Raw genomic sequence first — 109,061 nt, 5'->3', positions numbered from 1 at the left:
AAGTGTGTATACGGCAACGTATCGGGGGTTCGAATCCCCCCCTCACCGCCATATTTTAAGAAGAGCTCGTACGCAAGTACGGGCTTTTTTTTTCGCATGTGGCACCCGCCGGGGGGGGATGAGAACCCCCGACCGGGGTTCGACAACTGGCGCAGCCAGTTGGACAGACCGCGAGCCCGCGAGCGGGCTGCCCCGCAGGGGCGAGCGAAGCGAGTCAATCCCCCCCTCACCGCCATATTTTAAAAAGAGCTTGCTAACTGTTTCGCCCTTCAGCGTCAGATCTGTTCAGCCATAGCCCGGCCAGTACTAGAAAAGTGTGGCCATCTATGTCCTGTGCCTTTGTATCCTTGACGACATAATCACCTGGATGACATTATTTCTTTTCCAATGCGCATTACTTTTTCACATCCCCTTGCTTACACATTCGTGTACTCTACCTCCCATGCTTTATCATCCTCCGATAATGATTTACCCGTTTCTTCCTGTACTGCTATCATTGAACAGCTATAGATTAATGTATTCGCGCAGAATCCTGCCCCTCATCTTGGTATAGCTCGGCATAAGGATGTGATCTTCGGAATGCCGATAATCACTCCAATAAATAAGTCGCTAATACATTTCTCGGCCTATATCTTCGCTTTAACGAAATAGGCAGATTCTAATCAGGCTTGGAGATTGTTCAACTTTTCCAATAGTGACTGCAAGATATAGCCAGGCTCGGAGAAACCCAAACAAGCCATAAGCTAGAGTTCAAAGCCAAAGATATCTCCAGCCTTTCAGAGGCTCAGTGTCAAATAAGTAGGATTTCAATGACAACAGCAATCAACCAAAAGTTACAGAGCAGCCGCAAAGAGTTGCTGGATATTGGGCTTCGCAACAATATGCTTAACTTCCGCAAGACGGCTAAGACCCTGATGGTGGTGGATGAACTAGCCGAAGAGGTATTTAACATCCTCTATCGCCAGGATAAAACGATGACTTTTTCGCCGATATCTCGCAAGAAGCTGGAAGAACTGGCGGAAAAAGAAGGGGGTGAGGACGAAGAAGCATTGCTGTCAGAGCTGGAGAATCTGGACTACGCTGGCGTATTTGCAGAGGCGGAAGATGAAGATGAATCCGGCACGTCACGCCGCCATCTGGATACGCGCCTGCAGACAGCGCTCTCCGATGAAAAGTTGTTCCTTCAGTTATTAAAAATACACACTGAGGCGAAAGGATTTATTGAGGAACAAGGCGTTAATACCCTGTTCCTGGCCCTTGGCTTCCTGCATTGGTATGAAGCAGACAGTTCAGATACTCTACGTAAAGCCCCCCTGCTGCTGCTGCCCGTGAGCCTGGAACGTAGTGGTGCTAAAGAGGCTTTCAAGCTGAATTATTCGGGCGATGAGTTAATGGCCAACCTTTCGCTGGTGGCAAAACTCAAGACCGATTTTGGTCTGGATATGACTTCCTGCACATTCGATGAAGATAACTTTGCGGCAGATGAGAACAGCCTTGAGCGTTTCTACAACGATGTCACCGATGTGGTCAGCAAACAGGTACGCTGGAAGGTCGTCAAAAATGAAATAGCGTTGGGTTTCTTCTCGTTTGGTAAATTTCTGATGTTCAAGGATCTTGATCCTAAGAGCTGGCCTGATGAGAAACAACCAGAAGCAAACGTCGTTATGAAGCGTTTGCTTGGTCCTGGCTTCGGCGATATACACGCAGCATATAGCGAAGGCGTAAATATTGACTCGGTCATCAAACCGGGTGATATAAATTTTGTAAAGGACGCAGATAGCAGCCAAACGGAAGCGATTCTGGAAGTACGTGAGGGAACCAACCTGGTCATTCAAGGGCCGCCAGGGACAGGCAAGTCGCAGACCATCACGAACATCATTGCGGAATTGATCGGTCAGAAAAAAACGGTGCTATTCGTTGCTGAAAAAATGGCCGCTCTTGAGGTGGTAAAACGGCGTCTTGATGAAAGCCATTTAGGCGATGCCGTCCTCGAATTACACAGCCATAAATCCACAAAGCAATCGGTACTCAAAGAGTTAGGCAGAACGCTGGATCAAGGACGCCCGCTGACCAAAATTGGCGAGGAGGACCTTTCCAGTTTGAATATGCTACAAGATGACCTCAATGAATATTGCGAGGCAGTGAGCGCTCCAGCAGGCGCTAGCGGAATGCCGTTTATCGACGTGCTGGGTCACTATCTGCAACTAAAGCGAGTAAATCCGGGGCTGTCCGTCATTCCGTTTGCGCCAATGGCGACCTGGAGCTATGCCGATCAGCAAAAGCATCGTGAGCTGGTTGATGAGCTCGTTCTGCATCTAAAGGAGATGGGGCGCCCCGATCAGTGTACCTTCTGGGGAAGCAACCGGACGTACTTTTCACCTATTGAGCAGAGCAGCGCTAACGATGCGCTGCAGTTAGCGAGTTCGCATCTTATTGCACTCCAGTCCACGGCTTCTGCGCTTTCTGAACGATTAATGCTCACTCAACCAGCAACGCTGGCAGACGTCGATATCGTGTGCCGGGCGGCACGTCGTGCGGCCGAAGCACCACAACTGGATGGAGTTCAGCTTTCCACGGGTGAGTGGCAATCAAGGCGTGATGAGATCCGTGAATTGTTAGACGCTGGTGGGCGTATGACGGCTTGCCGTATCAGACACGACAGCCAGTTGATCGACGCGGCCTGGGAACAAGACCTTTTAGAGGTCCGCCAAAGCCTTTCGATATATGGCAATAAATGGTGGAAAGTATTGTCTGGCCGTTTTCGGGCAGCCCGTGCGCGTTTGCAAGGGTTATCCCGGCATGAATTACCTAAAGCCAGCGCGGATATGCTGGAGTTAGTGGATACGGTACTGGCCTACCAACAAAGTAAGAAAGTGTACGATCAGCATGAAGTGCTTGGTAGCGCCCTGTTCGGCGCGCAATGGCAGCATCAGAAAACAGATTGGCCTGTGCTTGAGCATTTGAGTGCCTGGGTAATCAAACTGCATGACGATCTGGGAAATGGACAGATTCCAAAAGGCATCATCGCTTTCCTGTCCGGGCATTCTGATGCCAGCGGTCTCGGCAATTCCGTTACCGAAATAGAACAACACATCAGTGGGTTGGAGAAGGAGCTGCATCGAGCGCTTGAAGTGACCGGAATGCAGACAGAAAACACCAAATCCAGCGTCAGAACACAAGGTCTCACCAGGCTTGGCAAATATCTACAATTGTGGCAAGACAACCTGAATGCGCTTTACCAGATAGCGCGATTTAACGTGCTCTCAGAGCAATTACGCAAGGTTAAGTTGGACGATCTGCTAGAAATCGCTATCAGCATTGATAAACCTGAGCAGCTTACAACAATTTTAGACCTCTCCTGGTATTCTGGCCTGGTGCAGAAGGTCTATGCCGAGAATCCCGTGCTGCAGCGGTTCGACAGAATTAAACACGATCACCAGATTGCACGTTTCAAGTCGCTCGATCTGGCTTCACTCAATCATGCTCAAAGCTATTTGGCTAAGCAGATATGGGAAGGTATGCCTAATATCAATCAGCCTGGTGAAATAGCTGTACTGCGGGCCGAACTCAATAAGAAACGCAGGCACATCCCGATAAGACAGCTTATTGATAAGGCTGGCCGGGCGATTCAACAGATCAAACCCATCTTTATGATGAGCCCGATGTCTATTGCGAACTTCCTTCCACCCGGAAAACTTGAATTCGATGTTGTCGTATTCGATGAGGCCTCGCAGGTGAAGGCTGTTGATGCATTCGGCGCAATCATGCGCGGTAAGCAGGTGGTTGTGGTCGGGGATACCCGTCAGATGCCGCCGACTGATTTCTTCAGCCGGGACGTAGAGCTAGAAGATGACGAGGCTGCAGTTTCCGATATTGAAAGCATCCTCAGCTTGTTCAAAGCCGCCGGTAGCCAAGAACGTTATCTTCGTTGGCACTACAGGAGTCGTCACGAATCATTGATTGCGGTATCTAACGTTGAATTCTATGACAACAAACTGGTGGTATTCCCTTCTGCTGGGCAGCATCCACATGCTCATGGAGTGAGTTTCAACTACCTGCCCGATGCATTGTACGACCGGGGACGAACGCGTACCAATAGGGGGGAAGCTAAGGCGGTTGCACAGGCCGTTATTGAGCATGCGATTCGAACACCAGAACTCTCTCTGGGCGTCGCGGCATTCAGCGTATCGCAACGTGATCTTATCCAGGTTGAGGTTGAATTACTGCGCCGTCAACGGCCCGAAGCCGAAGCTTTTTTCACTACGCAGAGCAGCGAGCCGTTCTTTGTCAAAAACCTGGAAAACATCCAGGGAGATGAACGGGATATGATTTTTATCAGCATCGGTTACGGGCGCAATGAGTCGGGGCGAATAGCGAAAGAATTTGGCCCGCTGAATCGTGAAGGCGGGCACCGCCGACTCAATGTTCTGATCACCCGCGCCAAGCTGTCGATGCAGGTATTTTGTAACTTCAGAGCCGAAGAGCTTGAACTTGATTCAGGTGCCAGCCTTGGCGTCAGGGCGTTGAAAAACTTTCTTAAGTATGCAGAAACAGGCGAGCTTGAAGTCGCCATAGAGACGGGGAAAGCCCCTGATTCACCCTTCGAGCAGGAAGTTATCGAGGCTCTACGCGAACGCAACTATGAGGTTGAGCCACAGGTAGGAACTGCTGGGTACTTTATCGATATTGCGGTTAAGGATCCAGAGTATCCCGGGCGCTATATTCTGGCGATCGAGTGCGACGGCGCAGCTTATCATAGTTCGCGTTCAGCCCGGGATCGCGACCGATTGCGCCAGGGTGTGCTGGAAGGACTCGGCTGGAACTTCCATCGAATCTGGAGTACCGATTGGTTCCGCAATCCACAGCAGGAAACCGCTCGAGTTGTCGCCGCAATTGAAGCGGCCAGAGCGAAAATTGCCGAAGGAAGAAGTGTGGTAGAACCTAAGCCAGAGCCAAAGTATAAAATTGAGCGAGGCGCCCCAGCAGCGAAAACTGAAGTGCTCTCCAGTTTCAGTCAACCTTATGTGAAAACCAAGCTGGTTCCGGTGATATCATCAATCAGCCTGCATCAAGAGAAGCCAGAACGATTGATGCAGATGATTAGGACTGTTGTTGATACAGAGGCACCAGTACACACCAGTGAAATAACACGACGTCTGTTGGAAGCTTTTGGCGTAACTCGCGCAGGTTCAAGAATCGCGGCTGCTGTTGAAGGTGCGATTAACCTTGGTACAAGACAAAACTTTTTTAGAATTAAAGGAGATTTCGTGTATTCCTTTGAGAGTTTGCCTATCCCTATCCGTAATCGCGCCCATATGGAGTCAGCAGAACGGAAACTTGAATGGGTAGCACCTGAAGAAATAGATCAGGCCTTATTGAAAACAGTAACTCTCGGCTTTTCAATAAGTCATGAGGATGCCATTTCTGGCGCATTAGATCTCCTGGGCTTCGGGCGTGCAACAGCGAAGATTTCGCAAGCCCTTGAAGAAAGGATCGGTAGCCTTGTCACAAAGAGGCGTTTACAAGTAGTTAATGGTATCGTCACTACTACAAGTGTTTACCCTTAAAGTTTAATGCAGTGCGATTATAATACCGCTTTCATTATACTGTATTACGCACATAGAGTATGGGTATGCCAGCACCCGGAATAGTACTGAGGGGACTGGCTACTCAGCGGGTGGCCATTCCGCTATCATATGTCTTTCTACGGCGTTTTAGCCCCTGCATTTCACCCCAACAACATATACCACAGATATGTTCCTGAGCGTCTTCCACCAAAACTTATAGAGTACGCTCGGCAAGCCATCTTCTGGAAATGACAATATCAGCACCAACACCAAATGATCGCTTTACTATTTTTGGTATCCTTTTTTAGTTATTAATGATGTCCTGTTTCTGTCTGTTCACTTCCATCTGGAGTCATTGTTCGGGGAAAGAAAGATCGAATACTCCAGTTTATCCTAGTACCGTTTACTGGTGGAGCACAGAGAGATGAAAACCTTAGATCTGGGTCGACAACTGTCGCAGCAACCTGGACAGACCACGAACCTGCGAGCTAACTGCCCCAACGTCTGCCATATTCATAAGGAGTTCAGGAGGAAATCGTTTTCTTAACAAACCATATCCGCCCGACAATTTCTGAAGCTGCGCAAAAAAATTTGCATGATTTATTTAAATTTATCGCCATTCAAAAAAAGAAATGTCGGATTGTATTTTTCCATTAGTTCATTAGTTTTCCTTGCAGAAGAATACGTCTTTAATTTCCTCGAAAAAATAACCGCCAAAATAAAAGAAATCGAATTCTCGATAATGATATAGGCAATCCTAGACGTTATAATAAAAATGATGAACAAAGATAAACTTGTCATTACACTATCAATATTTTCAGGTGGATAAGTCAATTCACAAAATAACCTTAATATTGCAATGATATAGTAAATCAAAAACAACAAAAAAGCAGTATGGGCAAATAAATGGAGTGTTATTTTTTTGAGTGAATATATTGGTATCGTGTGCCTATCATAATCAAAAATTTGTGGGCAATCAAGAAAGGATAAAAACCCTGTATTATTAATACGAATGTTATTATCGTGAATATAACAAAATAAAACTTGCAATATCGGTACAGGGTAAAGTAGCCCATATTGCTTGAGCTTTAATTCCTTCATCAAAACCTCATATTTATCATCAGTTCCTCTATATTCCTTTATTAATTTCAAAGCATTAATTTTATCGTCCACCGATAGTTTTAAAAAACCAGACGAGAGATTATTTTTAAAAATCCAGAAAAATGGAAAAAAAAGTCTTCTTATTGACCTTACTGACCACAAACAAATCGTTACTATTAGTGGACCTGTAATGCCTTTGAAATGTTCATCCAGTAGCCATGAGTTTTTAATAAAATCTAAAATATTCATGTTCTCAATTATACACCGTTCCTTAAATCATTAATTTTATCATAACATTTTACTCAAACCAATTTCATTTTGACAAATCTTTTTTAGGGTTATTAATATTCCGTATAAAATACAATCGCGATACAAATTACAGATATATTGTCTTTTTGAATATCCAGGCAAGTCAGAACCATCCCTTTTATATGTATGAGGCGAAGAATGACATGATACTACAAAAAAGACAATATTATTATCGTAACCACTTTAATAAACTCCACTTATATTAGCCCTATAAATAAAACAATCCTTTTTCATCAATGCTTTTATCATATCGATTTGTTAATCTATAGCCATCAGCACACCCTCCTTAAATATAGATTATCTGAGGCCATTTTTCTGATAACACCCAGACTACGCCAACTAATAATATCATAAGGCGATTATCTTATACTGTTTATTTGGTAAAGGAATGAGATATATGTAGAATTCATTTGTGATGTGAGTAGATGCATTGCTATCTTGCCTGGTTGAGATAGGTAGATGAACAGCAAAGAAATAAAGATACATCTGAAGCAGATTTTGATCCAATTTAATACCTCATCGGAGTGGTTTCACATTTAAGTGATTTTCTCTCTTTATTAGACTCTCGAGCCTATCGCTAAGTAGCGGAGACTTCGTTCATTACTCATCATTTACTCACAACAATACGCTAAATCAGGTTACATAAGTTATAAACACTTTAGTATGGATTCCAAATCCCAACAAGATCCTGCCATATATATTTTTCCAGGTACTAAATACCCTGCCTCCCCCATCAATCCTCCTCCATTCGCTGATACTCTTCGCTGAGGTAATCCACCAGCGCTCTAACGGAGGGCAGCAGCCCGCGCCGGGAGGCAAATACCGCATGGATCACTTCCCGCCGCGGCTGCCACTCATCCAGTACCACCTCTAACTCCCCTGACGCCAGCTGATCGCGCACCATCAATAAAGGAAGCTGCACCACCCCCACGCCGGCTATCGCCGCCTCGCGCAGCGCCAGCATATCGGTGGTCACCATTCGCGGCGTGAAATACACCTCCGCCCTTGCCCCTTCAGGCCCGGTAAGCTGCCATTTATGCTGATGCTTGTTCGCCCCCAGGCTGAGCCCTGGCCAGTCGCTCAGCTCAGACGGCGCCTGCGGGCGTCCGAGCCGGGAAATCAGCTGCGAACTGGCCACCAGCCGGTGCCCGCGGTCCGCCAGCACGCGCATCACCAGGTCGCTGTCCTCGATTGGCCGGGGACGGACGCGGATCGCCACATCAATGCCCTCACCGACCACATCCACCCGGCGGTTGGTCGCCTCAAGATGCAATGTTACCCCGGGATAGCGCGCCATAAATCGCGCCAGCATCGGTCCGATATGGACATGCAGCAAGGTGACCGGACAGGTGATCCTGACGCTGCCGCGCGGCTCGGCGCGCAGCGTGTCGACCGCCTGCTGCGCCGCCTCGGCCTCAATCAGCATCGCTTTGCAATGCTGGTAAAAGGTCTGCCCGACCTCGGTGACCGCGAACTGGCGAGTGGTTCGCTGAATCAAACGCACGCCCAACCGCTCCTCGAGTTGCGCAATACGGCGGCTGAGCTTGGATTTCGGCTGGTCAAGCGCTCGCCCCGCCGCGGCGAAACCGCCATGGTCCACGACCTGGACAAACCAGGCGAAGTCATTGAGATCCTGCATCCTTCCTCCATTGTTCCATTTTTGGAACAGTATAGGTCATTTTTGCTTACTACCGCACACGTCGTCCCGGATATAAGCTTATTCACATCAGATACCGATACACAGGAGAAAGCCATGAAACAGATTACAGGAGTCTACACCTCGCCTGCGCAGCATTGGGTAGGCGACGGCTTCCCGGTTCGTTCGATGTTTTCCTATCAGACGCACGGCCAGCAGTTGAGCCCCTTCTTACTGCTCGACTATGCCGGGCCGTACACCTTCCCGGCAGGCAGCGATAAACGCGGCGTCGGTGAGCATCCGCATCGCGGATTCGAAACCGTCACTATCGTCTACGCCGGTGAAGTAGAGCATCGTGACTCCACCGGACGCGGCGGGGTGATCGGCCCAGGCGACGTGCAATGGATGACGGCCGGCGCCGGGATCCTGCACGAAGAGTTCCACTCGGAGGCCTTCACCCGCAGCGGCGGCGAGCTGAAGATGATCCAGCTGTGGGTCAACCTGCCCGCCAAAGACAAAATGACGGCCCCCGGCTACCAGAGCATTACCGCCGGGACAATCCCCACCGCCGCGCTGGCGAATGGCGCCGGACAGGTTCGGGTTATTGCCGGCCAGTATGACGACGTCAGCGGCCCGGCCCATACCTTCTCACCGCTTAACGTGTGGGATCTGCAGCTGAATCAGGGGCACGACCTCACGCTGCGCCAGCCGGAAGGCTGGAGTACTGCGCTGGTGGTACTGGAAGGGGAAGTGATCATCAACGGTTCCGAACCCGCCCGCGAAGGCCAGCTCGCCGTCCTGAGCCAGGCAGGAGACGCACTGCACCTGGAGGCGACAACCCAGGCAAAAGTTCTGCTGATGGCCGGCGAACCGCTGCAGGAGCCGATTGTGGGCTATGGCCCCTTTGTCATGAATAACAAAACACAGATCGCAGAAGCCGTTCGCGATTTTAACAGCGGCCGCTTTGGCCAAATCTAACTCATTGAGGTGAATACTATGTCTACTCCCGCTAACTTTAACGGTGCTCGTCCGGTGATTGATGTCAACGATACCGCCATGCTGTTGATTGACCACCAGAGCGGCCTGTTCCAGACCGTCGGCGATATGCCGATGCCAGAGCTGCGCGCTCGCGCCGCCGCGCTGGCGAAGATGGCCTCGCTTGCCGGGATCCCGGTGATCACCACCGCTTCCGTGCCGCAGGGGCCGAACGGTCCGCTGATCCCGGAGATTCATGAGAACGCGCCGCATGCGAAATACATCGCCCGTAAAGGCGAGATCAACGCCTGGGATAACCCGGAATTCGTCGCCGCGGTGAAAGCGACCGGTCGCAAAACGCTGATTATCGCCGGGACCATCACCAGCGTCTGCATGGCCTTCCCGGCGATTGCCGCCGTCGCCGACGGTTATAAAGTGTTTGCCGTGATTGACGCTTCCGGCACCTACAGCAAAATGGCGCAGGAGATCACCCTGGCTCGCGTGGTACAGGCCGGCGTAGTGCCGATGGATACCGCCGCCGTCGCCTCTGAGCTGCAGCGTACCTGGAATCGCCCGGACGCCGCAGAATGGGCGGAGGTGTACACCAAAGTCTTCCCGGCCTACCAGCTGCTGATCGAAAGCTATAGCAAAGCGCAGGACGTCGTGAAGAATAACGAACAGCTTGATTCCCAGCGCTAAAACGCCTGCCCCGCTACGTCGCAGCGGGGCGTTGTTCATTGCGTGAGCGGTCGGTAAAGAAAGAAGAAATTATGCTTGACCGTTTAAACGCAACTCCCTATAGTAGCGCCCCGTTGCCCACCCAAGGTGAGCAGCAAGACAATATGGTGAGGTGTCCGAGTGGCTGAAGGAGCACGCCTGGAAAGTGTGTATACGGCAACGTATCGGGGGTTCGAATCCCCCCCTCACCGCCATATTCGAGATGAGAGCCTGTACGTAAGTACGGGCTCTTTTCTTTTATATTCTCCGCTGGGGGGGATGAGAACCCCCGACCGGGGTTCGACAACTGGCGCAGCCAGTTGGACAGACCGCGAGCCTGCGAGCGGGCTGCCCCGCAGGGGCGAGCGAAGCGAGTCAATCCCCCCTCACCGCCATATTCGAGATGAGAGCCTGTATGCAAGTACAGGCTCTTTTCTTTTATATTCTCCGCTGGGGGGGGATGAGAACCCCCGACCGGGGTTCGACAACTGGCGCAGCCAGTTGGACAGACCGCGAGCCTGCGAGCGGGCTGCCCCGCAGGGGCGAGCGAAGCGAGTCAATCCCCCCTCACCGCCATATTCGAGATGAGAGCCTGTACGCAAGTACGGGCTCTTTTCTTTTATATTCTCCGCCGGGGGGGATGAGAACCCCCGACCGGAGTTCGACAACTGGCGCAATCACCTGGACAGAACGAAAAAGACAAACCTAATGATACTTTCTCACTTCGTGTTACAGGGGCTTGTTAAGCAAAAATAAAACCAGATTCGCCATATCCTCTGCATAGGTATCATAGTCATCTTGCGCGAGTGATGCATTGTTAATATGATATTTCCCTGAAACATAAAAAGAAGGCGTACCACTTACTTTCATTTTTTCGACCAGATTGTCCTGTCTGGCAATTAAAGCTTTTACCATAAAATTACTTTGCATTTCGGCATATTTCTCGGACGTAATGCCAAGTTGATTAAATACCTTAACAATATCAGCTGTCGTTTTAATATCACGCTTAACCTGTAAGCCTTCAAACAATAACTTTTCCACCTTGCCATCTACCCCAGCATATTGTGCTACGGCCCATGCTTCTGTTAATGCTGGTCCTAAAGGTCCCATCTGGCTGACATGGTATTTTTCCAGTTTCATATCGGCGGGCAGGCGCTTTCTGATAGCTGTATCAACATTGATGCGCTCTGCAAACGCATAACAAGGTCCGCAGTAGAAGGAAAAAAACTCAACCAGTTGCGGCGGTTGCTTAACAGTAGAATTAATGACAGTGAAGTTTTTCCCTGCCTGATAATCTTTACTATAAGCAGCAGATGACAACCCCACCATCAAAATAGTAATTAATAACTTGATAACTTTCCCATGTACGACCATAGTGCTTCCCTTACAAGTATCCATACAATTAAATGAGTAAAACGGCGTAAGACGAAAGAAATTATTAGAAAGGCGCTTATGTATAGCAAAGCAGATATTCTTGTATTACAGAGAAGAAATTCTATCACCTACAGCGATGGATCCCTCAAAACAGAAATTTTATCCGCACTTCAAACTGTCGCAAAGATCAAAACAACAAAGCCCGGGCTAGCCCGGGCCTTGCTCACAGTATGACGCTCAATAATAGGCTTTCAGCGTCCGCTGGCAGAGGGCCGAGCGCACGCAGTCATCGGTGGTGAAACGCACGATGCCGATCATCTCGTCTTCCTCAAAACGCGCCAGCGCATCACTTAGGCCAGATCTCACACCAGAGGGCAAGTCGCACTGGGTGATATCGCCATTGACGATGACCGTCACGTTCTCCCCGAGGCGGGTTAAAAACATCTTCATTTGCGCTGCGGTCACGTTCTGGGCCTCGTCCAGAATCACCACCGCATTTTCAAAGGTACGTCCGCGCATATAGGCGAACGGCGCGATTTCCACCTTGCCGATTTCCGGACGCAGGCAGTACTGCATAAAGGAAGCCCCCAACCTTTTCACCAGCACGTCGTAAACCGGTCGGAAATAGGGCGCGAACTTCTCGGCGATATCTCCCGGTAAGAAGCCGAGATCTTCGTCGGCCTGCAGAACGGGACGGGTAACAATAATTCTGTCCACATCCTTATGGATCAGCGCTTCCGCTGCCTTCGCCGCACTAATCCAAGTCTTGCCGCATCCGGCTTCGCCGGTGGCGAAAATCAGCTGTTTATTGTCGATGGCATTCAGATAATGCGCCTGAGCCTCATTGCGCGCCTCAATTGGAGAAGTATCACGGCTGTCCCGCGCCATGCCAATTGCTTCTACGCCACTCATTTGCACAAGCGATGTGACCGATTCTTCTTCACGCTGCTTATGACTGCGTGAATCCCGTCTCAGCACACGTTTTGCTTCACGACGAGCTTTGATCACTGCTTTTTGTCTTCCCATGGATAGCACCTTGCGTTGTAGGTTTACATCACACGCGTCAACATCGACGCGACTATGCGCACGAACGATTGAGGTTTGGCTTCCTTGTAAGCCATTGCTTGCCGGTAGAACTGACAACGAGTCGCGGCTACGCGCACCGCGTACCCTGCCAAGGTGATAATAATTCGAAGCGGAGGGAGAAAGAGTGAGAAAATCGCTGCCGGAAGCGGGGCTTCCGTGCTGAAGAGTACGGTCTGTGGTTTTACGTTGTCCGGTACGGGACCTTACCATTCGCGATCTCCATAGTGAAACGTCACACTGCCGGGAACTACCGCGTATGTAATAAGTACATCAAAAAAGATTCTTAATGCAACTTATTTTTCACAATGACGCAACAAATAGTTCTTAAGCAAGTGTAGGAGACTATCGGTCATTTGTATTACAGAAATATAACACATGGCAGGAAATATAAGAAAAATGAGAAAAACAGCAGAAAACGCCCTGCCCTTGCGGACAGGGTCGGTATCAGGCCTGCAGCAGCGTCTGTCCCAGGTAGTGCTTGTCATCCACTACGCCGGGTAAAACAAAGAAGTAGCCCCCGCCAATGGGTTTGACGTACTCCTCCAGCGCCTCGCCGTTAAGCCGTTTCTGCACCGTCAGAAAACCCTTTTCCAGATCGTGCTGATAGCAAACGAACAACAGCCCCATATCCAGTTGCCCGGCGTTAGTGACGCCCAGCGAATAGCTGTAGCCGCGGCGCATCATCAGGCTGGACTGGGTTTCCGGCGTGCGAGGATTGGCCAGACGAATATGGCTATCCAGCGCGATCGTCTCGCCGCCAGGATCGTTGCTGTAATCCGGGGTATCGTGCTCGTTTTTCATCCCCAGCGGCGCTCCGGTGTGTTTGTCGCGGCCAAAGATCGTCTGCTGCTCTTTCAGCGGCGTCCGGTCCCAGAACTCGACGTGAAACTGGATGATGCGCGCCGCCTGATAGCTGCCGCCCACGGCCCAGGCCGGCTCGTCCTGATCCGCCGTTACCCACACGACCTGATCCATCAGCGCGCTGTCATGGCTCGCAGGATTAGCGGTGCCGTCTTTGAAACCCAGCAGGTTGATGGGGGTCTCTTTGCCTTTGCTGCGCGCCGCGCTATCGGAGATAAACCCTTCCCGCTTCCAGCGCACGCTGAGCAAATCCGGCGTATGTTTGATGACATCGCGCAGGGCGTGGATCACCGTATCCTGAGTATTGGCGCAGATCTGCAGCAGCAGGTCGCCATGGCACAGGGCGGCATCCAGCGAATCATTGGGGAAGCGAGTCATCGGCTGCAGTTTTCTCGGCACTTTATCCGCGAGACCAAAGCGCTCATCAAACAGCGAATGGCCGACCGAGACGGTGATGGTCAGGTTATCCGGGGCAATCCACGGCCCTAAGATGCCGGAATCCATCGGCGGCAGCCGGGGATTAGGCGTATCGGGCGCCGGGCCGCCGTGGGTTAAAAAAGCGATACGCTGGGTCAGAAGCCGGAACAGACGCTCGAGGTCGGCTTTATCTGACGCCAGCACGTCGAACGCCACCAGCATCATCGAGGCCTGCTGCGGCGTCAGAATGCCCGCCTGATGCCGGCCGTAGAATGGCTGTTTTTCCTGACGCGCGTCGGGTGCGAGCGTCCCGGGGGAGCTTTCCGCTTTTGCCGCATGCGCCACCGGGCAGCCACCGGTGATGGCCAGCGCGCCGCCAAGCGCGCCGATCCCTTTCAGTAAGCGACGACGTGACGGCTCGTTCACGTCGTGTGGTTTCTGTTGTGCCATCGACTTAGTCCAGACCCAGGATCCCGCGCAGCTGAGCCAGATCTTCCGCCAGGGTGGTGATCGGCCCTTTCAGCGCATTACGGTCAGCGGTGGTCAGCTTATCGTAAGTTTCGAAACCGTCTTTGGTGCGGTATTTGCTGAGGATACTGTCCACTTTCTTAAAGTTGTCGTCCACTTTCGCCAGCAGCGCGCTGTTCTCTTTTTGCAGCTGCGGGCGCAGCAGGTCGACAATTTTCTGCGCGCCGTCAATATTGGCCTGGAAGTCCCACAGGTCGGTATGGCTGTAGCGATCTTCTTCACCGCTGATCTTGCTGGCCGCGACTTCTTCAATTAATCCTGCCGCACCGCCCACGACTTTTGACGGCGGGAACGCCAGCTCGCTGATGCGTTTTTGCAGCTCCAGCACATCGCTGTTCAGCTGATCGGCATATTTTTCCATGCCCTTGACGCTGTTATCGCCAAACAGCGCCTTTTCCAGACGGTGGAAACCGGTGAATTTCGGATCTTCCGCTTTTTTCTCGAAGTCGTCTTCGCGGGCGTCGATGCTGCCGTCAAGGTCAGAGAACAGCTCGGCGATCGGCTCGATGCGCTCGTAATGCTGGCGCGTCGGGGCGTACAGCGCTTTCGCTTTCTCGATATCGCCCGCTTTCACCGCGTCGGTAAAGGCTTTGGTGCCGCTGACCAGCTGCGCGGTTTCCGCCGTGACATAGGCTTTGTAAGCGGTGATCGCTTCGCCGAGGCTCAGCACCGCATCGGCTTTCGCCGCGTCTTTGGTGGCGGCGCCGGTGACGATCAGTTTGCCTTTCGGGTTGGTGAGCAGGCCGCAGGTCATGTCATATTCGCCCGGCTGCAGGTTCGCGGTGAGCTTCTGGGTAAAGCCCGGCGCGATGTTCTCACGCTCTTCCACCACCATGACCCCTTTCAGAATCTCCCACTCCAGCGCTTTCTGGCTGTGGTTCTGAATAATAAACTGGGTTTTACCCGCGTTAACGGTCACCTGCATCGGCTCGCACTGTTTATCGTTGACGGTGACTTTGACCTGCGGGATATCCGCAGCCTGAGCACCGAATGCAGAGCAGAGCAGCGCGGCCACGGTCACCCGCAGCGCATTACGGCGAAAATGAATCATCATGATCATCCCTTTCGGTAAGTAGAGTGTCGCTTATAAGCTCGCAGCGCCCGGTCAGGCAGCCCGCGAGGCAGTCGTATTATTTCGCGGCGGCAGCGCAAACAGCACCAGCGCCGGGATCAGATAAAGCAGATAAACAGCCACTTCGCTGACGCTTGGCGTCTCCTGGTAGCCGAAGATCCCTTCCAGCAGCGTGCCGAACAGCGTATGCGTCGACAGCACAGCGCTCAGATCGAAGGCGGTCTCCTGGAACAGGTTCCACAGGCCCGCCTCGTGGAAGGCGCGGATCGCCCCCGCGGCCAGGCCAGCGGCCACCAGCAGGATAAACAGGCTGGTCCATTTGAAGAACACGCCGAGGTTGAGACGGATACCGCCCCAGTAGAGCAGGAAGCCCAGCACGATAGCCGTGGCCAGCCCCAGCAACGCCCCCAGCGGCGGCCAGATGCCGACATCCTGCTGGAATGCCGCCAGCAGAAAGAAGACCGACTCCAGCCCCTCACGGGCGACCGCGAAAAAGACCATCATCACCAGCGCCCAGCCATGGTGATTGCCGCGCTGTAGCGCCTTGTCCACGGCCTGTTCCAGCTGCTGCTTGACGTTGCGTGAGACATTGCGCATCCAGAAGACCATCCACGTCAGGATCACCACCGCGATGACCGCGACGATCCCTTCGAACAGCTCCTGTTCACGCTGAGGAAATTCACCAGTGGTTTCGTTGATAAAAATGCCTAAGCCAAGACACAGCGCCGCCGCGAGGATCACGCCAATCCACATCACGCCAATCCAGTTGCCGCGCTGGGTGCGTTTCAGATAGCTGGCGATCAGGCTGACAATCAGCGCCGCCTCCAGGCCTTCGCGTAACATAATGAGAAATGGGACAAACATGCCAATACCCTTAAATGTAAAGCACCGTCAACGAATGCAAAAACAGGTAATATTTATGATAGTGATTATCATTACAATACTCAGAAACACAAGCAAAATGTGCAGAGAATGATGATCAGTTGTAAATAAATCGCTGGCAAATAATGACTTATGAAAATATTCGCCTGTTATGAGGGAAAAGAATAAGCAAAGGATTTTTTACGTCAGATATTTACCCGTCGCAGCGGCTATGGCTAAATGGCGGCCTTATTGACCTGCGAAAAGAACAACATGACTGCATTTTTTCATTTCCTGCTGGCGCTGGCGGTGATCCTCGCCCTGGCCTGGCTTGTCAGCTATGACAGACAAAAAATTCGGATTCGTTATATTCTCCAGTTGATTATTATCGAAATAGCGCTCGCTTTCTTTTTCCTGCACGCCGAAAGCGGCCTGTGGCTGGTGAAAAATATCTCCGGCTTTTTTGCTTCGCTATTAGGCTTTGCCGCCGAAGGGACCAATTTCGTCTTTGGCGGCATGAGCGAAAAAGGCTTAGCCTTTATTTTCCTTGGCGTCCTGTGTCCAATTGTGTTTATTTCCGCGCTGATTGGTATTCTCCAGCACTGGCGGATCCTGCCGATTTTTATTCGCGTCATTGGCACCCTGCTGTCGAAGGTCAACGGCATGGGTAAGCTGGAGTCCTTCAACGCCGTCAGCTCACTGATCCTCGGCCAGTCAGAAAACTTCATCGCCTACAAAGGCGTGCTGGGCGACCTCTCCTCGCGGCGTCTGTTCACCATGGCGGCGACGGCCATGTCGACCGTATCGCTGTCGATCGTCGGCGCCTATATGACCATGCTGGACGCCAAATATGTCGTCGCGGCGCTGATCCTGAATATGTTCAGCACCTTTATCGTGCTGTCGGTGATTAACCCGACGCGGCAGGGCAGCGAGCAGGAAATAAAGCTGGAGAAGCTGCATGAATCGCAGAGTTTCTTTGAAATGCTCGGGGAATATATTCTGGCCGGCTTTAAGGTGGCGATGATTATTCTGGCGATGCTGATCGGCTTTATCGCGCTGATCAGCGCCATTAACGCGCTGTTCGCTACCCTGTTTGGCCTCAGCTTCCAGCAGATCCTCGGCTACGTCTTCTATCCGCTGGCCTGGCTTATCGGCATTCCGCTGAGCGATGCGCTGAACGCCGGCAGCATCATGGCCACCAAGCTGGTCGCGAACGAATTTGTGGCGATGATTGAGCTGCAAAAGATTGCCGCCAGCATGACGCCGCGCGGGCTCGGCATTCTCTCGGTCTTTCTGGTGTCGTTTGCCAACTTTGCCTCGATCGGCATTATCGCCGGAGCGATCAAAGGCCTGAATGAACCGCAGGGCAATATCGTCTCCCGCTTCGGCCTGCGGCTGGTGTATAGCGCCACGCTGGTGAGTCTGCTTTCGGCCAGCTTCGCCGGGCTGGTGCTGTAAGACAAACGGCGGGGCTGCCCCCGCCGTTAACTCAGAACTGTACGCAGACCGGCTGGTCGACACGCATCACCGACTCCTGCGCGAACCGTGATTTATAGCCCTGGCGCAGCGCCTCAATACCGGCCTCGCTCTGCGCGTCGTTGCCATGGATCACCATCAGCGCCTTACTCTGCTCCCGCACCACCTGTCCATTCTGGCCCAGCCACTGGCCGCGAGCGTCAAACACCGTCAGCCCGTCGCGAAAACGCGGCGTGACGTCGCGGTCGACAAACTGTTGCCACTCATCAGGGGTGATGTCTTTCCCCGCCGGGCGGCTCAGGCCGAAGTAAAGCGTGGTTTGCACCATGGACTGATCCGCCGGGCAGGCGCCGGGCTTCGGCGCGCTGGTCGACGAACTTCCACCCGCCGCGCAGCCACTGAGTAACCCTGCCAGCACCAGCGCCATTGCACCCTGTCTGAACGTCATCTTTGCTATCCTCATTGTTATTAGTCAGGAAATATCAGCGGATTTTCAAATAATTAGCAAGGGTTATAATATTCCAGCCCGGCAACAGGCAAAAAAAAGCCCGCCAGCGGCGGGCTCGTGAACATCAGTTGATCTTACTCAGCCGTGGCGCGTACCGGCGGCGGCGTATGGTAGTGGGCATCCGCTTCGGCGAAGCGCTGCTGCATGCTGGCCGACGGCGCTTTATCCAGCAGGCTAAAGACCACGATCCCGATGCTGCCGAAGACAAAGCCCGGAATAATTTCATACAGGCCCAGCCAGCCAAACTGCTTCCAGACGATCACGGTCAGGGCGCCAATCACCATCCCGGCCAGCGCGCCGTTACGGGTCATGCGCGACCACATCACCGAGAACAGCACCACCGGACCAAAGGCGGCGCCGAAGCCGGCCCAGGCATAGCTCACCAGACCCAGCACGCGGTTTTCCGGATTGGCCGCCAGGGCAATCGCCACCAGGGCAACCACCAGCACCATCATCCGGCCCACCCACACCAGCTCTTTCTGACCGGCGTTTTTACGCAGGAAGGCTTTATACAGGTCTTCGGTAATCGCGCTGGAGCAGACCAGCAGCTGACAGCTCAGGGTGGACATCACCGCCGCCAGAATCGCCGACAGCAGGATCCCGGCAATCCATGGGTTAAACAGGATTTGCGCCAGTTCGATAAACACGCGCTCGGCATTCTGGTTAACCGCGCCCGCCAGGCTCGGGTTGCTATTGAAGTAGGCGATACCAAAGAAGCCGACGGCCACTGCCCCGGCGAGGCAGAGGATCATCCAGGTCATACTAATGCGACGCGCGTGGACGATGCTGTGGTGCGAATCCGCCGCCATAAAGCGCGCCAGAATATGCGGCTGACCGAAATAACCCAGCCCCCATCCCATCAGCGAAATAATCGCCACGAAATTCAGCCCTTTCAGCATGTCGATATTTTCGATGCTCTTTTGCTTAATGACTTCCAGCGAATCGCCAAAGCCGCCGACGGAAATAATCACGATCACCGGGGTGAGGATCAGCGCGAAAATCATCAGGCTGGCCTGCACGGTATCCGTCCAGCTGACGGCGAGGAAGCCGCCGACAAAGGTATAGATAATCGTTGCCGCCGCGCCGGCCCACAGCGCGGTTTCATAACTCATGCCGAAGGTGCTTTCAAACAGACGCGCCCCCGCCACAATTCCCGAGGCGCAATAGATGGTAAAGAACAGCAGAATAACCAGCGCTGAAATAATTCTCAGCACCCGGCTTTTATCTTCAAAACGGCCGGTAAAATAATCGGGCAGCGTCAGGGCGTTATTATTCACCTCGGTATGCACGCGCAGGCGCCCGGCTACCAGCTTCCAGTTAACCCACGCCCCCAGCGTTAAGCCGATGGCGATCCAGCTTTCGGAAATCCCGGAGAGGAAAATGGCGCCCGGCAGGCCCATCAGCAGCCAGCCGCTCATGTCCGAGGCGCCGGCGGAAAGTGCGGTCACAAATGGCCCCAGACTGCGTCCCCCGAGAATATAATCATCAAAGTTTTTGGTCGAACGCCAGGCAATAAACCCTATCAATACCATACCAAGAATATAAATAATAAATGTCACCAGCATCGGTGTGCTAATAGCCATGCAAAGTCTCCAGAATTTTTATCGACAGCGTCCAACTTCGTCGTTTTTTTCCACTACCGGAACGGGGTAATGGCGCATTGTTTAATTGGGCGACCGTATCCTGACGGAAGCTTCGGTTTTTCACAAACGATTTAACACAGCATTTACACGAAAAACCGACGGCGCAAAACGTCAATTTGCGAGAGGTTGCACTCTCTCACGTTTTTAAAGGTTGCACCAAACAAAAGTGTTAACTCACGCATACAAATACCCTATGAGCCCGGGGTTAAAATTCTGCTATTTTAGGCACTATTTTTAACAAATCCGCCATTTCACGGCTTTCGTCACATGCCTCAATTAACAAGGTTGCACAAAGTTGCAACATAGTGGATATTTCCAAGCAACCGCATAAGCCTAACGATAAATGACAGGAGTTTTGAGCATGGGCACCACCACCATGGGTGTTAAGCTTGACGACGCAACCCGCGAGCGCATTAAGTCCGCCGCGAGCCGCATTGACCGCACGCCGCACTGGCTGATTAAGCAGGCCATCTTCAACTATCTGGAAAAGCTGGAGAACGACGAAACGCTGCCCGAACTGCCGGCGCTGCTCTCCGGGGCCGCCAATGAAAGCGATGAAGCGGGTTCCCCGGCGGAAGAGCCGTATCAGCCGTTCCTCGAATTCGCCGAGCAGATCCTGCCGCAGTCGGTAAGCCGCGCGGCGATCACCGCCGCCTGGCGTCGCCCGGAAACCGACGCGGTGCCGATGCTGCTGGAGCAGGCCCGACTGCCGCAGCCGCTGGGCGAGCAGGCGCATAAGCTGGCGTATCAGCTGGCGGAAAAACTGCGCAACCAGAAGACCGCCAGCGGCCGCGCCGGCATGGTGCAGAGTCTGCTGCAGGAGTTCTCCCTCTCCTCACAGGAAGGGGTGGCGCTGATGTGCCTGGCGGAAGCCCTGCTGCGTATTCCGGATAAAGCCACCCGCGATGCGCTGATCCGCGACAAAATCAGCAACGGCAACTGGCAGTCGCACATCGGCCGCAGCCCGTCGCTGTTCGTCAATGCCGCCACCTGGGGGCTGCTGTTCACCGGCAAACTGGTCTCCACCCACAACGAAACCAGCCTCTCACGCTCGCTGAACCGCATCATCGGCAAGAGCGGCGAACCGCTGATCCGTAAGGGCGTGGATATGGCGATGCGCCTGATGGGCGAGCAGTTCGTCACCGGGGAAACCATCGCCGAAGCGCTGGCTAACGCCCGCAAGCTGGAAGATAAAGGTTTCCGCTACTCCTACGATATGCTCGGCGAAGCGGCCCTGACCGCCGCCGACGCCCAGGCCTATATGGTCTCTTATCAGCAGGCGATCCATGCCATCGGCAAAGCTTCCAACGGCCGCGGCATTTATGAAGGCCCGGGCATCTCCATTAAGCTCTCGGCTCTGCACCCGCGCTACAGCCGCGCCCAGTATGACCGGGTGATGGAAGAGCTCTATCCGCGTCTGAAATCGCTGACCCTGCTGGCGCGCCAGTATGACATCGGCATTAACATCGATGCTGAAGAGGCCGACCGTCTCGAGATCTCCCTCGACCTGCTGGAAAAACTGTGCTTCGAGCCGGAGCTGGCGGGCTGGAACGGCATCGGTTTTGTTATTCAGGCCTACCAGAAGCGCTGCCCGTTCGTCATCGACGCGCTGATCGATCTCGCCACCCGCAGCCGTCGTCGCCTGATGATCCGTCTGGTGAAAGGCGCTTACTGGGACAGCGAAATCAAACGCGCGCAGATGGAAGGTCTCGAAGGCTATCCGGTCTACACCCGCAAGGTTTACACCGACGTCTCCTATCTCGCCTGCGCGAAAAAGCTGCTGGCGGTGCCGAACCTGATTTATCCGCAGTTCGCCACTCACAACGCCCATACTCTGGCGGCTATCTACCAGCTGGCGGGCCAGAACTACTACCCTGGCCAGTATGAGTTCCAGTGCCTGCACGGCATGGGCGAACCGCTGTACGAGCAGGTGGTGGGCAAAGTCGCCGACGGCAAACTGAACCGGCCGTGCCGGATCTACGCCCCGGTGGGCACCCACGAGACGCTGCTGGCGTATCTGGTGCGTCGTCTGCTGGAGAATGGCGCCAATACCTCCTTCGTCAACCGTATCGCGGACAATACCCTGCCGCTGGACGAGCTGGTGGCCGACCCGGTCAGCGCGGTGGAAAAACTGGCGCAGCAGGAAGGCCAGGCCGGTCTGCCGCACCCGAAAATTCCGCTGCCGCGCGATCTCTACGGCAGCGGCCGGAGCAACTCCGCCGGTCTGGATCTGGCTAACGAGCATCGTCTGGCCTCCCTCTCCTCTTCCCTGCTCAACAGCGCCCTGCATAAATGGCAGGCATTGCCGATGCTGGAGCAGCCGGTGGCCGAAGGCGAGATGCAGCCGGTGGTCAACCCGGCGGAGCCGAAGGATATCGTCGGTTACGTCCGCGAAGCCAGCGATGACGAAGTGCAGCAGGCGCTGACCAGCGCTATCAACAACGCGCCCATCTGGTTCGCCACCCCGCCGCAGGAGCGCGCCGCCATTCTTGAGCGCGCCGCGGTGCTGATGGAAAGCCAGATGCCGACCCTGATGGGGATCCTGGTGCGCGAAGCGGGTAAAACCTTCAGCAACGCCATCGCCGAAGTGCGCGAAGCCGTTGACTTCCTCCACTACTACGCCGGTCAGGTGCGCGACGATTTCGATAATGAAACCCACCGTCCGCTGGGTCCGGTGGTCTGTATCAGCCCGTGGAACTTCCCGCTGGCGATCTTCACCGGGCAGATTGCCGCCGCGCTGGCGGCCGGCAACAGCGTGCTGGCGAAACCGGCGGAGCAGACGCCGCTTATCGCCGCTCAGGGCGTGGCGATCCTGCTGGAAGCCGGCGTGCCGCCAGGGGTGATCCAGCTGCTGCCGGGCCGCGGGGAAACCGTCGGCGCCGCGCTGACATCCGATGAGCGCGTGCGCGGCGTGATGTTCACCGGCTCCACCGAAGTGGCCACCCTGCTGCAACGCAATATCGCCAGCCGCCTCGACGCTCAGGGACGCCCAACGCCGCTGATCGCCGAAACCGGCGGGATGAACGCGATGATCGTCGACTCGTCGGCGCTTACCGAGCAGGTGGTGATCGACGTCCTGGCTTCCGCGTTCGACAGCGCCGGTCAGCGCTGCTCCGCCCTGCGCGTCCTCTGCCTGCAGGAAGAGGTAGCCGACCACACCTTAACCATGCTGCGCGGCGCGATGAGCGAGTGCCGGATGGGCAATCCCGGCCGCCTGACCACCGATATCGGCCCGGTTATCGATGCGGAAGCGAAAGAGAATATCGAACGCCATATTCAGACGATGCGCGCCAAAGGCCGCACCGTCTATCAGGCGGTGCGCGAGAATAGCGAAGACGCCCGCGAATGGAACCACGGGACCTTTGTGCCGCCGACGCTTATCGAACTCGACAGCTTCGACGAGCTGAAAAAAGAGGTCTTCGGCCCGGTGCTGCACGTGGTGCGCTATAACCGTAACGAGCTGGACAAACTGGTGGAGCAGATTAACGCTTCCGGCTACGGCCTGACCCTCGGCGTACATACCCGTATCGACGAGACCATCGCCCAGGTCACCGGCAGCGCGAAGGTGGGCAACCTGTACGTCAACCGCAATATGGTTGGCGCGGTGGTCGGCGTGCAGCCGTTCGGCGGCGAAGGGTTGTCCGGTACCGGTCCAAAAGCCGGCGGTCCGCTGTACCTTTACCGCCTGCTCTCCAGCCGTCCGCAGGGCGCGGTTGGCGTGACCTTCGCCCGCCAGGATGCAGAGCGTCCGCTGGACGCCCAGCTGAAAACGCTGCTGGAAAAACCGCTGCAGGCGCTGCAGCAGTGGGCGGCGGGCCGTCCTGAGCTGCAGGCTCTGTGCCAGCAGTACAGCGAGCAGGCGCAAAGCGGCACCCAACGCCTGCTTCCGGGGCCCACCGGCGAGCGCAACACCCTGACGCTGATGCCTCGCGAGCGCGTGCTGTGCGTGGCGGATAATGAGCAGGATGCGCTGATCCAGCTGGCGGCCGTGCTGGCGGTCGGTTGTGAAGTGCTGTGGCCGGACAGCGCCCTGCAGCGCGATCTGGCGAAGAAACTCCCGCGGGACGTCAGCGAGCGGATCCGTTTCGCCAAAGCGGATCAGTTGCCTGGCCAGGCCTTCGACGCGGTTATCTATCACGGCGACTCCGACCAGCTGCGCGAGCTGTGCGAGCAGGTGGCGGCGCGCGACGGGGCGATTGTCTCCGTGCAGGGCTTCGCCCGCGGCGAAACCAATCTGCTGCTGGAGCGGTTGTACATCGAGCGTTCGCTGAGCGTCAACACCGCGGCGGCAGGCGGTAACGCCAGCCTGATGACCATCGGCTAAGACGGGCTCCCCGGTGGCGCTGTGCGCCGCCATCCGGGAAATCGGCGATGCGATCAGCTAATGACAGCCGACGTCAGCTGTGCTTAATTAAGGCTCCCGGACGGGAGCCTTTTTTATGGGAGCAGAACAATGAAACGCATGTTATTTGCCGCGGCGGTCTTGCTGGCCAGCGGCGCGGCGCTGGCGGACGAGTGCAGCAACGCCAACACCCAGACCGAAATGAATCAGTGCGCGGCCGCGCAGTATCAGGCAGCCGACAAAAAACTGAACGACACCTGGCAGCAGGCTCTGCAGCGTGCGGTGGGTAAACAGCAGACATTACTGAAGCAGGCCCAGCAGGCATGGATCGCCCTGCGCGACGCCGACTGCGCTTTCCTCGCGTCCGGAGCCGAAGGCGGCAGCATGCAGCCGATGCTGGTGAGCCAGTGCATGACCGATAAGAGCGTGGAGCGGGAATCTTTCCTCGCCTCGCTGCTGCAGTGCGAGGACGGCGATCAAAGCTGCCCGCTGCCGCCGGCCAATTAACGGACGCGAATGCCTTCGATAATCATCCGCTGGACATTATCGACCGTTTGCTCAAAAAAGGCCGCGTCCTGCAGCGTGGCGCCGGTGACCGCCTCCACCTGGGTGGCGAAGTCGGCGTAATGCTGGGTAGTGGCCCAGATCATAAAGATTAAATGCTGCGGATCGACCGGCGCCAGCTTGCCGCGGTCGATCCAGCCGGAAACAATCGCCGATTTCTCATCGACCAGCGCTTTCAGATCCCCGGTCAGTTCGCCCATCAGCAGCGGCGCGCCCTGCAACATCTCAAGGCAGAAGAGCTTCGAGGCCTGGGGGTGATCGCGGGACACCTCCAGCTTCAGGCGAATATACTCGCGGATCGCCACCAGCGGGCTGATATCCTCGCGAAAGGCCTTCAGCGGCGCCAGCCAGATGGCGAGGATCTGCTGCAGAACGGCCACGTACAGCGCCTCTTTCGAAGGGTAGTAATAGAGCAGATTGGTTTTCGACACCCCGGCGCGCTCAGCCACCTGGTCCAGCCGCGTACCGTGAATACCAAATTGCGAAAATGCCTCCAGCGCGGCGGCCAGAATGGCCTCCTTTTTGGCGCTGACCGCTTGTGAACGTTTGCCGTTTTTCTTCACCGCGCCCTGTGCCATACATCCTCTCCTTCAGTTGACGCCACCAGCATAGCAAAAGCCCTTCGCCGACACGACCCCATGCACCCTGATTGCGCATGACTGCCGTTTTTTCGTGCACTGATTTTGACCATCCAGTCCACTTTTTTATCGTCCTTTTTAGCAACCCAATAGCAACACATTAATAACATTAGCATTTATAAAACTGGCATTGCGTTTGCTTTACCTCTTCTGCGAGGTGGTCCAGGGAGAGGCAGGATGCCGCGCCACCGCAACCCATCTTCCATGACTGTAGAGAGGTAGGTATGAAAATTGGTGTTTTCGTTCCCATTGGCAACAACGGCTGGCTGATCTCCACCCATGCCCCGCAGTATATGCCGACCTTCGAACTGAATAAGGCTATCGTACAGAAAGCCGAGCACTACCATTTCGACTTCGCGCTCTCCATGATCAAGCTGCGCGGCTTCGGCGGGAAAACCGAATTCTGGGATCACAACCTGGAGTCCTTCACCCTGATGGCCGGCCTGGCCGCGGTGACCTCGAAGATCCAGATCTACGCCACCGCCGCCACCCTCACGCTGCCGCCGGCGATCGTCGCCCGGATGGCCTCCACCATCGACTCCATCTCCGGCGGCCGGTTTGGCGTCAATCTGGTGACCGGCTGGCAAAAACCGGAATATGACCAGATGGGCATGTGGCCGGGGGATGACTATTTCGCCAGCCGCTATGACTATCTCACCGAATACGTTCAGGTGCTCCGCGACCTGTGGGGCACCGGGCGCAGCGATTTCAAAGGCGACTACTTCACCATGAACGACTGCCGGGTCAGCCCTCGCCCTTCGCAGCCGATGAAGGTGATCTGCGCCGGGCAGAGTGACGCCGGCATGGCCTTCTCCGCCCAGCACGCCGACTATAACTTCTGCTTTGGCAAAGGGGTCAACACGCCAACGGCCTTCGCGCCGACCGCGGCGCGTATGATGCAGGCGGCGGAAAAAACCGGCCGTGACGTAGGCTCCTATGTGCTGTTCATGGTGATCGCTGACGAAACCGACGAAGCGGCGCGCGCCAAATGGGAGCACTACAAAGCGGGCGCCGATGAAGAAGCGCTGGCGTGGCTCACCGAGCAGAGTCAGAAAGACACCCGCTCCGGCAGCGATACCAACGTGCGCCAGATGGCCGACCCCACCTCGGCGGTCAATATCAACATGGGCACCCTTGTCGGATCCTATGCCAGCGTCGCCCGTATGCTTGATGAAGTCGCGAGCGTGCCCGGCACCGACGGTGTGCTGCTGACCTTTGATGATTTTCTTGCCGGCATCGACGCCTTTGGCGAACGCATTCAGCCGCTGATGCGCTGCCGGGACCATATTGCTCCTGTTACCCGTGAGGTGGCCTGATGATTACCCTTCCCGCTCGCCCGGAATCCCTGACCTTCGCGCCGCAGCAGAGCGCGCTGATTGTTGTCGATATGCAGAACGCCTACGCCAGCCTCGGCGGTTATCTGGATCTCGCCGGATTTGACGTCTCCGCCACCCGGCCGGTTATCGACAATATAAATACCGCCGTCGCCGCCGCCCGCGCCGCGGGCATGCTGATTATCTGGTTCCAGAACGGCTGGGATGACCAGTATGTTGAAGCCGGCGGCCCGGGCTCGCCGAACTACCATAAGTCCAACGCGCTGAAAACGATGCGTCAGCGCCCGGAACTGCAGGGCAAGCTGCTGGCGAAAGGCGGCTGGGATTATCAGCTGGTGGACGAGCTGACGCCGCAGGAAGGCGACATCGTGTTGCCGAAACCGCGCTACAGCGGCTTCTTTAACACTCCGCTCGACAGCATTTTGCGCAGCCGCGGCATCCGTCATCTGGTGTTCACCGGGATCGCCACCAACGTCTGCGTCGAATCGACGCTGCGCGATGGTTTCTTCCTCGAATACTTCGGCGTGGTGCTGGAGGATGCTACCCATCAGGCCGGACCGGCCTTCGCCCAGCAGGCGGCGCTGTTCAATATAGAAACCTTTTTCGGCTGGGTCAGCGATGTCGAGAGCTTCTGCCGCGCGCTGTCCCCTGCCACCCCGCTGTCTTTAGCCCAGGAGAAACGTTATGCCTAAACAGGTGATTATTCCGCCAGGCACCACCACGCCGATTGCCCCCTTTGTTCCGGGGACGCTCGCCGATGGCGTGATCTACGTCTCCGGCACTCTGCCGTTTGATAAGCAAAACAATGTGGTGCATATCGGCGACCCAAAGGCGCAAACCCGCCACGTACTGGAGACCATCAAGAGCGTTATCGAAACGGCGGGCGGGAGTATGGCGGATGTGACTTTCAACAGCATCTTTATCACCGACTGGACAAATTACGCCGCGATTAACGAGGTTTACGCCGAGTTCTTCCCTGGCGATAAACCCGCGCGCTTCTGCATTCAGTGCGGGCTGGTGAAGCCCGATGCGCTGGTGGAAATCGCCAGCGTCGCCCATATCGGCACCCCGACATGATGAGGCTCAATATTGCTCCGGCCCCATGGCCCGGCGCGCCGGTGGTGGTCCTCAGCGCAGGTCTGGGCGGCGGCGGCGGCTACTGGCTGGCGCAGCGCGCGGCGCTGGAGGAACAGTATCAGCTGGTGAGTTATGACCATAACGGGACCGGGGAGAACGCCGGTCCGCTGCCAGCCGACTACAGCATGGCGACGATGGCCGGGGAGCTGTTCAGCGCTCTGCAGGCGGCGGGGATCGCCCGCTTCGCGCTGGTGGGCCACGCGCTGGGGGCGCTGATTGGCCTGCAGCTGGCGCTCGATCGCCCCGAGGCGGTGAGCGCCCTGGTGCTGGTCAACGGCTGGCTGTCGCTGTCGCCGCACACCCGCCGCTGCTTCCTGGTGCGCGAGCGTCTGCTGCATGCCGGCGGCGCGCAGGCGTGGGTCGAAGCGCAGCCGCTGTTTCTCTACCCGGCGGAATGGATGGCCGCGCGCCTGCCGCGCCTCGAAGCCGAAGATGCGCTTGCCATCAGCCATTTTCAGGGCAAGGAGAACCTGCTGAAGCGGCTGCAGGCCCTGAAGCAGGCTGATTTTTCCCGTCGCGCGGCGGCCATCGCCTGCCCGACGCTGATGGTTAGCGCCGCTGACGACCTGCTGGTCCCGGCCTCCTGCTCCCGCGTGCTGCAGACGGCGATCCCCGGCAGCCAGCGCGTGGAAATGCCGTGGGGCGGGCATGCCTGCAACGTCACCGACGCCGATACCTTTAATACCATTTTACGCGACGGGCTGGCTGCAATGCTGCCGGTCGCCAGGGAGACCCGATGAACAACGCGATAAACCAGACGGCCTGCGAGACGCTGTTTACCCAGGCCCGGACCCACAACGGCTGGCTGGATAAGCCAGTGAGCGATGCGCAGCTGCAGGCAGTCTGGGACCTGATGAAAATGGGGCCGACTTCCGCCAACTGTTCGCCGGCGCGCATCGTGTTCGTGCGCAGCGCGGAAGGCAAAGAGAAGCTCCGCCCGACGCTCTCCAGCGGCAATCTGCAGAAAACCATGCAGGCGCCGGTGACCGCCATCGTGGCGTGGGACAGCGCCTTTTACGACCGGCTACCGACCCTGTTTCCCCACGGCGATGCCCGCAGCTGGTTCACCTCCAGCCCGCAGCTGGCGGAAGAGACCGCGTTTCGCAATAGCTCCCTGCAGGCGGCATATCTGATTTTCGCCTGCCGGGCGCTGGGACTCGACACCGGGCCGATGTCCGGTTTCGATCGGGAAAAAGTCGATGCAGCGTTTTTCGCCGACAACGGCTGGAAAAGCAACCTGCTGGTGAACATCGGCTATGGCGACCCCGGCAAACTGTATGGCCGCCTGCCGCGTCTGTCCTTTGATGAAGCCTGCCTGCTGGCATAAGGAGTTGACGATGAAGTTAGCGGACAAAGCGAGTTTTCGTGACGCCATGGCCCGCGTCGGCGCCGCGGTTAACATTATTACCACCGATGGCCCGGCGGGCCGGGCGGGCTTTACCGCCAGCGCGGTCTGCAGCGTGACCGACACCCCGCCGACCCTGTTGGTCTGTCTGAACCGCTCAGCCTCCGTGTGGCCGGTGTTCAGCGAACACCACACGCTGTGCGTCAATACCCTGGCGGCGGGACAGGAGGCGCTGTCAACGCTGTTTGGCGGTAAAACGGCGATGGACGAGCGCTTTGCCGCCGCCGACTGGCAGACCGGCGCCACCGGCTGTCCGCGGCTGGAGGCGGCGCTGGTCAGCTTTGACTGCCGCATCGACCAGCGCGTCAGCGTCGGCACGCACGACATTCTGTTTTGTCACGTCGTGGCCATTACCCGTCACCCGGAACCCCGGGGTCTGATGTGGTTTGACCGCGGCTATCACACGCTTATGCGACCCGCTTGTTAACCTTTAACCCGGGATATCATCATGGCACTCTTCGATTTTCCTCGCTGGAAGCTGACCTCCCCCGCTGCAGAATCCGGCGTTGTCGCGCCCGATGAACGCTTATCGGCCGGGCAAACGCTGGTGATGGGCGTGCAGCACGCCGTTGCGATGTTCGGCGCGACGGTGCTGATGCCGTTGTTGATGGGGCTCGACCCGAATCTGTCCATACTGATGTCGGGGGTCGGCACCCTGCTGTTCTTTGTCGTCACCGGCGGACGGGTGCCGAGCTATCTCGGCTCCAGCGCCGCCTTTGTCGGGGTGGTGATCGCCATTACCGGCTTTAACGGCCAGGGACTCAACCCTCACCTCAGCGTCGCCCTTGGCGGGATCATCGCCTGCGGGCTGGTCTATACCCTGATCGGTCTGGTGGTGATGAAGATCGGCACCCGCTGGATCGAGCGCCTGATGCCGCCGGTGGTGACCGGGGCGGTGGTGATGGCTATCGGCCTGAACCTGGCGCCGATTGCCGTGCGCAGCGTCTCCGCCAGCGCCTTCGACAGCTGGATGGCGGTGTTAACCGTGCTCTGTATCGGCATAGTCGCGGTATTTACCCGCGGAATGCTGCAGCGTCTGCTGATCCTGGTCGGCCTGATCGTCGCCTGCGCGCTGTACGCCCTGCTGGCTAACGGCTTTGGCCTCGGCAAACCGCTGGACTTCTCTCCCCTCGCCCAGGCGGCGTGGTTCGGGCTGCCGCACTTTACCACCCCATCCTTTAACGGCCAGGCGATGATGTTGATTGCCCCGGTCGCGGTGATCCTGGTGGCCGAGAACCTCGGCCACCTGAAGGCCGTCGCCGGGATGACCGGGCGCAATATGGATCCGTACATGGGGCGCGCCTTCGTCGGCGATGGTCTGGCGACCATGCTCTCCGGCTCGGTCGGCGGCAGCGGGGTCACGACCTATGCGGAGAACATCGGCGTCATGGCGGTGACCAAGGTCTACTCGACGCTGGTGTTTGTCGCCGCGGCGCTGATTGCCATGCTGCTGGGCTTCTCGCCGAAATTCGGCGCATTAATCCACACCATTCCCGGGCCGGTGATCGGCGGCGCCTCGATCGTGGTCTTTGGCCTGATCGCCGTCGCCGGGGCGCGGATCTGGGTGCAAAACCGCGTCGACCTCAGCCAGAACAGCAATCTGATCATGGTGTCTGTGACCCTGGTGCTGGGCGCCGGCGATTTCGCGCTGTCGCTGGGCGGCTTTACGCTGGGCGGGATTGGTACCGCCACCTTCGGGGCGATCCTGCTGCACGCGCTGCTTCATCGCGGGACGCGTGAGGCGAAGGAGGCCAGGGTAACGCCGGTTTAAGCCACATTAGCGCAGCGTTGGCGCAGGGAGCGGTGGGGGCCGGATAAGTCGATACAGTTATCGGTTTGCAACGGTTTCGCCCCGGAAAAACGGCTGTTCTGGGTTATATCCAGGCAGATGGCGCTCCCGATATGTCTTCTGCGTTATGTCTCTCATGGCGCCGGGAGCGCACAGGGGGCGGCCAGTCGCCGCCGCCCCCTGTACCCCCGGGCTCCGGCCAGCAAAATCGCCACTGCGTGGTCCCTTCGACTTATCCCTGCAGGCTTCGGGTCGGGCCGAGGCAGCGTCCGTGCAAAACACGGCCCTCAGCCCGCATCCATGCGGGCTGCCCCGGCCTTCCGGGAACGTCTCAGCGATTTTGAGGCCGCCAGCACCGGCAGTTTCAGTCGCGCAAGTGGTTAAATTAATAACAGGTCGTACGGACGTAGGCCGGGTAAGGCGCAGCCGCCACCCGGCAGAAAAGCGACGCCGTGCCTGATGCTATCGCCCGGCGGCGCTGCGCTTGCGCGGGCCTGGAGACAATCAGAGCCGGACGAGTACCAGCCAGAATAAGCGCCGCTGCCGGGACAGAAGGAAAGATTACGGCTCGCGACGATCGGCCAGGTCCGGGAGCGGTTGCGCATCGTTATTCGTTGACATCTGCAGCGGCGGTTTGCGCTTCCACTTCAGCTCGCTCACCAGCACTCCCGCGAGGATAAAGACGCAGCCGAGGAGGGCCAGCAGCGGCAGACGCTCACCTGCCAACCGGCCAAAGATACCGGCCCACACCGGTTCGCCGGTATAGATCAGCGTGGCCCGCGTCGGCGAGACGCTGCGCTGCGCCCAGTTCATGGTCACCTGAATGATCGCGCTGAAAATGCCCAGCCCCAGCGCCACGCCGAGCAGCGCCGGCGTCAACGGCGGCACTGACTCACCGGCCGGCTTCATGGCGGCGAAAGCCATCAGCGACGCGGTCGCCAGCTGCACCACCGTCACACGCCGAACATCCACTTTCCCGGCCCAGGCGCTGATAAGGATAATCTCCGCGGCAATCGCCAGCGCGCTCGCCAGCGTGATCATCTCCCCCACGCCAAGCGCCAGCAGATTGTTTTCCGGCCCGGCCAGCAGGATCAAACCGATAAAGGCCAGCACAATCCCCACGCAGGACATCCCCCCCGGCATACGACCCAGGCACAGCCACTGCAGTAGCGGCACCAGCGGCACATACATCGCCGTGATAAAGGCAGACTTACTGCTGGAGATCGACTGCAGTCCCCAGGTCTGCAGCCCATACCCCAGCGCAATCGCCACGCCAATCGCCACCCCCGCCTTCACCTCCAGCCATGTCATACCGCGGAGGGTGCGCAGCGAGAGCAGACCCACCGCCAGCGCGGCAGTCGCGAAACGCAGGCCGACAAAAAACAGCGGCCCGCTGAGGCTGACCGCATACTGCACGGCAAGGAAGGTCCCTCCCCAGAACATGGTGATCATGATAAGGAGCGCTTCCTGGCGGCTAACGGAGAATTTTAACGAAGACATAAAACAGCCATGACGATTAACGGGCGACCAGTGTGCAATCGGCCCGGCGGTAGCGCAACCTCCGACAGCTAAAAAAAACCGCCGGCTGATGCCGGCGGCGAGGGCGATGCGGTTGGGTCGGGGAGATTAACACCGCATCAAAGAGAACAGTGCGAGTCGCGCGTTAACTCTCACGACTACCGTGACTGTTTTTACCCCCTTTTTTACCAGCCTCTGAGGCGCGCTGAGGGTCATTTTTAAAATTCCCCCCGCTATGCTGGCCACCTTTACGTCCTGCTTCTGATGCTCTTTCACGGTCCTCAGCAAAGTTGCCAGAACCGCCACGATGGTTTGCCATTACTGACCTCCATTAGGTTAGACATCATAGTGCATTACGCGGGAGCGGCGACGCCGCTGTCCTGCCGCGTATCTATAAGGTTAGTGAATGACTGCCGCTGACGATGGCAAATGTCACATTCAGAAACAAAGCCTGGCGAAAAAAATCCCCTCACGCCGCGTGATGGCGCTAACGTCCTCTGCTGACGAAGAAAAAATAGTTAGCGAAAATGTATCCTGATGCTACATCCTCGCCGTACCGGCCAGAATGGCGGAGGCATCGCTTCCCGCTTCTCCGCCGCTCAGGCCGCGCTGCGCAAGGAAAAGTAAATAATGCTTTGTCATTTTGTTATAAATCAAATAAATGCCCGTTGGATTTGCACTCTTCGGCAGAGGCTTTATCTTTAAAGGTACCAGCTATTTGGCTGGCTTATAATGCAACCGAGGAGTGATGGAAATGGCTAAAATTCTGGTGCTTTATTATTCCATGTATGGACACATTGAAACCATGGCTCACGCCGTCGCCGATGGGGCGAACCGGGTGGACGGCGTTGAGGTGGTTGTGAAGCGCGTGCCGGAAACCATGCAGGCAGAAGCGTTTGCCAAAGCAGGCGGTAAAACGCAAAACGCGCCTGTCGCTACGCCGCAGGAACTGGCTGAGTATGACGCCATCATCTTTGGTACCCCGACTCGTTTCGGCAATATGTCCGGACAAATGCGCACCTTCCTCGATCAGACCGGCGGCCTGTGGGCATCCGGCGCGCTGTATGGCAAGATCGCCAGCGTATTCAGCTCAACCGGCACCGGCGGCGGCCAGGAACAAACCATTACCTCCACCTGGACGACGCTGGCCCACCACGGCATGATCATCGTGCCGATCGGCTACGGCGCCCAGGAGCTGTTCGATATCTCCCAGGTCCGCGGCGGGACGCCTTATGGCGCCACCACCATTGCCGGCGGCGACGGCTCGCGTCAGCCAAGCGAGGAAGAGTTAGCCATCGCCCGCTATCAGGGTGAACATGTCGCCAAACTGGCCGTTAAACTGCACGGCTAATCTTCCGCAGGAGGAGCACTATGCCAACTCAAGAAGCAAAAGCACATCGCGTCGGCGAATGGGCAAGTTTACGTAACACCTCGCCGGAGATCGCCGAGGCGATTTTCGAAGTCGCCCACTATGATGAAAAACTGGCGGAGCAAATCTGGGAGGAAGGCAGCGACGAAGTGCTGGCGCTGGCCTTTGCCAAAACCGATAAAGATGCGCTGTTCTGGGGTGAACAGACGATTGAGCGTAAAAACGTTTAGGACGTTTATCCCTGCCGAGTCTCACCCTAACCTGCTAAAAAACCCGGATTGCTCCGGGTTTTTTCGTTATTTCGCCGCCTCGTTGATCACCTTTTTAAAGGTCTCCAGCGGACAGAAACCCTGGTCATCGACCGGGCAGCCGTTAAGCGCCAGCGTGACCCGCTGCGGCGGGGTCTGCAACGTCAATGGGTCGGCGTTACGCAGCTGCTCGGTGCTCTGGTACACATACTCAATCTTCATCAGATCGCGGTTGCTGCCGCTGTCGTGCCAGCGTTGAAACAGCAGTTTGCCGCCGATAGGCGTGCGCTCATACTGGCCGGGCAGTTGATAGGGCTTAAAGTCCAGCGCCGTCAGCAGCGAGGCAATATTCGAGTCGTGTCCCACCAGCAGCGTGACTTTCGCCTTGCTGGCCCCCTCGCCCACCAGCGCGTTATCGATATAGTTGACCAGCGGCTTGGCCACGTTTTGCGCCACCGCCACCGAAGTAAACAGACTATCCTGATAGCCGTTTTTCAGCTTCGACAGTACCTGCCACTGCTTATCGCTGGTGATCTCCCCCCACGCCACCTGGTCTTTGGGGAAGCCTTCATAATATTGCAGGGTGAAGGCGTCCACCAGCGAGTTGCCCACCTTCAGCGGCCCGGACACCCCCGGCTCCTGCTGATAACCGGCGCTAAAGGTATCTTTACCCTCGCTCAGGGAACAGACCTGCTTCTCTTTGCAGGAGGGCGAGTTGCGGTAATCGATCATCGTCTCCAGTAGCTTGTAACTCTCGGTCAACTGCAACCCCTGGCGCTCTTTTTCCATCGCCTGCAGCGCTTTCTCACGAAACGCCGGGGAGTCGTCGGTGATAACCGGGTTGAAGGTCGGGTCCATGGTGCCCATCTGCGGCTGATGATGCACCGCAATGCCGCAGCCCGGGAACGCGCCGGTGATAAAGAACTGCGCGGTGGCGACGGTGCGCTGCAGGCTGTTAGCGTAGACGTAAACAGCGTTTTCCGGCGGGCACTCGCCGCTGGTCACCAGCTTCTGCTGCGCCAGCCATTCGCGCATATAGTGGCCCATATACACCTCCAGCACGCCACCCTTGGTGGTCAGCTGGCCGCCTGGCACATCCCATTGCGGCCAGGCTTTGGCGGTGGACTGCTCCAGCACGCTACCGTTATTGGCCAGCGGCGCGCGCAGGTTGTGACGACTCATGATCAGCACCTGCTGCAGCTGATACCCCTCCGGGGCGGCCGTGTCCTGCGCCAGAGCGCCGGCGGATAACATGACCGCGCCGGCTACGGCGGCGGCGGCGGCGAGTAGACGTTTTTTCATCCCTTCATCCTTAGTCATTTATTATCATCGGGTTAATTGTGACGGATTTATGCCATTTTTCCTGGCATTCGCTCGCAAACTTAGACCGCCGCCGAAAATTTCCTCTGCCGACCAAATAGTTTTATAATGAAACAACTACCCTGGAGGCTTTCGTGAAACGTACCCGTCTTGAAAACAGCTGCTGTCCTGTCGCCCGCTCCCTCGACGTTATCGGTGACTGGTGGTCGCTGCTTATCGTCCGCGATGCCCTGCGCGGGGCGTGCCGTTTTAGTGAATTCCAGAAAAACCTCGGCATTGCCAAAAATATGCTCGCCGGACGCCTGAAAATGCTGGTGGATGAAGGCATCCTGCGTCTGCAGCCGGCCTCCGACGGCAGCGCCTGGCAGGAGTACGTCCTGACGGATAAGGGCCGCGCCTTGCAGACCGTGCTGGTCGCCCTTTCCCAGTGGGCGGATGACTATCTGTTCGATCCTGACGAACCGGCAACCCGGCTCATTGACCGCCAGCAGCGCCAGCCCCTGCGTAAACTGGTCCTGCAGGCGGCGGATGGCCGTGAGCTGGCCCCGGCGGATATCACCATCGCCGTTCCGCTGAACGACTAATCGCTGCCCGCGGCAGGCAAAAATAAAAAAAGCCCGGCAAAATGGTTGCATTATTAAACCAAGTATCTCATGCTGAATTTGGTTTAATAATGCAACCTTTTAAGAGGCAATACTCATGTCCCAGTCATCGCACACTGCTTTTATCACCGGCGCCTCCTCAGGTATCGGCGCGATCTATGCCGAACGACTCGCCGCTCGCGGCTACGATCTGATCCTCGCCGCACGCCGTGAAGATCGGCTGCAGGCGCTCGCCGGGCAGCTGCAGGCGCGCTACGCCATCCGGGCCAGCATCGTCAAGGCCGACCTGAGCGAGGAGCAAGGCATTGAAGCCGTGGAGCAGCATCTGCAGCACGATCCCGCCATTGACCTGTTCATCAACAACGCCGGCACGGCAAAAATGGCGGGCTTTCTCGCCAGTACGCCGCGCGAGCACCAGGCGATTCATACGCTCAACACCACCGCGCTCCTGCGCCTGAGCTATGCCGCGCTGGCCGCTTTCGCTCCCCGGGGCCGCGGAACGCTGATCAATATTGCCTCTATTCTTGCGCTGCATACGCTGCCGGGCAGCGCGGTCTACAGCGCCAGCAAAGCCTGGGTGTTGAGCTTTACCCGTGGCCTGCAGGATGAGTTTGCCGACAGCGGCGTGCGTATTCAGGCGGTATTGCCGGCGGCGACCGCCACCGATCTGTGGCCGACCTCCGGCGTGGCGCTGGACGCCCTGCCCACCGGTACGGTCATGACCACCGAGGATCTGGTTGACGCCGCCCTCAGGGGACTGGAGATAGGGGAGAAGGTCACCTTACCGCCCGTGCATGACCTGGGATTGTGGGAGGCTTTCGAGCAGACGCGACTGGCGCTGTTTACCAGCGCGCGAACCGGGCAACCGGCGCCGCGATATCGCTAACTCACTCCGGCAGTGGAACCGCCGCCAGGGTACAGATCGCCTCGTGCTCACCGCCGCGGCGATCGGTGATCACCACCTTATCGCCCGCTTTTTTACCTTCACACGGTTTCAGGACCTGCTCCACGATCCGCTCGCGGATCGCCTGACGTTCATTTTCAGCCTGACTGGCGAAGGCCGTCAGCGCCAGCGCCACGCCCAGCAGGCTGAGGGTTTTCTTATACATGTCTTGCTCTCAGATCATTCTAATTCGCGGTCAGCGTAACCCGCTGCTGGCCGCACTTCTGTAAAATCACTTAACGGAGTGTTACGCCCTTTCAGCTGAAACCCAGGCTTTCACATTCCTGCGGGAAATATTTTATCACACCCCCTGCGGCGGATATTCCCGCGATGAGGCGTCATCTTTCAGACATATCCCGATGTTATCTTCAACTGAGCCCTGTATCTTTTTCCCTTTCTAAACAGAATTTTAGGTTGGTCTATGTCGGGTCTTATTCTCTTTATCGTCGCGGTGGCGCTGCTGGGCGTCGCCATCTACAGTCTGGTGTCGTACCTCAAAGAGCGGCGCGCCAGTCAGTTACCTGTCCATAAAAAGAAGAAATAATACCTTCCGTTCTCCGCCGTTTTCTGCTGATTTCTTTACCATCCTGTACTGTCCCTTACCGATGCCATAACAAAGGCAGGCCTGCGGGCCTGCCTTTGTTCGGTTTCTGCGTCAGGCTCTAGGACTCCCAGGCCTGCTCCGCCTTGGCGGCATCGAACTGCGGCGGCGGTTTACGGAAGCGACGGGTCAGATAAGCCAGATACAGCAGACCAAGCGCCGCCCAGACCAGACCGAGCGTCAGGGAAGTGGCCTCGAGGTTGATCCACAGCACCCCTACCGTCAACGCCCCGACCATCGGCAGTAGCAGATAGTGCAGTCGATCCTTCCAGGTTTTGTTGTACCCTTTGCGCCGCCAGAAGTGGTTGAACACCGACAGGTTAACGAAGGTGAAGGCCACCAGCGCGCCGAAGTTAATCAACGCGGTGGCGGTCACCAGGTCGAAGAACAGCGCCGACAGCGCGACAATACCCACCATAATCACGTTCAACGCCGGGGTGCGCCATTTCGGATGCACATAGCCGAAAATGCGCTCCGGGAAGACGTTATCCCGGCCCATCACGTACAGCAGACGGGAGACGCTGGCATGGGACGCCAGGCCGGACGCCAGGGTGTTAACAAAGGTGGTGCAGAGGAAAATTGACTGGAACAGCTTGCCGCCCACGTACAGCGCAATCTCCGGCAGCGCGGCGTCCGGGTCTTTAAAGCGATGAATATCCGGGAAAAACAGCTGCATAAAGAACGACGCGACGATGAAAATAATGCCGCCGTACATCGCGGTGAGAAAAATCGCCTTCGGGATCACCCGCGCGGCGTCAGGCGTCTCTTCCGACAGCGTGGTCACCGCGTCGAAACCGAGAAACGAAAAGCAGACGATGGTCGCCCCGGTAATAATCGGGATCAGATGCGCATTCTGGCTGATAAACGGCTGCAGCGACCAGACGGTCCCTACCCCCTCGCCTTTGTGCAGCCCCTGGACCACCAGAATGACAAACACCACCATAATCGAGATCTGCACCAACACGAACAGGGTGTTGAAGTTGGCCACCAGGTTAACGCTTTTCAGGTTCGCGGCGGTAAGAATGGCGACAAAGGTCACCACCCACACCCACGGCGGTACTTCCGGGAACAGCGCCGAGAGATAGATCTTCGCCAGCAGGACGTTGATCATCGGCAGGAACAGATAATCCAGCAGCGACGACCAGCCGACCATAAAGCCGACGTGCGGGCTGATGGATTTTTGCGCGTAGGTGTAGGCGGAGCCGGCTTCCGGGAACTGGCGCACCAGTTTGCCGTAGCTGATGGCGGTGAACAGCACGCCAGCCAGCGCCAGCAAATACGACGCCGGGACGTGGCCGTTGCTGATGCCGGAGACAATGCCGAAGGTATCAAACACCGTCATCGGCGTCAGATAGGCGAGCCCCATCATCACCACTTGCCAGAGTTTGAGGGATTTACGCAGACGCGGTCTGCCCGCCTGAGCGGCGTTATGCGCAGGAAGATTAATTGCCATCGACCATTCCCCCCTTGCGGATAACAGTTTGCGGGCACAACGTTCGCGTGACAAACCTGCTTAGCAAGGGGGTAAGGCATAAATAAAAGGGTAAGACGGACCGGTGAGCGGTTGCTGGCTGGCATCCAATGCGGCCTGAGCGGCCTCCCTCTCCCTGCGGATATTTGAACATCTGCATCATCTCATTTCCTCGTCACACACTGTGTCGTTAACTGAAGCCCCGTTGCCGCCTGCGCTCCTTAACGCGACATCCGGGAAATGGCTGGGCTCCCAGCAAAAAGGACGACCAGGCTCCGCTCAGGCCGTATGATGCTACTCATGACTCAACTCATGCGCCCCTCGCGGGGCGACCATCAGGCGTTTTTCAACATCCACTCAATTTCAGTTTCTGTGATAAGACGCTCAAACTGCAATAATTCATCATGCTTGCAGGCATGGAAAACGTGGCAGAAACGCTCGCCGAGACGCTCACGCAGGTGATCGTTCTGCATAAACTCCCACAGCGCGTCGCTCTGACGGATCGGGAACGGCAGCCCTTCTTGTTCCAGGCCGTTACCTTCCACTTCTTCCTGCAAAGGCAGCTGAGGGTTATCCAGCCCGTGCAGGATACCGGCGAAAATCGCCGCCATCACCAGATACGGGTTGGCGTCCGCTCCCGCCACGCGATACTCCACGCGGTGGTTCTGCCGCTCGCCGCACGGGATCCGCAGCGCCACGGTACGGTTGTTATGGCCCCAGGAAGCCTGCGTCGGGACATACATCCCCGGCTGGAAGCGGCGATACGAGTTCACGTTCGGCGCCAGCAGCGCCATCGAGGCCGGCATCAGATCGATCATCCCGGCCAGCGCGCGTTTGAGCAGCGCGGAGTCTTCCCCGTCGCCGTCCACCAGCACGTTTTCCCCTTTATTGTTCAGCATGCTGATGTGGATATGCATCCCGCTGCCCGCATGCTCTTCATAAGGCTTGGCCATAAAAGTGGCGTGCATCTTATGCTTCTCCGCCATTAAACGCACGAGACGTTTTAACGCCAGCGCATCATCGCAGGCGTCCAGCACGTTATCGGTATGGTGGAGATTGATTTCAAACTGGCCCGGCGAGGCTTCGGCCACCGCGCCGTCGGCGGGGATCAGCTGCAGTTTCGCCAGCTCGTCGATGTCGTTGAGCACGTCGGCAAAGTGGTTCAGGTTATCGACCGAGTAGACCTGGCTTTGGGTGTTGCGATCGTCGGTGCCCGGCGCGCACGGCGGCTGCAGGTAGCCTTCGGCATCGCGTTTGCGGTCCAGTAAATAGAACTCCAGCTCTACCGCTACCACGGGGAACAGCCCGCGCTGGCGCAGCTGCTGCCAGAGGCGGTTGAGTACGTTCCGCGGCTCAACGTCAAAGGGAGCGCCATCTTCATCAACCATAGTCAGCTGTACCTGGGCTATCGACTGCGGATCGGCCGCTGAAGGCGTTAAGGTGCCGGGCACCGGGATGCAGCTGCGATCCGGCTCGCCCATCTCCTGGCCCAGACCGGCCTCTTCCACGACGTTGCCGAGAATATCCATCGCAAACACCGAGGCCGGAAAATAACAGCCTTTCTCCAGCTTGCTCAGGCCGGCAACGGGGATGCGCTTGCCGCGGAAGCAGCCGTTCAGATCAGTGAGGAGGACATCGACATATTGGGTATCAGGGTAGGTTTCGAGGTAGCGCTTCACTTCTTTCGCGAACGCGCTAACCCGTCTCTCTTCCGTTTGCTGAACAAAATTCTCAACTTCTACGATATTGGTTTCCATGATTCACCGCCGTTGGTTTGGTTTCGGTCCTGTACTCAGACCGTTAAATATAATGTCCACCCCATCGACTGTGTATGCAAATAAATTGTTTGTCAAATGTTAAATTAAGTTTGCAAAGGGCTATTTCCACTGCTAGATTGAGAAAATATTGAACGATATGGCCGTTAAACCCGCTATAGCGGTCATAATTTAGTCCACTTTGTGAGGGCGATCATGGAAAATATAATGTACAAGCCAGTTATTGGCGTCGTGATGTGTAGAAACAGGCTTAAGGGTCACCAGACCCAGACCTTGCAAGAAAAGTACCTGAATGCAATTGTTAACGCCGGCGGACTGCCGATCGCCCTGCCACATGCGCTGGCGGAGCCGGAGCTGCTGAACGCGTTAGTCGATAAACTGGACGGGATATACCTGCCAGGCAGCCCCAGTAACGTGCAGCCGCACCTTTATGGTGAAAACGGCGATGAGCCTGACGCCGACCCCGGGCGTGATCTTCTGAGCATGGCGCTGATTAACGCCGCACTCGAAAGGCGCATCCCCATTTTCGCCATCTGTCGTGGACTGCAGGAACTGGTTGTCGCCACCGGTGGGACTCTGTATCGTCGTCTGTTCGAGCAGCCTGAGCTGCTGGAGCATCGCGAAGATCCTGAACTGCCCGTCGAGCAGCAGTATGCCCCGTCCCATCAGGTTGAGGTTCAGGAAGGAGGATTGCTGTCGCAATTGATACCGGGCTGCAACACGTTTTGGGTAAACTCGCTACACGGACAAGGGGCAAAAACCCTGAGTCCGCAGCTGCGCGTGGAGGCGCGAGCGCCGGATGGACTGGTGGAAGCGGTCAGCGTGAACGATCACCCTTTCGCGCTGGGCGTACAGTGGCATCCTGAATGGAACAGTAGCGAATACGCCCTGTCGCGTATGTTGTTTGATGGTTTTATCACCGCCTGTCAGGGCCATCATGCTGAAAAGCGGCGGCGCTGACCACTACCGTTAAGGAAATGCAAATATGAGCGATGACGGACTGGCGCCAGGGAAACGTCTGTCAGAGATCCGCCAACAGCTGGGTCTCTCGCAGCGTCGTGCCGCCGAACTGTCTGGGTTAACACATAGTGCCATCAGCACCATAGAGCAGGACAAAGTCAGTCCCGCCATCAGTACGCTGCAAAAGCTGCTGAAAGTCTATGGGCTGTCGCTCTCGGAATTCTTTTCTGAACCCGAAAAGCCGGACGAACCCCAGGTGGTCATTAATCAGGATGACCTTATCGAAATGGGCAGTCAGGGCGTTTCCATGAAGCTGGTTCATAACGGAAATCCGAACCGTACGCTGGCGATGATTTTTGAAACTTACCAGCCTGGAACCACGACCGGGGAGAGGATTAAGCATCAGGGTGAGGAGATAGGCACCATACTGGAGGGGGAGATCGTGCTGACCATTAACGGTCAGTCGTACCACCTGGTGGCTGGACAGAGCTATGCCATTAACACCGGCATCCCGCACAGCTTCAGCAACACCTCGGCAGGCATCTGCCGCATCATCAGTGCCCACACCCCCACCACATTCTGAATAGTTAGCCTGAACGAGGTTCAGGCTTTCTTCAGACCTGCGACGGCGGAAATTTTATTTTCGTCGCCGCGAAAAACTCGCCGTCATAACGTTTGTGCCGGAAGGGAATCCTATTTCCTGCTGGCCCTGAAATAATTAACGCCGTGAATGGCGACTCGTCCCTGAATTATTCGGCATGCAGACAACCTGCCGAAATTTAGGGCAATAAAACGGTATTCAACTCCGGGGATTCACGATGCCCTGCGCCTGGCGCAGCGCCCCCGTGCAGCCTGAAAACGCCGAAATGATTAATTTGCCGATAATGTTTTTAAGGAGTCATGATGAATTTTCAGCACCTGGCTTACTGGCAGGAAAAAGCGAAAAGCCTGGCCATTGAAACACGATTATTTATTAACGGCGAATATTGCGCCGCGGTCGATAATACCACCTTTGAAACCATTGACCCTGCCGCGCAGCAAACGTTAGCCCATGTCGCCCGCGGCAAAAAAGCCGACGTCGAGCTGGCGGTGAAGGCCGCGCGCCGGGTCTTTGATAACGGCGACTGGTCACAGGCCGCCCCCGCGCAGCGTAAAGCGGTTCTCACACGCTTCGCCGACCTGATAGAGGCCCACCGCGAAGAGCTGGCGCTGCTGGAAACGCTGGATACCGGCAAACCGATTCGCCACAGCCTGCGCGACGATATTCCCGGCGCCGCCCGCGCCATCCGCTGGTATGCCGAAGCGCTGGATAAAGTCTATGGCGAAGTGGCCCCCACCGGCAGCAACGAGCTGGCGATGATCGTCCGCGAACCGATTGGCGTCATCGCCGCGGTGGTGCCATGGAACTTCCCGCTGCTGCTGGCCTGCTGGAAGCTCGGTCCGGCGCTGGCGGCAGGCAACAGCGTGATCCTTAAGCCGTCGGAAAAATCGCCGCTCACCGCCCTGCGCCTCGCCGGGCTGGCGAAAGAGGCTGGCCTGCCGGACGGCGTGCTGAACGTGGTCAGCGGCTTTGGTCACGAGGCCGGACAGGCGCTCGCCCTGCATCCTGACGTGGAGGTCATTACTTTTACCGGCTCCACCCGCACCGGCAAGCAGCTGCTGAAAGACGCCGGCGACAGCAATATGAAGCGCGTGTGGCTGGAAGCGGGCGGCAAGAGCGCCAACATCGTCTTCGCCGACTGCCCGGATCTGCAAAAAGCGGTCAGCGCCACCGCCGGCGGCATCTTCTACAACCAGGGCCAGGTGTGCATCGCCGGCACCCGCCTGCTGCTGGAGGAGAGCATCGCCGACGAGTTCCTGGCGCGACTGAAAACCGAAGCGCAACACTGGCAGCCGGGCAACCCACTCGACCCAAACACCACCATGGGCATGCTGATTGACAACACCCATGCCGACAGCGTGCACAGTTTTATTCGCGGCGGCGAAAGTAAAAGCACGCTGTTCCTCGACGGGCGGAAAAATCCATGGCCTGCCGCCGTCGGCCCGACCATTTTCATTGACGTCGACCCGGCTTCCACCCTCAGCCGGGAAGAGATCTTCGGCCCGGTGCTGGTGGTGACGCGATTCAAAAGCGAAGACGAGGCGCTGCGGCTTGCCAACGACAGCGACTACGGCCTCGGCGCCGCGGTATGGACTCGCGATCTCTCACGCGCCCACCGCATGAGCCGCCGCCTGAAGGCCGGTTCGGTCTTCGTCAACAACTATAACGATGGTGATATGACCGTCCCCTTCGGCGGTTACAAACAGAGCGGCAACGGGCGCGATAAGTCGCTGCACGCTTTGGAAAAATTCACCGAACTGAAAACCATCTGGATTGCCCTGGAGTCTTAATCATGACCGAACATACCACCAGCTATTACGCCGCCAGCGCCAACAAATATGAACCCTTTCCGACGCTGGACGAATCGATAAGCTGCGACGTCTGCGTCGTCGGCGGCGGCTACACCGGCCTCTCATCTGCCCTGCATCTTGCCGAAATGGGCTACGACGTGGTGGTGCTGGAAGGGGCGCGCATCGGCTTCGGCGCCAGCGGCCGCAACGGCGGTCAGTTGGTTAACTCCTACAGCCGCGATATCGACGTGATTGAAAAAAACTACGGCCCGGATGCAGCAAAAATGCTCGGCAGCATGATGTTCGAAGGCGGCGATATTATCCGCGAACGCATCCAGCGCTATCAGATCCAGTGCGATTACCGACCGGGCGGCCTGTTCGTGGCGATGAACCATAAACAGCTGGAGACGCTGGAAGAACAGAAAGCCAACTGGGAGCGCTACGGCAACACGCAGCTGGAGCTGCTGGACAGAGAGGCGATTCGTCGCGAAGTGGATAGCGACCGCTACGTCGGCGCCCTGCTCGACCACAGCGGCGGCCATATTCACCCGCTCAACCTCGCCATCGGCGAAGCGGACGCTATTCGCCTGAACGGCGGCCGGGTGTATGAGCAGTCGCCGGTCACCCGCATTCAGCACACCAGCCCGGCAGTGGTCAGCACCGCCCGCGGCCAGGTCACTGCCCGCTATGTGATTGTCGCCGGCAACGCCTATCTCGGTGACAAACTGGAGCCGGAGCTGGCAAAGCGCAGCATGCCGTGCGGCACCCAGGTGGTCACCACCGCGCCGCTGTCGGAGGAGGTCGCCCGCTCGCTGATCCCGAAAAACTACTGTGTGGAAGACTGTAACTACCTGCTGGACTACTACCGTCTGACCGGCGATAACCGCCTGCTGTACGGCGGCGGCGTGGTCTACGGCGCCCGCGACCCGGACGATGTGGAGCGGCTGATTATGCCAAAGCTGCTGAAAACCTTCCCACAGCTGCAGGGGGTGAAGATTGACTACCGCTGGACGGGCAACTTCCTGCTGACCTTGTCGCGGATGCCGCAGTTTGGTCGCCTGGATAGCAACATCTACTACATGCAGGGCTACAGCGGGCATGGGGTCACCTGTACCCACCTCGCCGGACGATTGATTTCGGAACTGCTGCGCGGCGACGCCGAGCGTTTCGACGCCTTTGCCAAACTGCCGCACTACCCGTTCCCGGGCGGCCGCAGCCTGCGTATCCCCTTTACCGCGATGGGCGCCGCCTACTACAGCCTGCGCGACCGCCTTGGGGTTTAATCGCCTTTGCCGACGGCCCTGGCCGTCGGCTCATGCTGCGGATAGTGTTGCTGGAAGTAGTGGCGCAGAAACTCCACGGTGGTGCGAATTTTAGCCGACGTCGCCAGGCGGGAGACGTAAACCGCCCAGACGTTGGCCGGTTGCCAGTAGTCCGGCAGCACCTGCACCAGATGTCCGCTGGCGATATTCTCCCTGACGTCCCACCACGAACGGAGCGCAATCCCCTGCCCATCCAGACACCACTGATGAACAATTTCGCCATGGTTGGACGACAGCGGCCCGGTCACTTTGATGGCGTGCTGGCCCTCTTTGCTATGCAGCTGCCAGACGCCGAACGGATGATCCCGCTCTTTAATCACCAGGCACGGCAGAGCCGCCAGATCGCTCAGCTGTTTCGGCGGCGCATGGCGGGCGAGGAACTGCGGCGACGCGCAGAGCACGCGGTGATTGCGCGCCAGCTGGCGGGCAATCAGATTCGGCGCGATATCGTCGCCGAGGCGAATATCGAGATCCACCCCTTCATTGACTAAATCCACCAGCCGGTCCTGAACATCAAAACGCAGCTCCAGCTGCGGGTACTGAAGCGCCAGCGCCGACAGCGCGGGGGCCACCACCCGGCGGCCAAAGCCGAAGCTGCTGATAATCCGCAGCGTTCCCTGCGGCACCTGACGCACATCGGAGAGCTCGTCCATCATCTCATCGACATCCTGCAGAATGCGCTGCGCCCACTCGTAGATCCGCTCTCCCTCTTCGGTAATGGTGACCCGGCGGGTGGTCCGGTGCAGCAACAGCACATTCAGGGTTTGCTCCAGCAGCGAAACCCGCTTGCTGACGAAAGCCGGTGATACGCCCAGCTCCTCAGCGGCGGCGGCAAACCCGGCCCGGCGGGCGACCAGCATAAAGACGCGTAAATCATTCAGCAGCGGCAGATTATTCATGATCTGTGTTTTATGTTTCACCAGTTAGCGTGATTAATTATGAATCAGTCAATTATAGGATAAGCAGGTGGTCAAACATCATCGCTAAAAAGTGAGAACCGGAATGAAAAAAACCTGTCGTATTGCCGCCATCCCGGGTGACGGAATTGGCAAAGAAGTTCTGCCTGAAGGGATCCGCGTACTGAAAGCCGCCGCGCAGCGGTGGGATCTGGCGCTGAGCTTCGAGCAGATGGAGTGGGCAAGCTGCGAATATTATGCTCATCACGGTAAGATGATGCCGGACGACTGGCGCGAGCAGTTACAGGGGTTCGACGCCATCTACTTTGGCGCCGTCGGCTGGCCGGATACCGTCCCGGATCATATCTCGCTGTGGGGGTCGCTGCTGAAGTTCCGCCGCGAGTTCGATCAGTACGTCAACCTGCGCCCGGTGCGCCTGTTCCCCGGCGTCCCCTGCCCGCTGGCGGGGAAAAAGGCTGGCGATATCGATTTCTACGTGGTGCGCGAGAACACCGAAGGCGAATATTCCGCTCTGGGCGGGCGCGCCAATGAAGGCACCGAGCATGAAGTGGTGATTCAGGAGTCGATCTTTACCCGCCGGGGCGTTGACCGTATCCTGCGCTACGCCTTCGAGCTGGCGCAAAGCCGCCCGCGCAAAACGCTGACCTCGGCGACAAAATCCAACGGGCTGGCCATCAGCATGCCCTACTGGGATGAGCGGGTGGAGGAGATGGCCAAAAACTATCCCGAGATCCGCTGGGACAAGCAGCATATCGATATTCTCTGCGCCCGCTTCGTGCTGCAGCCGGAGCGGTTTGACGTGGTCGTCGGCTCCAATCTGTTCGGTGATATTCTCTCCGATCTTGGCCCGGCCTGCACCGGTACCATTGGTATTGCGCCATCGGCCAATCTCAACCCGGAGCGCACCTTCCCGTCGCTGTTCGAGCCGGTCCACGGTTCAGCGCCGGATATCTACGGTAAAAATATCGCCAATCCGATCGCCACCATATGGGCCGGGGCGATGATGCTTGATTTTCTCGGGAACGGCGATGCGCGCTATCACGCCGCGCACAACGGCATCCTGGCGGCAATTGAGCAGACGATCGCCAGCGGGCCGAAGACGCCGGATATGCAGGGCTCTGCCTCCACCCAACAGGTAGGCGACGCGGTTTGCCTGGCTGTGCTGAGTGAGGTCGTTCCAATGACGGCCAGGAAAACCAGCCCGAGTAGCGACCATTGATGCGAGGCACACTAGAGACACTCAACGCGTTGAGGTAACCGCTAAATCACCAGTGGGATAATCAATCCGTAGCCCCAGCGCTGCCGACAGGCAGTATGCATGATGGCGCAACACTTGTTGGGCTGCACCGCCGGGGCTCACATCAATGACCCCACTTTCATCAAACAAGGTCAACGCGTAAGCTATTGAACCACTGAGATCAAAAACCGGCGCGCTCACGGAACTCAATCCTGGCGCAGGAACATTTTGCTTGAAGTCGCACCCGGCCTGACGAACAGCCTCTAACTTCGCAAAGAATGCCGCCATAGCCGTTTTCGGCGCCGCACGGTGCTCACGTCGCCAATACTCCGCCTCCCACGCCTCGCGAACGATCTCCTCCGGCATCCAGGCGGAAAATACCTGACCAATGGAGGTCTGCTCCAGCGACATCACCGACCCGATTCGAATTTCCGGATATACGCTATAACGACTCTCTTCAACGCGCACGACCGTTGGTCCCATGTTCCCCCAAACGCTCAGGGCAGCACTATGTCCGGATTCCAGGTTTAAGATCTTCAACGTATGTTCAGCGGTATCGTAAGGGCGGTGTAAATGCAGAGCCAGCATTCCTAACTGCTGTGACAGTTCGCCGGGCAGATAAAGCCCTCGTGCATCATCCTTTGTCACCAGTCCACTACGTACCAGGCTTATAAGATACGGGAAAGCCCGTGCCGGACTCATACCGACAGCCTGGGCAATCTTTTTTAGCGGCACACCACCCTGTTGGCCTGTGAGGAACTCTAACATCAAGGCGGCTGTTTCAACCGACTGCACTCCACGCGAGTTCTTATCATTATCAACGTGATTCATAAGCGATCTCATTGCATGAAAGGGAGGCGGCGAGCGCTTGAAGAGCATTGCTCACCATCGTTAAGCGCTCACCTATCAAATCATGAGCGGCCGCAAACGCGCTGATCGTCAGGGTAAGCGAGTTGTCAGCCGCAAACACCGGGACAGCAAGGCTGGTAATTGATGCCAACGGGTAAGACTGTGCAATCGATATTTTGTCTCTCCTGATGGCGGCCAATTGTTGCTGAAAAGCCGGGGAGAGATAATCATCCAGCTTATCGCGCGTAAACATCTGCTGGTTAATTACCTCGGTACACTGTTCGCGATCGTGATAAGCGGCGAAAAGTTTTCCTGTCGCTGTCTGGGTCAGAGAAAGTACGCTTCCCAGGCGAAAACCAATATTCATCACTGCACCATGCTCACGATAGTCAATGACCAGCGGGCCAAAACGTCCCCACACGGAAAGAAACATATTGACGTTTAAACGCTGTCCCAACGCTGCAATATGAGCAATAGCCTCTTCCACTACCGACTGGCTATGTAGGGCTGCGACGCCTAAACGGAGGGCTAGTGCCCCTGGTTCAAACTTCTGACTTTGTGGGTCACGCTTAAGCAGACCCACGCGCGTCATGCTTACCAGATAGTTATGAATTTGCGCAGAAGTTGTCCCTGCCCGCTCAGCTATTTCGCTGAGCGTTAAGGGACGGGAATGGTCCACCAGTAATCGTAAAATTTGCCCGGCGATTTCCACGCTCTGGATCCCACGCGATTCTGATTTCATAGCACTTACCGCTGCTGTCAGGTTGTTATGAAGCGGTACTTTATCTTGGGCATCAGGTGCTAACAATATGTTTTGGGATGCTTCACTCACCAGCCTCAACGCAACGGTAATCCATCAGCTCACCAGATATCCTCCGTCTACAGGCAATATCACACCGGTCACATAGCTGGCAGCAGACGAAGCGAGAAAAGTCGCAGGGCCAATAAGTTCATCAGGTTGCGCGGCACGCTTCATCGGCACGTGCTGCAAAAAACGCTGCATAACCTCTTCATTATCCCTTGTACTTGCCGACATTTCTGTCGCGATCATTCCCGGAGCAATGGCGTTTACACGTATATTATCCGTCGCCAGTTCCGCAGCAAGCGTCCGGGTTAACTGCGCCAGCGCGCCTTTAGAGATGGCATAGGTGGGTGAGGTTGGTGCGGCGACAAAGGACTGGATAGAAGCAATATTAATAATATTTCCACGCCGTCTTTTTAAGGCAGGTAAAAATGCACGGGTCATATTAAAAGGACCATGAACATTCACGGCGAGCGTGACGGCAAAGGCCTCGTAAACAGATGCCGATGCAAAGGGGATCCGCTTCAACAGTCCTGCATTATTGATTAATACATCGATATCCCCTACCTCCTCAGCAAGCTGCAGACATCCTTCGATCTGGCTAACGTCAAGCCGGTACGCACTGGCTAATCGCCCTTCTGCTCTAAACGTATCTGCTAAACGCTGCACGCCTTTGTCATCGACATCGACCAATATGACTTCTGCCCCAGCATCCGACATCCCGCGCGCTAAGGCGGCGCCATTACCTTTTGCCGCCCCGGTGATGAGTATTTTCTTACCGCTTAAATCAAATAATGGTGCAATTTGCATAATCGTGTTCTTCAACAAGAGTAATAACCCATCCTTCCGGATGCGTGAAAGAGCGCATCCGGAGGCAAGAAAAATCGCTAAAGCATCAGGATGCTTTTTTTATCGTCTCGGAGACTGAAGGGGTGCTGCAGTGAGCCAAATACTGACCCACGGCATATCCGAAAGTTAATGCCGGTCCCAGGGTAATACCTGCCCCCGGGTAATTACCGCCCATGATGCTAGTGGCATCGTTACCAATGGCGAACAGGCCGCGGATGGGCTTCTTCTGCTGATCCAGAACACGGTTATCCGCATCAACCGGGATACCGTTGTAGGTCCCGATATCACCAGGTAAAACCTTCACCGCATAAAAAGGCCCGCGCTCAATGGTATTGATGCAAGGATTAGGATTATGCAAAGCATCGCCCTGATAACGGTTATAGGCTTTTGAACCTTTACCAAAGATCGGATCCTGACCGTAGGCGGCATAACGGTTATATTCCTCCACCGTCGCCTTAAACTGTGCCACCTCAATGCCCGCTTTTTCCGCCAATGCTTCCAGCGTGCGCCCTTCAAGGAGATAGCCGGAGGTCAAATGGCGTTTCAACGGTAGCGGAAATGGCGCGACACATCCCAGCCCGTAGCGTCTGAGAGTTCGGCGATCGCAAACTAACCAGGCACAAACTTCACTTTTAGCATCCCTAACGTTGATCATTGCCTGCACGAAATCATGATAGGAGTTGGCTTCGTTAGTGAAACGGCGTCCCTGACGAGTCACCGCGATAACGCCTGGCTTTGCCCGATCAATAAAGTGTGGCATCACTCCCTGACCGCCGTCCGGTCGTCGGGTTAACGATATCGGTGCCCATGCGGCGGCGTTTGGCAAATGGCTATCGACTCTCCCACCGATATTTTCAAACATATTCAGGCTGTCGCCGGTATTGGTTTCGGCTGTCGGGCTCCAGTGTTCCTTCCCGGTTGGCGTATGGGGATAGTGTTCGCTTCGTCTCTTAATATCATGAGAAAAACCGCCGGCGGCCAGCACCACACCGCGCGATGCGTAGACCGTATATAACGATCCTTCTTTTTCTACCTGTGCGCCAATGACCGCCCCCTCTTTAAGGATCAACTCCCTGACGGGTGAATTCAGCCAGAGCGGCACATTCTTATCAAAGACCGATTTAGCTAATCTGCCCATCAGAGCATTACCGTTGGTTAAGGTCATGCCTCGTCCACAGGTCAACGTTTGCCAAAAATGTTTAGTTAAACGCTTCGTGGCGTAGATGGCGGACTCCAGCGAACGCGTCGCTTTCATAAAATGGCGAATATCGTTGCCCGACCCAATCATCATGCCAAACACTGTCAATTCAGGTAGCGGAGGTTCCAATTGGGCCAAATGTTTCCCCAACTGACGAGCATCGAACGGCTTCGCCACCATGGAGCGTCCTCCCTGCGCTGCCCCGGGAGCTTCAGCATGGTAATCAGGGAAAGTGAGAGGCATTTCAAATTTGACTGCGGTATCCTGGCTAAAGAAGGCGGCGGCTTGCGGGCCATGACGCAAAAATGCATCCACTCGTTCTTCGTTATAGCTGGCCCCCCCTTCATGCTTTAAGTAACGCTTCACCGACTCAATTGAATCAAGATGGCCCCAGGCTTTAGCCTGATCGCTGCCCGGGATCCATACCCACCCACCAGATCGGGCAGCAGTGCCACCGAAACGCGCTGCTTTTTCCACAATCAGTACATTCAGCCCCTGATGTGCCGCACTTACTGCCGCTGACATACCTGCCGCACCGCTACCGACCACCAGTACGTCGCAGTGAAACTCTTGCTCTTTAGTCATCGAATCCCCCTTTGTTTCTCGCCCACCCCGGACGGTCAATATGGATTTTCTTCGCAGGCAAACTAACGCTGAATTACATAATGATCAAACAATTTGTTATTGTGTAATTATAAATTTGCGATCGATGTTACAAAAATGTATAAAAAAACCACACCTTTCGGTGTGGTCTGAGGTAAGTGAGAGAGGAGTGACGGGGAATGAAATCACAGCAAAATTCATTGCAAATAAAATGGGCAGTGCAAAAAAACGATAAAAAACCCTAAAGTTCAGTAGTTTAAATCTCAAGCTCACGCTGGAGCAACGTTGCGATAGCCTCGCTGCTCTCTGCGGATACCAGCGCCTGGCGGAACTCGGCGTGCATAATGCGCCGCGCCAGACGCGAGAAGATGCGCATATGCTGGTCGCCCGCCGAATGCTTGTTTAGCGTCAGCATAATCACAAACTGCGCTTCTTCATCACCCCACTTCACCGGCTGCGCCAGGCGGGCGACGCTAATGGTCGACTGCTCAATATGCTCGGATTTACTGTGCGGAATGGCAAAACTGAAGCCCAGCCCGGTGGAGAACACCGCCTCGCGGGCCCAGAGATCGGCCTCCAGCTTGCGTGGATAGCGGCAGCGCCCGGCCAGCAGCAGGTTATCCGTCATCCCCTTCAGCACCTCCTCCTTGCTGCGCCAGTCACTGTTGAGGGTGATGCACTGGCGGCTAATCAACGGTACATCCTGCTGGCGCATGCGGAACTGGGCCAACAGATGCTCCACTTCCAGCGAGGTACGGCACTGCATCGCCTGATTCAGCAGCTGACGGCAGGCGCGGCTGTCCAGCTGCGCCAGACGCGCTTTGGTCGCCGGGATCGTCGGCGCGCTCATGCTCAGTTCATCCAGGCCGAGGCCGACCAGCAGCGGCAGCACCGAACCTTTGGCCCCCAGCTCGCCGCACAGGCCAATCCATTTCCCCTGCCGGTGCGCCGCCTGCACGGCATAGTCCAGCGCACGCAGGAAGGCCGGGTTGAGACTGTTGTAATGGCGCGTCACTTTCGCGTTATCCCGGTCGACCGCCAGCAAATACTGCGTTAAGTCATTGCTGCCGATGCTAAAGAAGTCCACCTCTTCGCAGCACTGATCGATGATGAACATCACCGACGGCACCTCCAGCATGATGCCCAGCGGGATTTTTTCATCAAACGGGATCTGTTCGACGCGCAGCGACTGTTTGGCCTCCGCCAACCGCTCTTTCACCCACAGGATCTCTTCCATTGAGGAAATCATCGGGATCATGATCTTCAGCGAGCCGTGCGCCGAAGCGCGTAGAATCGCCCGCAGCTGAGTATGAAACAGCGCCTGGTACTCTTCATAGATGCGCACCGCGCGGTAGCCGAGGAAGGGGTTATTTTCCGCCGGAATGTTGAGGTAGGCCACCGGCTTATCACCGCCGATATCCATAGTCCGCACGATAATGCTGCGCCCGGCGGCAGGCTCCAGCGCCTGGCAGAAAATGTTGTAGAGTTCGTCTTCCGATGGCGCGCCGGGCCGGTCCATATAGAGCATCTCCGTGCGGAACAGGCCAACCGACTGCGCGCCGTTGTTGAAGGCCGCCACCGCCTCTACCGAATGGGCGATGTTCGCCGCGATCTCGACGCGGATACCGTCTTCCGTCTGCCCCGCCTTATCCAGCCATACCTGCTGCTGTTGCTGGATCTGCGCCTGAACCCACGACTCCTGCTGATAGTAGCGCGCCACCGCCGGACTCAGGTCGACCACCAGTAGCCCCGCGTTGCCGTCGATCTGCACCTGGGTATCCTCCCACGGCAACAGTGCGTCGAGGTCAACCCCCACCAGGGTCGGGATATTGAATGAGCGGGCAAGGATCACGGTGTGCGACGTAGTGCCGCCGCTGCGCAGCAGCAGCCCTTTGAGATGCGTTTTATCCAGTTCGAGGAACTGACTGGGGGTGAGTTCGTCGGCAAGGCAAATGGCGGCTTCCCGCAGTTGACCCGGCGCCGGGAAACGGGCTTCGCCGTAGATATGCTGCAACAGCTGGAAGCAGACATCGCGCACATCCAGCACTCGCTCCTGCAGATAGCTGCTGCCGGAATCGCGGAACTGGGCGCAGAAGTGGTCGCTGGTGGCGACGATCGCCTGGGCGCAGCTGAGACCGGTGAGGATCCCGCCGAGCAGATGCTGGCGCAGCGAGGCATCCGTCGCCAGCGAACGGTGAGCTTCCAGTATCGCGCTGGCGGTACCGTCATTGTCCAGCAGCCGCAGTTCGATATCTTTCACCAGCAGGCGCAGGCCGTTATCCAGTGCCGCCTGCTCCTGTTCAGGACTGCTGGCGACGGGCAGTGCGCCAAGCTCGTGCAAATCGCGGGATTTTAGATGGATGAGCCTGCCCCCCGCGCTGCCGGCGCAGACCGGACTGGCATGGAACAGCGTCGGGTTCAGGCGTGAGAGTGACTCCGGCACCGGCTGGACGTCCAGCGCTTGTGCCGTAGGCAGCGGCGTGTCGCAGTGAGGAAATTCATCACGCAGAAAGGCCGTTAACGCGGCGTAAGCCTCGGCTTCATCTTCGCCGCTGATAAGCAGCTGGCAGGTGTCGCCCTTCAGGGTGTTCGTGCCGATGACCGCCAACGCGCTTTTGGCATTGCCACCGGTATCGCAGCGCAGGTTCCGCCACTCAATTGCCGATGAAAAACGGTTACACAGCGTTTCGACCAGACTGGCCGGACGCGCATGCACGCCGTTGGGCAAATCACATGTAAATTCAATGACCAAAGCCATCGCCTTCCTCCTGAGTAATCCATTAATTCCCCAAAAGGTAATGAAAGATGGTCAAGTGGACTAGGTGACAAAACTGGCAATTACTGGACTATTGTACACACGATACTTTTTTATGCCCGCCATCACAATTCCACCCTTTTAGCACTCACTCCTCCTGTCATCACTAAGATTTGAGGTTGATCGCAATTCTTTTCTAACCTTACAAATATCCAGTAAATGCACTTTTTCTCTACTGTTTTATGCGGCGCCCTTTTTCTAATGTTGAGCCATCAATACTGTCACGGGCCCTACAGCGCTCAGGAGCAAGCAATGAACGAACTGGTGCAAATACTAAAAAATACTCGCCAGCATCTGATGACCGGCGTGTCACATATGATCCCCTTCGTGGTCTCCGGCGGGATCCTGCTGGCGGTGTCCGTCATGTTGTATGGCAAAGGTGCGGTTCCGGATGCCGCCACCGATCCCAACCTGAAGAAACTGTTTGATATTGGCGTCGCCGGCCTGACGCTGATGGTCCCTTTTCTCGCCGCCTACATTGGCTACTCCATCGCCGACCGCGCCGCGCTGGCCCCCTGCGCCATCGGCGCCTGGGTAGGTAACAGCTTCGGCGCCGGCTTCTTTGGCGCGCTAATCGCTGGGATGATCGGCGGTCTGGTGGTCTATTACCTGAAAAAAATACCGGTCCACAAGGTGCTGCGCTCGGTGATGCCGATATTCATTATTCCCATCATCGGCACCTTTATTACTGCCGGGATCATGATGTGGGGGCTCGGCGAACCGGTAGGCGCGCTCACGGCAAACCTGACCAACTGGCTGCAGGGCATGCGCGAAGGCAGCATCGTGGTGCTGGCCATCATTATGGGCCTGATGCTGGCGTTTGATATGGGCGGCCCGGTGAACAAAGTGGCCTACGCCTTCATGCTGATCTGCGTTTCACAGGGGGTCTACAGCGTAGTGGCTATCGCCGCCGTCGGCATCGCCGTACCGCCGCTGGGGATGGGACTGGCGACGCTGATCGGCCGCAAATATTTCACCGCCGAAGAGAGGGAAACCGGCAAAGCGGCGCTGGTGATGGGCTGCGTCGGGGTCACCGAAGGGGCGATTCCCTTTGCCGCTGCCGACCCGCTGCGCGTTATTCCGGCCAATATGATTGGCGCGGCCAGCGGCTGCGTCACCGCGGCGCTGTTGGGCGTCCAGTGTTACGCCGGCTGGGGCGGGCTCATCGTGCTGCCGGTGGTCCAGGGCAAACTCGGCTTTATCGCCGCGCTGCTGGTCGGCGCCTGCGTCAGCGCCGCCTGCGTCATTGTGCTGAAAGCGCTGGCTAAAAAGAAATCGTCTGACACCAAAGCCGACGACGAATTAGACCTTGATTTTGAAATTAACTAACAGACTGGAAGGAACAGATTATGACCCACATTATCGCTGTCACCGCCTGCCCGTCGGGTGTGGCTCACACCTATATGGCCGCCGAATCGTTAGAAAGCGCCGCTAAGGCCAAAGGCTGGCAGGTCAAAGTTGAAACCCAGGGTTCTATCGGCATTGAAAACGAGCTGACCGCGGAAGAGATCGCCGCCGCCGATATGGTCATTCTGACCAAAGATATCGGTATCAAATTCGAAGAGCGTTTTGCCGGGAAAACTATCGTACGCGTCAATATCAGCGATGCGGTCAAACGCGCCGACGCCATCATGAACAAGATAGACAGCCACCTTTCCCAACGAGCCTGAAGCCTTAAAAGGGGCGCCCGCGCGCCCTTCGCCACAACATGGAGTTTGTCATGACGAATCGTACTCAACGCCTGAAAGCCAGCCTGTTCGCCCAACCGCGCGAAATATCACTTGAACGCGCCCTGCTGTATACCGCCAGCCATCGGCAAACGGAGGGCGAGCCGGTGATTATTCGCCGGGCGAAGGCCACCGCCTGGATCCTCGATAAGGTAGACATTTCGATTCGTGATGATGAACTGATTGCCGGCAACCGTACCATCAAACCGCGGGCCGGCATTATGTCGCCGGAGATGGATCCCTACTGGCTGCTTAACGAGCTCGACACCTTCCCGACCCGACCGCAGGACCGCTTCGCGATAAGCGAAGAAGATAAGCGCGTCTATCGGGAAACGCTGTTCCCCTACTGGGAAAAGCGCTCAATGAAAGATTTCATCAACGGCCAGATGACAGACGAGGTCAAAGCCGCCGTCAGCACCCAAATATTCAGCGTGAACCAGACCGATAAAGGCCAGGGCCATATCATTATCGACTATCCGCACCTGTTGAATAATGGCCTGGACGCGCTGGTTGCGGAGATGCAATCACACTGTGCCCGGCAGCCTGATAACCCTTTTTATCAGGCGGTATTGATCCTGCTGGAGGCCTCTCAGCGCCATATTCTGCGCTACGCCGCGCTGGCCGAGGAGATGGCTGGACACTGTCAGGATCCGCAGCGTCAGCGGGAGCTGTTAACCATCGCCGCGATTTCGCGCCACAATGCGCAGCACCGGCCAACGGACTTCCCCCAGGCCTGCCAGCTGTTCTGGTATATGAACATCATTCTGCAGTACGAATCCAATGCCAGCTCCATTTCGCTCGGCCGTTTTGACCAGTACATGCTGCCGTTTTATCAGGCGTCGCTGAATCAAGGACAGGATCCGGCGTCGCTCAAGGAGCTGCTGGAGTCGCTTTGGGTAAAATGCAACGACATCGTCCTGCTGCGCTCCTCCAGTAGCGCACGCTATTTCGCCGGTTTTCCCACCGGGTATACCGCCCTGCTCGGTGGGCTAACGGAAACCGGGCGCAGCGCGGTCAACGTGCTGTCATTTTTATGCCTCGATGCCTATCAAAACGTGCAATTGCCGCAGCCGAATCTTGGCGTGCGGGTGAACGAGCTGATTGACCGCCCGTTCCTGCGTAAAACCGCCGAAACCATCCGCCTGGGCACCGGCATTCCACAGATTTTCAACGACGAGGTGGTGGTCCCCGCCTTCCTCAATCGCGGCGTGTCGCTGGAAGACGCCCGCGACTACGCGGTGGTCGGCTGCGTCGAGTTGTCGATCCCCGGCCGCACCTACGGCCTGCATGATATCGCCATGTTCAACCTGCTGAAGGTCATGGAACTTGTCCTGCAGGAAAATGAAGGACAACCGGAGGTCAGCTGGGAAGGGCTTATCCGCCAGATGCGCGACAAAATTCGCTATTACATCAAGCTGATGGTCGAGGGCAGCAATATCTGCGATATCGGCCATCGCGACTGGGCGCCGGTGCCTCTCCTCTCCTCGTTCATTAAAGATTGCGTGCAGCACGGTAAAGACATCACCGCCGGCGGAGCGCGCTATAACTTCTCCGGCGTCCAGGGCATCGGGATTGCCAACCTGAGCGATTCGCTTTATGCCCTGAAGGGGATGGTCTTTGACCAGCAGCGCCTTAGCTTTGACCAACTGATGGCGGTACTGAAAGCCAACTTCCAGACGCCAGAGGGAGAGAAAATCCGCGCCCGGTTGATCAACCGTTTTGAAAAATACGGCAACGATATCGACGACGTCGATAATATCAGCGCCGATCTGCTGCGCTTTTACTGCAAAGAGGTGGAACAATATCTGAATCCGCGCGGCGGGCGTTTTACGCCCGGCTCCTATACCGTCTCGGCGCACGTGCCGCTGGGCTCGGTGGTGGGGGCTACCCCGGACGGGCGGCTGGCTGGCGAACAGTTAGCGGACGGCGGCCTGTCGCCAATGGTCGGCCAGGATGCCCAGGGGCCGACGGCGGTGCTGAAATCAGTCAGCAAGCTGGATAACTATCTGCTGTCGAACGGTACGCTGCTCAACGTTAAATTCACCCCGGCGACGCTGGCCGGCGACGGCGGGCTAAACAAGCTGGCAGACTTTTTACAGGCTTTCTGCAAGCTCAAGCTGCAGCATATTCAGTTTAACGTGGTCAATGCCGACACCCTGCGTGAAGCGCAGCAACGGCCGCAGGACTTTGCCGGCCTGGTGGTGCGCGTCGCGGGCTACAGCGCCTTCTTTGTTGAGCTGTCGAAGGAGATTCAGGATGACATTATCCGCCGCACCGCGCATCAGCTGTGAGGTGATGGAGACGCGCGCCGACCGGGCGCGCATTTTTAATCTGCAGCGCTACTCGCTCAATGATGGCCAGGGGATCCGCACGGTGGTCTTTTTCAAAGGCTGCCCCCACACCTGCCCGTGGTGCGCCAACCCGGAGTCAATGTCACCCAGGATCCAGACCCTGCGCCGGCAGAGTAAATGCCTGGGTTGCGCCCGCTGCCAGCAGGATGTCGTCGAGTGTCCCTCCGGGGCATGGGAGCAGATCGGTCGCGACATGACGCTGGATAACCTCCTTCAGGAGGTGCTGAAGGATGAAGTCTTCTTCCGCGCCTCCGGTGGCGGTGTCACCCTCTCCGGCGGTGAAGTGCTCATGCAGGCCGAATTTGTCGCCCGCTTTCTCCAGCGCCTGCGCCAGTGGGGGATCCGCACCGCCATCGAAACCGCTGGCGACGGGCCCTTCAACCGTTTTTTACCGGTGGCTGAAGCCTGCGACGAGGTGTTATTTGATTTTAAAATCATGGAACCTGAGCGGGCATTGTCGCTACTGCGAATCAATCAGCCGCGGGTACTGGATAATTTTCGCCAGCTGGCGGCTAGAGAGATCAACCTCATCCCACGCGTGCCGCTGATCCCGGGCTATACCATGAGCGTCGATAATTTTCGCCAGATTCTGAACTTTCTCGCACCTTTTAATCTTACAGAATTGCACCTGCTGCCATTTCATCAATACGGCGAGCCCAAATACCGTCTGCTGGGCAAACCCTGGGCGCTGGCCAGGGTGAAAGCGCCTGACGAAGCGGACATTCAACCTTATCGGGTAATGGCCGAAGCGGCCGGATTCCACGTCACTATCGGCGGTTAACGCCAGGAGGATGTTATGGACTTCAATATTATCGCCGTCACCGCCTGCGTCAGCGGAGTGGCGCACACCTATATGGCTGCCGAACGGCTGGAAAAGGTCGGTCATCATGAAAAATGGCATCTTAAGGTGGAAACTCAGGGCGCGCTCGGCGTTGAAAATCGCATTACCGCAGAAGATATCGCCCGCGCCGAAGTGGTGCTGCTGGTGACGGATATCGAAATTGACGACGCCCAGCGCTTTCGCGGCCTGCGGACGATTAAAACCAGCATCAAGAGCTTCCTGCTGCAGCCGCAGCAGATCGTCGAGGCCGTAAAAAGCATCATGAAAAAGCCGGTCGTCTATGTTGAACTTCCCTGACCGGCGACGGGCCTTACTCTACATCCAGCAACCACTTTTGCGCTGGCGTCAGGCGGCTGGCCGTCTCGGGCGTCAGCCAGCGCCGCTGGTCCTGCTGCGGCGTATCCGCGCGATCGATGTATAACCCATGCAGCACCCGTCGTCTGCTGCCCTCACGATTACGCGTGCCGCCGTGCCAGGCGTGAGCGTTGTAAATCATCACGCTCCCGGCCGGCGCAGCAAACACGATTTCATCAGGGTGGGCCTGCTCCGGGTCGGCCAGTACCTCTTCCGGGAGCTCAGGACGCAGGTGGGTACCGGGGATAATCCGCGGCGCGCCGTTGGCGGCGCTCAAATCGTCTATCGCCCAGATGGTATTCACCAGGTGGACTTTGGGAAAATCCGGGCGCGGCTTTTTCCAGTCGGCGTGCAGCGGCTGGTGGCCGCCGTTATATAACGCCTCGCGCGCGTTCAGGCTGGAGACTTTAAAATCGCCGTTGAAGATATAGCGGCAGGCGGAGAGGATCAGCGGATGAGCCCAGACTTTCTCCCAGATAACCCCCTTATTCACCAGGTTGGCGATCCGCGTCGCGGTCGCTTCCTGATGATGTTCCATCGCCAGATTGTCGCCTTCGCGCTCGACCAGGGTATCAATTAGCCGTCGCATTTCGCTCAGCCACTGGGCGTCAACGACATTATGCACAACGGTGTAGCCGAGGGTGTCGAGCTCGTGTTTCATTTGCGCGCTGAGCGCCAGGCTGGCGCCTAACGCATCGAGAAAGCTAGCTGATGATGAGTTCATGTTGCGTTCCTTTTTAACGTTCCGATAACACAAACAAACTCTACTGGTCCATCCGCGGCATGACAGGAGGCGAGCGCTACGAAAAACTGGACATACGTACGCGAGCCAACAAAGTGTGATGGGCGTCAACAATCACGTTTTCGGCGATGCCGGTGCTGTAGCTGACCGGGAATCCACCGCGCAAAATGGCTTAACAAACGCTGCCGGGGAGGAAAAAATAGATTATCATCAACAGGATAATGCGCATGCTGAGGGCAAAGAATGATTGAAGATCTGCCGGATATACTGCATCGGTTAATCGGTCAAAAAGATCGCTTACAGGTGAGATTTCCTGAGCCGGATATCTCCGTGCCTGCCCTTGCCTTCAACGTACCGTTTCCACGTCTGGAAATTGTGCTGGAGGGTCAGCTTAATGAACAGGGGCTGCCGCTAGCCGCTTCGACGTTAACCGCGCTGCAGGTACTCTACGTGCAGGCGGGAAAGTGGACGCTGCCGCAGTGGACCGGCCCGGCCACTACCCTGAGTATCCTGTTTGGCCGGCAGAAACTGGGATTCAGTATTCAGCGCTGGGACGGGAAAAGCCTGCACACGGAGAAGCAAAGCGTTGCCCGCCTCGGGCCGCGCGTGGGCTCTTACCTGCTGCTGAGCCTGAATGAAGTCAGCCTGCAGCCCGATCCGCTAACCGCTCGCCTGGTGGTCGCCGCGCTACTGAGCCACTGTCGCGAACAGCTGGTTGGGCTGGAAATGCGCGTCAGTCGCAGCCGGGATCTGTTTCTTGCCGTTCAGGACTATCTCGAGGAAAATCTGAGCCTGCCGCTGACGCGGGAATCAGTGGCCAGACGTTTTCACATCACGCCCAACTATCTTTCGCATATTTTTCAGAAATCAGGCTCGGTGGGATTTAACGAATATCTGACCCGGGTGCGTCTTGAAAAGGCAAAACAGCTGCTGCGCGGCTATGACCTGAAGGTGAAAGAGATCGCCCATAACTGCGGCTTTGTCGACAGCAACTATTTTTGCCGGGTCTTCAAACGCTACACCGAGCGTTCGCCGTCAGAGTATCGGCGACACTGCCGCAGCGCGCAGCAGGCCTAACCTGCCGTGTCGGAATATTACGCCCACTCCACGCGCCCGCGCCCGTTGTGCTTGGCCTTGTACAACGCCTCGTCGACTTTGCGGATAAACGTCTCCTGCGCTTCGCCCGGCCGCCAGGTTCCGACGCCAATGCTGATCGACAGCGGTGTTTGATGATTGATCAGGATGGTGCGGGCATTGTCGAGGATCGCCTGCGCCAGATCGTGCAGCTCAGGCTCCGACAGGCCATCGACGATAATGGCAAACTCTTCCCCACCGATACGCGCCGGCAGGACCTGCTCGCTGGTCAGTTTCGCCAGCTGTTTCCCCAGGGAAAATAACACTTCATCCCCCACCAGGTGGCCCCAGGTATCGTTGATTTTCTTAAAAAAATCGATATCCAGGATCATGAGCCCCAACGCATGTCCGGACTTTTCGCGAATGGTATCGATAAAAAAGCGGCGGTTGGGCAACTGAGTGAGCTCATCTTTTAGGGATTGCGAGCGCGCGTCAACGTACAGCAGGTTGATGCGCTCAATAATTTTGTAGACGCCCACCACGGTCAGCAGCATCCCGGAGAGGCGCAGCAGATCTTCGCAGTAGTAGCCCATCCAGCGCGGCTGAACCACCATCTCATCCATCACATCGAACGTGCCGCCGGCAATCCACAGCAGCAGCCCATAGCGCACCCAGTTGACGGCAATATGGCTCATCCGCACCTTCGCTGAGCTCCACAGCATAAACACCAGAAACAGCAGCGCCAGCATATCGATATAGAGCCCGGGGTTGGCCAGGATTTCTCGCCACGTGCCGATGGGCGGCGACACCAGCGCACAGCCGACAGCGACGGCGACGATAACCAGCAGCGCAGGCAGTAGCGTACCCCGCGCCAAAGCGGACGGAATGGGGCGTTTCGCAGGAATAAGGCATTCAGGCATAGCGATGTCTCATGGTAACCACAGGGCCGATCGCGGGACAGGATAGCAGTTAAGCGCAGCGGGACGAATGAAAAAGCGACGCGCCGACAAAACGGCGGTGAGGTAGACTGACCCCGCGGAATTGTTCCAACGTACTACCACTCCATGGCGACGAGGTCAGTGGCGCGGATACTATCGGCTAAATCCATCAGCTGATTAGCTTTCCGTGCGGCGCCACCGATAACCGGCGGCGCCTGTCAGAGATTAGCCGCTGAACACTCGCGCCTTGCCGCTGACCGTCAGTCGCACCGTCGCGCCGGGCTGCCACGCCGGCTGGCTTACGGTTCGCAGGACAATCGGCCGATCGTGCCCGGACATCGACAGCGTCAGCGTGGAGAGCTGGCCGGAGAAATCAACATCGCGGATGGTGGCGGTACTTTCCTGCGGCCCGCTCACGCTGACGCTCAGCTGTTCCGGACGCAACATCACCTTACCTTCACCAGCAGGATGCCCTGCGTCTGTCGCCAGGTCGCCCAGCGCGCAGCTGGCCCGCCCGGGGCTCAGCCGTGCGGGGAGGATCAGGGCATCGCCGAGAAACAGCGCCGTCTCTTCATCCACCGGCTGCGCGTAAACCGCCAGCGGGGTCCCCACCTGGGCGAAACGCCCCTGGCGCATCACCGCCACCTGTGTGGCGAACGACAGCGCTTCGGTCTGGTCATGGGTCACCAGAATCGAGGCGATACCGGTCTCCGCCAGCAGATCGGCGGTCGCTTTGCGCGTGCTGGCGCGCAGTCCGGTGTCCAGGGCAGAAAAGGGTTCATCGAGCAGCATCAGCGCCGGCTGCTGGGCCAGGGCGCGAGCCAGAGCCACACGCTGCTGCTGGCCCCCGGAGATCTCATGCGGCCAGTGGCGCGCCAGGCTGTGGTCGAGGGCGACCATCTCCATCAGCGCGCCCACCCGGCGACGTTTTTCCTCGCGGCTGGCGTCCAGCCCCCAGGCGATATTGTCCGCCACATTGAGGTGAGGAAACAGCGCCCCCTCCTGCGGAACGTAGCCGATCCGTCGCTGGTGGGCAGGAACAAACACGCCCTCGGCAAACAGCGGCGCGCCGTGCATCACGATCCGCCCGCTGTCGGGCGTTTCGAAACCGGCGAGAATGCGCAGCAGCGTGGTTTTTCCCGAACCCGACGGACCCACTATAGCCGTCCGGCTACCCGGCGCCACCTGAAGATGAATATTATCGAGGACCTGCGCGTCGGCGAAGGATTTCGAAACAGAAGACAATTCCAGCATGTTACAACCCTGCCATTTTTTTCGACTGCATATAGAGAACCGCCGTCAGCGGCAGCGAAATGACGATCATCAACAGCGCGTAGGGCGCCGCCGCCACGTAGTCGATCTCGCTGGTTAACGCCCAGAATCCGGTCGACAACGTGCGGGTGCCTAACGGCGAGAGCAGCAGCGTGGCGGTCAGCTCATTGCTGACGCCGAGGAACACCAGCGCGGCGCCGGCGGCTGCCCCCGGGGCGGCAAGCCGCATGGTGATACTCCACAGGGCGCGGGCCGGGCTGCGTCCGAGACTGCGGGCGACGTTTTCCAGCTCCACCGGCGCCTGGGCGATACCGGCGCGCAGGTTAATCAGCGCCCGCGGCATAAACATCAGCAAATAGGCCAGAAACAGCGTCACTTCGGTCTGGTACACCGGACGGGCATAGTGGATGGTGACGGTGACCAGCGCCAGCGCGGTCACGATGCCGGGCAGCGAGCTGGTGATGTAATTACACCCCTCCAGCAGGCGGAACAGCGGACGCGGATAGCGCACGCCGAGCCAGGCGATGGGGATCGCGCAGACCGTCGTAAGCAGCGCCCCGCCCGCCCCCAGCAGCAGCGTTTGACGCAGGGAATGCCACAGATCGGCATGCAGCCAGTTGTCGATACCGCCCAGCCACAGCCAGCGTCCCAGGACCAGCAACGGCACCCCCATCGCCAGCAACACCAGCAACAGAAGCAGCAGCTGCGCGCCGAAAGCGGCCCCTTTACCCAGCACCAGGCGCTTCTGCTCGCGCGCCGCCCCGGCGCCGATACGCGCATAGCGCGCTTTACCGCGCGAAGCGCTCTCCAGCAGCAGGATCGCCAGACAGCACAGAGCCAGCACGCCCGCCAGCATATTGGCGGCCGGACCGCTGAAGGTCGACTGGAACTGATCGTAAATGGCGGTAGTGAAAGTATCGAAGCGGATCATCACATACAGACCATATTCCGCCAGCAGATGCAGGGCCACCAGCAGCGCACCGCCGCAGATAGCCAGCCGCAGCTGCGGGAGCACCACCCGAAAGAACACTTTCCACGGCGGAGTGCCCAGCGATGCGGCGACATCTTCAAGCGTGGGATCGAGTCGGCGCAGCACGGCCGCTACCGGCATATAGATAAACGGATAGTAGGCCAGCACGGAAAGAAACACCCCGGCGCCCAGGCCATGCAGCGAGGGCGCAGCGCTGACCCACGCGTAGCTCTGAACAAAGGCTGGAATGGCCAGCGGGGCCACCGCCAGCGCCGACCACAACTGCCGCCCGGCCAGCACGGTACGTTCCGTCAGCCAGGCCAGCGTCACGCCAAGCACAATGCTGATGGGGACCGCCAGCACCGTCAGCCACAGGGTATTGCTGAGCAGCTCGCCTACCCGTGGGCGAAAGACCAGCGCTTTGATTGTCGGCCAGCCGGTATCGAATCCGACCGCCACCACAAACCCTAACGGCAACAGCGCCAGCAATGAAAACAGGAGCGCTAAGGCAACCATCGGAAATGCAGGACGCCTGCGCTCGGGCAGGCGTCCTGTTTTCTTTCCGAGCGACAGACTCAGAACAGACATAGCAACATCACTTCCTCAGGATCAGAGCAGGCCAGCCTGCGTCATCAGTTCAATGACCTTTTTACTGTTCAGCGAGGAAGGTTCCACCTTCGGGGCATCCAGATCTTTCAGCGGGGTCAGTTTCGGGTTAGAGGCCGCGTCTACCCCCACCGCATATTCGAAGGCGTTATTGGTGCGCAGCGCATCCTGTCCCTGCTTACCGGTGATCCATTTAATAAAGGCCTGCGCCTGCGCTTTATGTTTGCTGGAGGCCAGCACGCCGCCGCCGGAAATGCTGACGAAGGCCCCTGGATCCTGGTGTTTGAAGTAATACAGTTGGGTGTTTTTGCTGTTCTCGCCGGTTTTTGACTGGTCAACGAAGCGATAGTAATGGTAGATCACCCCGCCGTCGATCTGCCCGGCGTTGACCGCTTTCATCACCGTGCTGTTGCCTTTATAGGCGACAAAGTTGGTTTTCATCGCCTTCAGCCAGTCGAGGGTCGCCTGCTCACCCTTCAGCGCCAGCATCGCGCTGACGATAGCCTGGAAATCCGCCCCCGATGGCGAAGCCGCCCAGCGGCCCTTCCACTCCGGTTTTGCCAGATCCATCAGCGACTGCGGCAGCTGCGCCTCGCTGATTTTCGCCGGGTTATAGACGAAGACGGTGCTGCGCGCGGCGATGCCGATCCAGCGACCGTGCTGAGGGCGGTACTGCGCCGGAACCTGCTGCAGGGTCGCCGCATCCAGCGGGGCGAAAAGTTTGGCATTATCAACCAGCACCATCGACGGCGAGTTCTCGGTCAGAAACACATCGGCTGGCGACGCGGCGCCTTCCTGAACCAGCTGATTACCCAGCTCGCTGTCATCACCATTGCGCAGCGTGACTTTAATACCGGTCTCTTTCGTAAATCCATCCACCCACGACTTCACCAGATTTTCGTGTTGGGCGTTGTAGACCACAATCCCGTCCTGACCGTCAGCCGCCATCCCTTGCGGCGCCAGAAACAGAGAAGCGGCAACCAGCGCTGCCGTGCGGAGGGGCGATAAGCGAGATTTCATGAACGCATCCTTAATGAAATAGGGCAATTAATGGTAAATAGCCTGAGCGGAGAGGATTAAATCACAGCAAAAAAAGAATGATAATGAAAACAATTATCATAAACTTAAAAAAGCAAAAAATAGCGCCGGTCTGTTATTAGGGATTAGAAAATGCTTAAAACCATCCGTTCCCGAAATTTAGATTAAGAAAACATTAAGCTGCGATTATTTTATTGCCTTCGTGACAGAGCAGCCGCCTCTGCACGTTATCTGCGGTCTTTGCCGGCGGGTATTGTGATACTGATCATGTTTTTAATATGCGCCGTCATCACGAAAGATATCCTCCTTCTACGATCATTAAAAAGCCTTTACCGTCAGAGGGATGGTTAACTTTATGCACACTCACCCTGGCACGCACGATAAATGAAAGAGATAAAGCGGCGAAACGCATGGATTGCCTTTTCCCTCGCGCTGGTGGTGTTTCTGGCTGGCGTGTTCGTCATTAACTGGCAACTGTGGCATTCCGACCAGGCTGCCCATGTCGCCGCCGCCCGCCAGGCGGCGACGAAAATCGCCGTTATTCTGGATGAGGCCCGCACCGCAACGGTGACGGCGATGAACGTTAGCCGCAGCGGGTGCTCGGAGCAGGGTCAGTTTCAGCTCGGAACGGAGGCCGCCCTGCAGCCGCATCTGCGCACCATTATGCTGATAAAAGAGGGCAAGGTGTGGTGCTCGTCCCTGCCCGGCAACCGGGTCCTGACGCTCAGCCCTGTGTCATTATCTGACGAACCTCTGATGCTGCTCCCGGCCAGAATGATGGTCAATAAGCGTCCGGTGCTGATCTATCAGACGCACTCAGCACAGATCCGGGTGATTGTCACTATCAGCGACGTCCATCTGCGCGATGCGCTATATAGCGATTCGGATAGCAACGGGCTGGCCCTATGGGTTCAGGATCAAATGATTGCCAGGCATGGCGATGTCCAGCCACAGGCTGCTGATCCAAGCCGGAGCGTTTTTACCTCGCCGGCCTATCCGTTTCGCATTACCTATCCCGAGTCATCTTTTTTAAGCCCCGGACGCCTGGTGAATAATGGCGCCGGTTTGCTGATTTTTATTTTCTCTGTTTCGCTGCTGTTTTATTTTCTGATGCGTAAATTTCTCAATGTTTACACCTCTGAAGAGGAAAAGTTGCGCTACGCCATCACCCAGGGCTATATCATTCCCTACTACCAGCCTTTGGTGAACGGGAAAACCGGTGAGATATACGGTGTGGAAATACTGGCACGCTGGCAAAACACCACCACGCCCTCGCGTTCACCTGCTGAATTTATACCGCTGGCCGAGCGTACCGGCTTAATTATTCCGCTGACCCGCAGCCTGATGGCGCAGGTAACCGCCCAGATGAGACCGCTCTTTAATAAACTACCGGATGGGTTTCATATCGGCCTCAACATCAGCGCGTCGCATATTAACTCCCCGACGTTTATCGATGATTGTCTGCACTTTCAGCGCGGCTTTGAGGGTAAAGCGGTAAAGCTGATGCTGGAGATCACCGAGCAGGAACCGCTGTTACTCAATGGGGCGGTGGTCGACAAGCTCAACAGGTTACACAACTGCGGGTTTTCCATCGCGCTGGACGACTTTGGTACCGGCTATTCCGGGCTTTCCTATCTGCACGAACTGGTGTTTGATTACATTAAAATCGATCAGAGCTTTGTCGGTCGCGTGACCGGAGAGACGCCGTCAAGCAAGCTGCTGGACTGCGTGATAGAGATGGCCCGAACGCTTTCACTGCGCATCATTGCCGAGGGCGTTGAAACCCAGGCCCAGCTGGATTACCTCAATCGCCAGAATATTCCTCTGCTGCAGGGCTACTTCTTCTGGAAGCCGATGCCCTACGTCGCGCTGGTGATGCTCCTGCTGAGTAAACCGAAGGCACGGATTATCGAAGAATAAGCGGGCGGTCAGTAACCCGGCGGCAATCCTGCCCTGCACACACCTTATCCCTGAGCAAACAGGTTCAGCGCCTCCTGACGGTTCTCTTTAATAGAAAAGATACGATCCATACGGGTAAGCTTGAACAGGTCCTGGATCGTCCCGTTGAGCGAACACAGCACCAGCTCTCCCTGCCCACTGACGCTCTTGAGTATGGATACCAGGGCGCCCAGGCAACTGCTGTCGATAAACTCGACATGGCTCAGATCCAGCAGTACGTTTTTCGTCTCCCCGTCGATGGCCTCGAGGACCTGCTGCTTAAACGCCGAGACAACGGAAGCATCCAGTCGACGCACCAGGGGCACGATAATTTTGACACCCTGCTCAGTATGTAATTCAACGTTCATCTTTATCCTCAATGTTGGCTGACACCTGTCAACGCGACTCAGTTCTGTTCGGCGTGTGCTTTTTTAGCGGGTAATGCCCCAGATATCCCTGGCGTAGCCGCGGATAGTTCTGTCGCTGGAAAACTCCCCCATCCGGCAAATGTTGAGCAAGGCCCGGCGGTGCCAGCGATCCGGTTGTTCAAAATCAGCCATCGCCTGCTGTTGCACCTGACAATAACTGTCGAAATCCAGCAGATGGCAATAATGATCGGCCCCCGTCAGCATCTGATGCAGCGGCGCAAACCGTTCGCGATCGGCGGTAAACTGCCCGGACACCAGGCTATCGACCACTCGTGCGATAGCCGGATTCTGATGATAGAACGCATGGTGATGCCCGAGGCGTCGGCTCTCTTCAATCTCTTCCGCCACCGCGCCAAAAAGATAAAAATTATCGATTCCCACTGCCTCGCGGATTTCGATATTCGCCCCATCATAGGTGCCGATAGTTAACGCGCCGTTCATGGCAAACTTCATATTGCTGGTGCCGGACGCCTCGGTCCCGGCGGTGGAAATTTGCTCAGAGAGATCCGTGGCGGGAATAATTTTTTCCGCCAGCGAGACTTTATAATCTTCGAGGAAAACCACTTTAAGCTGCCCGGCGACCTGCGGGTCACTGTTAATTTTTCGGGCAACGGTATTAATCAACTGAATAATCAGCTTCGCCATCCGGTAGCCCGGCGCCGCTTTACCCGCAAACAAATGGACCTTAGGCGCCATTGTTCTCCCTGCCTCTTTGATCTCCAGGTACAGCGCGATCACGTGAAGAATATTGAGTAACTGTCGTTTGTATTCGTGAATACGTTTGACCTGACAGTCAAACATGGCCAGCGGATCCAGCGGGATGCCGTAGCGTTGCGCCACCAGCTGGCTGAGCGCGGTTTTGTTGGCAAATTTTATGGCCCGGATATTGTCAATAACGGCCGGATCGTCGACCAGGTTTTCCAGACGGGAGAGCTGGGGTAAATCGGTTGGCCACCCCTCCCCCAATTGTTGGTGCAAAAATTCTGCCAGCCCAGGGTTAGCCTGCTGCACCCAACGACGCGGTGTGACGCCGTTGGTCTGATTAATGAATTTCTCCGGGGTGATAAAATAGAAGTCAGGCACCAGCTGTTTTTTGACCAATTCTGAGTGCAGCCACGCCACCCCATTCACGCGATGGCTACCGACAATGGCCAGATTAGCCATGCGGATTTGCTTATCATGATGTTCGTCAATTAAAGACAGCGAAGATAACAGATGATTTTTATCCGGCCAGCGCCGGGCCACCGCTTCGAGAAAACGGTGGTTAATCTCAAATATAATCTGCAAATGACGCGGCAGAAGTTTCTCAAACAACGACACCGGCCAGGTCTCCAGCGCTTCCGGCATCAGCGTATGATTGGTGTAGGCGCAGGTATTTTGCGTTATCTCCCACGCCTGCTCCCAGGGCAGTCGGTATTCGTCCACGAGGATCCGCATCAGCTCCACCACCGCCACTGCCGGATGGGTGTCATTAAGCTGAATAGCCACATGCTGCGCCAGCAAAGTAATGTCGTCATTAACCTCAGCGTAGTCACGAAATATATCCCGCAGCGTACAGGCCACCAGAAAATATTCTTGGGTCAGCCGCAGCTCTTTTCCGGTCAGCACCTCATCGGAAGGATAGAGTATTTTTGAAATATTCTCCGAGGCGATTTTTTCACTCACCGCCTTGATATAATCGCCGCGATTAAAAATATGGATATTAAAGGAGTCAGAGGCTACCGCGCTGTAGAGACGCAGCTTGTTGGTGGTCGTATCCCGGTAGCCGGAAACAAAATAGTCATGGGGAATACCAACGATAGTTTTCCAGCCGAGCCACATCGGGTTGTAATTACCATCAATATCTTCGCTGTGCTCGATATACCCCCCCAGCGGGATCAGAATGTGCTGGGCGTGATGCTCCACCAGCCATGGGGAATGCATGGAGTGCCAGTCATCAGGATGTTCGATCTGCTGATCGTTTTGAAAGGACTGGCGAAAAAGGCCATATTCGTATTTGATGCCATGCCCGGACGCTGCAATGTCAAGGGTGGCCATCGAGTCGATAAAGCAAGCGGCTAAGCGCCCTAACCCGCCGTTACCCAGCGCGGCGTCAGGCTCCTCGTCAAGGAGGCGTTCAAGATCAAACCCCAGGTCATTGACCACCTGGCGCATCTCCGACAGTAAATTCATATTCACCAGGTTATTACGCAGCGACTGGCCGAGTAAAAACTCCATCGACAGGTAGTAAACTCGCTTTTTTCGCGCTCCGCGCTGCCGCGCCTGGCTCGACAGAAAATGGTCCTGCTGAAAATGACGAATGGCCAGCGCCACCGCGTTAAAAATATCGCCTTGCGTGGCTTTATTTAAGCTGACACACAGCGTGTATTTTAATTGCTCTTCAACCAACGCCCGTAATTCTTTGATATCTTGCGGATTAATGACAGGCATGCTGACCTCACTGGTCTCTTTTCTGCGTAAAACCGTGGCAGGTAAATCATCATTTTTCCAAGTATAGACGAAGTTTTTTTGCGGAAAGTTTTTTATTCCTGAGCATCAATTCGCTTATATCGTGCTTCGGAACAATTAACATTCCTCCTTTTAAACGGATTGGTGGTTTTATTTTCGCCAGCTGATTACGCTGCGGCGCTGACAGAGTCAACGAGATTTCGCATGGCGGGCTTGCGAGGTCGGGAGGTCAGGATGAAGCGCGGATGGGATGGTCAAAGGGAAAAGCAAAAAGGGGTTACCTTTCGGTAACCCCTTCTTTTATATGGCGGAAGCGCAGAGATTCGAACTCTGGAACCCTTTCGGGTCGCCGGTTTTCAAGACCGGTGCCTTCAACCGCTCGGCCACACTTCCGGTGTGAGGCGCACTATAAACACCTCGGCGGATGCTGTAAAGCACCATTTTGTTCAACTGCCTTAAAAACAAACAAATCTGTGTTATTCGTCTGAATTTCAGGCAGTTCGCACAGAAAATCAGCGCCCATCGCCGCTCGTGGACGGCAGTTTCTTTATGTACATATCTTTGGTGTAGTAGTACCCCAGCTTGTCCGGCGTGAAGCCGCCCACCCAGGGCTTCACTAAATGGGTACGCACATAGTGATAGACCGGAATGGCGGGAACATCCTGCGCCAGCAGATCTTCCGCCTGCTGATAGTATTTGCCGCGGGTCGCCACGTTGGTGGCTTTCGCCGCGTTGTGCAGCGCCTCATCGTAAGCCGGGTTGCTGTACTGACTGGTGTTCTCGCTATCCCCGGTGCGGAAGGTATTGAGGAAGGAGGCAGCATCGTCGTAGTCGGCAATCCACGCGTAGCGGACGGCGTCAAAATTATGCGTATGCATCGTATCCAGCATCGTCTTCCACTCCTGGTTCTGCAGCTTCACCTCGACGCCGAGGTTTTTCTTCCACATAGAGCTGGCGGCGATGGCGATGCGCTGATGTGACTCGTAGGTGTTATATAGCAGGGTAAAGACCAAGGGGTGCCGCTCATCGTACCCCGCCTGCGCCAGCAGTTTTTTCGCCTCGGCAATCCGCTTCTCGCGCGGCCAGCTGGCATAGTCCGGGTTGTGTAGCGTCACGCCGCCAATATCCGGCTGACTGATCACCCAGGCCGGGCGCTGGCCCTGGCCGAGTACTTTTCCGGCAATGATATCTTTATCAAGCGCCATATTCAGCGCCCGACGCACGCGCGCGTCGTTAAACGGCGGCCGGGTGGTATTGAACTCGTAGTAATAGGTCGCCAGCTGTGGCGAAACGTCCAGCTGGTCGCCCATGGTTTTCTGCAACTGCGCAAACTGATTGATCGGCACCGTGTAAACAATATCGATCTCCCCCGCTTTGTAGCGATTAACATCGGCGGCCTCGGAAGAGACTGGCAGGTAAGTGACTTTATTGATAACCGTGTGCGCATTGTCCCAGTACTTCACATTACGTTCAGCCACCAGCCGTTCATTCACCACCCATTGGGTCAGCTTATAGGGCCCGCTGGTGACGATATGCTCTGGCCGGGTCCATTTATCGGCAAAACGCTCCACCAGCACTTTGTCGATCGGCACCAGCGCGGGGTGCGCCAGCATCGCCAGGAAGGCAGCATTCGGCTGAGTCAGGGTGACCTGCAGCGTGGTGTCGTTTAGGGCTTTCACCCCCAGCGTCTCGGGGCCCTTTTGCCCCAGGGCAATCTCTCGGGCGTTGGTGATATGCATATTGCCGGGGTAGCTTGCATAGGGGGAGGCGGTGGCCGGCGAGACCAGCCGTTGCCAGCTCCAGACGATATCCTGCGCCGTGATGGCCGTGCCGTCGGACCAGGTCAGACCGGGACGTAAATGGAAGGTCCACAGCTGGTTGTCCTTGTTTTCCCAGCGTTCCGCCAGCCGGGGCTCGACCGCCCCCGCAGGCGATACGCTGACCAGACCTTCGAAGAGATCGCTAATAATATTATTTTCAACGTCGCTCTCGACTTTGTGCGGATCGAGCGAGGCTGGTTCACTGCCGTTATTTCTGACCAGCTCCTGCTTTTCCGCCAGCTGGGTGCCCGGCGGCACCTGCGCCGCCTGCGCCCCGCCGATCATTGCTATCATACTGACTGCCAGCAGCGTTCGCGTGATGTGATTGTTTTGATGTAATGTCATTTCCCTTTGCCTTTAACGTACGGAGTTATTCCCCCTTCCACACTTAGTCGCAGAATTTCAATAAAGCAATATTTTTCAGTAACCTATAAGATTTCGATCGGCTCACCGAAGCGAAACGCGAAAACATATCGCTTTTTCCAATCCATGTAGAATTTTATGCTAGTCAAAAGCGGCAAAAGCTAAGTAAAGATGGGTAAAAGCATTAGGGCTTCACGCTTGTTTTTCTTATTCTTTATACCTAATTACATCTGTCATAAGAGAGTGACTCATGGATCGCATAATTACATCATCGCGTGACCGTTCCTCGCTGCTCAGCACGCACAAGGTTCTGCGTAACACCTACTTCCTGCTCAGCCTGACGCTGGCGTTTTCCGCCATCACCGCTACCGCCAGCACGGTGCTGATGCTTCCTTCCCCGGGGCTGATTTTGACCCTCGTGGGGATGTACGGTCTGATGTTCCTGACCTATAAAACGGCGAATAAGCCCACCGGGATTATTTCCGCCTTCGCCTTCACCGGGTTCCTCGGCTATATCCTTGGACCGATGCTGAACGCGTACCTTTCTGCCGGCATGGGCGATTTGATCGGCCTGGCGCTGGGCGGTACGGCGCTGGTCTTCTTCTGCTGCTCGGCCTACGTGCTGACGACGCGCAAAGATATGTCTTTCCTCGGCGGGATGCTGATGGCCGGCGTGGTCGTGGTGCTGATTGGTATGGTCGCTAACCTGTTCCTGCAGCTGCCGGCGCTGCACCTGGCGATTAGCGCGGTGTTCATCCTGATCTCTTCGGGCGCCATCCTGTTCGAGACCAGCAACATCATCCGCGGTGGTGAAACCAACTACATTCGCGCCACGGTCAGCCTGTATGTCTCGCTGTACAACATCTTTGTCAGCCTGCTGAGCATCCTGGGCTTCGCCAGCCGGGACTAACCGTTCCCCTGCTAACAAAGGCCTCGCTTATGCGGGGCCTTTTTTTTTGCTACACTGCGGCCAGTTTCAGGCGGTATGTGAAAAATTATGTTTATTTTTGAAGGCAACGAAATTGAGACGGATAGCGAAGGCTATCTGAAAGATACCACCCAGTGGAGCGAGGCGATGGCCGACGTCATCGCCGCGCAGGAAGGGATAACGCTCACCGTTGAGCACTGGGAAGTGGTGCGCTTTGTGCGCGAGTTTTACCTTGAATTCAACACCTCGCCAGCGATCCGCATGCTGGTAAAGGCGATGGCCAACAAGTTTGGCGAAGAGAAAGGCAACAGCCGCTATCTCTATCGCCTGTTTCCGAAAGGCCCCGCCAAACAAGCGACCAAAATCGCCGGTCTGCCGAAGCCGGTGAAGTGCATCTAATAGAGGATCGCGAACTTGTCCCAGCTGCGGGTGGGTTGATGGGGTTCAGTCAACACTCGGTCAACCCGCGCGCTGCGCGGCCCACCGGCTTTCAGCCAGGCGATGAGTTTCTCCACCTGCTCCGCCTCGCCGCAGGCAAGCACTTCCACGCCGCCGTCGTCCAGATTACGGGCATAGCCGGTCAATCCCAGCTGCAGCGCTTCCCGCTGTGTCGAATAGCGAAATCCTACGCCCTGAACCGAACCGTAAACCCATGCCATCGTGCAGATACTGGCCATCATCGTCTCCTTTTCGCTCACCCTTTACGCTGAGGATAGCAAATTCATTCAGCGTACGTGCTTTGGCAGTAAACCATAGTGCTGACGGAAGCGCGCGGTAAAGCGCGATCCCGACTGATATCCGCTGTTCTGCGCAATTTCCCCGATGGGCCGCGAAGTGGTCTGCAGCTGCCCCAGGGCATGGGCCATCCGCACCTCCTCGACAATCTGGCGAAAACTCTGCGATTCCTGCTGCAGCCGACGGCGCAGCGTGGACTCGCCGAGAAAGAGCATTTTCGCTACCCGCGACACGCTCCACGCTTGCGCTGGCGACAGCATGACCAGTTGTCGAACCTGCGCCGACAGATCCTGCTGCCGCTCGACGAGCAGCGGGCCGGCATAACCCGCCTCGTGCAAGGCCAGCAGCAGGCCCATGGTCTGATGCTGCTGCAGAGAGGGGGACAAGCCTTCCCGCACCGCCTGCAGAACGCTTTGCCACATAAACGCCAGCTCAGTCGTCACCGGGGCGCAGAGCGAGGTCAGACGCCCGGGCGGTGGTTCACTGACATAGCGGGTCTTGAACGCCGTCAACAGCTCGGGCGTCAGCGACAGCAGATCGGAGCAAAAGAGGCCATTCTCCGGCTGGTTAATCACCTCCAGCTCAACGTCAGCCGGCAAAACAATCAGCTGTTGCGGGGTCGCCAGCACCCGGCTCTCCCCTTGCACAATCACCTTGCTGCCGCGCTTTACCCGACAGAGCGCCGGGGCGAACAAACGCACCCGATGCAGCCTGCATAGCCGTCGGGTGGTGATCTCCGCGGCGGTCAGGGCGTTATGCTGAAAATGAATACTCTCCATCCGACCACCCTTTTATTTTAGCGCCCGGCCGTCGCCGTCAACTGGGCGCTGGCGAGAGCATGGCTGTGTAACAGATACCCGACCAGCGCCCCGCTGGCATCGGCATTCACCGGCAACGTGGGGATATCCAGCGCCCACACCGTAAAACGGTAGCGATGCGGTTTATCTCCCGCCGGCGGGCAGGCGCCGCCGAAGCCGGCATAGCCAAAATCGTTGCGGCCCTGTACCGCTCCGCCCGGCAGTGTAGCGCTGTTTTTATCTCCCGCGCCAGCGGGCAGAGAAGAGACGCTGCTGGCAATATTGACTAACGTCCAGTGCCACCAGCCGCTGCCGGTAGGCGCATCAGGATCCCGGACGGTGACCGCGAAGCTGCGCGTGCCTGCCGGGGCGTTTTTCCATGTCAGCTGTGGAGAGACATTACCTCCTGTGCAGCCGAAACCGGTAAACCAGTGCTTCTGGGCCAGCGGCTGCCCGTCACGCATATCATTGCTGCTCACGCTAAACGGCGCAGCCATCGCGCCACTGCTCACTGCCGCAACCATCGCCACAACTATCCGCATACCTGTTTTCATCGTCTTCTCCTCCTGGGGGTGAGAAGACAGAGTATGAAACGCCGCGCAAAGTGAATGTGCTGAAGCGCCTGCATTTTGTGCCGAAACGCTCAACCGCGCCTGGCGGGGGAAAGATGCTTGTATGCGCCAGGTGTGCTAATCTACGCGCCATTTTTCGGTGCCGACATTCCCGTTGCTTAAAGGTAGCTCCATGACAGATTCCCTATTCCCCCGCTTAGTGTTAGCCAAAGGACGCGAGAAATCCCTGCTGCGTCGCCATCCGTGGATTTTCTCCGGCGGCGTCGCCCGCATGGAAGGTAAAGCCCGCAGCGGTGAAACCATCGATATCGTTGACCATCAGGGAAAATGGCTGGCCCGCGGCGCTTACTCGCCGTCGTCGCAGATCCGCGCCCGCGTGTGGACCTTCGATCGCAACGAAGCCATTGATAACGCCTTCTTTGAACGCCGCCTGCAGCAGGCGCAAACCTGGCGTGCCTGGCTGGCCGAGCGCGATGGCCTCGACAGCTACCGTCTGATCGCCGGCGAGTCCGATGGGCTGCCGGGCGTGACAATCGACCGCTTTGGCAACTTTTTCGTACTGCAGCTCCTCAGCGCAGGCGCCGAATACCAGCGCGCCGCCATCATCAGCGCCCTGCAGAGCCTGTTCCCGGACTGCGCCATTTACGATCGCAGCGATGTCGCGGTGCGTAAAAAAGAGGGGCTGGAGCTGGCCCAGGGGCCGGTAGTGGGCGAACTGCCGCCAGCGCTGCTGCCGATCGCTGAGCACGGCATGAAGCTGTTGGTCGATATCCAGGGCGGGCACAAAACCGGCTATTACCTCGACCAGCGCGACAGTCGCCTGGCGACCCGTCGCTACGTGGCGGACAAACGGGTGCTGAACTGCTTCTCTTATACCGGCGGCTTTGCGGTGTCAGCGCTGATGGGCGGCTGCCGCCAGGTCACCAGCGTGGATACCTCGCAGGAGGCGCTCGACGTTGCGCGCCAGAACGTGGAGCTCAACGGACTGGATCTGTCCAAAGCGGAGTTTGTGCGCGACGACGTGTTCAAACTGCTGCGTAAATATCGCGATCAAGGGGAGAAATTCGACGTCATCGTGATGGATCCGCCGAAATTCGTAGAAAATAAAAGCCAGTTGATGGGCGCCTGCCGTGGCTATAAAGATATCAATATGCTGGCGATCCAGCTGCTGAACCCCGGCGGCGTGCTGCTGACCTTCTCCTGCTCCGGCCTGATGACCACCGATTTATTTCAGAAAATCATCGCGGATTCCGCAATTGATGCCGGACGTGATGTACAATTTATAGAACAGTTCCGTCAGGCTGCCGACCATCCGGTGATCGCAACCTATCCGGAAGGGCTGTATCTGAAGGGGTTTGCCTGTCGCGTCATGTAACTTGAAAAACGAAACATGAGCCTCATATAGGGAGTATTCATGTTTCCCAGGAGGTGCCTATGATAGCCAGCAAATTCGGTATCGGCCAACAGGTCCGCCATACGCTCTTGGGCTACCTGGGCGTCATCGTCGATGTCGATCCCGAGTACTCGCTCGCGGAACCGGAAGAGGATGAAATTGCCGCCAATGACGAACTGCGCGCGGCCCCCTGGTACCATGTAGTGATGGAAGATGATGATGGCCAACCCATCCACACCTATCTGGCAGAAGCGCAGCTGAGCAGCGAACCCCGCGACGAACATCCGGAGCAGCCGTCCCTCGACGAGCTGGCCAAAACAATTCGTCAGCAGTTGCAGGCGCCGCGCCTTCGCAATTAAACAAAACCCCGCCAGGCGGGGTTTTTTGTTATTTTGCTAATCCCAGTCGCGGTAGCTCAATGGCCGGACAACGATCCATCACCACGTTTAACCCGGCTTCTCGGGCCAGCACCGCGGCCTGTTCATTGATCACCCCCAGCTGCAGCCACAGCGTTTTCGCGCCGATAGCAATTGCCTCCTGCGCCACGCCCCATGCCGCTTCTGAATTACGGAAGACATCAACCATGTCGACCTTTTCCGGAACATCGGCAAGCGTTCCATAGCCCTGCTGCCCCAACAGCGTCTTGCCTGCCACCTTCGGCGAAACCGGGATAACGTGATACCCCTGATCCAGCAGATACTTCATGACACGGTAGCTAGGACGGTCAGGTTTGTCGCTGGCGCCGACCAGCGCAATCGTCCGTGTCGAGGTCAGGATTTCGGCAATATCGTTCTCTTTCATGGTTTCCTCCTGCTATTTCACCTAAGTGTATGCTAATCCGCTGCAGGGGGCCATCCAGGCTAACCCGCAGATTCAGCAAAATTTTCATCCCTGATGCTTGCAGCGACAGCCACATTCAGTAATCTGTCAGCAGGTCAAAATGCGGAATGAAAATATGGAACTGACAACACGTACCCTGCCTGCGCAAAAACATATCGCGCTGGTGGCTCACGATCACTGTAAAGATATGCTGATGAAATGGGTTGCTCGCCATCAGGCGCTGCTGGCACAACATGTTTTGTACGCCACCGGCACTACCGGCAACCTGGTCTCCCGGGCTACCGGGCTGGAGGTCAATGCCATGCTGAGCGGCCCGATGGGCGGCGACCAGCAGGTGGGAGCCCTCATTTCAGAAGGGAAAATCGACGTGCTGATCTTCTTCTGGGATCCGCTGAACGCCGTTCCCCACGACCCGGATGTCAAAGCCTTGCTGCGTCTGGCCACGGTCTGGAACATTCCGGTCGCCACTAACGTCTCCACTGCTGACTTTATTATCCAGTCACCGCACTTCGCTGAACCGCTCGATATTCTGATCCCGGATTATCCGCGATATCTTGCCGAGCGCCTGAAATAATCGAACCGCGATCACGGCTTTCTGGCCACAGGCACATCCAGCGCCTGCAGGATCTCGACAAACGGCGACGGTTGCGCCTTGTTAAATAACAGCCACACCCGGTGACGGGCACGGGTTATGGCCACGTACAGCAGTCGACGTTCCTCCGCATCCGGAAAATCTTCCGGTTGCGGGAGGAGCGCCTCCTCTATGATCGACTCGCGCGCTGGAGCCGGAAACGCATCCACTCCCTCCTGCAGTCCCAGCACAATGACATAGTCGGCCTGCTGACCTTTGCTGGCGTGAATAGTCATAAAATCAAGCTGGAGGTGCGGCCAGCGCGTCGCCGCTTTATCAAGCGCCTCGGGCTTCAGATGATGGTAGCGGGCAAGCAGCAGGATCCGCTGCTCGGGCTTAACGTAACCGCTCAATTTATCCAGAAGATCGTCCAGCTTATCGTCGGCTAACAGCGTGACGGCCTTTTTATCTCCCGCGGTCAGGCTGTTCAGCGGTTTGCTTAACTGATGCGGATTCTGCTGGATAAAACCATTGGCTATTTCGCCGATACGTCCGTTAAAGCGATAGGTGGTATCCAGCGCACAGCAGTCTCCTTCGCCAAAGTAGTGGTTGAACGCGGTGGTCAGGGAGAGCTGCGCCCCGCTGAACCGGTAAATCGCCTGCCAGTCATCGCCAACGGCAAAGAGCGTGGTTTGGCTATTTTGCCGGCGTAACGCGGCCAGCAGCGAGGCTCGCTGCGGCGAAATATCCTGAAATTCATCCACCAGAATGTGTTTCCACGGGCTAACGAAGCGGCCTTTATCGAGAATATTGACCGCCTGATGGATCAGGCCGGAAAAATCGACCGCATTCTCCGCCTTCAGCGCCGCCTTCCACTCTTTCAGCAGGGGCGACATCAGCTTCACCCGTTTACTGAACAGATCGCGTACCGCATCCGGCGCGCCGGTGATCATCTCTGCCTGGGAGCCGCCGTGCATGCGCATCAGGCTGACCCAGCGGTCAAGCCGGCTGGCCATCCGCCGCTGCACCTTTTTATCCTGCCAGAAGTCCCCCTCCGGCAGTTGCCAGCCCATCTCCTCTTCCAGCCACAGGCGCCAGCCTTTCGCCTGCGCTTTTTTCTCCTGGCACTGCTTTTGCCAGCTTTTCAGCAGCAATGCGTGGCGGGCCGCAGTATCGCTTTCCAGCTTACTGATGGTGGGCACTTTTTTGCTGCCCTGCTGGATAATATGCAGCGCCAGCGAGTGGAAGGTGCGGGCGGTAATATCGTCTGATGCCAGACGCTCGCGGATCCGCTCATCCATCTCCTGCGCCGCCTGGCGGCCGAATGCCAGCAGCAGAATTTGCTCTGCCGCCGCTTCTCCCCGCGCCAGCAGCCAGCCCGCTCGAGCCACCAGCACCGAGGTTTTACCACTGCCCGCTCCCGCCAGCACCAGCAGGGAGTGCTCGCCGTTCACCACCGCTCGCGCCTGCGACGGATTGAGCGGGGAGGATTCCACGCCGTCAAAAAAGCCGCGATACTGTTCCAGCATCGCCTCGGTAAAGGCCTGGTTATGGGCCTGACGCGCCGCTTCAACATCCCCTAACCAGCGCTGACATTCCCGCCACAGCTCCCGGCAGTTATCAAAGGCGTCAAGCCGGCTGGTGGGCATCGGCAGCCCGGTTAACGCATGGCGAATATTATCCTGAACATCCGCCACCTGCTGACGCGTCAGCCACTTACCTTCTGCCCGGGTGCGTTCGATGGCTGTCAGCTGCTGCTTCAGCACCCCGGCGGCGATACCGCTCATTTCCGTGCTCCACTGCTGCCAGAGCGTGTGTAAATGGTGATAAAAGCGCTGCGTTTCGCTCCATTCGGTACCGTGCAAACGCACGACTTTATCGTCCGGCAGCACAAACTCCAGTTCGCCCCAGACCAGACCGCGCTTACAATGCACTGACAATAACTGATTGAAAGGGATAAGATACTCATGACGATCGCCGGAAACCTTTACCCCGGCATTCAGTAACTGCACCCTGTCATAAGGATGCTGAGCCATGCGTTTGCCCAATGTTGTCGCTTTAAGTTCCATATAATGTCGATTTTCAATCAGGGTGGATTGTTTTTCAGTTTAACCGCCCCGGACCAGGTGCTCCAGCGCAAAAAAACGTTACAATTGTCAGGTCTTATTATCCACAGGGCAAAACCGAGGCTTTATGCGTACCATTCTGAATATTTTGAACTTTATCCTTGGCGGTTTCGCCACCACTTTAGGCTGGCTGCTCGCCACCCTGGTCAGCATTATGCTGATCGTTACGCTGCCGCTGACTCGTTCCTGCTGGGAAATCACTCGCCTTTCGTTATTTCCTTATGGTAACGAGGCGATTCATGTTGATGAGCTCGAGCCAGGTCGCCAAAACAGCCTGCTGAACGCCGGCGGCACCATCCTGAACATTCTGTGGTTCATTTTTTTCGGCTGGTGGTTGTGCCTGATGCATATTTTCAGCGGCATCGCCCAATGCCTGACTATCATTGGCATCCCGGTGGGGATCGCTAATTTTAAAATCGCCGCCATCGCCCTCTGGCCGGTGGGTCGCCGGGTCGTCTCTGTGGAAACCGCGCGCGCAGCGCGCGAAGCCAATGCGCGTCGTCGCTTTCAGTAACCGAATGGAACACGGACATGATTAGCCCCCTGCTACGCCGCTACACCTGGAACAGCGCCTGGCTTTATAACGTACGCATTTTTATTGCGCTCTGCGGCACGACGTTGTTTCCCTGGTGGATCGGCGAAGTCAAACTGACCATCCCCCTCACCCTCGGCGTCGTGGCCGCGGCGCTGACCGACCTTGATGACCGTCTGGCGGGCCGTCTGCGCAACCTCGCCATTACTCTGGTTTGCTTTTTTATCGCCTCCGCCTCCGTGGAGCTGCTGTTTCCGTGGCCGCCGCTGTTTGCCCTTGGTCTGACCGTGTCTACCATCGGCTTTATTTTGCTTGGCGGCCTCGGACAGCGCTATGCGACCATTGCCTTCGGCGCCCTGCTTATCGCCATCTACACCATGCTCGGCGTCACGCTGTACGATCACTGGTATCTGCAGCCGTTGTTCCTGCTGGCGGGAGCCGTGTGGTACAACCTGCTGACGTTGTCCGGCCACCTGATCTTTCCAATTCGTCCACTGCAGGACAACCTGGCGCGTAGCTATGAGCAACTGGCCCGCTATCTGGAGCTCAAATCCCGGCTGTTTGATCCAGACCTTGAGGATGAGAGCCAGGCGCCGCTGTACGATCTGGCCCTCGCCAACGGCCAACTGGTGGCGACCCTTAACCAAACCAAGGTCTCACTGTTGACCCGACTACGAGGCGACCGGGGACAGCGTGGTACTCGTCGCACGCTGCAGTATTACTTTGTGGCCCAGGATATTCATGAACGCGCCAGCTCATCGCATATTCAGTACCAGACCCTGCGCGACCAGTTCCGCTACAGCGATGTGATGTTCCGTTTCCAGCGCATGCTTTCGATGCAGGCGCAGGCCTGCCAGAAACTCTCGCGGGCGATTCTGCTGCGCGAACCCTATCAGCATGATGCCCATTTCGAACGGGCGTTTATGCATCTCGATGCGGCACTTGAGCGCGTACGCGCCAGCGGCGCATCCGATGAGCAGCTCAACGCCCTTGGCTATTTACTCAATAATCTGCGCGCCATTGATGCTCAGCTGGCCACGATTGAATCGGTGCAAACCACCGCGCCCGCCGGGAGTAATACAGAGACGCTGCTGGCCGACGACAGGCTCGGCGGACTGAACGATATCTGGCTGCGCCTGCAGCGCAATATGTCACCAGAGTCAGCCCTCTTTCGCCACGCGGTGCGTATGTCGCTGGTGCTTTGCGCCGGCTATGCCTTCATCCAGTTTACCGGTCTTCAGCACGGCTACTGGATCCTGCTGACCAGTTTGTTCGTCTGCCAGCCGAACTATAACGCCACCCGCCATCGCCTGGCGTTGCGGATCATCGGCACGCTGGTCGGGGTGGCGATCGGCCTGCCGGTCCTCCTGCTGGTACCGTCGGTTGAAGGGCAGCTGCTGCTGATCGTCCTCACCGGCGTGCTGTTCTTCGCCTTTCGTAACGTGCAGTACGCCCATGCCACCATGTTTATTACGCTGCTGGTGCTGCTGTGCTTTAACCTGCTTGGCGAAGGTTTTGAAGTCGCGCTGCCGCGCATCATTGATACGCTGATCGGCTGCGCCATCGCCTGGGCGGCGGTCAGCTTCATCTGGCCGGACTGGAAATTCCGCAACCTGCCGCGGGCGCTGGACCGGGCGCTAAACGCGAACTGCCGTTATCTGGATGCCATCCTGGAGCAGTACCACCAGGGCCGCGACAACCGGCTGGCCTACCGTGTCGCACGCCGTGACGCCTACAACCGCGATGCTGAGCTGGCTTCCGTCGTCTCGAACTTGTCGACGGAACCACGGGCGGATGCCGCCCAGCGCGAGACCGCCTTTCGCCTGCTGTGTCTCAATCATACCTTCACCAGCTACATTTCCGCTCTCGGCGCGCATCGGGAAAAACTGTCCACGCCGGACATCCTCGCCCTGCTCGATGATGCGGTCTGCTATGTGGATGATGCCCTGCATCATACCCCAGCGGATGAACAGCGGGTGCAGAAGGCGTTGACCAGCCTGCAAAGCCGGATCCACCATCTGGAGCCTCGCGCGGACAGTAAAGAGCCCCTGGTGTTACAGCAGATTGGCCTGCTGCTGGCGCTGTTGCCTGAAATCTGCCGCCTGCAGCAGCGGGTACACGCTCAAACGGAATAACCGTTGTCCATTAGCGCGCAGACGCCCATTCCAGAAGCTCCTGACGCCGTGGCGTCGGGAGCGCGGCGGCATGAACGCCAACGATAGCCCCCTCCAGCGCCAGCAAGACGTTGTGCGAAAGGGAAGCATTGTTCTCGCGCAGCTTTAGCCAGGCCTGGCGGGCACCCACCGCCCGTAGTGCTAACACATCTGGAATGCCCGAGTGAATCAGCTGCAATTCCATATGAAAGCTGATATTGGGTAAATCCTTCAGGCGTCCCGACGACCGGCGGCGATATTTTTCACGCTGGGCGCTCTGCCACGACATCAGCGACAAGCGGAATAGCTGTTTCTCATCGCGCCACAAGGCATCGTCGATTTGATAATACTTTAGCGGCACGATGCGCCCGTGTCGGCGCAGCATCAATAAAGGATTATGGTGTTCTACCCGATAGGCAGCGCTCTGCTCGCAGGCCTTTAGATAAATATTCCCCTCTGCCACCATCGCAAACACGGTATCTTCGATAGCCAGGCTGTAGCCGCCAAACAGGGGGCGAGAGTGAAGTTGACCCAGCGGAGAGACGCAGGCCTGAAATTGCGGGAGCCGCGGACATACGAGTTTTCTCATGATCATTCCTTTGTGAATCATGTAATTAAACTTAAGTTGTTAACGGATCCGCTAAGGGAAAACATAAGGGACTTCCCTGACAGCAGCAAGATGATTTTTGCCTGCTTTTCCACCAGAATGCGGTTTTGCGAGACGCTTTCAGAAAATTGCAGCTGTTGCTGCAACTGGTAGACAGGAGAAAAAGGATTAGCCGGTGTTAAGGATGGTGTTGCGAGTAGCCGCAAACCTGTACCGTCAGGATGGCTGAAAGCGATTAAATTTCCACCAGCAAAATGACAAATTGCGGTTGATCTTTTCCCCTGGCGGATATACTGTATATGCATACAGTAACTACAGGCGGGATAGACTATGTTTACTTCAGCTCATGCAAACCGTTCAGCACAGGCCTCTGCTCCGGCAGCCCACTACGCTCATCGTTCTGGCGAACAGGCCGCCAATGGGCTGATCAGTGAAATTGTCTATCGTGAAGATCAACCCATGATGACACAGTTGTTGTTGCTACCTTTATTACAGCAGTTGGGTCAACAGTCTCGCTGGCAGCTGTGGCTTACGCCGCAACAAAAGCTTAGCCGCGAGTGGGTTCAGTCCGCCGGTCTGCCGCTGTCTAAGGTCATGCAAATCAGCCAGCTCTCCCCCAGTCACACTTTAGACTCGATGATCCGCGCCCTGCGTACCGGTAACTATAGCGTGGTTATCTGCTGGCTGGCGGAGGAGTTAACCGCTGACGAACATGAGCGTCTGGTGCATGCAGCCCAGGAAGGCTGCGCGATGGGATTCATCATGCGCCCGGTCCGAAATCAGGGCACGCTCGGCAGACAACTCAGCGGGCTAAAAATTCACTCAAATTTGTATCATTGAGTGAAATTAGGATTATTCCTGGAATTTTTTTTACCGCTAGTAATGGCACAGCGTTTTTTAAGGTCTTTTTCGCGGAATGCCTGCCACACGGGCATTTGTGCCTTTTTTTCGTGTACGAAAATCAACCATATTTGTTAAATATTGTGTACACAACCCTTTTTTTTCATATGCCTGACAGAGTTCACACTTGTAAGTTTCGAACTAAGTTGTAGACTTTACATCGCCAGGGGTGATCGGCTTACGCTGCATGTATCAGCATAGTTAACAACAAGTCACGCCCCCGGTGAAGGATTTAACCGTGAGGTCTTTTGTAACTTCATGGCGAATTTTGGATGATAATGAGGCGCAAAAAATGAAAAAGACAGCTATCGCGATTGCAGTGGCACTGGCTGGCTTCGCTACCGTAGCGCAGGCCGCTCCGAAAGATAACACCTGGTATGCAGGTGGTAAACTGGGTTGGTCCCAGTATCACGACACCGGTTTCTACGGTAACGGTTTCCAGGGCAACAATGGTCCGACCCGTAACGATCAGCTCGGTGCTGGTGCGTTCGGTGGTTACCAGGTTAACCCGTACCTCGGTTTCGAAATGGGTTACGACTGGCTGGGCCGTATGGCATATAAAGGCAGCGTTGACAACGGTGCTTTCAAAGCTCAGGGCGTTCAGCTGACCGCTAAACTGGGTTACCCGATCACTGACGATCTGGACATCTACACCCGTCTGGGCGGCATGGTTTGGCGCGCTGACTCCAAAGGCAACTACGCTTCTAACGGCGTTTCCCGTAGCGAACACGACACTGGCGTTTCCCCAGTATTTGCTGGCGGCGTAGAGTGGGCTGTTACTCGTGACATCGCTACCCGTCTGGAATACCAGTGGGTTAACAACATCGGCGACGCGGGCACTGTGGGTACCCGTCCTGATAACGGCATGCTGAGCCTGGGCGTTTCCTACCGTTTCGGTCAGGAAGATGCTGCACCGGTTGTAGCTCCGGCTCCGGCTCCGGCTCCGGAAGTGGCGACCAAGCACTTCACCCTGAAGTCTGACGTACTGTTCAACTTCAACAAAGCAACCCTGAAACCGGAAGGTCAGCAGGCTCTGGATCAGCTGTACACCCAGCTGAGCAACATGGATCCGAAAGACGGTTCCGCTGTTGTTCTGGGCTACACCGACCGCATCGGTTCCGAAGCTTACAACCAGCAGCTGTCTGAGAAACGTGCTCAGTCCGTTGTTGACTACCTGGTTGCTAAAGGCATCCCGGCTGGCAAAATCTCCGCTCGCGGCATGGGTGAATCCAACCCGGTTACTGGCAACACCTGTGACAACGTGAAAGCTCGCGCTGCCCTGATCGACTGCCTGGCTCCGGATCGTCGTGTAGAGATCGAAGTTAAAGGCTACAAAGAAGTTGTAACTCAGCCTGCGGCTTAAGTTATAACTGATGAAAAAACCCGCTTCGGCGGGTTTTTTTATGTCTTCTCGCTCGCTTTAGCGGCTAAAAGCTGAAGGCCGTAAGAGGCGGATGGTAGCCTGTGTGGCGCGACCTGCGCCTTAGTCACCACTGAACGGGCAGCCCGTTACTCCTTACCTAACAGAACCTGCAGATCGTGCTTCAGGCTCGACATTTTGCTGGCATACTTCTCTTTATGCTCAGCATCCTCAATCAGCTGGACGATGGTTTCGGACAAGGTTTTCCCACGCCTCTGCGCCAGACCGGCAAGGCGCTGCCAGACGACAAACTCAAGGTCGATCGACTTCTTACGCGTATGCTGATGCTCGGCGTTAAAATGGCGTTTCCGTCGCGCACGGATGGTCTGTTTCATGCGGTTCATCAGCGCCGGATTCATATGCTGCTCAATCCAGGCATGCACCAGCACAGGTTCATTCTCGAGCGTCAGCAAGTCATCTACCGCAGCTTGCGCAGCGCTGGCCTCAATGTAGCGGGTAATCAGCTCACCTTCCCGGTGCTTCTTTACCAGATATTTCCATTTCCAGCCGCTTTCAAGATTTTCCAGTTGTTGATATTTCATTGCGATCTCAATGTGACCGTGTAACTCATTTCAGGATATCAGTTTTTTCCTGATGTGCTGAATATAAATCATTATTCGTGATGTGGATGGCCGGGTAATCATCGGGGTAGCCATAATCCTCCGTGTGCTCAGACGCGGCATCAGGTATAATTGCGCGCTTTACATCTAACTAAAAAACAGCGACTTTGACCATTACGAAACTGACCCGAACCGACCTTGCGCCTGATCTGGAACCTTACCAGGCGCTGTTTGCTCAAGCTGAACTCTCTCATCCGGCCCCCTCCCTCTCGGGCGATCTGCAGCCGCGGTTGTTCTATGCGCTTGAGCAGCTGCTGTACACCCCGGCAGTCTCCTCCTTCATGTTGGTGAAAGCCCCTGAGGAGCCGGAATATCTGCAATGGCTGGCGGCTGAAACTCGCACGCTGCACGAGCCTGCCGCACCGCTTCACGGAGTTCGCTATGAGGTTAACGGCGCTCACGTGACGCTCACGCCGGCGCAACGCGCTGAAGATAATTTTGCCAGTACCGCTCCGGTCGTGGCGGCCGATTGGCTGGAGGCGGAACAGCTGTTTGGCTGCGTACGCCAGTTTAATGGTGAAATCACACTCCAGCCTGGCCTGGTCCATCAGGCCAACGGCGGCGTGCTGGTGCTCTCACTACGCGCATTACTGGCGCAACCGCTGCTGTGGATGCGCCTGAAAAATATGGTGACCCGTCAGCGCTTTGACTGGCTCTCCATTGATGAATCACGGCCGCTGCCGGTCAGCATCCCTTCCATGCCGCTGAGCCTGAAAGTCATGCTGGTGGGCGAACGCGAATCGCTGGCCGATTTCCAGGAAATGGAGCCAGAGCTCTCTGCCCAGGCTATCTATAGCGAGTATGAAGACACCCTGCAGTTTGCGGACGCCGATACGCTGATGGCCTGGTGCCAGTGGGTATGGCAGAATGCGCAGCAGCTGGAGCTACCGGGCCCGGCGAGCGATGCCTGGCCACTGCTGATCGATGAAGGGACGCGCTACACCGGCGACCAGGAGACCCTGCCGCTCAGCCCGCTATGGATAGCCCGCCAGCTGCGTGAGTCTGCCGCCTTCTGCGAAGGCGAAGAGATTACCGGCGAAGCGATGCAGACGATGCTGGCGCGCCGGGAGTGGCGTGAAGGCTACCTGGCGGAGCGTATGCAGGATGAAATCCTGCAGGAACAGATCCTGATTGAAACCGAAGGCGAATGCGTCGGGCAGATCAACGCCCTCTCAGTCATTGAATTCCCCGGTCATCCACGCGCCTTCGGCGAACCTTCGCGCATCAGCTGCGTCGTGCACATTGGCGACGGCGAGTTTATCGACGTCGAACGCAAAGCCGAGCTGGGCGGCAACATCCATGCGAAAGGCATGATGATCATGCAGGCTTTTCTGATGTCCGAGCTGGAGCTGGAGCAACAACTCCCCTTCTCCGCTTCGCTGACCTTTGAACAGTCCTACAGTGAAGTGGATGGCGACAGCGCCTCCATGGCGGAACTTTGCGCCTTAATCAGCGCGCTGGCCAACGTGCCGATTAATCAGAGCATCGCGATCACCGGCTCCGTCGACCAGTTTGGTCGTGTGCAGCCGGTCGGCGGACTGAATGAAAAAATTGAAGGTTTCTTCACAATCTGTCAGCAGCGCGGTCTCACCGGAAAACAGGGCGTGATTATCCCTGCCGCCAACGTTCGCCATCTTAGTCTGACCCACGAGCTGCGTCAGGCCGTTGCCGACAATCAGTTTGCTATCTGGGCAATAGACGATATTACCGAAGCGCTGCCGATGTTGACCCAGCTGATGTGGGACGGTGAAGGACAGACGCTGCGACAAACCATTCAGGAGCGGATAGCGCAGGCGACCCAGCAGGAGACTCGCCATCGTTTTCCGTGGCCGCTACGCTGGTTAGGTGGGACAAGTTCTAACTGATCGGACTTGTTCAGCTTACACGTGTTAGCTATCCTGCGTCCCGAACTTAAAATAAGGCTTACTGAAAACATGGTAGATAAACGCGAATCCTATACAAAAGAAGATCTTCTTGCCTCTGGTCGTGGTGAACTGTTCGGCGCGAAAGGCCCGCAGTTGCCGGCGCCAAACATGCTGATGATGGACCGCGTCATCAAAATGACCGAAACCGGTGGTAACTACGACAAAGGTTATGTTGAGGCCGAACTCGACATCAACCCGGACCTGTGGTTCTTCGGTTGCCACTTTATCGGCGATCCGGTGATGCCGGGCTGCCTGGGCCTGGATGCCATGTGGCAGCTGGTAGGTTTCTATCTCGGCTGGCTCGGCGGCGAAGGCAAAGGCCGTGCGCTGGGCGTTGGCGAAGTGAAATTCACGGGCCAGGTTCTGCCGACCGCGAAAAAAGTGACCTACCGCATCCACTTCAAGCGCATCGTTAACCGTCGTCTGATTATGGGCCTTGCGGATGGAGAAGTGCTGGTTGACGATCGTCTGATCTACACCGCAAGCGATCTGAAAGTGGGTCTGTTCCAGGATACTTCCGCTTTCTGATAACGTTCAGCAGCGATTAAAAGGCGAAGCCCCCGCTATGCGGAGGCTTCTTTTTTAAAGAGACAGTGTCAGGCCGTTAGTACCCTGTCCTCCATGGCTTCTCGCCAGCCTCCCAGCCACCATGAGCGTTGATTCAAGCTCTGGTATGGACACATTTCTTTCGATCTTCCTGCGATACCCGCCTGATATCCGCGTTGATGTGCCCGTTCCAGGCGATCTCGTTTTTGTCTCTTCATGCCTCGTTTCCCTCATTCTTTGATCTGGTGGAAAAGAAAACAGTGGTCGCAAATTGTGCAGCCACGGGTTACGAATACCGCGAAATGAAGGCGACGTCAATGCGCAAAATTCACGCCATTGTCATATTTGTGACCTATATAAGAGTTCATTTTTTGCTCAACTGGCACACCGGCCGGTAACGAACTGACCTGACAAAAAAAAGCCGCGCGGCTCAGATGAACCGCGCGGCAGATCAGCGTGATGAATTTTACTTATGGCAGACGGTTAAGCTCGCTGGCAATGGCTGCCGCCTCCTGGCTCCACGCCTGCGCCAGAGTCTTGACCATCGCATCATATCCATCCTGATCCTGCTTAAGCACGATGTTAAACGGGCGTTTGATCAGCTGCCCCTGATGCTTTAGCAGCCACTCACCGCTGACGATAACCCGCCCGTCGTAGCGTCCGTGAAAGCCGTTAACCGCGACGTTGAGCGTATCCTGTTCGCTACCCAGCGGCTGGGATGACACTACCCAGCCCGGCAGCTGTTGGCTCAGGTTCGCCACCAGCGTAGTGCGCAGCTGCTGGTCCAGCGGGCTGGCCCACAGATTATTATTGGCGATCACATACTGTACGTCGGTGGTCTGGTAGACCACCCCGTTACCCGCCAGATAATCCGGGATGCTGACCTGCTCAACCCACAGCAGACGTGCCCCCTGGCTGGCGGCGCGCTGTGCGCCGCCCTGCGCCACCGGCAGCTGGTAATACGTTTTGCTTTCGCCGCCGCTACTGCATGCCGTCAGCACGCATACGGTTGCCGCGAGTAACCATTTTTTCATTATTTCGCTCCCTTCGGCTGTGGGTCTTTTTTATCCTTCGCCTCAAATACCAGCGCATTGCTCTTATCATTGAGCGTTTTCAGGACCGGCTGCAGCTCGCGCAGCACCTGATCCAGACGCTGCATATCGGCCACCATCTTATTGTAGGCCGCGGAGCCCGGCTGGAAGCCCTGCATGCTGCGGTTCAGCTCGCGCAGCGTCGTCTGCATATCGGCAGGCAACTGCTGCATCGACTGGCTGGAGGTGATCTTATTCAGACTATCCAGCGTGGTCTGCACGTGCTGCATGGTCTTCTCGCTCTGCGCCAGGGTGCTCGTCGCCTGCTCCAGCAACGGATTGAGCGGCAGGTTATTAATCTTATCCAGCGCATCCATCAGACGCTGCTGGATCTGCGCCAGACCACCGCTGATGGTCGGGATAATCGGATAGCCGTTAAACTCCTGCATTTTCCCGCGCGGCGGCGCCTTCGGATAGAAGTCGAGATCGATATACAGCGCGCCGGTCACCAGATTGCCGGTTTTCAGCGAGCCGCGCAGTCCGCGGTTGATCAGATCGTCAATGTGGGCGCGAATATTCGGATCGCCGCCCAGCTGGTTAACCAGACGTTGCGGTTCAACCCGCACTTCCACCGGAATGCGATAGTCGTCGTTCAAACGCTGCTTCAGACCGGGAATGAAGAATGGCACTTTGCCGACGGTTCCCAGACGGATGCCGCGGAACTCCACCGGCGCGCCGGGCTGCAGGCCGCGAACTGAGTCTTTGAAGAACATCACATAGTCAATATGTTCGGTAAAGACCGAATCCTGGATGCTCTTCTGATCGTCAAACAGATGGTATTCCGTTTTATTCGCCACCGGCTCGCCGAGATCCAGTCCTTCCGGAATATCGAAGCTCACGCCGCCGCCAAACAGCGTCGACAGCGAGCCCATCTCGACGCGCATCCCCGCCGAGGTCAAATCGACAGCGATCCCACTGTCCTTCCAGAAGCGGACATTGGTGGTCACCAGGCGGTCATTGGGCGCATTGATGAACAACTGATAAGTGATACGACGTTTCTGGGTGTCGAAGGTGCTGGTTTCCACCGACCCCACGCGATAGCCGCGGAACAGCACCGGATCGCCTGGCGACAGCTGGCCCGCCTTGCTGCTCTCCAGCAGAATACGGATCCCCTTGGCGTCCGGCGAGGCCAGCGGCGGAGAATCAAGCAGCGGATACTGCTCCGGCACCGTACCTTTCGACCCCGGCTGCAGTTCAATATAGGCCCCGGACAATAATGTTCCCAGGCCACTGATCCCCTCGCGGCCTACCTGCGGTTTCACCACCCAGAAGACGGAATCGTTGTGCAGTAATTTCTGCATCCCGGAATTGAGGCGGGCTTTGATTTCCACGTGGGTTAAATCGTCGGTCAGCGTGGCGCTCTCCACCACCCCAACGTCCACGCTACGGCTCTTGATACGGGTTTTTCCCCCTTCAATCCCCTCCGCATTCGTGGTGATCAGCGTGACCTCAGGTCCCTGATGGCTGTAATGATAAAACAGGATCCACGCCCCGATCAGCGCAGTGACGATAGGGAAGATCCACACCGGTGACCAGTTCTTCACCTTCTGCACTTTCGCTTCTCCGCTCTTATTTTCCATGTTGTTGTCTTTCCTCATGGCTTGAATCTGGCTCACGATCCCACAGTAAACGGGGATCAAACGTCATGGCTGAAAACATGGTCATCACCACCACCAGCGCAAACATAACCGCGCCGATGGCGGGATAGATATTCATCAACCCTCCCATGCGCACCAGCGCAGAGAGTACGGCGATGACAAAAACATCAATCATTGACCAGCGGCCAACAAATTCCACCACTTCATAGATCAGATGCATGCGTTCCGAATCACGCGCACCGTTGCCATTGGCATTCCAGCACAGCCAGGCGATAGCGATCATCTTTAGCGTCGGCACCATAATACTGGCAATAAAAATCACCAGCGCCACCGGATAAGACCCCTCGCTCCACAGTAAAATTACCCCGGCCATGATGGTTGACGGCATTTTATCGCCCAGCAGATCGGTGATCATGATCGGCATAATATTGGCGGGGAGATAGAGGATAAATGAGGTCACCAGCAGGGCCAGCGTCCACTGCAGGCTGTTTTTACGCCGCGCCGTTCCTTTACTATGACAGCGCGGGCAGACCGTCTGGTCGACGGGTAACACCGCCGTGCAGCAGGCGCAGGAGCGCAGCCCCTGGCGGATGCCGGCCACTCCGACCTTCAGCGGTTGGCTAATGGCTGGCATGGGGGCAATATCATCCCACAGCCAGCGGCGGTCGACGCACTGGAAAGTGCGTAACTGCAGCAGACAAAACATGCACCACGGAACAAAGCTCAGACCGATACCGATATCGCCATAGGCCATCAGCTTAACGAAGCTCACCAGCACGCCGGCAAGAAAGATCTCCGCCATTCCCCACGTCTTCAGGTGAAACAGAATTCGCGCCAGAAACGCTTTCAGGCCAGCGGGCATCCTGACCCGATTGACCAACAGCAGAATGGTGACCAGGCAAAAGGCCGGTACCAGTTGCACAAAGAGTAAAAAGAAGGTGCCGAGGCTGGCGTAATCCTCGGTAAATAACACATTGGGAATTTCCAACAGCTCTATTTCGCTGCTGATCCCGCCCACTTTCATATAGATAAATGGAAACAGGTTGGCCAACAGCAGCATAAACAGCGCGACCAACGCGTAAGCCGTGGGACGCTGGCGAGGCGCGTCCCACGTAGTAGTTAACGTTGTACCGCAGCGCGGACAAGCGGCTTTCTGGCGATGCTCCAGCTGCGGCAAAGCCACCAGCAAATCACATTGGGGACATAAAATATGTCGCGCAGCATGATGATGATCGCACATGACAACTCCTCGGCTCAGGCGCCGTTCTTTAATCCTTCGAGATATTCCCAGCGTTCAAAGGCTGCTTCCAGCGCCTGTTCCGCTTCGGCCAGCTTTGCCAGCACCTGCTGCGTGCGATCGTGCGGTTGTCCAAAGAAGTCGGGATCGGCAACCTGTTCCTGCAGCGTCTGCAGTTCGGCCTCGAGAGCTTCCAGCTTCTGCGGCAGCTGTTCCAGCTCGCGCTGCAGGTTATAGCTTAGTTTGTTCCCACCGCGTTTGACAGTTTCTGCTTTTGGCTGAGCGACTTCCATCGTTTTTTTCGCTGCCGGCTGCTTCTGCGCCAACGACTGGGCCTGCTGGCCGCGGGCATCGTGATAGCCGCCGATGTACTGGCCGATGCGACCGCCGCCTTCGAAGATCCAGCATTCGGTTACGGTGTTATCCACGAACTGACGATCGTGGCTTACCAGCATCACGGTGCCCTGATAGCCATCGATCAGCTCTTCCAGCAGCTCCAGCGTTTCGACATCCAGGTCGTTTGTCGGTTCATCGAGAATCAATAAGTTGCTGGGTTTCAGGAACAGACGCGCCAGCAGCAGGCGGTTACGTTCCCCGCCGGAGAGCGCGCGCACCGGGGTCATCGCCCGTTTGGGATGGAACAGGAAGTCCTGCAGGTAGCCCAGCACATGGCGCGGCTTACCGTTAACCATCACCTCTTGCTTACCTTCCGCGAGGTTATCCATCACCGTCCGATCCGGATCCAGCTCTGCGCGGTGCTGGTCGAAGTAGGCGACTTCCAGTTTAGTGCCGACGTGGATCCGCCCGCTGTCGGCCTGCAGCTGGCCAAGCATCAGCTTCAGCAGCGTGGTTTTCCCGCAGCCGTTGGGGCCAATCAGGGCAATCTTGTCGCCGCGCTGGATCTGCGCGGAGAAATCTTTCACCAGCACTTTGCCATCAACCTGGTAGTTGACGTTCTCCATTTCGAACACGATTTTGCCGGAGCGCGAAGCCTCTTCAACCTGCATTCTGGCGCTGCCCATCACTTCCCGGCGCTCCCCGCGCTCGCGACGCATCGCCTTCAGGGCGCGAACGCGGCCTTCGTTACGCGTGCGGCGCGCTTTGATCCCCTGGCGGATCCATACCTCTTCCTGGGCCAGCTTGCGGTCGAATTCCGCATTCTGCAGCTCTTCAACCCGCAGGGCTTCCTCTTTATCCAGCAGATACTGATCGTAATCGCCCGGGTAGGTCACCAGCTTGCCGCGATCGAGGTCGACGATGCGCGTCGCCATATTGCGGATAAAGGAACGGTCGTGCGAAATAAAGATAATGGTGCCTTTAAAGGTTTTGAGGAAACCTTCCAGCCAGTCGATGGTTTCGATATCCAGGTGGTTGGTGGGTTCATCGAGCAGCAGCACGCGCGGCCCGCTGACCAGCGCGCGGCCCAGCGCCGCTTTACGCAGCCAGCCGCCGGACAGGGATGCCAGCTGCGCGTTGGCGTCGAGACCAAGCTGCTCAATCACTTCGTTAATGCGGCTGTCCAGCTGCCACAGCCCCAGGTTATCGAGCTGCTCCTGCAGGCGCGCCAGTTCATTTAAATTTTTGTCGCTCGGATCGGTCATGACCTGATGCGACACGTCATGATAGGCCTTCAGATAAGCCGCCTGCTCGGCGATGCCTTCCGCGACAAAATCGTACACCGTACCGGCGACATTGCGCGGCGGATCCTGCTGCAGACGCGCCACAATCAGATCCTGTTCATAAATAATGCGCCCGTCATCCAGCCCCTGCTCGCGGTTGAGGATCTTCATCAGGGTCGATTTACCGGCGCCGTTGCGTCCGACGAGGCAGACGCGTTCGTTATCTTCGATATGCAGCTCGGCATTATCCAGCAGCGGCGCATCGCTGAAGGAAAGCCAGGCGCCGTGCATACTAATCAGTGACATTCTTTATTCCTTTCAGGCTGCGGTAATCAGCCAGCAGTTGTGGATCTGACGGTTGCGGGCAAAATCCTGCGACAGCGTTTTTTGCGAAATTTCTTGCGCCTTCAGGCCAAGCGCCGCCAGCCCGTCATGATCCATACGGAAACCGCGTTTGTTATTCGAGAACATAATGGTGCCGCCTTTACGCAGCAGACGTTTCAGATCGGTCATCAGGCGAATGTGATCGCGCTGGACGTCGAAAGCATCTTCCATTCGTTTGGAGTTGGAGAAGGTCGGCGGATCGATAAAGATCAGATCGAACTGCTCGGTGCTCTCCCGCAGCCAGCCCAGCACGTCCGCCTGCATCAGGCGATGCGCGCGGCCGGTCAGGCCATTGAGACGCAGGTTGCGTTCCGCCCACTCCAGGTAGGTGCGCGACATATCCACCGTGGTGGTGGAGCGCGCGCCGCCGAGACCGGCGTGGACGCTGGCGCTGCCGGTATAAGAGAACAGGTTCAGGAAGTCCTTGCCTTTGCTCATCTGGCCGAGCATGCGACGGGCGATACGGTGGTCGAGGAACAGACCGGTATCCAGGTAGTCGGTGAGGTTGACCCACAGGCGCGCGTTGTACTCCTGCACCTCGATAAAGTCGCCCTTCTCCGCCATCTTCTGGTACTGGTTTTTCCCCTTCTGCCGCTCGCGGGTCTTCAGCACCAGCTTGTTAGGCGCCATGTCCAGTACGGCGATGGTCGCAGCGATAATATCGAACAGGCGCTGGCGCGCTTTGTGCGCATCGACGGTTTTCGGCGGGGCATATTCCTGGACCACCACCCAGTCGGCGTAGCGGTCGATGGCCACGTTATATTCCGGCAGGTCAGCATCGTACAGGCGATAGCATTCAATGCCTTCCTGACGGGCCCATTTTTCAAACTTCTTCAGGTTCTTACGCAGACGGTTAGCAAAATCTTCCGCCAGCATCGCCGGCTTGCCGCCTTCGCTCTCCGCCAGGTGATAATTCTTCTGTACGCAGTCCAGCGGGCCGTTCTTGGCTTTAAACTGTTTGTCGGCGCGCAGCTGCAGGCAGCTTAACAGCTCCGGCGAGGCGCTGAACACCGACAGGTTCCAGCCGCCAAACTGACTTTTCATGATCCGGCCCAGCAGGCTGTGCAGGGCGATCAGTGCCGGCTCGCTTTCCAGACGCTCGCCGTACGGCGGGTTGCTGATCACGGTGCCGTACGGGCCTTTCGGTAGCGGATTATTCAACTGGGCGACGTCTTTGACTTCAAAATCGATCAGCTCGCCGATGCCGGCCCGACGGGCGTTGCGACGGGCGCGGTCAATGACGCGTTCGTCGACATCCGAGCCATAGAAGCGTGACCCATATGCCGCCAGCCCCTGACGGGCGCGCGTTTGCGCTTCCGCTTTCACTTCTTTCCAGATGGCGTCGTCGTGCTGCGCCCAGCCGCCAAAGCCCCAGTGGCCGCGGTGCAGGCCCGGCGCGCGGTCGGTCGCCAGCATCGCCGCCTCAATCAGCAGGGTACCGGAGCCGCACATCGGATCGAGCAGCGGAGTGCCCGGCACCCAGCCGGAGCGCATCACGATCGCCGCCGCGAGGTTTTCTTTGATCGGCGCCATACCGGTGCCATCGCGGTAGCCGCGCAGGTGCAGGCCTTCGCCGCTCAGATCCAGCGAGATGTGCGCCGTCTCTTTGTTCAGCCAGACGTTGATCCGCAGATCGGGCGACTCACGATCGACGTTCGGGCGCGGCAGGTTCTTACGGGTGAAGCTGTCGACAATGGCGTCTTTGACCTTCAGCGCACCGTACTGGCTGTTGCGGATCTCCTCATTGAGACCGCTAAAATGCACCGCGAAGGTGGCGCCAGGGTTGAACATCTCCGTCCACGGAATGGCCTGTACGCCGAGGTACAGATCCAGATCGCTGTATACGCGACACTCGCCCAGCGGCAGCATGATGCGCGAAGCCAGCCGGCTCCACATCAGGCTTTGATACAGCAGGCGCGTATCCCCCTGAAAATGGACCCCGCCCTGGACTACCTGGCAGTCCGTCGCGCCAAGCCCTTCCAGTTCAGTTTTTAACAGCTCTTCCAGCCCACGAGCCGTACTGGCAAACAGAGAATTCATATCGTCACTTTTACTTAAAGAAAATTGGTGCGCATTATAGCCAATATGTGCCCTATGTCATAAAGTTATAGGCTTATTTTTGGAACCCGGAGGCAGCGTATGGTAACGCTCTCGCGTCTTTTTATTCATCCCGTTAAATCCATGCGCGGCATGGGCCTGACCCACGCCTTTGCCGATATCAGCGGCCTGGCCTTCGATCGCCTGTTTATGGTCACTGAAACCGACGGCACCTTTATTACCGCCCGTCAGTTTCCGCAAATGGTGAAATTTATTCCGGCGCCGCTGCATGATGGCCTTCACCTGACCGCACCGGACGGCAGCAGCGCCGTGGTGCGTTTTAACGATTTCGCCCCTCAGGCCGAGCCGACAGAAGTCTGGGGCAACCATTTTACCGCCCTTATCGCGCCCGCCGCCGTTAATCAGTGGCTCAGCGGCTTTTTCAATCGCGATGTCCAGCTGCGCTGGCTGGGGCCACAGTTAACCCGCCGGGTGAAGCGCCACGATGCGGTACCGCTCTCCTTCGCCGACGGCTACCCTTACCTGCTGGCTAACGAGGCCTCGCTGCGCGACCTGCAGCAGCGCTGCCCGGCAAGCGTAAGCATAGAACAGTTTCGCCCTAATCTCGTGGTCACCGGCGCGGCGGCCTGGGATGAAGACAGCTGGAAAGTGATCCGCGTCGGCGAGGTGGTATTTGACGTCGCCAAGCCGTGCAGCCGCTGCATTTTTACCACCGTCAGTCCGGAGCGCGGGCAGAAACATCCCAGCGGAGAGCCGCTGGAAACCTTAAAGCGCTTCCGCACCGCGCAGGATAATGGCGATGTCGACTTTGGTCAGAATCTGATAGCCCGTAACAGCGGCGTGATCCGGGTGGGGGATGAAGTGGAAATCCTCGCCCGCGGCCCGGCAAAAGCCTACGGCGCCGGCGAAAGCGACGATACCCCGGCTCCCGAGGCGCAGCAGCAGGCCACGGTTGCCATTGAATGGCAGGGTCAACAATTTACCGGCAATAACCAGCAGGTGCTGCTGGAACAACTGGAGCAACAGGGCATTCGCGTACCCTACTCGTGTCGGGCGGGGATCTGCGGCAGCTGCCGCATCCGTCTTGAAGAAGGGGAAGTGAGTCCGTTAAAGAAAAATGCGGTCGCCGAAGATGGCACCATTCTCGCCTGCAGCTGCGTGCCGAAAACGGCCCTGCGCCTGGCGCCTTAAACCGCCTGCCCCAGGCTGTAGCTGACCGCGCTTTGCGCCGGCTGCAGCCTGTCGTTCATGATTTTAATCACATCGCCCAGCTGCATAACGCGGCCGGCAAGCGTGAGACCCGGCTGGGCCAGCAGACAAAGCGCGGCGTTATCGCCCGGCTCCACCACCAGCAAATTGACCTGCTCCCCGGTATCGCTCAGCCAGACGCAGGCCGCGTCGCCGCCGCTCGGCTGCCAGTGATGGGGATGGGCGACGAAGTGCCAGCTTTTCGGCATCTGCGGTTTGAGAAAACGGATCGCGGTTAATGCGTTGAGGACTAATTCCGCCCGCTGCTCTTTCGACAACTCGAAATCGCGGCATTTTTCTTCAAAGGAGAAATAGAGCGCGGCGTCATCGACGCAGAATCCCGATGGGGCAAAAGCGTCCGGGGTCAGCATGCGCCGGGCGAAGCGCGAGCGAAATAACATGCCATTGGCCAGATCGAGCATCATGCGGTCGTGCTCTTCATCGTAATACCAACGCCAGTTATCGTCAGGTTTAATCCGCATTTTTCCCCCTGTCCCCTTTCATACGCCTCTGCAAAGTTGTTGCGACTTGCCGCAGAATATTTTCTAAAATTAAGAAAAGTCTAAAATGTTTAAATAAGCAACAGTGAGGGAATATAAAACAACCAGGGCCGGAAATAAAGCCCTGGGTGGGATTCAGAGGAGGAAAAGATTAGATGTGGGTAACAATTTCTTTAATCAGCGGCGGACCTTTAAAAATAAATCCGGAATAGATCTGCACCAGCGATGCTCCGGCGGCCATTTTTTCCCGCGCGGCAATCACGGAATCAATACCGCCCACGCCAATGATAGGCAAGCGGCCATTGAGCTCAGCGGAGAGCATACGGATAATTTCGGTACTTTTTAATTGTAATGGACGACCGCTAAGTCCGCCGGTCTCATCGCAATGTTTCATTCCCTGAACCAGAGAACGATCGAGGGTGGTATTGGTGGCAATCACGCCATCAATATTATGACGCACGAGGCTATCGGCAACCTGGATCAATTCCTCAGGCAAAAGATCCGGCGCGATCTTCACGGCGACCGGAACATATTTTTGATGCTTCTGCTGCAGCTCAAGCTGCTTATTTTTAATACCGGAGAGTAAATCATCGAGCGCTTCGCCGTATTGCAGCGTGCGCAGCCCCGGGGTATTCGGCGAGGAGATATTAATGGCGATATAGCCGGCATAGGGATAGACTTTTTCCATACAAATCAGATAATCATCTTTCCCGTGCTCAACCGGCGTGTCTTTATTTTTGCCGATATTGATGCCCAGCACGCCGTCAAAATGCGCCTTTTTCACGTTCTCAACCAGGTTATCGACGCCATGGTTATTAAAGCCCATGCGGTTGATCAACCCCTCGGCATCCACCAGGCGGAAGATCCTTGGCTTATCGTTGCCCGCCTGGGGACGCGGCGTCACGGTGCCGATCTCAATGGATCCAAAACCCATCGCGCCCAGTGCGTCAATGCATTCCCCGTTTTTATCCAGCCCGGCCGCCAGACCCAGCGGGTTTTTAAAGGTCAGCCCCATGCAGGTGACAGGCCTGGCCGGCACCTTCTGGCGAACCAGTATTTCCAGCGGCGTCCCGGTGACACGGCGTAATTGTTGAAAGGTAACTTCATGAGCGCGCTCAGGATCGAGCTGAAAAAGGGCTTTACGAACGAAGGGGTAGTACATGAACTCTCCTGGATTCCCGGTGTGCAAACCGGGGGCGTATTATGTGCGATCTGTTGCGGAAAGGGAATTGACCTGCGACAAAAAATCCCCCATCAGCGCAAACGATTACCTCCCCCGCGCGCCGTTATGCGCTTTTCGGCTATCTAACGGTGGATAAATCATTTAGGGAAAGAATGGCCCTCTGTCACACTCACTACAAATGTTATCAATTATAGATAAATGCAAACATTTAGTTATAAGGAGAGAGAGATGCGCGTCATTACGCTTGCGGGCAGCCCGCGTTACCCTTCCCGTTCCAGCGCCCTGCTGGAATACGCCAGAGAGACGCTCACCGCCGCCGATATCGAAGTCTGCCACTGGCATCTGCAGAACTTTGCCCCGGAAGACCTCCTGTACGCTCGCTTTGACAACCCGGCGCTGCAGACGCTCAATGAGCAGCTGGCCGGGGCTGACGGACTGATCATCGCCACGCCGGTGTATAAAGCCTCGTTTTCCGGCGCCCTGAAAACGCTGCTCGACCTGCTTCCTGAGCGGGCGCTGGAGGGCAAAATCGTGCTGCCGCTGGCCACCGGCGGCACCATCGCCCACATGCTGGCGGTGGACTACGCCCTGAAGCCGGTGCTGAATGCCCTCAAGGCTCAGGAGATCCTCCATGGCGTCTTCGCTGACGACAGCCAGGTGACCGATTACCAGCACAAGCCGCAGTTTACCCCGAACCTGCAGCGGCGCCTCGATGAAGCCCTGGAGACCTTCTGGCAGGCGCTGCATCGCCCCAGCAGCCGCGCCCCGTCGTTAACGTCTCTGCGTGGGGTGGAACATGCTTAATCCTCTCCGCGCTCTGACCCTCGGCGGGCTGCTGCTGTTCTCCGCCCTGGGCCATGCCGCCCCGGCGGCGCCTGACGCCCTGCGCATCGGCTATCAGAAAGGCAGCGTCAGCATGGTGCTGGCGAAAAGCCATCAGCTGCTGGAGCAGCGCTACCCGCAAACCCATATTTCGTGGATTGAATTCCCGGCCGGTCCGCAGATGCTGGAGGCGCTGAACGTCGGCAGCATCGATATTGGCAGCACTGGCGACATTCCGCCTATCTTTGCGCAGGCGGCCGGCGCCGATCTGGTGTATATCGGTTCGGAACCGCCAAAGCCCAAAGCGGAAGTGATTCTGGTGGCGCAGGGCAGCCCGATTCATAACGTTGCTGAGCTAAAAGGGAAAAAGGTCGCTTTTCAGAAAGGCTCCAGCTCCCACAATCTGCTGCTGCGCGCCCTGCAGCTCGCAGGTTTGAAGTTTAGCGACATTCAGCCGGTCTATCTCGCCCCCGCCGATGCGCGCGCCGCCTTCCAGCAGGGCAATGTCGACGCCTGGGCGATCTGGGATCCGTATTACTCCGCCGCGCTGCTGCAGGGCGGCGCCCGGGTGCTGACCGACGGAACCGACCTGAAACAGACGGGATCCTTCTATCTCGCTTCCCGCCCTTACGCTGAACGCAATGGCGCCTTTATTGAGGGCGTACTCGATACCTTTACCCAGGCCGATGCCCTGACCCACAGCCAGCGTGCGCAAAGCATTACGCTGCTGGCAAAAACGATGGGATTACCGGAAGCGGTGATCGCCAGCTATCTGGACCATCGTCCCCCCACCTCAGTGACCCCGGTGAGCGCTGAAACCGCCGCTCGCCAGCAGCAGACGGCCGACCTGTTCTTTGAGAACAAGCTGGTGCCGAAAAAAGTTGATATCCGGGCCCGCATCTGGCAGCCCGCCGCCGCACAAGGAGCGAAATCATGAGTCTGAATATGTTCTGGTTTTTACCGACCCATGGTGATGGTCGTTATCTGGGTACCGAAGAGGGAGCCCGTCCGGTCGATTACGGCTATCTGCAGCAAATCGCGCAGACGGCGGATCGGCTGGGATTCACTGGCGTACTGATCCCGACCGGGCGCTCATGCGAAGATGCCTGGCTGGTTGCGGCCTCGATGATCCCGGTAACGCAGCGGTTGAAATTTCTTGTCGCCCTGAGGCCAAGCGTGGTGTCGCCGACGGTGGCGGCGCGCCAGGCGGCGACCCTGGACCGACTGTCGAACGGCCGGGCGCTGTTCAATCTGGTCACCGGCAGCGATCCCGCCGAGCTGGCAGGCGACGGTGTCTTCCTCGACCACACCGAGCGCTATGAGGCCTCGGCTGAATTTACCCATATCTGGCGCAAGCTGATGGAGGGGGAGACTGTCACCTTTAACGGCAAGCATCAGCGCGTTCGCGACGCCAAACTGCTGTTCCCGCCGCTCCAGCAGCCGCGTCCGCCGCTCTATTTCGGCGGATCGTCTGAGGTGGCGCAGGATCTGGCCGCTGAGCAGGTCGATCTCTATCTTACCTGGGGCGAACCGCCGGCCCAGGTGGCAGAGAAGATAGCTCAGGTGCGGGAGAAAGCCGCCCGGCACGGTCGCCGGGTGCGGTTTGGCATCCGCCTGCACGTGATCGTGCGGGAAACCAATGAGGAAGCCTGGCAGGCGGCGGACAGCCTTATCTCCCATCTGGATGATGAGACTATCGCCCGCGCCCAGGCGGCCTTCGCCAGAACCGACTCCGTCGGCCAGCAGCGGATGGCGGCGCTGCACAATGGTCGACGCGATAAGCTGGAAATCAGCCCCAACCTGTGGGCTGGCGTCGGTTTAGCGCGCGGCGGCGCCGGGACCGCGCTGGTGGGCGATGCCGCTACCGTTGCCGAACGGATCAATGAATACGCCGCGCTGGGTATCGATAGCTTTATCTTCTCCGGCTATCCGCATCTGGAAGAGGCGTATCGGGTCGGCGAGCTGCTGTTCCCGCTGCTCGACGTCGCGGTGCCGTCTGTTCCGCAGCCGCACAACCTGCGTCTGCAGGGGGAAGCCGTCGCTAACGAGTTTATCCCGCGTAAAGTGGCGCAGAGCTGAGGAGGCACTGATGGCAAAATCAACCCATCCCCTATTGTTACGCCTCGCCCCCTGGCTGCTGCCGGTGGGAACGGTCATTGTCTGGCAGCTGGCGTCGTCCGTCGGCTGGCTGTCGACGCGGGTGCTGCCCTCGCCGGAGGGCGTATTGAAAGCGTTCTGGACGCTCTCGGCCAGCGGTGAGCTGTGGCAGCATCTGGCCATTAGCTCGTGGCGGGCGCTGGTCGGCTTCGCCATCGGCGGTTCCATTGGACTGGTGCTCGGCCTGATCAGCGGTCTGTCACGCTGGGGCGAGCGCCTGCTGGACACGTCGATCCAGATGCTGCGCAATGTGCCGCACCTGGCGCTGATCCCACTGGTGATCTTGTGGTTCGGTATCGATGAGACCGCCAAGATCTTCCTCGTATCGCTGGGCACCCTGTTCCCGATCTATATCAATACCTGGCACGGGATCCGCAATATCGACCGTGGGCTGGTGGAGATGGCGCGCAGCTATGGTTTATCCGGCTTTGCTCTTTTCCGTCACGTGATTTTACCCGGCGCCCTGCCCTCGATTATGGTCGGCGTGCGTTTTGCCCTCGGTCTGATGTGGCTGACGCTTATTGTCGCCGAAACCATTTCGGCGAACGCCGGTATCGGCTACCTGGCGATGAATGCCCGTGAATTCCTGCAAACCGACGTGGTGGTGGTCGCCATCATTCTTTACGCCATTCTTGGCAAACTGGCCGACGTCAGCGCCCAGCTGCTGGAGCGGCTCTGGCTGCGCTGGAACCCGGCGTATCATCTTCAGGAGGCTAACGCATGAACACTGCCCGTCTGAACCCAGGTATCCCGCTGCTGCTGAACGGGGTGACTAAACGCTATGGCGACAACACCATTCTTAACGAGCTGGATCTGCATATCCCCAGCGGCCAGTTTGTGGCGGTGGTGGGCCGCAGCGGCGGCGGCAAAAGCACCCTGCTGCGCCTGCTGGCGGGCCTGGAAAAGCCGAATGCCGGCGAGCTGCTGGCAGGCGCGACGCCGCTGGCGGCGATCCAGGACGACACCCGGATGATGTTTCAGGATGCGCGCCTGCTGCCGTGGAAAACGGTGATTGATAACGTGGGGCTGGGGTTAAAAGGCGCCTGGCGCGACGCCGCCCTGCAGGCGTTGGCCAGCGTCGGACTCGAGAGCCGCGCGCAGGAGTGGCCGGCGGCGCTATCGGGCGGGCAGAAGCAGCGCGTTGCGCTGGCCCGCGCGCTGATCCATCGCCCGCGCCTGCTGCTACTGGACGAGCCGCTGGGGGCGCTGGACGCCCTCACCCGTCTGGAGATGCAGGAGCTGATCGTCTCCCTGTGGCAGGAGCATGGCTTTACGGTCCTGCTGGTGACCCACGACGTCAGCGAAGCCGTGGCGATGGCCGACCGGGTGCTGTTGATTGAAGAGAAGAAGATCGGTCTCGATTTGAACGTGGATATTCCGCGACCGCGGCGCACCGGTTCGGCGAAGCTGGCCGAGCTGGAGGCGGAGGTGCTGGATCGGGTGATGAAACGCGGCAAGAGCGAGAGCGCACCGCGTTTGTTTAGTCATGGCTAACTAACGTCCCCGGCCCGCGCTTCGCTCGGCCGGGCTACCAAATCGCACAGCGCTGTAGCCCCGGTAAGCAAGAGCGCAACCGGGGATTTTGCCACCGTTACGCCAGCGCCTTACTGATTTTCTCGTACAGATCGCCTGAGAGATCCTTCAGCCCTTTCAACTGCTCCAGCGCGGCGCGCATCAGCGCCTGGCGTTTCTCATCATAACGCTTCAGACGAATCAACGGCTCAATCAGTCGCGATGCGACCTGCGGGTTGCGCTGGTTAAGCTCGGTCAGCATCTCCACCAGGAACTGGTAGCCGCTGCCGTCTTCAGCATGGAACGCCGCCGGGTTGCTGCTGGCGAAAGCGCCGATGAGGGACCGCACGCGGTTCGGGTTGCTCATGCTGAACGAACGATGGTTCAGCAGACCGCGTACCGTTTCGACCACATTGGCTGCCGGACTGGTGGACTGCAGGATAAACCACTTGTCCATCACCAGGCCGTCCTGATGCCATTTATCGTCATACTCCTGCATCAGCGCATCGCGGCACGGCAGCTCAGCGGCAACCGCCGCCGACAGCGCGGCCAGCGCGTCGGTCATGTTATCCGCCTGGTGATACTGCGCCGCCACCAGCTTATCGCCCAGCGTCGGCTCTGCGAACGCCAGATAGCGCAGGCAGGTATTGCGCAGGGTTCGCTTACCGATATCGGCGTGCTCCACCCGGTAGCTGTCGAGCTTATTGGCGTTATATACCGCAAGGAATTCGTCCGCCAGCTCGTTCGCCAGGGTGCGGGTGAGCGCCTCGCGCACGGTGGCGATGGCGATAGGATCGATAATGGCGAACATCTCGGCGATTTCGTTGGCCGACGGCAGGGTTAAGATCTCGGCGGCGAGCGCCGGGTCAATCTTCTCATCGAGCAGAATCGCGCGGAAGGCGTCCGCCACGTGCACCGGCAGCGACAGCGGCTGTCCCTGCTGATGACGGTTGACGTTCAGCTTGATGTAGGTCGCCAGCAGACTCTGCGCCGCATCCCAGCGCGAGAAATCATTCCGCGCATGGCGCATCAGGAAGGTCAGCTGCTGATCGCTCCACTTGTATTCCAGTTTCACCGGTGCTGAAAACTCGCACAGCAGGGCCGGGACCGGCTGGAAATAGACATTATCAAAGACGAAGGTCTGCTCAGACTGAGTCACATTAAGCACCGGGTGCAGCGGATGACCGCCCTTCTGCAGGGGGATCACCTTACCTTCGTTATCGTACAGCTCGATGGCAAACGGAATATGCAGCGGCTGTTTCTCAGCCTGCTCGGCAGTAGGCGGCGTGCGCTGGCTGATGGTCAGCGTATACTGCTCGGTTTCCGGGTTATAGTCGTCGTGGACGGTGACAATCGGCGTACCGGACTGGCTGTACCAGCGGCGGAAGTGCGACAGGTCGACGTTAGAAGCATCTTCCATCGCCTGGACGAAATCGTCGCAGGTGGCGGCGCTGCCGTCATGACGTTCGAAATATAGCTGCATCCCTTTCTGGAAGTTTTCTTCACCCAGCAGCGTGTGCAGCATGCGGATCACTTCGGCACCCTTTTCATAGACCGTCAGGGTGTAGAAGTTATTCATCTCGATAACCATATCCGGGCGGATCGGGTGCGCCATCGGGCTGGCGTCTTCGGCAAACTGCAGCCCGCGCATGGTGCGCACGTTGTTAATGCGGTTCACCGCCCGCGAGCCGAGGTCGGAACTGAACTCCTGATCGCGGAACACGGTCAGCCCCTCTTTCAGGCTGAGCTGGAACCAGTCGCGACAGGTGACGCGGTTGCCGGTCCAGTTATGGAAATACTCATGGCCAATCACCCGCTCGATATCGAGGTAGTCTTTATCGGTGGCAGTGTCGGTGCGGGCCAGGACATATTTGGAGTTAAAGACGTTCAGCCCTTTGTTTTCCATCGCTCCCATATTGAAGAAGTCGACGGCGACAATCATATAGATGTCGAGGTCGTACTCGAGGCCAAAGCGCTCCTCATCCCATTTCATGGAGTTTTTCAGCGAGGTCATCGCCCACGGCGCGCGGTCGAGGTTACCGCGGTCGACGTACAATTCCAGCGCCACTTCACGCCCGGAGCGGGTGGTAAAAGTGTCGCGCAGGACGTCGAAATCACCGGCCACCAGCGCAAACAGGTAGCACGGCTTCGGGAAGGGATCCTGCCACTGTACCCAGTGACGACCGTTCTCCAGTTCCCCTTCCGCCATCCGGTTGCCGTTGGAGAGCAGGAACGGATATTTGGCTTTATCGGCGATAATTTTGGTGGTAAAGCGCGCCAGCACATCCGGACGGTCCAGGTACCAGGTGATATGGCGGAAACCTTCCGCTTCACACTGGGTGCACAGCGCTTCGCCTGACTGATACAGGCCTTCCAGCGCGGTGTTCGCCGCCGGGCTGATCTCATTGACGATGGTCAGGGTGAAATGCTCCGGCAAGCCGCCGATCACCAGCTGATTGTTTTCTTCTTTATAGTCGCTCCACGGCTGGCCGTTCACCTGCAGAGCAATCAGGGTCAGATCTTCGCCGTCCAGGCGCAATGGCACATCAGACGCAGCCGCATGGCGGGAGACCTTGCTCTCGGCCGTAACAACGGTTTTTGCGGCATCCAGGTCAAAGGTCAAATCGATATCGCTAATCAGATACTCCGGCGCACGATAGTCGTGGCGGTATTTGGCTTGGGGCTGTTGTGTCATAAAAAACCTTTAGCATCTTCGGTAAAGTGTCGTCCCAGTCTATTCCTGTTGTGTCAATCGCGCTATGCAGAATCTTCATCTTTTCAACGTGAAACACGAAAATCGCTACATTTTGTTAACACTCGCGGCACGAATTGCCCTCGACCCGACGCAAAGCTTGTGGTGTGATCCATGTTCAATATATTAAACTAGGCCTCGCAAATGACCGTCAGCGTCGCCATCGCTCGCCATCGCGGGACAGAGCCGGGTAAT

At 57.1% G+C, this 109,061-nt stretch carries 95 protein-coding genes, 2 tRNA genes, 2 other RNA genes and 2 pseudogenes; 53 read left to right on the top strand and 48 right to left on the bottom strand.

Annotated features, from left to right (window positions below; translation table 11 throughout):
- Positions 1–809 precede the first annotated feature (809 nt).
- Positions 810–5,567 carry a DUF3320 domain-containing protein gene (locus tag ABLU95_RS12105; RefSeq protein ID WP_087848983.1) on the top strand — a complete coding sequence of 1,586 codons (4,758 nt, stop codon included), beginning with the start codon at positions 810–812 and terminating at the stop codon, positions 5,565–5,567.
- A 600-nt stretch (positions 5,568–6,167) separates the two neighbouring features.
- Here ABLU95_RS12105 and ABLU95_RS12100 read toward each other — a convergent pair.
- Positions 6,168–6,917 carry a hypothetical protein gene (locus tag ABLU95_RS12100; protein WP_087776206.1) on the bottom strand — a complete coding sequence of 250 codons (750 nt, stop codon included), beginning with the start codon at positions 6,915–6,917 and terminating at the stop codon, positions 6,168–6,170.
- A gap of 793 nt (positions 6,918–7,710) precedes the next feature.
- Positions 7,711–8,616 carry a LysR family transcriptional regulator gene (locus ABLU95_RS12095; protein WP_023289111.1) on the bottom strand — a complete coding sequence of 302 codons (906 nt, stop codon included), beginning with the start codon at positions 8,614–8,616 and terminating at the stop codon, positions 7,711–7,713.
- A 114-nt stretch (positions 8,617–8,730) separates the two neighbouring features.
- Here ABLU95_RS12095 and ABLU95_RS12090 point away from each other — a divergent pair, with 114 nt between their 5' ends.
- From ABLU95_RS12090 to ABLU95_RS12070, 5 genes are all read left to right on the top strand, one after another.
- A complete protein-coding gene (locus ABLU95_RS12090; protein ID WP_087848984.1) occupies positions 8,731–9,591 on the top strand; it encodes a pirin family protein in 861 nt (286 codons plus the stop codon).
- An 18-nt stretch (positions 9,592–9,609) separates the two neighbouring features.
- Positions 9,610–10,287, top strand: a complete 678-nt coding sequence (locus tag ABLU95_RS12085) for an isochorismatase family protein (RefSeq protein ID WP_002898927.1) — start codon at positions 9,610–9,612, stop codon at positions 10,285–10,287.
- Positions 10,288–10,432: 145 nt separating this feature from the next.
- Positions 10,433–10,520, top strand: a tRNA-Ser gene (locus ABLU95_RS12080).
- A 43-nt stretch (positions 10,521–10,563) separates the two neighbouring features.
- Positions 10,564–10,700, top strand: a non-coding RNA gene (locus ABLU95_RS12075) — RtT sRNA.
- A 44-nt stretch (positions 10,701–10,744) separates the two neighbouring features.
- A non-coding RNA gene (locus ABLU95_RS12070) (RtT sRNA) lies at positions 10,745–10,881 on the top strand.
- A 153-nt stretch (positions 10,882–11,034) separates the two neighbouring features.
- Here the strand turns inward: ABLU95_RS12070 and ABLU95_RS12065 are convergent.
- From ABLU95_RS12065 to efeU, 5 genes are all read right to left on the bottom strand, one after another.
- Positions 11,035–11,679 carry a DsbA family protein gene (locus tag ABLU95_RS12065; protein ID WP_049013714.1) on the bottom strand — a complete coding sequence of 215 codons (645 nt, stop codon included), beginning with the start codon at positions 11,677–11,679 and terminating at the stop codon, positions 11,035–11,037.
- A 237-nt stretch (positions 11,680–11,916) separates the two neighbouring features.
- Positions 11,917–12,705, bottom strand: coding sequence for a phosphate starvation-inducible protein PhoH (phoH, locus tag ABLU95_RS12060; protein ID WP_002898923.1), 789 nt, complete (start codon positions 12,703–12,705; stop codon positions 11,917–11,919).
- Between the two features lie 504 nt (positions 12,706–13,209).
- On the bottom strand, positions 13,210–14,493 hold the full coding sequence (gene efeB / locus ABLU95_RS12055) for an iron uptake transporter deferrochelatase/peroxidase subunit (protein ID WP_023289108.1): 1,284 nt from the start codon (positions 14,491–14,493) through the stop codon (positions 13,210–13,212).
- Between the two features lie 4 nt (positions 14,494–14,497).
- Positions 14,498–15,625: an iron uptake system protein EfeO gene (efeO, locus tag ABLU95_RS12050; RefSeq protein WP_348879643.1), complete on the bottom strand. Its 1,128-nt coding sequence runs from the start codon at positions 15,623–15,625 to the stop codon at positions 14,498–14,500.
- Positions 15,626–15,676: 51 nt separating this feature from the next.
- Positions 15,677–16,507 (bottom strand): iron uptake transporter permease EfeU, encoded by an 831-nt coding sequence (efeU, locus tag ABLU95_RS12045; RefSeq protein WP_032452417.1) that lies wholly within the window; start codon positions 16,505–16,507, stop codon positions 15,677–15,679.
- A 270-nt stretch (positions 16,508–16,777) separates the two neighbouring features.
- Between efeU and ABLU95_RS12040 the strand changes: the two genes are divergently transcribed.
- The gene (locus ABLU95_RS12040) at positions 16,778–17,962 is read left to right on the top strand and encodes a nucleoside transporter C-terminal domain-containing protein (protein WP_277475620.1); all 1,185 of its coding nucleotides are present in this window, start codon (positions 16,778–16,780) and stop codon (positions 17,960–17,962) included.
- 31 nt (positions 17,963–17,993) lie between these two features.
- Here ABLU95_RS12040 and ABLU95_RS12035 read toward each other — a convergent pair whose 3' ends face one another.
- Complete coding sequence (locus ABLU95_RS12035) at positions 17,994–18,428, bottom strand: DUF3574 domain-containing protein (RefSeq protein WP_044522031.1); 435 nt, start codon at positions 18,426–18,428, stop codon at positions 17,994–17,996.
- Between the two features lie 134 nt (positions 18,429–18,562).
- Complete coding sequence (gene putP / locus ABLU95_RS12030; RefSeq protein WP_023289103.1) at positions 18,563–20,071, bottom strand: sodium/proline symporter PutP; 1,509 nt, start codon at positions 20,069–20,071, stop codon at positions 18,563–18,565.
- A 421-nt stretch (positions 20,072–20,492) separates the two neighbouring features.
- On the opposite strand from putP, the gene putA reads away from it, so the two are divergent.
- Both putA and ABLU95_RS12020 read left to right on the top strand, forming a co-directional pair.
- A complete protein-coding gene (gene putA, locus ABLU95_RS12025) occupies positions 20,493–24,455 on the top strand; it encodes a trifunctional transcriptional regulator/proline dehydrogenase/L-glutamate gamma-semialdehyde dehydrogenase (protein ID WP_023289102.1) in 3,963 nt (1,320 codons plus the stop codon).
- A gap of 129 nt (positions 24,456–24,584) precedes the next feature.
- Positions 24,585–24,980, top strand: coding sequence for a lysozyme inhibitor LprI family protein (locus ABLU95_RS12020; protein WP_023289101.1), 396 nt, complete (start codon positions 24,585–24,587; stop codon positions 24,978–24,980).
- On the opposite strand, the gene rutR is transcribed toward ABLU95_RS12020, so the two are convergent.
- Positions 24,977–25,615, bottom strand: coding sequence for an HTH-type transcriptional regulator RutR (rutR, locus tag ABLU95_RS12015; RefSeq protein WP_065881766.1), 639 nt, complete (start codon positions 25,613–25,615; stop codon positions 24,977–24,979). The genes ABLU95_RS12020 and rutR overlap by 4 nt on opposite strands.
- 284 nt (positions 25,616–25,899) lie before the next feature.
- On the opposite strand from rutR, the gene rutA reads away from it, so the two are divergent.
- The 7 genes from rutA to rutG are packed head-to-tail and all read left to right on the top strand — an operon-like array spanning position 25,900 to position 31,322.
- A complete protein-coding gene (gene rutA, locus ABLU95_RS12010) occupies positions 25,900–26,991 on the top strand; it encodes a pyrimidine utilization protein A (RefSeq protein WP_004204507.1) in 1,092 nt (363 codons plus the stop codon).
- Positions 26,991–27,701: a pyrimidine utilization protein B gene (rutB, locus tag ABLU95_RS12005; RefSeq protein WP_044522018.1), complete on the top strand. Its 711-nt coding sequence runs from the start codon at positions 26,991–26,993 to the stop codon at positions 27,699–27,701. Before rutA ends, rutB begins: the two co-directional genes overlap by 1 nt.
- Positions 27,694–28,086, top strand: a complete 393-nt coding sequence (rutC, locus tag ABLU95_RS12000) for a pyrimidine utilization protein C (RefSeq protein ID WP_023289099.1) — start codon at positions 27,694–27,696, stop codon at positions 28,084–28,086. The genes rutB and rutC overlap by 8 nt, the downstream gene beginning before the upstream one ends.
- The gene (rutD, locus tag ABLU95_RS11995) at positions 28,083–28,886 is read left to right on the top strand and encodes a pyrimidine utilization protein D (RefSeq protein WP_044522016.1); all 804 of its coding nucleotides are present in this window, start codon (positions 28,083–28,085) and stop codon (positions 28,884–28,886) included. Before rutC ends, rutD begins: the two co-directional genes overlap by 4 nt.
- Positions 28,883–29,473 carry a malonic semialdehyde reductase gene (locus tag ABLU95_RS11990; protein WP_241516041.1) on the top strand — a complete coding sequence of 197 codons (591 nt, stop codon included), beginning with the start codon at positions 28,883–28,885 and terminating at the stop codon, positions 29,471–29,473. The genes rutD and ABLU95_RS11990 overlap by 4 nt, the downstream gene beginning before the upstream one ends.
- Before the next feature lie 10 nt (positions 29,474–29,483).
- Positions 29,484–29,978 carry an NADH-dependent FMN reductase RutF gene (gene rutF / locus ABLU95_RS11985; protein WP_080901298.1) on the top strand — a complete coding sequence of 165 codons (495 nt, stop codon included), beginning with the start codon at positions 29,484–29,486 and terminating at the stop codon, positions 29,976–29,978.
- Positions 29,979–29,999: 21 nt separating this feature from the next.
- A complete protein-coding gene (rutG, locus tag ABLU95_RS11980; protein WP_008805937.1) occupies positions 30,000–31,322 on the top strand; it encodes a pyrimidine utilization transport protein G in 1,323 nt (440 codons plus the stop codon).
- A 579-nt stretch (positions 31,323–31,901) separates the two neighbouring features.
- Here rutG and ABLU95_RS11975 read toward each other — a convergent pair.
- The gene (locus ABLU95_RS11975) at positions 31,902–32,840 is read right to left on the bottom strand and encodes a DMT family transporter (protein WP_348879636.1); all 939 of its coding nucleotides are present in this window, start codon (positions 32,838–32,840) and stop codon (positions 31,902–31,904) included.
- Between the two features lie 163 nt (positions 32,841–33,003).
- Positions 33,004–33,177, bottom strand: coding sequence for a general stress protein (locus tag ABLU95_RS11970; protein WP_002898708.1), 174 nt, complete (start codon positions 33,175–33,177; stop codon positions 33,004–33,006).
- An 87-nt stretch (positions 33,178–33,264) separates the two neighbouring features.
- Between ABLU95_RS11970 and ABLU95_RS11965 the strand changes: the two genes are divergently transcribed.
- From ABLU95_RS11965 to ABLU95_RS11955, 3 genes are all read left to right on the top strand, one after another.
- Positions 33,265–33,396: a hypothetical protein gene (locus tag ABLU95_RS11965; protein ID WP_032428724.1), complete on the top strand. Its 132-nt coding sequence runs from the start codon at positions 33,265–33,267 to the stop codon at positions 33,394–33,396.
- A 216-nt stretch (positions 33,397–33,612) separates the two neighbouring features.
- A complete protein-coding gene (gene wrbA, locus ABLU95_RS11960) occupies positions 33,613–34,209 on the top strand; it encodes an NAD(P)H:quinone oxidoreductase (protein ID WP_002898704.1) in 597 nt (198 codons plus the stop codon).
- A 20-nt stretch (positions 34,210–34,229) separates the two neighbouring features.
- Complete coding sequence (locus ABLU95_RS11955; protein ID WP_008805934.1) at positions 34,230–34,457, top strand: YccJ family protein; 228 nt, start codon at positions 34,230–34,232, stop codon at positions 34,455–34,457.
- A gap of 66 nt (positions 34,458–34,523) precedes the next feature.
- On the opposite strand, the gene agp is transcribed toward ABLU95_RS11955, so the two are convergent.
- Positions 34,524–35,777 (bottom strand): bifunctional glucose-1-phosphatase/inositol phosphatase, encoded by a 1,254-nt coding sequence (gene agp, locus ABLU95_RS11950; RefSeq protein ID WP_241516039.1) that lies wholly within the window; start codon positions 35,775–35,777, stop codon positions 34,524–34,526.
- Positions 35,778–35,929: 152 nt separating this feature from the next.
- Between agp and ABLU95_RS11945 the strand changes: the two genes are divergently transcribed.
- A complete protein-coding gene (locus ABLU95_RS11945; RefSeq protein WP_023289093.1) occupies positions 35,930–36,379 on the top strand; it encodes a helix-turn-helix domain-containing protein in 450 nt (149 codons plus the stop codon).
- A 115-nt stretch (positions 36,380–36,494) separates the two neighbouring features.
- Positions 36,495–37,283: an SDR family oxidoreductase gene (locus ABLU95_RS11940; RefSeq protein ID WP_241516038.1), complete on the top strand. Its 789-nt coding sequence runs from the start codon at positions 36,495–36,497 to the stop codon at positions 37,281–37,283.
- Position 37,284: 1 nt separating this feature from the next.
- Here the strand turns inward: ABLU95_RS11940 and ABLU95_RS11935 are convergent, their stop codons facing one another.
- Positions 37,285–37,506: a hypothetical protein gene (locus tag ABLU95_RS11935; RefSeq protein WP_023289090.1), complete on the bottom strand. Its 222-nt coding sequence runs from the start codon at positions 37,504–37,506 to the stop codon at positions 37,285–37,287.
- Positions 37,507–37,761: 255 nt separating this feature from the next.
- On the opposite strand from ABLU95_RS11935, the gene ABLU95_RS11930 reads away from it, so the two are divergent.
- A complete protein-coding gene (locus ABLU95_RS11930) occupies positions 37,762–37,884 on the top strand; it encodes a small membrane protein (protein WP_002898600.1) in 123 nt (40 codons plus the stop codon).
- A 118-nt stretch (positions 37,885–38,002) separates the two neighbouring features.
- On the opposite strand, the gene ABLU95_RS11925 is transcribed toward ABLU95_RS11930, so the two are convergent.
- The gene (locus ABLU95_RS11925; protein ID WP_023289089.1) at positions 38,003–39,394 is read right to left on the bottom strand and encodes an APC family permease; all 1,392 of its coding nucleotides are present in this window, start codon (positions 39,392–39,394) and stop codon (positions 38,003–38,005) included.
- 353 nt (positions 39,395–39,747) lie between these two features.
- Positions 39,748–41,169: a glutamine synthetase family protein gene (locus tag ABLU95_RS11920; protein ID WP_002898595.1), complete on the bottom strand. Its 1,422-nt coding sequence runs from the start codon at positions 41,167–41,169 to the stop codon at positions 39,748–39,750.
- 225 nt (positions 41,170–41,394) lie between these two features.
- On the opposite strand from ABLU95_RS11920, the gene puuD reads away from it, so the two are divergent.
- From puuD to ABLU95_RS11900, 4 genes are all read left to right on the top strand, one after another.
- Positions 41,395–42,147: a gamma-glutamyl-gamma-aminobutyrate hydrolase gene (gene puuD, locus ABLU95_RS11915; RefSeq protein ID WP_072199196.1), complete on the top strand. Its 753-nt coding sequence runs from the start codon at positions 41,395–41,397 to the stop codon at positions 42,145–42,147.
- Positions 42,148–42,172: 25 nt separating this feature from the next.
- The gene (gene puuR, locus ABLU95_RS11910) at positions 42,173–42,730 is read left to right on the top strand and encodes an HTH-type transcriptional regulator PuuR (RefSeq protein WP_002898590.1); all 558 of its coding nucleotides are present in this window, start codon (positions 42,173–42,175) and stop codon (positions 42,728–42,730) included.
- Between the two features lie 320 nt (positions 42,731–43,050).
- Complete coding sequence (puuC, locus tag ABLU95_RS11905) at positions 43,051–44,538, top strand: aldehyde dehydrogenase PuuC (RefSeq protein WP_218810205.1); 1,488 nt, start codon at positions 43,051–43,053, stop codon at positions 44,536–44,538.
- A 2-nt stretch (positions 44,539–44,540) separates the two neighbouring features.
- Entirely contained in the window at positions 44,541–45,821 is a 1,281-nt protein-coding gene (locus ABLU95_RS11900; protein ID WP_023289085.1) for an FAD-binding oxidoreductase, read from the top strand.
- Here ABLU95_RS11900 and ABLU95_RS11895 read toward each other — a convergent pair.
- Positions 45,818–46,780 (bottom strand): LysR substrate-binding domain-containing protein, encoded by a 963-nt coding sequence (locus ABLU95_RS11895; RefSeq protein WP_168380164.1) that lies wholly within the window; start codon positions 46,778–46,780, stop codon positions 45,818–45,820. The genes ABLU95_RS11900 and ABLU95_RS11895 overlap by 4 nt on opposite strands.
- An 82-nt stretch (positions 46,781–46,862) precedes the next feature.
- Here ABLU95_RS11895 and ABLU95_RS11890 point away from each other — a divergent pair, with 82 nt between their 5' ends.
- A complete protein-coding gene (locus tag ABLU95_RS11890; protein WP_087849011.1) occupies positions 46,863–47,996 on the top strand; it encodes a tartrate dehydrogenase in 1,134 nt (377 codons plus the stop codon).
- Positions 47,997–48,017: 21 nt separating this feature from the next.
- On the opposite strand, the gene ABLU95_RS11885 is transcribed toward ABLU95_RS11890, so the two are convergent.
- The 5 genes from ABLU95_RS11885 to ptsP form a co-directional block, all read right to left on the bottom strand.
- Positions 48,018–48,845 carry an IclR family transcriptional regulator C-terminal domain-containing protein gene (locus ABLU95_RS11885; RefSeq protein WP_170927826.1) on the bottom strand — a complete coding sequence of 276 codons (828 nt, stop codon included), beginning with the start codon at positions 48,843–48,845 and terminating at the stop codon, positions 48,018–48,020.
- The gene (locus ABLU95_RS11880; RefSeq protein ID WP_137916177.1) at positions 48,832–49,695 is read right to left on the bottom strand and encodes an IclR family transcriptional regulator; all 864 of its coding nucleotides are present in this window, start codon (positions 49,693–49,695) and stop codon (positions 48,832–48,834) included. The genes ABLU95_RS11885 and ABLU95_RS11880 overlap by 14 nt, the downstream gene beginning before the upstream one ends.
- 24 nt (positions 49,696–49,719) lie before the next feature.
- A complete protein-coding gene (locus tag ABLU95_RS11875) occupies positions 49,720–50,475 on the bottom strand; it encodes an SDR family oxidoreductase (RefSeq protein WP_023289080.1) in 756 nt (251 codons plus the stop codon).
- A gap of 85 nt (positions 50,476–50,560) precedes the next feature.
- The gene (locus tag ABLU95_RS11870; RefSeq protein WP_087849014.1) at positions 50,561–52,297 is read right to left on the bottom strand and encodes an FAD-dependent oxidoreductase; all 1,737 of its coding nucleotides are present in this window, start codon (positions 52,295–52,297) and stop codon (positions 50,561–50,563) included.
- Positions 52,298–52,571: 274 nt separating this feature from the next.
- The gene (gene ptsP, locus ABLU95_RS11865) at positions 52,572–55,073 is read right to left on the bottom strand and encodes a phosphoenolpyruvate--protein phosphotransferase (RefSeq protein ID WP_087849015.1); all 2,502 of its coding nucleotides are present in this window, start codon (positions 55,071–55,073) and stop codon (positions 52,572–52,574) included.
- 309 nt (positions 55,074–55,382) lie between these two features.
- Here ptsP and ABLU95_RS11860 point away from each other — a divergent pair, with 309 nt between their 5' ends.
- The 5 genes from ABLU95_RS11860 to ABLU95_RS11840 are packed head-to-tail and all read left to right on the top strand — an operon-like array spanning position 55,383 to position 60,346.
- On the top strand, positions 55,383–56,459 hold the full coding sequence (locus ABLU95_RS11860) for a PTS fructose transporter subunit EIIC (RefSeq protein WP_241516035.1): 1,077 nt from the start codon (positions 55,383–55,385) through the stop codon (positions 56,457–56,459).
- 20 nt (positions 56,460–56,479) lie between these two features.
- On the top strand, positions 56,480–56,800 hold the full coding sequence (locus ABLU95_RS11855; protein ID WP_023289076.1) for a PTS fructose-like transporter subunit IIB: 321 nt from the start codon (positions 56,480–56,482) through the stop codon (positions 56,798–56,800).
- A 50-nt stretch (positions 56,801–56,850) separates the two neighbouring features.
- Entirely contained in the window at positions 56,851–59,148 is a 2,298-nt protein-coding gene (locus ABLU95_RS11850; RefSeq protein ID WP_044521987.1) for a formate C-acetyltransferase, read from the top strand.
- Positions 59,114–59,989, top strand: coding sequence for a [formate-C-acetyltransferase]-activating enzyme (locus tag ABLU95_RS11845; RefSeq protein ID WP_087849018.1), 876 nt, complete (start codon positions 59,114–59,116; stop codon positions 59,987–59,989). The genes ABLU95_RS11850 and ABLU95_RS11845 overlap by 35 nt, the downstream gene beginning before the upstream one ends.
- 15 nt (positions 59,990–60,004) lie before the next feature.
- Positions 60,005–60,346 carry a PTS fructose-like transporter subunit IIB gene (locus ABLU95_RS11840; protein ID WP_023289073.1) on the top strand — a complete coding sequence of 114 codons (342 nt, stop codon included), beginning with the start codon at positions 60,005–60,007 and terminating at the stop codon, positions 60,344–60,346.
- Between the two features lie 13 nt (positions 60,347–60,359).
- Here the strand turns inward: ABLU95_RS11840 and ABLU95_RS11835 are convergent, their stop codons facing one another.
- Positions 60,360–61,127: a phytanoyl-CoA dioxygenase family protein gene (locus tag ABLU95_RS11835; protein ID WP_023289072.1), complete on the bottom strand. Its 768-nt coding sequence runs from the start codon at positions 61,125–61,127 to the stop codon at positions 60,360–60,362.
- A 115-nt stretch (positions 61,128–61,242) separates the two neighbouring features.
- Between ABLU95_RS11835 and ABLU95_RS11830 the strand changes: the two genes are divergently transcribed.
- Positions 61,243–61,392 (top strand): hypothetical protein, encoded by a 150-nt coding sequence (locus tag ABLU95_RS11830; RefSeq protein ID WP_158238152.1) that lies wholly within the window; start codon positions 61,243–61,245, stop codon positions 61,390–61,392.
- Entirely contained in the window at positions 61,389–62,222 is an 834-nt protein-coding gene (locus ABLU95_RS11825; RefSeq protein ID WP_023289071.1) for an AraC family transcriptional regulator, read from the top strand. Before ABLU95_RS11830 ends, ABLU95_RS11825 begins: the two co-directional genes overlap by 4 nt.
- 17 nt (positions 62,223–62,239) lie before the next feature.
- On the opposite strand, the gene ABLU95_RS11820 is transcribed toward ABLU95_RS11825, so the two are convergent.
- The 4 genes from ABLU95_RS11820 to ABLU95_RS11805 form a co-directional block, all read right to left on the bottom strand.
- Positions 62,240–63,139 carry a GGDEF domain-containing protein gene (locus ABLU95_RS11820; RefSeq protein ID WP_064158249.1) on the bottom strand — a complete coding sequence of 300 codons (900 nt, stop codon included), beginning with the start codon at positions 63,137–63,139 and terminating at the stop codon, positions 62,240–62,242.
- 243 nt (positions 63,140–63,382) lie between these two features.
- On the bottom strand, positions 63,383–64,411 hold the full coding sequence (locus tag ABLU95_RS11815; RefSeq protein WP_023289069.1) for an ABC transporter ATP-binding protein: 1,029 nt from the start codon (positions 64,409–64,411) through the stop codon (positions 63,383–63,385).
- A gap of 1 nt (position 64,412) precedes the next feature.
- A complete protein-coding gene (locus ABLU95_RS11810) occupies positions 64,413–65,987 on the bottom strand; it encodes an iron ABC transporter permease (RefSeq protein ID WP_168380165.1) in 1,575 nt (524 codons plus the stop codon).
- A gap of 21 nt (positions 65,988–66,008) precedes the next feature.
- Entirely contained in the window at positions 66,009–67,025 is a 1,017-nt protein-coding gene (locus ABLU95_RS11805; protein ID WP_065881796.1) for an iron ABC transporter substrate-binding protein, read from the bottom strand.
- Between the two features lie 402 nt (positions 67,026–67,427).
- Between ABLU95_RS11805 and ABLU95_RS11800 the strand changes: the two are divergent.
- Positions 67,428–68,042, top strand: a pseudogene (locus tag ABLU95_RS11800) (CSS-motif domain-containing protein); the annotation flags it as partial.
- A gap of 111 nt (positions 68,043–68,153) precedes the next feature.
- On the top strand, positions 68,154–68,963 hold the full coding sequence (locus ABLU95_RS11795) for an EAL domain-containing protein (RefSeq protein ID WP_223822591.1): 810 nt from the start codon (positions 68,154–68,156) through the stop codon (positions 68,961–68,963).
- 44 nt (positions 68,964–69,007) lie between these two features.
- Here the strand turns inward: ABLU95_RS11795 and ABLU95_RS11790 are convergent, their stop codons facing one another.
- The 4 genes from ABLU95_RS11790 to ABLU95_RS11775 form a co-directional block, all read right to left on the bottom strand.
- The gene (locus ABLU95_RS11790) at positions 69,008–69,349 is read right to left on the bottom strand and encodes an STAS domain-containing protein (protein WP_065881799.1); all 342 of its coding nucleotides are present in this window, start codon (positions 69,347–69,349) and stop codon (positions 69,008–69,010) included.
- 63 nt (positions 69,350–69,412) lie between these two features.
- Positions 69,413–71,839 carry a glycogen/starch/alpha-glucan phosphorylase gene (locus ABLU95_RS11785; protein WP_348879626.1) on the bottom strand — a complete coding sequence of 809 codons (2,427 nt, stop codon included), beginning with the start codon at positions 71,837–71,839 and terminating at the stop codon, positions 69,413–69,415.
- Positions 71,840–72,162: 323 nt separating this feature from the next.
- A tRNA-Ser gene (locus ABLU95_RS11780) sits at positions 72,163–72,250 on the bottom strand.
- Between the two features lie 119 nt (positions 72,251–72,369).
- Complete coding sequence (locus ABLU95_RS11775; protein WP_065881803.1) at positions 72,370–74,022, bottom strand: ABC transporter substrate-binding protein; 1,653 nt, start codon at positions 74,020–74,022, stop codon at positions 72,370–72,372.
- Positions 74,023–74,290: 268 nt separating this feature from the next.
- Between ABLU95_RS11775 and yccA the strand changes: the two genes are divergently transcribed.
- Together yccA and tusE are read left to right on the top strand one after the other, a co-directional pair.
- Positions 74,291–74,950, top strand: coding sequence for an FtsH protease modulator YccA (yccA, locus tag ABLU95_RS11770; protein ID WP_002898458.1), 660 nt, complete (start codon positions 74,291–74,293; stop codon positions 74,948–74,950).
- 87 nt (positions 74,951–75,037) lie between these two features.
- Complete coding sequence (tusE, locus tag ABLU95_RS11765) at positions 75,038–75,367, top strand: sulfurtransferase TusE (protein ID WP_050532900.1); 330 nt, start codon at positions 75,038–75,040, stop codon at positions 75,365–75,367.
- On the opposite strand, the gene yccX is transcribed toward tusE, so the two are convergent.
- The 3 genes from yccX to ABLU95_RS11750 are packed head-to-tail and all read right to left on the bottom strand — an operon-like array spanning position 75,364 to position 77,054.
- Positions 75,364–75,645 carry an acylphosphatase gene (yccX, locus tag ABLU95_RS11760; RefSeq protein WP_004201446.1) on the bottom strand — a complete coding sequence of 94 codons (282 nt, stop codon included), beginning with the start codon at positions 75,643–75,645 and terminating at the stop codon, positions 75,364–75,366. The genes tusE and yccX overlap by 4 nt on opposite strands.
- Before the next feature lie 48 nt (positions 75,646–75,693).
- On the bottom strand, positions 75,694–76,482 hold the full coding sequence (locus ABLU95_RS11755; protein WP_023289061.1) for an AraC family transcriptional regulator: 789 nt from the start codon (positions 76,480–76,482) through the stop codon (positions 75,694–75,696).
- Between the two features lie 17 nt (positions 76,483–76,499).
- Positions 76,500–77,054, bottom strand: coding sequence for a YbhB/YbcL family Raf kinase inhibitor-like protein (locus tag ABLU95_RS11750; protein WP_023289060.1), 555 nt, complete (start codon positions 77,052–77,054; stop codon positions 76,500–76,502).
- Positions 77,055–77,244: 190 nt separating this feature from the next.
- Between ABLU95_RS11750 and rlmI the strand changes: the two genes are divergently transcribed.
- Positions 77,245–78,447, top strand: a complete 1,203-nt coding sequence (gene rlmI, locus ABLU95_RS11745; RefSeq protein WP_023289059.1) for a 23S rRNA (cytosine(1962)-C(5))-methyltransferase RlmI — start codon at positions 77,245–77,247, stop codon at positions 78,445–78,447.
- Positions 78,448–78,506: 59 nt separating this feature from the next.
- Complete coding sequence (hspQ, locus tag ABLU95_RS11740) at positions 78,507–78,824, top strand: heat shock protein HspQ (protein WP_023289058.1); 318 nt, start codon at positions 78,507–78,509, stop codon at positions 78,822–78,824.
- A gap of 28 nt (positions 78,825–78,852) precedes the next feature.
- Here hspQ and ABLU95_RS11735 read toward each other — a convergent pair whose 3' ends face one another.
- Positions 78,853–79,266: a CoA-binding protein gene (locus tag ABLU95_RS11735; protein ID WP_023289057.1), complete on the bottom strand. Its 414-nt coding sequence runs from the start codon at positions 79,264–79,266 to the stop codon at positions 78,853–78,855.
- 154 nt (positions 79,267–79,420) lie between these two features.
- Between ABLU95_RS11735 and mgsA the strand changes: the two genes are divergently transcribed.
- Complete coding sequence (mgsA, locus tag ABLU95_RS11730; protein WP_023289056.1) at positions 79,421–79,879, top strand: methylglyoxal synthase; 459 nt, start codon at positions 79,421–79,423, stop codon at positions 79,877–79,879.
- Positions 79,880–79,890: 11 nt separating this feature from the next.
- Here the strand turns inward: mgsA and helD are convergent, their stop codons facing one another.
- Positions 79,891–81,945: a DNA helicase IV gene (gene helD / locus ABLU95_RS11725; RefSeq protein WP_348879621.1), complete on the bottom strand. Its 2,055-nt coding sequence runs from the start codon at positions 81,943–81,945 to the stop codon at positions 79,891–79,893.
- A 124-nt stretch (positions 81,946–82,069) separates the two neighbouring features.
- Here helD and ABLU95_RS11720 point away from each other — a divergent pair, with 124 nt between their 5' ends.
- Together ABLU95_RS11720 and yccS are read left to right on the top strand one after the other, a co-directional pair.
- A complete protein-coding gene (locus ABLU95_RS11720; RefSeq protein ID WP_004201437.1) occupies positions 82,070–82,516 on the top strand; it encodes a YccF domain-containing protein in 447 nt (148 codons plus the stop codon).
- A gap of 17 nt (positions 82,517–82,533) precedes the next feature.
- Positions 82,534–84,669, top strand: a complete 2,136-nt coding sequence (gene yccS / locus ABLU95_RS11715; RefSeq protein ID WP_023289054.1) for a YccS family putative transporter — start codon at positions 82,534–82,536, stop codon at positions 84,667–84,669.
- Between the two features lie 10 nt (positions 84,670–84,679).
- On the opposite strand, the gene ABLU95_RS11710 is transcribed toward yccS, so the two are convergent.
- Complete coding sequence (locus tag ABLU95_RS11710; protein ID WP_348879619.1) at positions 84,680–85,276, bottom strand: TfoX/Sxy family DNA transformation protein; 597 nt, start codon at positions 85,274–85,276, stop codon at positions 84,680–84,682.
- A 17-nt stretch (positions 85,277–85,293) separates the two neighbouring features.
- Complete coding sequence (locus tag ABLU95_RS11705) at positions 85,294–85,599, bottom strand: hypothetical protein (RefSeq protein ID WP_170927824.1); 306 nt, start codon at positions 85,597–85,599, stop codon at positions 85,294–85,296.
- A gap of 25 nt (positions 85,600–85,624) precedes the next feature.
- Between ABLU95_RS11705 and sulA the strand changes: the two genes are divergently transcribed.
- Both sulA and ompA read left to right on the top strand, forming a co-directional pair.
- Positions 85,625–86,134: an SOS-induced cell division inhibitor SulA gene (gene sulA / locus ABLU95_RS11700; protein ID WP_023289052.1), complete on the top strand. Its 510-nt coding sequence runs from the start codon at positions 85,625–85,627 to the stop codon at positions 86,132–86,134.
- A gap of 352 nt (positions 86,135–86,486) precedes the next feature.
- Entirely contained in the window at positions 86,487–87,557 is a 1,071-nt protein-coding gene (gene ompA, locus ABLU95_RS11695; protein WP_023289051.1) for a porin OmpA, read from the top strand.
- A 146-nt stretch (positions 87,558–87,703) separates the two neighbouring features.
- Here ompA and matP read toward each other — a convergent pair whose 3' ends face one another.
- The gene (gene matP / locus ABLU95_RS11690) at positions 87,704–88,156 is read right to left on the bottom strand and encodes a macrodomain Ter protein MatP (RefSeq protein WP_002898404.1); all 453 of its coding nucleotides are present in this window, start codon (positions 88,154–88,156) and stop codon (positions 87,704–87,706) included.
- A gap of 185 nt (positions 88,157–88,341) precedes the next feature.
- On the opposite strand from matP, the gene ABLU95_RS11685 reads away from it, so the two are divergent.
- Both ABLU95_RS11685 and fabA read left to right on the top strand, forming a co-directional pair.
- Positions 88,342–90,099, top strand: a complete 1,758-nt coding sequence (locus ABLU95_RS11685; RefSeq protein WP_086075740.1) for a Lon protease family protein — start codon at positions 88,342–88,344, stop codon at positions 90,097–90,099.
- Positions 90,100–90,168: 69 nt separating this feature from the next.
- The gene (gene fabA, locus ABLU95_RS11680) at positions 90,169–90,687 is read left to right on the top strand and encodes a bifunctional 3-hydroxydecanoyl-ACP dehydratase/trans-2-decenoyl-ACP isomerase (protein WP_004201428.1); all 519 of its coding nucleotides are present in this window, start codon (positions 90,169–90,171) and stop codon (positions 90,685–90,687) included.
- A gap of 68 nt (positions 90,688–90,755) precedes the next feature.
- Here the strand turns inward: fabA and rmf are convergent, their stop codons facing one another.
- The 6 genes from rmf to rlmKL form a co-directional block, all read right to left on the bottom strand.
- On the bottom strand, positions 90,756–90,923 hold the full coding sequence (rmf, locus tag ABLU95_RS11675) for a ribosome modulation factor (protein WP_002898396.1): 168 nt from the start codon (positions 90,921–90,923) through the stop codon (positions 90,756–90,758).
- 252 nt (positions 90,924–91,175) lie between these two features.
- The gene (pqiC, locus tag ABLU95_RS11670) at positions 91,176–91,739 is read right to left on the bottom strand and encodes a membrane integrity-associated transporter subunit PqiC (RefSeq protein ID WP_032455285.1); all 564 of its coding nucleotides are present in this window, start codon (positions 91,737–91,739) and stop codon (positions 91,176–91,178) included.
- Positions 91,739–93,376, bottom strand: a complete 1,638-nt coding sequence (pqiB, locus tag ABLU95_RS11665; RefSeq protein WP_023289048.1) for an intermembrane transport protein PqiB — start codon at positions 93,374–93,376, stop codon at positions 91,739–91,741. The genes pqiC and pqiB overlap by 1 nt, the downstream gene beginning before the upstream one ends.
- On the bottom strand, positions 93,366–94,634 hold the full coding sequence (gene pqiA, locus ABLU95_RS11660) for a membrane integrity-associated transporter subunit PqiA (protein ID WP_023289047.1): 1,269 nt from the start codon (positions 94,632–94,634) through the stop codon (positions 93,366–93,368). Before pqiA ends, pqiB begins: the two co-directional genes overlap by 11 nt.
- A 14-nt stretch (positions 94,635–94,648) precedes the next feature.
- Entirely contained in the window at positions 94,649–96,556 is a 1,908-nt protein-coding gene (locus ABLU95_RS11655; RefSeq protein ID WP_023289046.1) for an ABC transporter ATP-binding protein, read from the bottom strand.
- 12 nt (positions 96,557–96,568) lie between these two features.
- Entirely contained in the window at positions 96,569–98,674 is a 2,106-nt protein-coding gene (rlmKL, locus tag ABLU95_RS11650; RefSeq protein ID WP_023289045.1) for a bifunctional 23S rRNA (guanine(2069)-N(7))-methyltransferase RlmK/23S rRNA (guanine(2445)-N(2))-methyltransferase RlmL, read from the bottom strand.
- Between the two features lie 99 nt (positions 98,675–98,773).
- Here rlmKL and ABLU95_RS11645 point away from each other — a divergent pair, with 99 nt between their 5' ends.
- Positions 98,774–99,883: a YcbX family protein gene (locus ABLU95_RS11645; RefSeq protein ID WP_172740211.1), complete on the top strand. Its 1,110-nt coding sequence runs from the start codon at positions 98,774–98,776 to the stop codon at positions 99,881–99,883.
- On the opposite strand, the gene zapC is transcribed toward ABLU95_RS11645, so the two are convergent.
- The gene (gene zapC / locus ABLU95_RS11640) at positions 99,880–100,422 is read right to left on the bottom strand and encodes a cell division protein ZapC (RefSeq protein ID WP_023289043.1); all 543 of its coding nucleotides are present in this window, start codon (positions 100,420–100,422) and stop codon (positions 99,880–99,882) included. The genes ABLU95_RS11645 and zapC overlap by 4 nt on opposite strands.
- Before the next feature lie 169 nt (positions 100,423–100,591).
- Entirely contained in the window at positions 100,592–101,602 is a 1,011-nt protein-coding gene (gene pyrD, locus ABLU95_RS11635; RefSeq protein ID WP_087849031.1) for a quinone-dependent dihydroorotate dehydrogenase, read from the bottom strand.
- A gap of 249 nt (positions 101,603–101,851) precedes the next feature.
- Here pyrD and ssuE point away from each other — a divergent pair, with 249 nt between their 5' ends.
- From ssuE to ssuB, 5 genes and pseudogenes are all read left to right on the top strand, one after another.
- A complete protein-coding gene (gene ssuE / locus ABLU95_RS11630) occupies positions 101,852–102,427 on the top strand; it encodes an NADPH-dependent FMN reductase (protein WP_004201416.1) in 576 nt (191 codons plus the stop codon).
- Positions 102,420–103,419 (top strand): annotated as a pseudogene (locus ABLU95_RS11625) (sulfonate ABC transporter substrate-binding protein). The gene ssuE and the pseudogene ABLU95_RS11625 overlap by 8 nt, the downstream one beginning before the upstream one ends.
- On the top strand, positions 103,379–104,524 hold the full coding sequence (ssuD, locus tag ABLU95_RS11620) for an FMNH2-dependent alkanesulfonate monooxygenase (protein ID WP_023289041.1): 1,146 nt from the start codon (positions 103,379–103,381) through the stop codon (positions 104,522–104,524). Before ABLU95_RS11625 ends, ssuD begins: the two are co-directional and overlap by 41 nt.
- 10 nt (positions 104,525–104,534) lie before the next feature.
- Positions 104,535–105,326 carry an aliphatic sulfonate ABC transporter permease SsuC gene (gene ssuC, locus ABLU95_RS11615; protein WP_004201413.1) on the top strand — a complete coding sequence of 264 codons (792 nt, stop codon included), beginning with the start codon at positions 104,535–104,537 and terminating at the stop codon, positions 105,324–105,326.
- Complete coding sequence (gene ssuB, locus ABLU95_RS11610) at positions 105,323–106,096, top strand: aliphatic sulfonates ABC transporter ATP-binding protein (RefSeq protein WP_023289039.1); 774 nt, start codon at positions 105,323–105,325, stop codon at positions 106,094–106,096. The genes ssuC and ssuB overlap by 4 nt, the downstream gene beginning before the upstream one ends.
- 97 nt (positions 106,097–106,193) lie before the next feature.
- On the opposite strand, the gene pepN is transcribed toward ssuB, so the two are convergent.
- Complete coding sequence (gene pepN, locus ABLU95_RS11605) at positions 106,194–108,809, bottom strand: aminopeptidase N (RefSeq protein ID WP_348879613.1); 2,616 nt, start codon at positions 108,807–108,809, stop codon at positions 106,194–106,196.
- Between the last annotated feature and the right edge of the window lie 252 nt (positions 108,810–109,061).

Origin of the sequence: Klebsiella sp. GG_Kp146, from assembly GCF_040061975.1 — a bacterium.
GTDB lineage: Bacteria > Pseudomonadota > Gammaproteobacteria > Enterobacterales > Enterobacteriaceae > Klebsiella > Klebsiella quasipneumoniae.
This window is presented reverse-complemented; position numbering and strand designations above follow the sequence as displayed.

Coding starts and splice junctions, on each gene's coding strand:
- ABLU95_RS12105 (WP_087848983.1), top strand. CDS start 810: ATGACAACAGCAATCAACCAAAAGTTACAGAGCAGCCGCAAAGAGTTG.
- ABLU95_RS12100 (WP_087776206.1), bottom strand. CDS start 6,917: ATGAATATTTTAGATTTTATTAAAAACTCATGGCTACTGGATGAACAT.
- ABLU95_RS12095 (WP_023289111.1), bottom strand. CDS start 8,616: ATGCAGGATCTCAATGACTTCGCCTGGTTTGTCCAGGTCGTGGACCAT.
- ABLU95_RS12090 (WP_087848984.1), top strand. CDS start 8,731: ATGAAACAGATTACAGGAGTCTACACCTCGCCTGCGCAGCATTGGGTA.
- ABLU95_RS12085 (WP_002898927.1), top strand. CDS start 9,610: ATGTCTACTCCCGCTAACTTTAACGGTGCTCGTCCGGTGATTGATGTC.
- ABLU95_RS12065 (WP_049013714.1), bottom strand. CDS start 11,679: ATGGTCGTACATGGGAAAGTTATCAAGTTATTAATTACTATTTTGATG.
- phoH (WP_002898923.1), bottom strand. CDS start 12,705: ATGGGAAGACAAAAAGCAGTGATCAAAGCTCGTCGTGAAGCAAAACGT.
- efeB (WP_023289108.1), bottom strand. CDS start 14,493: ATGGCACAACAGAAACCACACGACGTGAACGAGCCGTCACGTCGTCGC.
- efeO (WP_348879643.1), bottom strand. CDS start 15,625: ATGATGATTCATTTTCGCCGTAATGCGCTGCGGGTGACCGTGGCCGCG.
- efeU (WP_032452417.1), bottom strand. CDS start 16,507: ATGTTTGTCCCATTTCTCATTATGTTACGCGAAGGCCTGGAGGCGGCG.
- ABLU95_RS12040 (WP_277475620.1), top strand. CDS start 16,778: ATGACTGCATTTTTTCATTTCCTGCTGGCGCTGGCGGTGATCCTCGCC.
- ABLU95_RS12035 (WP_044522031.1), bottom strand. CDS start 18,428: ATGACGTTCAGACAGGGTGCAATGGCGCTGGTGCTGGCAGGGTTACTC.
- putP (WP_023289103.1), bottom strand. CDS start 20,071: ATGGCTATTAGCACACCGATGCTGGTGACATTTATTATTTATATTCTT.
- putA (WP_023289102.1), top strand. CDS start 20,493: ATGGGCACCACCACCATGGGTGTTAAGCTTGACGACGCAACCCGCGAG.
- ABLU95_RS12020 (WP_023289101.1), top strand. CDS start 24,585: ATGAAACGCATGTTATTTGCCGCGGCGGTCTTGCTGGCCAGCGGCGCG.
- rutR (WP_065881766.1), bottom strand. CDS start 25,615: ATGGCACAGGGCGCGGTGAAGAAAAACGGCAAACGTTCACAAGCGGTC.
- rutA (WP_004204507.1), top strand. CDS start 25,900: ATGAAAATTGGTGTTTTCGTTCCCATTGGCAACAACGGCTGGCTGATC.
- rutB (WP_044522018.1), top strand. CDS start 26,991: ATGATTACCCTTCCCGCTCGCCCGGAATCCCTGACCTTCGCGCCGCAG.
- rutC (WP_023289099.1), top strand. CDS start 27,694: ATGCCTAAACAGGTGATTATTCCGCCAGGCACCACCACGCCGATTGCC.
- rutD (WP_044522016.1), top strand. CDS start 28,083: ATGATGAGGCTCAATATTGCTCCGGCCCCATGGCCCGGCGCGCCGGTG.
- ABLU95_RS11990 (WP_241516041.1), top strand. CDS start 28,883: ATGAACAACGCGATAAACCAGACGGCCTGCGAGACGCTGTTTACCCAG.
- rutF (WP_080901298.1), top strand. CDS start 29,484: ATGAAGTTAGCGGACAAAGCGAGTTTTCGTGACGCCATGGCCCGCGTC.
- rutG (WP_008805937.1), top strand. CDS start 30,000: ATGGCACTCTTCGATTTTCCTCGCTGGAAGCTGACCTCCCCCGCTGCA.
- ABLU95_RS11975 (WP_348879636.1), bottom strand. CDS start 32,840: ATGTCTTCGTTAAAATTCTCCGTTAGCCGCCAGGAAGCGCTCCTTATC.
- ABLU95_RS11970 (WP_002898708.1), bottom strand. CDS start 33,177: ATGGCAAACCATCGTGGCGGTTCTGGCAACTTTGCTGAGGACCGTGAA.
- ABLU95_RS11965 (WP_032428724.1), top strand. CDS start 33,265: ATGACTGCCGCTGACGATGGCAAATGTCACATTCAGAAACAAAGCCTG.
- wrbA (WP_002898704.1), top strand. CDS start 33,613: ATGGCTAAAATTCTGGTGCTTTATTATTCCATGTATGGACACATTGAA.
- ABLU95_RS11955 (WP_008805934.1), top strand. CDS start 34,230: ATGCCAACTCAAGAAGCAAAAGCACATCGCGTCGGCGAATGGGCAAGT.
- agp (WP_241516039.1), bottom strand. CDS start 35,777: ATGAAAAAACGTCTACTCGCCGCCGCCGCCGCCGTAGCCGGCGCGGTC.
- ABLU95_RS11940 (WP_241516038.1), top strand. CDS start 36,495: ATGTCCCAGTCATCGCACACTGCTTTTATCACCGGCGCCTCCTCAGGT.
- ABLU95_RS11935 (WP_023289090.1), bottom strand. CDS start 37,506: ATGTATAAGAAAACCCTCAGCCTGCTGGGCGTGGCGCTGGCGCTGACG.
- ABLU95_RS11930 (WP_002898600.1), top strand. CDS start 37,762: ATGTCGGGTCTTATTCTCTTTATCGTCGCGGTGGCGCTGCTGGGCGTC.
- ABLU95_RS11925 (WP_023289089.1), bottom strand. CDS start 39,394: ATGGCAATTAATCTTCCTGCGCATAACGCCGCTCAGGCGGGCAGACCG.
- ABLU95_RS11920 (WP_002898595.1), bottom strand. CDS start 41,169: ATGGAAACCAATATCGTAGAAGTTGAGAATTTTGTTCAGCAAACGGAA.
- puuD (WP_072199196.1), top strand. CDS start 41,395: ATGTACAAGCCAGTTATTGGCGTCGTGATGTGTAGAAACAGGCTTAAG.
- puuR (WP_002898590.1), top strand. CDS start 42,173: ATGAGCGATGACGGACTGGCGCCAGGGAAACGTCTGTCAGAGATCCGC.
- puuC (WP_218810205.1), top strand. CDS start 43,051: ATGAATTTTCAGCACCTGGCTTACTGGCAGGAAAAAGCGAAAAGCCTG.
- ABLU95_RS11900 (WP_023289085.1), top strand. CDS start 44,541: ATGACCGAACATACCACCAGCTATTACGCCGCCAGCGCCAACAAATAT.
- ABLU95_RS11890 (WP_087849011.1), top strand. CDS start 46,863: ATGAAAAAAACCTGTCGTATTGCCGCCATCCCGGGTGACGGAATTGGC.
- ABLU95_RS11885 (WP_170927826.1), bottom strand. CDS start 48,845: ATGAATCACGTTGATAATGATAAGAACTCGCGTGGAGTGCAGTCGGTT.
- ABLU95_RS11875 (WP_023289080.1), bottom strand. CDS start 50,475: ATGCAAATTGCACCATTATTTGATTTAAGCGGTAAGAAAATACTCATC.
- ABLU95_RS11870 (WP_087849014.1), bottom strand. CDS start 52,297: ATGACTAAAGAGCAAGAGTTTCACTGCGACGTACTGGTGGTCGGTAGC.
- ptsP (WP_087849015.1), bottom strand. CDS start 55,073: ATGGCTTTGGTCATTGAATTTACATGTGATTTGCCCAACGGCGTGCAT.
- ABLU95_RS11860 (WP_241516035.1), top strand. CDS start 55,383: ATGAACGAACTGGTGCAAATACTAAAAAATACTCGCCAGCATCTGATG.
- ABLU95_RS11855 (WP_023289076.1), top strand. CDS start 56,480: ATGACCCACATTATCGCTGTCACCGCCTGCCCGTCGGGTGTGGCTCAC.
- ABLU95_RS11850 (WP_044521987.1), top strand. CDS start 56,851: ATGACGAATCGTACTCAACGCCTGAAAGCCAGCCTGTTCGCCCAACCG.
- ABLU95_RS11845 (WP_087849018.1), top strand. CDS start 59,114: ATGACATTATCCGCCGCACCGCGCATCAGCTGTGAGGTGATGGAGACG.
- ABLU95_RS11840 (WP_023289073.1), top strand. CDS start 60,005: ATGGACTTCAATATTATCGCCGTCACCGCCTGCGTCAGCGGAGTGGCG.
- ABLU95_RS11835 (WP_023289072.1), bottom strand. CDS start 61,127: ATGAACTCATCATCAGCTAGCTTTCTCGATGCGTTAGGCGCCAGCCTG.
- ABLU95_RS11825 (WP_023289071.1), top strand. CDS start 61,389: ATGATTGAAGATCTGCCGGATATACTGCATCGGTTAATCGGTCAAAAA.
- ABLU95_RS11820 (WP_064158249.1), bottom strand. CDS start 63,139: ATGCCTGAATGCCTTATTCCTGCGAAACGCCCCATTCCGTCCGCTTTG.
- ABLU95_RS11815 (WP_023289069.1), bottom strand. CDS start 64,411: ATGCTGGAATTGTCTTCTGTTTCGAAATCCTTCGCCGACGCGCAGGTC.
- ABLU95_RS11810 (WP_168380165.1), bottom strand. CDS start 65,987: ATGTCTGTTCTGAGTCTGTCGCTCGGAAAGAAAACAGGACGCCTGCCC.
- ABLU95_RS11805 (WP_065881796.1), bottom strand. CDS start 67,025: ATGAAATCTCGCTTATCGCCCCTCCGCACGGCAGCGCTGGTTGCCGCT.
- ABLU95_RS11795 (WP_223822591.1), top strand. CDS start 68,154: ATGCGTAAATTTCTCAATGTTTACACCTCTGAAGAGGAAAAGTTGCGC.
- ABLU95_RS11790 (WP_065881799.1), bottom strand. CDS start 69,349: ATGAACGTTGAATTACATACTGAGCAGGGTGTCAAAATTATCGTGCCC.
- ABLU95_RS11785 (WP_348879626.1), bottom strand. CDS start 71,839: ATGCCTGTCATTAATCCGCAAGATATCAAAGAATTACGGGCGTTGGTT.
- ABLU95_RS11775 (WP_065881803.1), bottom strand. CDS start 74,022: ATGACATTACATCAAAACAATCACATCACGCGAACGCTGCTGGCAGTC.
- yccA (WP_002898458.1), top strand. CDS start 74,291: ATGGATCGCATAATTACATCATCGCGTGACCGTTCCTCGCTGCTCAGC.
- tusE (WP_050532900.1), top strand. CDS start 75,038: ATGTTTATTTTTGAAGGCAACGAAATTGAGACGGATAGCGAAGGCTAT.
- yccX (WP_004201446.1), bottom strand. CDS start 75,645: ATGGCCAGTATCTGCACGATGGCATGGGTTTACGGTTCGGTTCAGGGC.
- ABLU95_RS11755 (WP_023289061.1), bottom strand. CDS start 76,482: ATGGAGAGTATTCATTTTCAGCATAACGCCCTGACCGCCGCGGAGATC.
- ABLU95_RS11750 (WP_023289060.1), bottom strand. CDS start 77,054: ATGAAAACAGGTATGCGGATAGTTGTGGCGATGGTTGCGGCAGTGAGC.
- rlmI (WP_023289059.1), top strand. CDS start 77,245: ATGACAGATTCCCTATTCCCCCGCTTAGTGTTAGCCAAAGGACGCGAG.
- hspQ (WP_023289058.1), top strand. CDS start 78,507: ATGATAGCCAGCAAATTCGGTATCGGCCAACAGGTCCGCCATACGCTC.
- ABLU95_RS11735 (WP_023289057.1), bottom strand. CDS start 79,266: ATGAAAGAGAACGATATTGCCGAAATCCTGACCTCGACACGGACGATT.
- mgsA (WP_023289056.1), top strand. CDS start 79,421: ATGGAACTGACAACACGTACCCTGCCTGCGCAAAAACATATCGCGCTG.
- helD (WP_348879621.1), bottom strand. CDS start 81,945: ATGGAACTTAAAGCGACAACATTGGGCAAACGCATGGCTCAGCATCCT.
- ABLU95_RS11720 (WP_004201437.1), top strand. CDS start 82,070: ATGCGTACCATTCTGAATATTTTGAACTTTATCCTTGGCGGTTTCGCC.
- yccS (WP_023289054.1), top strand. CDS start 82,534: ATGATTAGCCCCCTGCTACGCCGCTACACCTGGAACAGCGCCTGGCTT.
- ABLU95_RS11710 (WP_348879619.1), bottom strand. CDS start 85,276: ATGAGAAAACTCGTATGTCCGCGGCTCCCGCAATTTCAGGCCTGCGTC.
- ABLU95_RS11705 (WP_170927824.1), bottom strand. CDS start 85,599: ATGCATATACAGTATATCCGCCAGGGGAAAAGATCAACCGCAATTTGT.
- sulA (WP_023289052.1), top strand. CDS start 85,625: ATGTTTACTTCAGCTCATGCAAACCGTTCAGCACAGGCCTCTGCTCCG.
- ompA (WP_023289051.1), top strand. CDS start 86,487: ATGAAAAAGACAGCTATCGCGATTGCAGTGGCACTGGCTGGCTTCGCT.
- matP (WP_002898404.1), bottom strand. CDS start 88,156: ATGAAATATCAACAACTGGAAAATCTTGAAAGCGGCTGGAAATGGAAA.
- fabA (WP_004201428.1), top strand. CDS start 90,169: ATGGTAGATAAACGCGAATCCTATACAAAAGAAGATCTTCTTGCCTCT.
- rmf (WP_002898396.1), bottom strand. CDS start 90,923: ATGAAGAGACAAAAACGAGATCGCCTGGAACGGGCACATCAACGCGGA.
- pqiC (WP_032455285.1), bottom strand. CDS start 91,739: ATGAAAAAATGGTTACTCGCGGCAACCGTATGCGTGCTGACGGCATGC.
- pqiB (WP_023289048.1), bottom strand. CDS start 93,376: ATGGAAAATAAGAGCGGAGAAGCGAAAGTGCAGAAGGTGAAGAACTGG.
- pqiA (WP_023289047.1), bottom strand. CDS start 94,634: ATGTGCGATCATCATCATGCTGCGCGACATATTTTATGTCCCCAATGT.
- ABLU95_RS11655 (WP_023289046.1), bottom strand. CDS start 96,556: ATGTCACTGATTAGTATGCACGGCGCCTGGCTTTCCTTCAGCGATGCG.
- rlmKL (WP_023289045.1), bottom strand. CDS start 98,674: ATGAATTCTCTGTTTGCCAGTACGGCTCGTGGGCTGGAAGAGCTGTTA.
- ABLU95_RS11645 (WP_172740211.1), top strand. CDS start 98,774: ATGGTAACGCTCTCGCGTCTTTTTATTCATCCCGTTAAATCCATGCGC.
- zapC (WP_023289043.1), bottom strand. CDS start 100,422: ATGCGGATTAAACCTGACGATAACTGGCGTTGGTATTACGATGAAGAG.
- pyrD (WP_087849031.1), bottom strand. CDS start 101,602: ATGTACTACCCCTTCGTTCGTAAAGCCCTTTTTCAGCTCGATCCTGAG.
- ssuE (WP_004201416.1), top strand. CDS start 101,852: ATGCGCGTCATTACGCTTGCGGGCAGCCCGCGTTACCCTTCCCGTTCC.
- ssuD (WP_023289041.1), top strand. CDS start 103,379: ATGAGTCTGAATATGTTCTGGTTTTTACCGACCCATGGTGATGGTCGT.
- ssuC (WP_004201413.1), top strand. CDS start 104,535: ATGGCAAAATCAACCCATCCCCTATTGTTACGCCTCGCCCCCTGGCTG.
- ssuB (WP_023289039.1), top strand. CDS start 105,323: ATGAACACTGCCCGTCTGAACCCAGGTATCCCGCTGCTGCTGAACGGG.
- pepN (WP_348879613.1), bottom strand. CDS start 108,809: ATGACACAACAGCCCCAAGCCAAATACCGCCACGACTATCGTGCGCCG.